The organism is Polynucleobacter sp. MWH-Loch1C5 (genome assembly GCF_018881775.1).
GTDB lineage: Bacteria > Pseudomonadota > Gammaproteobacteria > Burkholderiales > Burkholderiaceae > Polynucleobacter.
Genome location: NZ_JACVPR010000001.1, coordinates 230687 through 345075 on the forward strand (window position 1 = coordinate 230687; position 114389 = coordinate 345075).

Annotated in this window: 117 protein-coding genes, 3 tRNA genes, 1 pseudogene and 1 riboswitch (2 of these 122 running past the window's edge); of the genes and pseudogenes, 52 read left to right on the forward strand and 69 right to left on the reverse strand. The window is 45.3% G+C overall.

The genetic code is table 11. The annotated features are described in order from the left end of the window. The 4 genes in view from ICE94_RS01135 to ICE94_RS01150 are tightly spaced (each overlapping or abutting the next) and all read right to left on the reverse strand, a layout consistent with a single transcriptional unit that may run on beyond the window. On the reverse strand, positions 1–591 hold the 5' portion of the coding sequence (locus ICE94_RS01135) for an ATP-binding cassette domain-containing protein (protein ID WP_216147625.1). 1005 nt of this gene lie to the left of the window's left edge; only the first 591 of its 1596 coding nucleotides appear in the window; the start codon lies at positions 589–591; its stop codon lies off the left edge, out of view. Next, positions 588–1634, reverse strand: coding sequence for an ABC transporter permease (locus ICE94_RS01140; protein WP_216147628.1), 1047 nt, complete (start codon positions 1632–1634; stop codon positions 588–590). The genes ICE94_RS01135 and ICE94_RS01140 overlap by 4 nt, the downstream gene beginning before the upstream one ends. Next, on the reverse strand, positions 1634–2722 hold the full coding sequence (locus ICE94_RS01145) for a microcin C ABC transporter permease YejB (RefSeq protein WP_370623788.1): 1089 nt from the start codon (positions 2720–2722) through the stop codon (positions 1634–1636). The genes ICE94_RS01140 and ICE94_RS01145 overlap by 1 nt, the downstream gene beginning before the upstream one ends. Continuing rightward, positions 2719–4599, reverse strand: coding sequence for an extracellular solute-binding protein (locus tag ICE94_RS01150; RefSeq protein WP_216147631.1), 1881 nt, complete (start codon positions 4597–4599; stop codon positions 2719–2721). The genes ICE94_RS01145 and ICE94_RS01150 overlap by 4 nt, the downstream gene beginning before the upstream one ends. Before the next feature lie 87 nt (positions 4600–4686). On the opposite strand from ICE94_RS01150, the gene fabI reads away from it, so the two are divergent. The 7 genes from fabI (at position 4687) to ICE94_RS01185 (ending at position 10384) form a co-directional block, all read left to right on the forward strand. Next, complete coding sequence (gene fabI / locus ICE94_RS01155; protein WP_216147634.1) at positions 4687–5481, forward strand: enoyl-ACP reductase FabI; 795 nt, start codon at positions 4687–4689, stop codon at positions 5479–5481. A 49-nt stretch (positions 5482–5530) separates the two neighbouring features. Then, positions 5531–5621 (forward strand) — tRNA-Ser (locus ICE94_RS01160). Positions 5622–5769: 148 nt separating this feature from the next. Next, positions 5770–6540, forward strand: coding sequence for an ABC transporter ATP-binding protein (locus ICE94_RS01165; RefSeq protein ID WP_216147637.1), 771 nt, complete (start codon positions 5770–5772; stop codon positions 6538–6540). After that, complete coding sequence (locus tag ICE94_RS01170; protein WP_216147641.1) at positions 6537–7238, forward strand: ABC transporter ATP-binding protein; 702 nt, start codon at positions 6537–6539, stop codon at positions 7236–7238. The genes ICE94_RS01165 and ICE94_RS01170 overlap by 4 nt, the downstream gene beginning before the upstream one ends. Before the next feature lie 41 nt (positions 7239–7279). Then, the gene (locus ICE94_RS01175; RefSeq protein WP_216147644.1) at positions 7280–8497 is read left to right on the forward strand and encodes an ABC transporter substrate-binding protein; all 1218 of its coding nucleotides are present in this window, start codon (positions 7280–7282) and stop codon (positions 8495–8497) included. 22 nt (positions 8498–8519) lie between these two features. Further along, the gene (locus ICE94_RS01180) at positions 8520–9440 is read left to right on the forward strand and encodes a branched-chain amino acid ABC transporter permease (RefSeq protein WP_216147647.1); all 921 of its coding nucleotides are present in this window, start codon (positions 8520–8522) and stop codon (positions 9438–9440) included. Continuing rightward, positions 9437–10384, forward strand: coding sequence for a branched-chain amino acid ABC transporter permease (locus tag ICE94_RS01185; protein ID WP_216147650.1), 948 nt, complete (start codon positions 9437–9439; stop codon positions 10382–10384). The genes ICE94_RS01180 and ICE94_RS01185 overlap by 4 nt, the downstream gene beginning before the upstream one ends. A gap of 120 nt (positions 10385–10504) precedes the next feature. Here the strand turns inward: ICE94_RS01185 and ICE94_RS01190 are convergent, their stop codons facing one another. Beyond that, positions 10505–11692 (reverse strand): alanine--glyoxylate aminotransferase family protein, encoded by a 1188-nt coding sequence (locus tag ICE94_RS01190; RefSeq protein ID WP_216147653.1) that lies wholly within the window; start codon positions 11690–11692, stop codon positions 10505–10507. A gap of 198 nt (positions 11693–11890) precedes the next feature. Here ICE94_RS01190 and ICE94_RS01195 point away from each other — a divergent pair, with 198 nt between their 5' ends. From ICE94_RS01195 to ICE94_RS01215, 5 genes are read left to right on the forward strand one after another with little or no spacing between them, the layout of a single operon-like run. After that, a complete protein-coding gene (locus tag ICE94_RS01195) occupies positions 11891–12589 on the forward strand; it encodes a GntR family transcriptional regulator (RefSeq protein WP_216147656.1) in 699 nt (232 codons plus the stop codon). Further along, on the forward strand, positions 12586–15606 hold the full coding sequence (locus ICE94_RS01200) for an FAD-binding and (Fe-S)-binding domain-containing protein (protein ID WP_216147659.1): 3021 nt from the start codon (positions 12586–12588) through the stop codon (positions 15604–15606). Before ICE94_RS01195 ends, ICE94_RS01200 begins: the two co-directional genes overlap by 4 nt. A gap of 60 nt (positions 15607–15666) precedes the next feature. Continuing rightward, positions 15667–16656 (forward strand): tripartite tricarboxylate transporter substrate binding protein, encoded by a 990-nt coding sequence (locus tag ICE94_RS01205; protein WP_216147661.1) that lies wholly within the window; start codon positions 15667–15669, stop codon positions 16654–16656. 8 nt (positions 16657–16664) lie between these two features. Next, a complete protein-coding gene (locus ICE94_RS01210; RefSeq protein ID WP_216147666.1) occupies positions 16665–17897 on the forward strand; it encodes a CaiB/BaiF CoA-transferase family protein in 1233 nt (410 codons plus the stop codon). Continuing rightward, entirely contained in the window at positions 17897–18676 is a 780-nt protein-coding gene (locus ICE94_RS01215; RefSeq protein ID WP_216147669.1) for an enoyl-CoA hydratase, read from the forward strand. Before ICE94_RS01210 ends, ICE94_RS01215 begins: the two co-directional genes overlap by 1 nt. A gap of 7 nt (positions 18677–18683) precedes the next feature. Here the strand turns inward: ICE94_RS01215 and ICE94_RS01220 are convergent, their stop codons facing one another. After that, positions 18684–19265 carry an Rrf2 family transcriptional regulator gene (locus tag ICE94_RS01220; protein WP_216147672.1) on the reverse strand — a complete coding sequence of 194 codons (582 nt, stop codon included), beginning with the start codon at positions 19263–19265 and terminating at the stop codon, positions 18684–18686. A gap of 156 nt (positions 19266–19421) precedes the next feature. Between ICE94_RS01220 and ICE94_RS01225 the strand changes: the two genes are divergently transcribed. After that, positions 19422–19730: a c-type cytochrome gene (locus tag ICE94_RS01225; protein ID WP_216147675.1), complete on the forward strand. Its 309-nt coding sequence runs from the start codon at positions 19422–19424 to the stop codon at positions 19728–19730. A gap of 62 nt (positions 19731–19792) precedes the next feature. Here ICE94_RS01225 and ICE94_RS01230 read toward each other — a convergent pair whose 3' ends face one another. After that, on the reverse strand, positions 19793–21403 hold the full coding sequence (locus ICE94_RS01230) for an NAD(P)/FAD-dependent oxidoreductase (RefSeq protein WP_216147678.1): 1611 nt from the start codon (positions 21401–21403) through the stop codon (positions 19793–19795). Between the two features lie 46 nt (positions 21404–21449). On the opposite strand from ICE94_RS01230, the gene ICE94_RS01235 reads away from it, so the two are divergent. Then, complete coding sequence (locus ICE94_RS01235; protein WP_216147681.1) at positions 21450–22001, forward strand: DUF1415 domain-containing protein; 552 nt, start codon at positions 21450–21452, stop codon at positions 21999–22001. Here the strand turns inward: ICE94_RS01235 and ICE94_RS01240 are convergent, their stop codons facing one another. Continuing rightward, positions 22002–24056 carry a VC_2705 family sodium/solute symporter gene (locus tag ICE94_RS01240; protein ID WP_216147684.1) on the reverse strand — a complete coding sequence of 685 codons (2055 nt, stop codon included), beginning with the start codon at positions 24054–24056 and terminating at the stop codon, positions 22002–22004. It abuts the gene before it with no gap. Positions 24057–24131: 75 nt separating this feature from the next. Continuing rightward, positions 24132–26114, reverse strand: coding sequence for an acetate--CoA ligase (acs, locus tag ICE94_RS01245; RefSeq protein WP_216147687.1), 1983 nt, complete (start codon positions 26112–26114; stop codon positions 24132–24134). Positions 26115–26375: 261 nt separating this feature from the next. Here acs and ICE94_RS01250 point away from each other — a divergent pair, with 261 nt between their 5' ends. From ICE94_RS01250 to ICE94_RS01270, 5 genes are read left to right on the forward strand one after another with little or no spacing between them, the layout of a single operon-like run. Further along, positions 26376–27896 carry a fumarate hydratase gene (locus ICE94_RS01250; RefSeq protein WP_216147690.1) on the forward strand — a complete coding sequence of 507 codons (1521 nt, stop codon included), beginning with the start codon at positions 26376–26378 and terminating at the stop codon, positions 27894–27896. Further along, positions 27854–28732, forward strand: coding sequence for a glutamate racemase (murI, locus tag ICE94_RS01255; protein ID WP_255539046.1), 879 nt, complete (start codon positions 27854–27856; stop codon positions 28730–28732). The genes ICE94_RS01250 and murI overlap by 43 nt, the downstream gene beginning before the upstream one ends. A 47-nt stretch (positions 28733–28779) precedes the next feature. Next, complete coding sequence (locus tag ICE94_RS01260; RefSeq protein ID WP_216147693.1) at positions 28780–29346, forward strand: energy transducer TonB; 567 nt, start codon at positions 28780–28782, stop codon at positions 29344–29346. Between the two features lie 2 nt (positions 29347–29348). Then, on the forward strand, positions 29349–30053 hold the full coding sequence (locus ICE94_RS01265) for a MotA/TolQ/ExbB proton channel family protein (RefSeq protein ID WP_216147696.1): 705 nt from the start codon (positions 29349–29351) through the stop codon (positions 30051–30053). Between the two features lie 2 nt (positions 30054–30055). Further along, a complete protein-coding gene (locus tag ICE94_RS01270) occupies positions 30056–30472 on the forward strand; it encodes a biopolymer transporter ExbD (protein ID WP_216147699.1) in 417 nt (138 codons plus the stop codon). A gap of 4 nt (positions 30473–30476) precedes the next feature. Here the strand turns inward: ICE94_RS01270 and ICE94_RS01275 are convergent, their stop codons facing one another. The 5 genes from ICE94_RS01275 to ICE94_RS01295 form a co-directional block, all read right to left on the reverse strand. After that, positions 30477–30872: a DUF4149 domain-containing protein gene (locus ICE94_RS01275; RefSeq protein WP_216147702.1), complete on the reverse strand. Its 396-nt coding sequence runs from the start codon at positions 30870–30872 to the stop codon at positions 30477–30479. 27 nt (positions 30873–30899) lie between these two features. Beyond that, positions 30900–32348, reverse strand: a complete 1449-nt coding sequence (locus ICE94_RS01280) for a 3'-5' exonuclease family protein (RefSeq protein WP_216147705.1) — start codon at positions 32346–32348, stop codon at positions 30900–30902. Between the two features lie 4 nt (positions 32349–32352). Continuing rightward, on the reverse strand, positions 32353–32484 hold the full coding sequence (locus ICE94_RS01285; protein WP_216147709.1) for a DUF2256 domain-containing protein: 132 nt from the start codon (positions 32482–32484) through the stop codon (positions 32353–32355). Between the two features lie 70 nt (positions 32485–32554). Then, positions 32555–33079, reverse strand: a complete 525-nt coding sequence (locus tag ICE94_RS01290; RefSeq protein ID WP_216147712.1) for a phospholipase D family protein — start codon at positions 33077–33079, stop codon at positions 32555–32557. 113 nt (positions 33080–33192) lie between these two features. Then, entirely contained in the window at positions 33193–34110 is a 918-nt protein-coding gene (locus ICE94_RS01295; RefSeq protein WP_216147715.1) for a LysR family transcriptional regulator, read from the reverse strand. A gap of 107 nt (positions 34111–34217) precedes the next feature. Here ICE94_RS01295 and ICE94_RS01300 point away from each other — a divergent pair, with 107 nt between their 5' ends. From ICE94_RS01300 to ICE94_RS01310, 3 genes are read left to right on the forward strand one after another with little or no spacing between them, the layout of a single operon-like run. Continuing rightward, positions 34218–34820: an FMN-dependent NADH-azoreductase gene (locus tag ICE94_RS01300; protein ID WP_216147717.1), complete on the forward strand. Its 603-nt coding sequence runs from the start codon at positions 34218–34220 to the stop codon at positions 34818–34820. Between the two features lie 10 nt (positions 34821–34830). Then, on the forward strand, positions 34831–35688 hold the full coding sequence (locus ICE94_RS01305) for a pirin family protein (RefSeq protein ID WP_216147720.1): 858 nt from the start codon (positions 34831–34833) through the stop codon (positions 35686–35688). A gap of 54 nt (positions 35689–35742) precedes the next feature. Beyond that, entirely contained in the window at positions 35743–36042 is a 300-nt protein-coding gene (locus tag ICE94_RS01310; RefSeq protein WP_216147723.1) for a DUF1330 domain-containing protein, read from the forward strand. Between the two features lie 432 nt (positions 36043–36474). Here the strand turns inward: ICE94_RS01310 and ICE94_RS01315 are convergent, their stop codons facing one another. From ICE94_RS01315 to ICE94_RS01325, 3 genes are all read right to left on the reverse strand, one after another. Then, positions 36475–38376, reverse strand: coding sequence for a TRAP transporter large permease subunit (locus tag ICE94_RS01315; protein WP_216147726.1), 1902 nt, complete (start codon positions 38374–38376; stop codon positions 36475–36477). Positions 38377–38378: 2 nt separating this feature from the next. Next, entirely contained in the window at positions 38379–38966 is a 588-nt protein-coding gene (locus ICE94_RS01320) for a TRAP transporter small permease subunit (protein ID WP_216147729.1), read from the reverse strand. 87 nt (positions 38967–39053) lie between these two features. Continuing rightward, positions 39054–40187, reverse strand: a complete 1134-nt coding sequence (locus ICE94_RS01325) for a TRAP transporter substrate-binding protein (protein ID WP_216147732.1) — start codon at positions 40185–40187, stop codon at positions 39054–39056. A 129-nt stretch (positions 40188–40316) separates the two neighbouring features. On the opposite strand from ICE94_RS01325, the gene ICE94_RS01330 reads away from it, so the two are divergent. After that, positions 40317–42836, forward strand: coding sequence for a penicillin acylase family protein (locus ICE94_RS01330; protein WP_216147735.1), 2520 nt, complete (start codon positions 40317–40319; stop codon positions 42834–42836). 6 nt (positions 42837–42842) lie between these two features. On the opposite strand, the gene ICE94_RS01335 is transcribed toward ICE94_RS01330, so the two are convergent. Then, positions 42843–43607: a hydroxypyruvate isomerase family protein gene (locus ICE94_RS01335; protein WP_216147738.1), complete on the reverse strand. Its 765-nt coding sequence runs from the start codon at positions 43605–43607 to the stop codon at positions 42843–42845. A gap of 39 nt (positions 43608–43646) precedes the next feature. On the opposite strand from ICE94_RS01335, the gene ICE94_RS01340 reads away from it, so the two are divergent. Next, positions 43647–44261 carry an MOSC domain-containing protein gene (locus tag ICE94_RS01340; RefSeq protein WP_216147740.1) on the forward strand — a complete coding sequence of 205 codons (615 nt, stop codon included), beginning with the start codon at positions 43647–43649 and terminating at the stop codon, positions 44259–44261. Continuing rightward, positions 44258–44761 (forward strand): low molecular weight protein-tyrosine-phosphatase, encoded by a 504-nt coding sequence (locus ICE94_RS01345; protein WP_216147743.1) that lies wholly within the window; start codon positions 44258–44260, stop codon positions 44759–44761. The genes ICE94_RS01340 and ICE94_RS01345 overlap by 4 nt, the downstream gene beginning before the upstream one ends. Here the strand turns inward: ICE94_RS01345 and ICE94_RS01350 are convergent. The 3 genes from ICE94_RS01350 to ICE94_RS01360 form a co-directional block, all read right to left on the reverse strand. Further along, positions 44742–44981 carry a hypothetical protein gene (locus ICE94_RS01350; protein WP_216147746.1) on the reverse strand — a complete coding sequence of 80 codons (240 nt, stop codon included), beginning with the start codon at positions 44979–44981 and terminating at the stop codon, positions 44742–44744. The genes ICE94_RS01345 and ICE94_RS01350 overlap by 20 nt on opposite strands. Positions 44982–45206: 225 nt before the next feature. Beyond that, positions 45207–45530: a hypothetical protein gene (locus ICE94_RS01355; RefSeq protein WP_216147749.1), complete on the reverse strand. Its 324-nt coding sequence runs from the start codon at positions 45528–45530 to the stop codon at positions 45207–45209. Between the two features lie 55 nt (positions 45531–45585). After that, entirely contained in the window at positions 45586–46356 is a 771-nt protein-coding gene (locus ICE94_RS01360; protein WP_216147752.1) for a TOBE domain-containing protein, read from the reverse strand. A 95-nt stretch (positions 46357–46451) separates the two neighbouring features. Here ICE94_RS01360 and modA point away from each other — a divergent pair, with 95 nt between their 5' ends. The 4 genes from modA to ICE94_RS01380 all read left to right on the forward strand — a co-directional run bounded on the left by modA (position 46452) and on the right by ICE94_RS01380 (position 50271). Beyond that, a complete protein-coding gene (gene modA / locus ICE94_RS01365) occupies positions 46452–47210 on the forward strand; it encodes a molybdate ABC transporter substrate-binding protein (RefSeq protein ID WP_216147755.1) in 759 nt (252 codons plus the stop codon). 33 nt (positions 47211–47243) lie between these two features. After that, on the forward strand, positions 47244–47921 hold the full coding sequence (modB, locus tag ICE94_RS01370; RefSeq protein ID WP_216147758.1) for a molybdate ABC transporter permease subunit: 678 nt from the start codon (positions 47244–47246) through the stop codon (positions 47919–47921). Next, positions 47918–48997 (forward strand): molybdenum ABC transporter ATP-binding protein, encoded by a 1080-nt coding sequence (modC, locus tag ICE94_RS01375; RefSeq protein ID WP_216147761.1) that lies wholly within the window; start codon positions 47918–47920, stop codon positions 48995–48997. The genes modB and modC overlap by 4 nt, the downstream gene beginning before the upstream one ends. Positions 48998–49059: 62 nt before the next feature. Then, positions 49060–50271: an MFS transporter gene (locus ICE94_RS01380; RefSeq protein ID WP_216147764.1), complete on the forward strand. Its 1212-nt coding sequence runs from the start codon at positions 49060–49062 to the stop codon at positions 50269–50271. Here ICE94_RS01380 and ICE94_RS01385 read toward each other — a convergent pair. Next, the gene (locus tag ICE94_RS01385; protein ID WP_216147767.1) at positions 50258–50428 is read right to left on the reverse strand and encodes a hypothetical protein; all 171 of its coding nucleotides are present in this window, start codon (positions 50426–50428) and stop codon (positions 50258–50260) included. The genes ICE94_RS01380 and ICE94_RS01385 overlap by 14 nt on opposite strands. A 133-nt stretch (positions 50429–50561) precedes the next feature. On the opposite strand from ICE94_RS01385, the gene ICE94_RS01390 reads away from it, so the two are divergent. Both ICE94_RS01390 and ICE94_RS01395 read left to right on the forward strand, forming a co-directional pair. After that, positions 50562–50960 (forward strand): thiol-disulfide oxidoreductase DCC family protein, encoded by a 399-nt coding sequence (locus ICE94_RS01390; protein WP_216147770.1) that lies wholly within the window; start codon positions 50562–50564, stop codon positions 50958–50960. A gap of 43 nt (positions 50961–51003) precedes the next feature. Further along, positions 51004–51666, forward strand: coding sequence for a DsbA family oxidoreductase (locus ICE94_RS01395; RefSeq protein WP_216147773.1), 663 nt, complete (start codon positions 51004–51006; stop codon positions 51664–51666). A gap of 116 nt (positions 51667–51782) precedes the next feature. Here the strand turns inward: ICE94_RS01395 and ICE94_RS01400 are convergent. The 3 genes and pseudogenes from ICE94_RS01400 to ICE94_RS01410 form a co-directional block, all read right to left on the reverse strand. Continuing rightward, positions 51783–51956, reverse strand: a pseudogene (locus tag ICE94_RS01400) (BrnA antitoxin family protein); the annotation flags it as partial. A gap of 265 nt (positions 51957–52221) precedes the next feature. After that, positions 52222–52629 carry a DoxX family protein gene (locus ICE94_RS01405; RefSeq protein ID WP_216147779.1) on the reverse strand — a complete coding sequence of 136 codons (408 nt, stop codon included), beginning with the start codon at positions 52627–52629 and terminating at the stop codon, positions 52222–52224. Between the two features lie 25 nt (positions 52630–52654). Next, complete coding sequence (locus tag ICE94_RS01410; RefSeq protein ID WP_216147782.1) at positions 52655–53071, reverse strand: MarR family winged helix-turn-helix transcriptional regulator; 417 nt, start codon at positions 53069–53071, stop codon at positions 52655–52657. Between the two features lie 423 nt (positions 53072–53494). Here ICE94_RS01410 and ICE94_RS01415 point away from each other — a divergent pair, with 423 nt between their 5' ends. From ICE94_RS01415 to ICE94_RS01435, 5 genes are read left to right on the forward strand one after another with little or no spacing between them, the layout of a single operon-like run. Further along, positions 53495–54676 carry an ABC transporter substrate-binding protein gene (locus ICE94_RS01415; RefSeq protein WP_216147785.1) on the forward strand — a complete coding sequence of 394 codons (1182 nt, stop codon included), beginning with the start codon at positions 53495–53497 and terminating at the stop codon, positions 54674–54676. Positions 54677–54718: 42 nt separating this feature from the next. Beyond that, positions 54719–55585 carry a branched-chain amino acid ABC transporter permease gene (locus ICE94_RS01420; protein ID WP_216147788.1) on the forward strand — a complete coding sequence of 289 codons (867 nt, stop codon included), beginning with the start codon at positions 54719–54721 and terminating at the stop codon, positions 55583–55585. Position 55586: 1 nt separating this feature from the next. After that, complete coding sequence (locus ICE94_RS01425) at positions 55587–56558, forward strand: branched-chain amino acid ABC transporter permease (protein WP_216147791.1); 972 nt, start codon at positions 55587–55589, stop codon at positions 56556–56558. Beyond that, positions 56551–57312, forward strand: coding sequence for an ABC transporter ATP-binding protein (locus ICE94_RS01430; protein WP_216147793.1), 762 nt, complete (start codon positions 56551–56553; stop codon positions 57310–57312). The genes ICE94_RS01425 and ICE94_RS01430 overlap by 8 nt, the downstream gene beginning before the upstream one ends. Then, positions 57305–58018 carry an ABC transporter ATP-binding protein gene (locus ICE94_RS01435; protein ID WP_216147795.1) on the forward strand — a complete coding sequence of 238 codons (714 nt, stop codon included), beginning with the start codon at positions 57305–57307 and terminating at the stop codon, positions 58016–58018. Before ICE94_RS01430 ends, ICE94_RS01435 begins: the two co-directional genes overlap by 8 nt. 173 nt (positions 58019–58191) lie before the next feature. Here the strand turns inward: ICE94_RS01435 and pcaD are convergent, their stop codons facing one another. From pcaD to ICE94_RS01495, 12 genes are all read right to left on the reverse strand, one after another. Beyond that, on the reverse strand, positions 58192–58965 hold the full coding sequence (gene pcaD / locus ICE94_RS01440; RefSeq protein WP_216147798.1) for a 3-oxoadipate enol-lactonase: 774 nt from the start codon (positions 58963–58965) through the stop codon (positions 58192–58194). Next, positions 58965–60167, reverse strand: coding sequence for a 3-oxoadipyl-CoA thiolase (gene pcaF / locus ICE94_RS01445; protein ID WP_216147801.1), 1203 nt, complete (start codon positions 60165–60167; stop codon positions 58965–58967). Before pcaF ends, pcaD begins: the two co-directional genes overlap by 1 nt. Positions 60168–60176: 9 nt before the next feature. Continuing rightward, positions 60177–60827 carry a 3-oxoacid CoA-transferase subunit B gene (locus ICE94_RS01450; protein WP_216147804.1) on the reverse strand — a complete coding sequence of 217 codons (651 nt, stop codon included), beginning with the start codon at positions 60825–60827 and terminating at the stop codon, positions 60177–60179. A 9-nt stretch (positions 60828–60836) separates the two neighbouring features. Beyond that, entirely contained in the window at positions 60837–61496 is a 660-nt protein-coding gene (locus tag ICE94_RS01455) for a 3-oxoacid CoA-transferase subunit A (protein ID WP_216147807.1), read from the reverse strand. Between the two features lie 8 nt (positions 61497–61504). After that, positions 61505–62716, reverse strand: coding sequence for a benzoate/H(+) symporter BenE family transporter (locus tag ICE94_RS01460; RefSeq protein WP_216147810.1), 1212 nt, complete (start codon positions 62714–62716; stop codon positions 61505–61507). A gap of 2 nt (positions 62717–62718) precedes the next feature. After that, the gene (locus tag ICE94_RS01465) at positions 62719–63504 is read right to left on the reverse strand and encodes a 1,6-dihydroxycyclohexa-2,4-diene-1-carboxylate dehydrogenase (protein WP_216147813.1); all 786 of its coding nucleotides are present in this window, start codon (positions 63502–63504) and stop codon (positions 62719–62721) included. A gap of 3 nt (positions 63505–63507) precedes the next feature. Then, on the reverse strand, positions 63508–64530 hold the full coding sequence (benC, locus tag ICE94_RS01470) for a benzoate 1,2-dioxygenase electron transfer component BenC (protein WP_216147816.1): 1023 nt from the start codon (positions 64528–64530) through the stop codon (positions 63508–63510). 13 nt (positions 64531–64543) lie between these two features. After that, complete coding sequence (gene benB, locus ICE94_RS01475) at positions 64544–65035, reverse strand: benzoate 1,2-dioxygenase small subunit (RefSeq protein WP_216147819.1); 492 nt, start codon at positions 65033–65035, stop codon at positions 64544–64546. Then, the gene (benA, locus tag ICE94_RS01480; RefSeq protein WP_216147821.1) at positions 65032–66399 is read right to left on the reverse strand and encodes a benzoate 1,2-dioxygenase large subunit; all 1368 of its coding nucleotides are present in this window, start codon (positions 66397–66399) and stop codon (positions 65032–65034) included. Before benA ends, benB begins: the two co-directional genes overlap by 4 nt. A gap of 53 nt (positions 66400–66452) precedes the next feature. Next, positions 66453–67373, reverse strand: a complete 921-nt coding sequence (catA, locus tag ICE94_RS01485) for a catechol 1,2-dioxygenase (protein WP_216147824.1) — start codon at positions 67371–67373, stop codon at positions 66453–66455. Positions 67374–67441: 68 nt separating this feature from the next. Further along, positions 67442–67732, reverse strand: a complete 291-nt coding sequence (catC, locus tag ICE94_RS01490; protein ID WP_216147827.1) for a muconolactone Delta-isomerase — start codon at positions 67730–67732, stop codon at positions 67442–67444. Between the two features lie 9 nt (positions 67733–67741). After that, a complete protein-coding gene (locus tag ICE94_RS01495; RefSeq protein WP_216147832.1) occupies positions 67742–68887 on the reverse strand; it encodes a muconate/chloromuconate family cycloisomerase in 1146 nt (381 codons plus the stop codon). A 101-nt stretch (positions 68888–68988) separates the two neighbouring features. Here ICE94_RS01495 and ICE94_RS01500 point away from each other — a divergent pair, with 101 nt between their 5' ends. Next, positions 68989–69903, forward strand: a complete 915-nt coding sequence (locus ICE94_RS01500) for a LysR family transcriptional regulator (protein ID WP_216147835.1) — start codon at positions 68989–68991, stop codon at positions 69901–69903. A gap of 24 nt (positions 69904–69927) precedes the next feature. Here the strand turns inward: ICE94_RS01500 and ICE94_RS01505 are convergent, their stop codons facing one another. From ICE94_RS01505 to ICE94_RS01515, 3 genes are all read right to left on the reverse strand, one after another. Continuing rightward, on the reverse strand, positions 69928–70899 hold the full coding sequence (locus ICE94_RS01505; protein WP_216147839.1) for a tripartite tricarboxylate transporter substrate binding protein: 972 nt from the start codon (positions 70897–70899) through the stop codon (positions 69928–69930). Between the two features lie 122 nt (positions 70900–71021). Further along, a complete protein-coding gene (locus ICE94_RS01510; protein WP_216147842.1) occupies positions 71022–72185 on the reverse strand; it encodes a M20 aminoacylase family protein in 1164 nt (387 codons plus the stop codon). A gap of 12 nt (positions 72186–72197) precedes the next feature. Continuing rightward, positions 72198–73181 carry a tripartite tricarboxylate transporter substrate binding protein gene (locus ICE94_RS01515; protein WP_216147845.1) on the reverse strand — a complete coding sequence of 328 codons (984 nt, stop codon included), beginning with the start codon at positions 73179–73181 and terminating at the stop codon, positions 72198–72200. A 111-nt stretch (positions 73182–73292) separates the two neighbouring features. On the opposite strand from ICE94_RS01515, the gene ICE94_RS01520 reads away from it, so the two are divergent. The 3 genes from ICE94_RS01520 to ICE94_RS01530 all read left to right on the forward strand — a co-directional run bounded on the left by ICE94_RS01520 (position 73293) and on the right by ICE94_RS01530 (position 77156). Continuing rightward, positions 73293–74174, forward strand: a complete 882-nt coding sequence (locus ICE94_RS01520; protein WP_216147849.1) for a LysR family transcriptional regulator — start codon at positions 73293–73295, stop codon at positions 74172–74174. 192 nt (positions 74175–74366) lie between these two features. Beyond that, positions 74367–75530, forward strand: a complete 1164-nt coding sequence (locus tag ICE94_RS01525; RefSeq protein ID WP_216147852.1) for a porin — start codon at positions 74367–74369, stop codon at positions 75528–75530. 127 nt (positions 75531–75657) lie between these two features. Further along, positions 75658–75742: riboswitch (glycine riboswitch) on the forward strand. A 151-nt stretch (positions 75743–75893) separates the two neighbouring features. After that, positions 75894–77156, forward strand: a complete 1263-nt coding sequence (locus ICE94_RS01530) for a D-amino acid dehydrogenase (protein WP_216147855.1) — start codon at positions 75894–75896, stop codon at positions 77154–77156. A 109-nt stretch (positions 77157–77265) separates the two neighbouring features. On the opposite strand, the gene ICE94_RS01535 is transcribed toward ICE94_RS01530, so the two are convergent. The 4 genes from ICE94_RS01535 to uvrC all read right to left on the reverse strand — a co-directional run bounded on the left by ICE94_RS01535 (position 77266) and on the right by uvrC (position 80009). Continuing rightward, a tRNA-Cys gene (locus tag ICE94_RS01535) sits at positions 77266–77339 on the reverse strand. A 50-nt stretch (positions 77340–77389) separates the two neighbouring features. Then, a tRNA-Gly gene (locus ICE94_RS01540) sits at positions 77390–77465 on the reverse strand. Positions 77466–77514: 49 nt separating this feature from the next. Further along, on the reverse strand, positions 77515–78096 hold the full coding sequence (gene pgsA / locus ICE94_RS01545; RefSeq protein ID WP_216147858.1) for a CDP-diacylglycerol--glycerol-3-phosphate 3-phosphatidyltransferase: 582 nt from the start codon (positions 78094–78096) through the stop codon (positions 77515–77517). 41 nt (positions 78097–78137) lie between these two features. Then, positions 78138–80009, reverse strand: a complete 1872-nt coding sequence (gene uvrC, locus ICE94_RS01550; protein WP_216147861.1) for an excinuclease ABC subunit UvrC — start codon at positions 80007–80009, stop codon at positions 78138–78140. On the opposite strand from uvrC, the gene earP reads away from it, so the two are divergent. From earP to ICE94_RS01565, 3 genes are all read left to right on the forward strand, one after another. Next, a complete protein-coding gene (gene earP / locus ICE94_RS01555; RefSeq protein ID WP_216147864.1) occupies positions 80008–81084 on the forward strand; it encodes an elongation factor P maturation arginine rhamnosyltransferase EarP in 1077 nt (358 codons plus the stop codon). The genes uvrC and earP overlap by 2 nt on opposite strands. Beyond that, the gene (efp, locus tag ICE94_RS01560; RefSeq protein WP_216147868.1) at positions 81081–81638 is read left to right on the forward strand and encodes an elongation factor P; all 558 of its coding nucleotides are present in this window, start codon (positions 81081–81083) and stop codon (positions 81636–81638) included. Before earP ends, efp begins: the two co-directional genes overlap by 4 nt. A gap of 177 nt (positions 81639–81815) precedes the next feature. Further along, on the forward strand, positions 81816–82145 hold the full coding sequence (locus ICE94_RS01565) for a hypothetical protein (RefSeq protein WP_216147871.1): 330 nt from the start codon (positions 81816–81818) through the stop codon (positions 82143–82145). Position 82146: 1 nt separating this feature from the next. Here ICE94_RS01565 and ICE94_RS01570 read toward each other — a convergent pair whose 3' ends face one another. From ICE94_RS01570 to ICE94_RS01660, 19 genes are all read right to left on the reverse strand, one after another. Next, positions 82147–82524: a hypothetical protein gene (locus tag ICE94_RS01570; protein WP_216147874.1), complete on the reverse strand. Its 378-nt coding sequence runs from the start codon at positions 82522–82524 to the stop codon at positions 82147–82149. 81 nt (positions 82525–82605) lie between these two features. Then, on the reverse strand, positions 82606–83073 hold the full coding sequence (locus ICE94_RS01575; RefSeq protein ID WP_216147878.1) for a BLUF domain-containing protein: 468 nt from the start codon (positions 83071–83073) through the stop codon (positions 82606–82608). A gap of 587 nt (positions 83074–83660) precedes the next feature. Then, positions 83661–84743 (reverse strand): beta-N-acetylhexosaminidase, encoded by a 1083-nt coding sequence (gene nagZ / locus ICE94_RS01580; RefSeq protein ID WP_216147881.1) that lies wholly within the window; start codon positions 84741–84743, stop codon positions 83661–83663. A gap of 32 nt (positions 84744–84775) precedes the next feature. Continuing rightward, positions 84776–85213: a holo-ACP synthase gene (gene acpS / locus ICE94_RS01585; RefSeq protein ID WP_216147884.1), complete on the reverse strand. Its 438-nt coding sequence runs from the start codon at positions 85211–85213 to the stop codon at positions 84776–84778. Then, positions 85210–85977, reverse strand: a complete 768-nt coding sequence (pdxJ, locus tag ICE94_RS01590) for a pyridoxine 5'-phosphate synthase (protein WP_216147887.1) — start codon at positions 85975–85977, stop codon at positions 85210–85212. Before pdxJ ends, acpS begins: the two co-directional genes overlap by 4 nt. A gap of 18 nt (positions 85978–85995) precedes the next feature. Continuing rightward, entirely contained in the window at positions 85996–86718 is a 723-nt protein-coding gene (recO, locus tag ICE94_RS01595; RefSeq protein WP_216147889.1) for a DNA repair protein RecO, read from the reverse strand. 6 nt (positions 86719–86724) lie between these two features. After that, positions 86725–87630 (reverse strand): GTPase Era, encoded by a 906-nt coding sequence (gene era, locus ICE94_RS01600; RefSeq protein ID WP_216147892.1) that lies wholly within the window; start codon positions 87628–87630, stop codon positions 86725–86727. Further along, positions 87627–88415 carry a ribonuclease III gene (rnc, locus tag ICE94_RS01605; RefSeq protein WP_216150829.1) on the reverse strand — a complete coding sequence of 263 codons (789 nt, stop codon included), beginning with the start codon at positions 88413–88415 and terminating at the stop codon, positions 87627–87629. The genes era and rnc overlap by 4 nt, the downstream gene beginning before the upstream one ends. A 26-nt stretch (positions 88416–88441) precedes the next feature. After that, positions 88442–89248, reverse strand: coding sequence for a signal peptidase I (gene lepB, locus ICE94_RS01610; protein ID WP_216147895.1), 807 nt, complete (start codon positions 89246–89248; stop codon positions 88442–88444). After that, positions 89248–91056, reverse strand: a complete 1809-nt coding sequence (lepA, locus tag ICE94_RS01615) for a translation elongation factor 4 (protein WP_216147898.1) — start codon at positions 91054–91056, stop codon at positions 89248–89250. Before lepA ends, lepB begins: the two co-directional genes overlap by 1 nt. A gap of 191 nt (positions 91057–91247) precedes the next feature. Then, positions 91248–92714 (reverse strand): DegQ family serine endoprotease, encoded by a 1467-nt coding sequence (locus ICE94_RS01620; protein WP_216147902.1) that lies wholly within the window; start codon positions 92712–92714, stop codon positions 91248–91250. Positions 92715–92858: 144 nt separating this feature from the next. Further along, positions 92859–94094, reverse strand: coding sequence for a beta-ketoacyl-ACP synthase II (gene fabF, locus ICE94_RS01625; RefSeq protein WP_370623789.1), 1236 nt, complete (start codon positions 94092–94094; stop codon positions 92859–92861). A 15-nt stretch (positions 94095–94109) separates the two neighbouring features. Continuing rightward, positions 94110–94349: an acyl carrier protein gene (gene acpP / locus ICE94_RS01630; RefSeq protein WP_216147907.1), complete on the reverse strand. Its 240-nt coding sequence runs from the start codon at positions 94347–94349 to the stop codon at positions 94110–94112. Positions 94350–94409: 60 nt separating this feature from the next. Next, positions 94410–95150 carry a 3-oxoacyl-ACP reductase FabG gene (fabG, locus tag ICE94_RS01635; protein WP_216147910.1) on the reverse strand — a complete coding sequence of 247 codons (741 nt, stop codon included), beginning with the start codon at positions 95148–95150 and terminating at the stop codon, positions 94410–94412. A gap of 34 nt (positions 95151–95184) precedes the next feature. Then, positions 95185–96123: an ACP S-malonyltransferase gene (fabD, locus tag ICE94_RS01640; protein WP_216147913.1), complete on the reverse strand. Its 939-nt coding sequence runs from the start codon at positions 96121–96123 to the stop codon at positions 95185–95187. 66 nt (positions 96124–96189) lie between these two features. Continuing rightward, positions 96190–97179, reverse strand: a complete 990-nt coding sequence (locus ICE94_RS01645; RefSeq protein WP_216147917.1) for a beta-ketoacyl-ACP synthase III — start codon at positions 97177–97179, stop codon at positions 96190–96192. Next, positions 97176–98213 (reverse strand): phosphate acyltransferase PlsX, encoded by a 1038-nt coding sequence (gene plsX, locus ICE94_RS01650; protein WP_216147920.1) that lies wholly within the window; start codon positions 98211–98213, stop codon positions 97176–97178. The genes ICE94_RS01645 and plsX overlap by 4 nt, the downstream gene beginning before the upstream one ends. A 66-nt stretch (positions 98214–98279) precedes the next feature. Then, positions 98280–98459, reverse strand: coding sequence for a 50S ribosomal protein L32 (rpmF, locus tag ICE94_RS01655; RefSeq protein WP_216147925.1), 180 nt, complete (start codon positions 98457–98459; stop codon positions 98280–98282). 38 nt (positions 98460–98497) lie between these two features. Then, positions 98498–99085, reverse strand: a complete 588-nt coding sequence (locus ICE94_RS01660; protein ID WP_216147928.1) for a DUF177 domain-containing protein — start codon at positions 99083–99085, stop codon at positions 98498–98500. Positions 99086–99135: 50 nt separating this feature from the next. Between ICE94_RS01660 and ICE94_RS01665 the strand changes: the two genes are divergently transcribed. Further along, the gene (locus ICE94_RS01665) at positions 99136–99714 is read left to right on the forward strand and encodes a nucleoside triphosphate pyrophosphatase (protein WP_216147931.1); all 579 of its coding nucleotides are present in this window, start codon (positions 99136–99138) and stop codon (positions 99712–99714) included. Positions 99715–99716: 2 nt separating this feature from the next. Further along, positions 99717–100475, forward strand: a complete 759-nt coding sequence (locus ICE94_RS01670; protein ID WP_216150831.1) for an SAM-dependent methyltransferase — start codon at positions 99717–99719, stop codon at positions 100473–100475. Here the strand turns inward: ICE94_RS01670 and ICE94_RS01675 are convergent. The 4 genes from ICE94_RS01675 to ICE94_RS01690 all read right to left on the reverse strand — a co-directional run bounded on the left by ICE94_RS01675 (position 100467) and on the right by ICE94_RS01690 (position 104023). Continuing rightward, positions 100467–101411: a S49 family peptidase gene (locus ICE94_RS01675; protein WP_216147935.1), complete on the reverse strand. Its 945-nt coding sequence runs from the start codon at positions 101409–101411 to the stop codon at positions 100467–100469. The genes ICE94_RS01670 and ICE94_RS01675 overlap by 9 nt on opposite strands. Positions 101412–101464: 53 nt before the next feature. Then, the gene (locus tag ICE94_RS01680) at positions 101465–102112 is read right to left on the reverse strand and encodes an HAD family hydrolase (RefSeq protein WP_216147938.1); all 648 of its coding nucleotides are present in this window, start codon (positions 102110–102112) and stop codon (positions 101465–101467) included. Between the two features lie 2 nt (positions 102113–102114). Next, complete coding sequence (locus tag ICE94_RS01685; protein WP_216147941.1) at positions 102115–103002, reverse strand: fumarylacetoacetate hydrolase family protein; 888 nt, start codon at positions 103000–103002, stop codon at positions 102115–102117. 88 nt (positions 103003–103090) lie between these two features. Next, a complete protein-coding gene (locus tag ICE94_RS01690; RefSeq protein WP_216147944.1) occupies positions 103091–104023 on the reverse strand; it encodes an RluA family pseudouridine synthase in 933 nt (310 codons plus the stop codon). A gap of 327 nt (positions 104024–104350) precedes the next feature. Between ICE94_RS01690 and ICE94_RS01695 the strand changes: the two genes are divergently transcribed. The 4 genes from ICE94_RS01695 to ICE94_RS01710 all read left to right on the forward strand — a co-directional run bounded on the left by ICE94_RS01695 (position 104351) and on the right by ICE94_RS01710 (position 109681). Beyond that, positions 104351–106867 carry an Rne/Rng family ribonuclease gene (locus tag ICE94_RS01695; protein WP_216147947.1) on the forward strand — a complete coding sequence of 839 codons (2517 nt, stop codon included), beginning with the start codon at positions 104351–104353 and terminating at the stop codon, positions 106865–106867. A gap of 15 nt (positions 106868–106882) precedes the next feature. Continuing rightward, entirely contained in the window at positions 106883–107998 is a 1116-nt protein-coding gene (gene moaA, locus ICE94_RS01700) for a GTP 3',8-cyclase MoaA (protein WP_216147950.1), read from the forward strand. Positions 107999–108010: 12 nt separating this feature from the next. After that, complete coding sequence (glp, locus tag ICE94_RS01705; protein ID WP_216147954.1) at positions 108011–109267, forward strand: gephyrin-like molybdotransferase Glp; 1257 nt, start codon at positions 108011–108013, stop codon at positions 109265–109267. A gap of 96 nt (positions 109268–109363) precedes the next feature. Next, positions 109364–109681, forward strand: coding sequence for a hypothetical protein (locus tag ICE94_RS01710; RefSeq protein ID WP_216147957.1), 318 nt, complete (start codon positions 109364–109366; stop codon positions 109679–109681). A gap of 62 nt (positions 109682–109743) precedes the next feature. Here ICE94_RS01710 and ICE94_RS01715 read toward each other — a convergent pair whose 3' ends face one another. Next, the gene (locus ICE94_RS01715; RefSeq protein ID WP_216147960.1) at positions 109744–110715 is read right to left on the reverse strand and encodes a D-glycerate dehydrogenase; all 972 of its coding nucleotides are present in this window, start codon (positions 110713–110715) and stop codon (positions 109744–109746) included. 217 nt (positions 110716–110932) lie between these two features. Here ICE94_RS01715 and fdxA point away from each other — a divergent pair, with 217 nt between their 5' ends. Together fdxA and ICE94_RS01725 are read left to right on the forward strand one after the other, a co-directional pair. Beyond that, entirely contained in the window at positions 110933–111256 is a 324-nt protein-coding gene (gene fdxA, locus ICE94_RS01720) for a ferredoxin FdxA (RefSeq protein ID WP_216147963.1), read from the forward strand. Between the two features lie 11 nt (positions 111257–111267). Further along, entirely contained in the window at positions 111268–112317 is a 1050-nt protein-coding gene (locus ICE94_RS01725) for an NAD(P)/FAD-dependent oxidoreductase (RefSeq protein ID WP_216147966.1), read from the forward strand. Here the strand turns inward: ICE94_RS01725 and ICE94_RS01730 are convergent. Further along, complete coding sequence (locus ICE94_RS01730) at positions 112314–113885, reverse strand: iron ABC transporter permease (protein WP_255539049.1); 1572 nt, start codon at positions 113883–113885, stop codon at positions 112314–112316. The genes ICE94_RS01725 and ICE94_RS01730 overlap by 4 nt on opposite strands. 18 nt (positions 113886–113903) lie before the next feature. On the opposite strand from ICE94_RS01730, the gene ICE94_RS01735 reads away from it, so the two are divergent. Then, on the forward strand, positions 113904–114389 hold the 5' portion of the coding sequence (locus ICE94_RS01735) for an ABC transporter ATP-binding protein (protein ID WP_216147972.1). The gene runs 615 nt beyond the window's last position; only the first 486 of its 1101 coding nucleotides appear in the window; its start codon is at positions 113904–113906; its stop codon lies off the right edge, out of view.

Below are 114389 nucleotides of genomic sequence, written 5' to 3' on the forward strand. Positions count from 1 at the left end.
ATCTTTGAGCAAATCGAGAATCTGATTACGTAAACTCGGATCCAAGGCCGTCGTGGGTTCATCGGCAATCAGTAATCTTGGCTTACAGGCTAGCGCCATGGCTATCATGGCTCTCTGACGTTGCCCACCTGATAATTGATGCGGGTAACTGTAAAAACGTTGCTCTGGCTCAGGTATTCCGGTCTTTTGTAAAAGCTGTACCGCCTCTTGATGAGCCGCTGCCGTTGACATGGCTTGATGACACAAAATAGCCTCAACAATTTGATTACCCACGGTATACAAGGGATTGAGTGCAGTCATCGGCTCTTGAAAGATCATGGCAATTTCTTGTCCACGCAAAAGACGCTTCTCATCTTCAGTAAGCTGATTGATATCGACCCGACGATCACGACCTGACCATAAAATTTGGCCATGTACGGTAGCCGACTCAGGCAAAAGACCCATTAAAGATAAGCCACTGAGTGTCTTACCAGAACCAGACTCACCCACAATGGCGATACGCTCGCCTGGCTGAACATCTAAATGAAATTGATCCACAACTCTTTTTCTACCAAAGTCGATAGAGAGATCGCTAACTTGCAAGAGACTCATGCACGCACCTCCTTGACTTGTCGGCGCGTATCAAAAGCATCCCGTATGGCATCACCAATAAAAGTGAGCAGCAGCAAGGTGAATACCAAAACCAAGAAGGTCGATAAAGAAATCCACCAAGCATCTAAGTTCGCTTTACCCTGCGCCAAGAGCTCACCCAAACTGGCCTGATTAGCGGGGACGCCTAAGCCTAAGAAATCCAAACTGGTCAGCGCCAAAATAGCAGCACTCATACGAAACGGTAAAAAAGTAATCACAGGGGTCATGCTATTAGGCAATATATGACGCCAGATGATTTGACGATTGGATAAACCTAAAGCTTGAGCGGCGCGCACATATTCTAGTGCGCGGTTTTTAAAGAATTCTGCACGTACGTAGTCAGACAGCCCCATCCAACCAAATAAAGATAAAAGAATGATTAGTAAAGCAACACTAGGGGCAAAGATGGATGCAAAAATGATGAGCAGATAGAGCTCGGGCATCGAGCTCCAGATCTCGATAGCGCGCTGCGATATCAGGTCAACTCGCCCCCCGAAATAACCCATCAAGGCACCTGTCAAAACACCAATAACCACGCCAATAATGGTCAATGCCAAAGCAAAGAGAATCGATAAGCGAAAGCCGTAAATTAAGCGCGCTAAAACATCTCGACCACGATCATCAGTCCCCAGCCAATTATCAACAGAAGGCGAGGCTGGATTAGGCTCCTTCGCAAAATAATTGAGCGTGTCATAACGATAAGGAATGATGGGGTAGATCGCCCAATGCCCTGCTTCTTTAAATTTTTTGCGTATCGCAGGATCTAGATAATCAGTGGGTGTCGGAAAGTCACCCCCAAAAGTGGTCTCAGGATAGGTCTTGATCATCGGTAAGTAATACTCACCTTGATACTTCACGATCAATGGTTTGTCATTTGCAATCACTTCGGCGAATAGGCTCAGAACAAATGCAAAACTAAAAATGAGCAAACTCCAGTAGCCCAGACGATGCGTTTTAAAACGCTGCCAGATACCAGATTGTCGAATCTGCCTGAGACTAAGCATTAGCGCTGCCCTCCCTGACTACCAAACTGAATCCGAGGGTCTACCAAAACATAAGCCAAATCTGAAACCAAACGCGTGACTAAACCAATTAAAGTAAATAGATATAAAGTTCCCAAGACCACTGGATAGTCGCGTTTCATGACGGCCTCATAAGAGAGCAAACCCAAACCATCGAGAGAAAACAAGGTTTCTATCAACAAGGATCCAGTAAAGAATGCACCGATAAATGCTGCCGGGAATCCAGTGACTAAAGGAATCATGGCATTACGAAAAACATGCTTCCATAACACTCTATTTTCCGTGAGGCCCTTTGCGCGCGCAGTGAGAACGTATTGCTTACGAATCTCTTCCAAGAAAGAGTTTTTTGTCAACATGGTAATCACGGCAAAATTACCTAAAACTGATGCCGTAATAGGTAAAACCAAATGCCATAAATAATCCATCACCTTGGCCATCAAACTAAGCTCCGCCCAGTTATCAGATGTGAGCCCTCTGAGAGGGAAAAGCTGTAAAAAACTACCCCCACCAAATAAGACGAGGAGCAACACTCCGAGCACGAATCCAGGGATGGCATAACCGACCAGAACGATCACACTGGTCACCGTGTCAAAACGCGTTCCTGCACGAACCGCTTTCTTAATACCCAAGGGTATTGATATCAAGTATGTAATAAAAAAAGTCCAAAGACCGAGGCTAATCGATACTGGTAATTTAGAGACGACCAAATCCCACACGCTACGATGTTGATAGTAACTCTGGCCTAAATCAAACATCGCAAAACGTTTGAGCATCAACCAATAACGCTCCAGAACTGGTTTATCAAAACCATAGAGTGCTTGGATTTCTTTGAGTCGCTCAGCATCGATACCTTGGCGCCCTCTGTATTGTGACGGCGTGGCACCACCGCCACTAGACTCACCGGCACCCACACTGGCCTCACCGCGACCTTTGAGCTCAAGCATCATTTGCTCAACAGGGCCGCCGGGTACAAATTGAATCACCGCAAAAGTCAGCGTCAATACTCCCAAAAGCGTGGGGATCATTAATAGGCAGCGCTGAATAATGTATCGAATCAGTGCGGGGTTCATGGAGCCTTCCTCCACCAAGTCGACAGAATCCATGACTCAGCAGCGTAGTAACTAGGTGGCGCGACGTAAGTCAGGTCTTTCTTAAATGACACACGATGCGTTGCAGAATACCAATGAGGCACAACATAATGACTGTGCATGAGCACTCGGTCGAGCGCACGTGTGGCGGTAATCAGATCAGCGCGCGTCGGGGCTTTCACAATCTGACCAATTAAGGCATCGACCACGGGTGAATGAACACCAATAATATTGTCTGAGCCTTTGGTCTTAGCAGCTTCACTACCAAAACGATCCCATAATTCATTACCAGGACTTTGTGAATCAGGGAAACGAGTTGTAGTCATATCAAAATCAAATTCTTCAATACGCTTTTGATACAAAGCAAAATCGGTCGTGCGTACATCGACTTGAATTCCTAACTTTTCTAAATTACGTACATAGGCGGCAATCACACGCCCCATAGCACCGCCATCCTCCATGATCTCGAAACGAAATACTTGACCCTGAGCATTGCGTAAAGCACCGTCTCGATAAGTCCACCCTGCTTGCGCCAAGAGACGCTTAGCTTCACGTAAATTGCCACGCAAGCTCTGTGGCTCTGCCGTGGATACTGGCAAGAGCATCGGACCTAGAGCTTGACTTGGGAATTCTTTTGGAAATTGCTTTTGTAGGTTTTCTAAAAGCCGCTTTTCTGCACCCTGAGGCAAGCTGCCAGGCTCATAAGAAGCACCCAACTCACTATTTGAGAAGTAACTATCTAGACGATAGTACTGCCCATAAAAAAGTTGGCGGTTCATCCACTCAAAATCAAGTGCCATAGTGAGCGCTTGACGCACTCTGGCATCGGTAAAGATGGGTTTGCGCAAGTTCATCACAAAACCTTGTATCCCTGCACCATTGCGATGCTTGAACTCTTTCTTCACGAGTGTGCCATCTCTAAACTTGGGTCCCACATAACTCTTGGCCCAATTTTTGGCGCGGTATTCCACGAGGGCATCAAACTCACCTGCCTTAAATGCTTCTAGACGGGCAGTGTCATCTTTGTAAAGCCTGTAGGCAATTCTTTCAAAGTTAAAAAAACCGCGGCGCACATTGATATCTTTGGCCCAATAGTCAGGATTCTTCTTAAATGTGATGGTCTTGCCCGGGTCGAACTTTTCAATCAAATAGGGTCCAGTACCTATGGGGGTTTCAAAGGTTAATTGATTGAATGGCTTACTTTGACCCTTAGCATCTTGACCCCATCGTTTTGAAAAGATGGGCATAGCACCAACAATCAAGGGTAATTCTGAGTTCTTACGTACAAACTCAAAACGTATCACACGCTCAGAGACTACCACCGCGCGCTTCACATCCGCATAAATGGTTCTAAATTGTGGGCTAGCTAACTTACTAATCAGGGTTTCAAAGGAATACTGCACATCTTGAGCCAATACCGGCTGACCATCATGAAAACGTGCCTGAGGACGAATCCTAAAAGTGACTGATAACTGGTCCTTTGCTAATTCCACATCTTCTGCCAAAAGACCATAAGACACTGCAATTTCATCAGCGCTACTCGTTAATAAACTTTCAAACATCAAGGCAGCAATACCTGGCGCAGTGATACCCTTGAGTGTAAAAGGGTTGAACTTATCAAAACTTGTGCGTCGATCAGGATTGGGTAATTGAAGCGTGCCCCCCATGGGAGCATTGGGGTTCACGTATGAGAAGTGTGAGAAATTGGCTGGGTACTTCATCTGCCCATATTGAGCAAAGCCATGCGCAGCGTGCGCCTTGTGGCTCAGCAGCGCCAGTGCAAGCAGAATGACAATGCAGAGCCCAGCAAGAGTGAACTTTTGCTTTACATGAAAAAATGGTGAGGGGCTCACGTGCATATGTGACAATTGTAGTTAGTCGTCAAAAAAGTGGTGAATTGTTTAAAAACAATGGATTTCACCCGAAAAATAGAAGGAAATCTGTATATGGGTTTTTTAGCCGGAAAAAAAATTGTCCTAACAGGACTGTTATCAAATCGCTCTATTGCCTATGGAATTGCTAAGGCCTGCCACCGCGAAGGTGCCGAATTAGCCTTCACTTATGTTGGCGAGCGTTTTAAAGATCGTATTACTGAGTTTGCTGCTGAATTTAACAGCCAACTGGTCTTTGACTGTGATGTCGGTAGCGATGAGCAAATCGCTCAACTATTTAAAGATCTATCAGCTTCCTGGCCACAATTTGACGGCTTGATTCATTCGATTGGCTTTGCCCCGCGTGAAGCAATCGCAGGTGATTTTTTAGAGGGTCTCAATCGCGAAGCCTTCAAAATTGCCCACGATATTTCAGCTTATAGTTTTCCGGCACTGGCTAAAGCAGCACTGCCGATGCTAAGACCTAATTCTGCACTTCTAACCCTCACTTATTTAGGCTCACAGATGGTCGTGCCTAACTACAACACGATGGGCTTGGCTAAAGCCTCTTTAGAAGCTAGCGTGCGCTACCTGGCTAATTCGGTGGGCCCCAAAGGAATTCGTTGTAATGGTATTTCAGCTGGCCCCATTAAAACGCTGGCAGCATCAGGCATCAAAGGTTTCGGCAAGATCCTAGACTTTGTAGAAGCGAACGCACCACTACGTCGCAACGTAACGATTGAAGACGTAGGAAATGCAGCAGCATTCTTAATGTCTGATTTAGCCGGCGGCATTACCGGTGAGATCACCTATGTAGACGGTGGTTTTAGCCATGTAGTCGGCGGCATGGCCGAGGGCGAGTCTGCCTAGAGTGACTTGAAGGGCTATAATTCACGTTCTTTTTAGCGCCCTTCTTCTCGGAGAGATGGATGAGTGGTTTAAGTCGCACGCCTGGAAAGCGTGTGTAGGTTAATAGCCTACCGCGGGTTCGAATCCCGCTCTCTCCGCCAATACAGAGAATCGCGCTTAAATCATTGATTTACCTAAGTATTACAATCAAGTGACACATCACACGATCTAGTGACAATCCCTGATTGTTGATTGATGGGCTAGGTTCTAGTATCTAAATCTGAACAACAACAATAACGGGCCAACCGTATGTCAGATGTGATTCTAGAAACAAAAAACCTAAGTAAAGAGTTCTTAGGCTTTTTGGCGGTCAGCGATGTCAATCTCCAGGTTAAAAAAGGTACGATTCATGCGCTTATTGGTCCTAATGGTGCAGGTAAAACAACTTGCTTTAATCTGCTGACCAAGTTCATTACGCCGAGTTCCGGAACCATTTATTACAAAGGGCAAGACATTACAGCGATGAACTCTGCTGAAATCGCTCGCATCGGGCTAGTCCGATCTTTTCAGATTTCCGCGGTATTCCCCCACTTAAGTAATCTTGAGAACGTGCGTATTGCCATCCAGCAACGTACCGGGGTCTCGATGCATTTTTGGAAAAGTGAAAACACACTCAAACATTTAAATGATGAGGCAATGTCTTATTTAGATCAGGTGGGCCTCACTGAATACGCCGACATGTTGGCTGTGAATTTGCCCTATGGTCGAAAAAGAGCTTTAGAAATCGCGACTACGCTTGGCATGAATCCTGAAGTCATGCTACTTGATGAGCCGACCCAAGGCATGGGTCACGAGGACGTAGAAAAGGTCACACAACTAATTAAGAAAGTTTCCGCCGGACGGACCATCTTAATGGTGGAACACAATATGAAAGTAGTCGCCTCCATTGCCGATACGATTACTGTTTTACAACGAGGCAAAATCATCACCAGCGGTAACTATGCAGAAGTATCAAGCAACCCTCAAGTGATTGAAGCCTATATGGGTTCAACGACTCAATCACTAGGAGCTCATGCATGACTACTGTCTTAAAGATTTCAGATTTGCATGGCTGGTATGGTGAATCACACATCCTGCACGGCATCGACTTAGAAGTGAAAGATGGTGAGGTCATTACTCTTTTAGGACGTAATGGCGCAGGTCGAACCTCTACCCTACGTGCGATTTGCGGACTGATGGGCAAGCGCACGGGTCATATAGAAATTTTTGGAAAAGCCAGTCTGAGCTTGCAATCTCATGAGGTAGCTCGTCTAGGTGTGGGCTATTGCCCTGAAGAACGCGGTATTTTTGCTAGCCTGAGCTGCGAACAAAATCTAATGTTGCCGCCAACGCTGGCACCAGGCGGCATGTCTGTTGATGAAATCTACGATATGTTTCCTAATCTTAAGGAGCGTCGCAACAGCCCAGGCGGGCGCCTCTCCGGCGGCGAACAGCAGATGCTGGCGATTGCTCGAATTTTAAGAACCGGCGCCAAATTACTCTTACTCGATGAAATTACTGAGGGGCTCGCTCCTGTAATCGTGGAGAAATTAGGCGAAGTAGTTCTGAACCTAAAAAAACGTGGTTTTACGATTGTCTTGGTAGAGCAAAACTTCCGTTTTGCTGCACCCTTGGCCGATCGTCATCACGTTATTGAACATGGCAAGGTTGTCAAAGTAGTCAGCCAAAACGAATTAGCCACCAGTACCTCTGAACTCAATGAGCTACTTGGCGTCTGATGCAGTTCTTTTTGTTTAAACGCAGTAACAAAGGAGTGGAGATGAAATACAAATTAGTGACCAAGGCTATTGCAGCGGCCTGTTTGACTGCTATGGCAGCCGGCGTATCGGCGCAAAAAGTCAGCGATGATGTCATCAAAATTGGCGTTCTCACGGACCTATCCGGTATTTATTCTGATTTAGCAGGACAGGGTTCTGTGATTGCCGCTCGTATGGCAATTGAAGATTTTTCTAAGAATAAGACTGTTCTTGGCAAAAAAATCGAATTAGTTTCTGCAGACCATCAAAATAAAGCGGACATCACAGCCAATAAAGCACGTGAATGGTTTGATAAAGAAAAAGTGGATGTCATCGTTGACTTGGTGACCACTAGCGCAGCACTGGCTGCTATGGAAGTAGCTGAACAGAAAAATAAAATCACTTTGATTTCTGGTGCGGCTTCTTTAGATATCACTAACTCCAAATGTACCGCAACCAATGTGCATTGGACGTATGACACCTACGCTCTGTCTGTCGGTACAGGTGGTGCCATGGTTAAAGCTGGCAAGAAGAATTGGTTCTTCGTGACTGCTGACTATGCTTTTGGTCACAATTTAGAACGTGATACTGCAGCGGTGGTGAATTCCTCTGGCGGCAAGGTAGTTGGCTCAGTTCGCCACCCCTTCCCTGGCAGCGACTTCTCTAGCTTCTTGTTAAAGGCTCAAGCTTCAGGTGCTCAAGTAATTGGCCTCGCCAATGCAGGTCAAGATACGATTAACTCCATTAAGCAAGCCGCTGAGTTTGGCATCACACAAAAGCAAACGATTGTGCCCTTACTTATGTTTATTACAGACGTTCACTCATTGGGTCTCAAAGCCGCGCAAGGTTTGACAGTCACTGAAGGCTTCTACTGGGACTTTAATGACAAAACGCGTGCCTGGTCTAAGCGCTTCTTCGCTCAACACAAGCGCATGCCAAGCATGGTGCATGCTGGTGTTTATTCAGCAGTACTCAATTATTTGAAGGCTGTTGAGGCCACTAAGTCTGACGACACAGCAGCAGTGATGGCTAAGTTGAAATCAACCCCGATTGATGATGGCTTGTTCAAAGGCGTGATTCGTGCGGACGGTAAGTTTGAGCATGATATGTACCTCCTCGAAGTGAAAAAGCCAAACGAATCTACAACACCATGGGATTACTACCATGTACGTGCTGTGATTCCAGCCAAGGATGCAACTTTGCCCTTGTCTAAATCAGTCTGTAAGTTGGTCAAGAAGTAATCGGGCTTGACTGGAGCGCATCATGTTTGAATTACTCGGCATTACGCCGCAAGGTTTGGTGGCCCAACTTTTGGTTGGGTTAATCAATGGCTCTTTCTACGCCATCCTCAGCTTGGGGCTTGCCATCATTTTTGGTTTACTGAATGTGATTAATTTCACACATGGTGCGCAGTACATGTTAGGTGCATTTATTTCATGGATAGGGTTGACTCAGCTCGGTATGTGGCTAGGTCAACCCGACTTCGTGATGAATTACTGGGTGTCATTATTCTTAACCCCCATCATCGTTGCCATGATTGGTATCGCCATTGAAAAAACGATGCTCAAACGTTTGTATCACTTAGATCATTTATACGGTTTATTACTGACTTTTGGTCTAGCTCTTGTCATGGAAGGCATGTTCCGCCACTGGTATGGCATTTCCGGTGAGAGCTATCCGGTTCCTGAAATTCTGCAAGGTGGCATACAACTCGAAAGCCTAGGCTTATTCCTACCCAAATATCGTGTCTGGGTCATTGCCGCATCACTGACTGTATGTCTAGGTGCTTGGTACCTTATTGAAAAGACAAAACTGGGCAACTATTTAAGAGCCGGCACAGAAAACCCAAAACTCTTGCAAGCATTGGGGATTAATGTGCCTCTGATGATTACCCTCACCTATGGTTTTGGGGTCGGCTTAGCAGCCTTTGCCGGTGTATTAGCAGCACCGGTATTTCAGGTGAACCCACTGATGGGTTCCAATTTAATTATTGTGGTGTTTGCTGTGGTCGTGATCGGTGGTATGGGCTCGATTATGGGTTCGATTGTGACCGGTTTGGGCCTTGGTTTATTGGAAGGCTTAACAAAAGTTTTCTACCCTGAAGCATCAAGCGTGATCATTTTTGTGATCATGGCAATTGTGTTATTGCTACGACCTGCTGGTCTGTTTGGAAAAGAAAAATGAAAAATACAGGGCCTTATGTGCAGTGGATTTTGCTAGCGCTTTTATTGCTGGCACCGTTTCAAGATTTCATCTACATCATCTTTTTGATGAAGGTCTTGTGTTTTGCTTTGTTCGCTTGCGCGTTTAATTTATTGTTGGGGTACACCGGCTTACTCTCCTTTGGCCATGCTGCTTTCTTTGGTGGTGCCGCCTATATCTCTTCGCACGTATGTAAAGAGTGGGGTTGGACTCCTGAACTCGGTATTCTGGCTGGTATGGTCTATGCCGGGGTGACCGGTTATATCGTTGGCTCTCTTGCGATTCGTCGCCAAGGTATTTACTTTGCCATGATCACCCTAGCACTATCCCAGTTGATCTTCTTCTTAGCCTTGCAATTACCCTTCACCAAAGGTGAAGACGGTATCCAAGGGGTACCCCGCGGTCACTTTTTAGGTCTCATTAATTTATCTGATGACATCAGCATGTATTACTTTGTCCTGGCTATTTTTGTGGCAGGCTTTGTCTTAATTCAGAGAACGATTCACTCACCTTTTGGACAAGTACTTAAATCTATTCGCGAAAACGAACCACGAGCCATTTCATTAGGCTATGACGTGGCTAAGTTCAAATTACTCGCTTTTGTAATTTCCGCCACTATTGCTGGTATGGCAGGATCTACCAAATCTTTGGTCTTCCAACTAGCAAGTCTCACTGATGTGCACTGGCACATGTCTGGAGAAGTCGTTCTGATGACTATTCTGGGTGGTATCGGCACAGTTTTAGGTCCTATCGTAGGTGCGACGGTGGTGGTGGGTCTACAAAATTACTTGGCCGGTATTGGCTCATTTAGCACCATCGTTCTTGGTGCCATTTTTGTGATTTGCGTCTTAGCATTTCGTCGCGGTATTGTGGGTGAAATCCAAGAATTGTGGAATCGCAAAAATCAATCTAAAGCCTCTTCATAAACAGTCTCTAGTCCCCATGCTTGCATGGGGCTAGTAAAAAAAATGGCAGCCGAAGCTGCCTAACGCGTACGTCAAAATTAGATTGGCTCTGTTGTTTGTCTCCTCCGGCCCTTGACTGAATTACGCTTGTAAAACTTCCTGTGCGGCCAATACACCGCTGCCCTTGAGCTGAATACCAAAGGCCTTCATGCCCATCTCGCAGCCGCTCAATGCGCCTAATAAGGCTAGCTCATTACACTCGCCTAAGTGACCAATACGATACATGCGGCCCTTAACCTTGCCTAAGCCAGTACCCAAAGATAAGTTGTAACGCTCATGGATGAGCTTACGCAACTGATCAGCATCCACCCCCTCAGGCGTCACCACACCCGTTAAAACGGGTGAGTAAACCGCAGGGTCTTGACATTGAATCTCCAAACCCCAAGCTTGCACTGCTGCACGGCATGCCTTGGCTAAACGCTGGTGGCGCGCAAAAACTTGATCTAAACCCTCTGTGAGAATCATGTCCATGGCCTCATGCAAACCATAGAGCAAATTGGTGGCTGGGGTAGATGGCCAATAGCCCGTTTTATTAGATTCTAAAATTTCGTCCCAAGCCCAGAATGCTTTGGGTAACTTAGCAGTTTTGCTGGCCTCGATGGCACGTGGGGATAAAGCGTTAAAACCCAAACCAGGGGGCAACATCAACCCTTTTTGTGAACCACTGACTGTCACATCTACGCCCCACTCGTCGTGCCTGAAGTCTGCAGAGGCTAAACCAGAAATCGTATCCACCATCAAAAGAGCTGGATGCTTGGCTGCGTCAATCGCCTTTCTTACCGCTGCAATATTAGAAGTCACACCCGTGGAAGTTTCATTGTGAACGACGCACACTGCCTTAATTTGATGTTGTGTATCCGCTTTGAGTCGCTCTTCAATTTTGGCGGCATCCACACCATAGCGCCAACCTTCAGCACCTGGCATACCTAAAAATTCTGTTTTTAAACCCAGTCTATCTGCGAGTTTTTTCCACAAAGTAGCAAATTGACCGGTCTCATACATTAAGACCAAATCACCAGGCGATAAGGTATTGACCAAGGCACCTTCCCAGGCGCCTGTTCCTGATGATGGATAAATAATCACAGGGTGCTTGGTTTTGAAGATCTTCTGGATATCGCTCAATATTTTTAGACCCAACTCCCCAAACTCAGGACCACGATGGTCGATGGTTTGGAAACTAATGGCACGCAAAACACGAGCAGGTACAGGGCTTGGGCCTGGGATGTGTAAAAAATGGCGGCCGGATGCGTGATTGTCTAATTTGAGCATAGTGATAGTCTCTCTCGGTTGTTATTTGTAGAAATATTAAACCATTTTTCTTTTTTGTATGCAAAAAATATGATTAGGAATTAACCCTATAGTGGTAAATACCACTAAATATAGCGTGTTTTAGGGCTTTCTAAAAAGAATTGTATGCAGTATATTAAGAATGCATACAAAATTGTCGATAAGTGAGAATTTCCAGTCATGGCTGCCATTATTCCGATTTCTTCTGAGCTCAATGCCCAAAACTTGCATGAAATGACCTTTCAAAAGCTACGCAATATGCTTGTCGAGGGTCAAATTGCACCAGGAAGCAAACTCAATGAACGTGAATTAGCGGAACAATTGTGCGTTTCTCGTACCCCAATTCGTGAGGCAATACGTCGTTTAGCTGCGGATGGCTTAGTCGAACTGATTGCCAATCGCGGTGCAATTGCCGTCAAACTCGATCGTGAAGATATTCTGAACACCTTTGATGTGATTGCTAATTTAGAGGGTTTTTCAGGAGAATTAGCCGTACAAAATATTACGGTAGAACAGTTAACAGAGCTAGAAGCCACTCACTACGAAATGTTGGCTCAGCATGCGCGTAAAGATCTGTCGAACTATTACCGCCTTAATCTAAAGATTCACCACCTCATCAATCAGGCTGCCAACAATCCGGTTCTGACTCGCTTGTATCAACAAGTGAATGCGCGTATTGAGGCTTTGCGCTTCAAATCAAACCAAGATGAACACAAGTGGCAAAAAGCGATTGAAGAACATCAAGAAATGATCGACGCCCTTAAGGCACGCGACACACAACGTATGCGTGCCGTAATGCAGTCTCATGTGATGAACAAACGCGATGTAGTGTTGGCCCTATTAGATACAGAAAACTTCAGCATTGCTCAACAATCATGAACAAACTTTACGAACCGATTACCGATCAACAAGCACAAGTCCAAGCCTTAGCCCTTCGCCTCAAAAAAGAAACTCAAGGCGAGGTTTTACTCGATACGCCATCGCGTGGCCGTTATGCGACTGATGCCTCGATTTACCAGGCTCTTCCTTTAGCCGTCTTTATTCCTAAGAGTGCTGCAGATATCGAAACCGCCATTCATTTGGCGCGCGAGCACAGCATACCGATTCTGCCGCGCGGGGGTGGCACCAGTCAGTGCGGTCAAACGACCGGCGCAGCGCTCGTGATCGACAATACAAAACATATTCGGCAAATCGTTGATCTCAACCTCGAGCAAGGCTATGTCGATGTTGAACCCGGCATTGTTTTAGATCATCTCAATGCAGCACTCAAAAAACATCAAGTATGGTTCCCCGTCGATGTATCCACGGCAGCACAAGCCACTATCGGCGGTATGGCTGGCAATAACTCTTGCGGCAGTCGCTCAATTGCCTATGGCAATATGGTCCATAACGTTTTAGGTATCGAAGCCTGGCTTGCTAGCGGCCAATCCCATTGGTTTGGTCCGATGAGCAAGGCTCAAGGCCGCCCTCTTGAAATTGGTCAATTTGTTGCCGATTTAGCCACTCGACTCCAACCTGAAATTGAAGAAAAATGGCCTAAAGTAATGCGTCGCGTTGCAGGTTATAACCTCGACATCTTCAATAATCAAAGTGAGCGACCTTATACCAGCGATGGTCAAGTGAACCTAGCTCATCTACTGGTCGGTAGTGAAGGATCCTTATCAGTCTATAAAAAACTTCGCTTGAAACTCGCCGAGCTACCGCGTCATAAAACTTTAGGGGTAGTGAATTTTGCCAGCTTCTATGACGCGATGGATAGCGCCCAGCATATTGTGAAGTTAGGGCCTTGCGCTGTGGAACTCGTCGATCGCACGATGATTGATTTATCGCGCAATAATCCGGCCTTCCGCTCAGTGATTGAAACTGCCCTCGTGAACCCTCAAGGAAAAACACCTGAGGCGATTTTGCTGGTTGAATTTGCCGGCTCTGATTTAGCGAGCCTGGAAAGAAAAGTGAAAGATCTCGTTGCCTTGATGTCAGATCTTGGTCAAGCTGATAGCGTAGTAGAGATGCTCCATCCAGAGATGCAAAAGAATCTCTGGGAAGTTCGTAAAGCAGGTCTGAACATCATGATGAGCTTAAAAGGCGATGGCAAGCCTGTCAGCTTCATCGAAGACTGTGCAGTCCCCTTGCCCAATTTGGCTGAGTACACCTCAGCACTGACAGAAGTATTTGCAAAATACGGTTCGCGCGGCACTTGGTATGCCCATGCCTCCGTAGGCACCTTACACGTGCGCCCTATTTTGGATATGCGCCGTGACGGCGCACAGAAAATGCGTGCCATCGCTGAAGAAGCTGCTGAATTAGTCCGTCGTTATAAAGGCGCCTACAGCGGTGAACATGGTGACGGCCTCTGTCGTGGCGAATGGATTGAATGGCAATTTGGCGAGCACATCACCAAAGCATTTGCCCAAATCAAACACTATATGGATCCAAGTAACTTGCTGAACCCCGGCAAGATTATTAATCCACCGCGCATGGATGATGCACGCTACTTTAGATTTTCTCCACAATACCGCGTCATACCACTGCAGACCTCGTTAGATTGGTCACAGTGGAATGTGCAAAATGATCCAGTGACCGAAGAGACCACAGCACCAGGTACCGGCGGCGATCCTGCACTCGGTTTTGCTAAGGCCGTGGAGATGTGTAATAACAACGGTCACTGTCGTAAGTTTGATGCCGGCACGATGTGCCCTAGCTATCGCGTTACACGCGATGAAAAGCATCTCACTCGCGGCCGTGCCAATACCTTGCGACTCGCACTCTCCAATCAATTAGATCGTCCTGGCATGGATGGCTTCTTAGCTCCTGAAGTCAAAGAAGCTTTTGATTTATGTGTGAGTTGCAAAGGCTGTAAGCGCGAGTGCCCTACCGGCGTGGATATGGCTAAGATGAAGATTGAATATCTAAGCCACTACAAGAAAAAACATGGCTGGTCATTACGCGATCGAGCGATTGCTTATTTACCGAAGTACTCGCATTGGATTGCCGACATCCCTGGCTTGGCACATGCTCTCAATTGGTGCAACCAAAGTCCACTACTCAAGAAACTAGGTGAAAAATTACTCGGCTTCTCAGCCAAACGTAGCTTACCTAGCTGGCGTCGTGACACGATCTGGCGTGAAACGCTGGGTAGTAGCCTAGAAAACTTATTAAGTTCTGACAAACCTGTGGTTTTATGGGCAGATACTTTCAATGGCTCATTTGAAACGGAGAACCTACGCAGCGCTGTACGTGTTTTAGAGGCAGCGGGCTACTGTGTATATATCCCCAAGAAGAATAATGGCCACTACTGTTGTGGTCGAACTTATTTAGCGAGCGGCATGGTCGATCGGGCTAAAGCGTCTGCACAAGAGCTCGTGCAAGCCTTCAGTACTTTTAGCTCAAGAAATATCCCAGTGATTGGCCTAGAACCTTCTTGCATACTCAGTTTACGAGATGAGTTTTTGGTCATGGGCCTCGGTTCTCCTGCTGAAAAGTTAGCTGCAGTGAGCCAAACTTTTGAAGAGTTTTTAAGTAAAGAGTATGAGGCAGGTCGGTTTATGCCGCAATTAAAGCCAGCGAGTCAAAACTTTTTATTGCATGGTCACTGCCATCAAAAATCGTTTGATGCCGTCAAACCCATCATACGTCTGCTGCAATTAATCCCAGAAGCCAAGGTGCAAATGATTGAAAGCTCCTGTTGCGGTATGGCTGGTAGCTTTGGCTATGAAGCTGAACATTTTGACTTATCGATGCAAATGGCTGAACTGAATTTATTGCCCGCTATTCGTCAAGCGCCTGATGCTCTTTTAATTGCAGATGGCTCTAGCTGTCGTCATCAAATTCAAGATGGTGTTGAGCGTCAAGCGTGGCATGTAGCACAAGTATTAGAAAAGCATTTAGCGCATTAATGTTGTTGTTATGTAGTTTTGCAAGCAGTGAAAGGTTCATTTACCAATAAGGAGGAGAGCATGAACACACGTCGCAAATTACTCGTCGCAGGATCGATCCTGGCAGCAGGATCATTAATGAATGTCCCGGTGATGGCTCAAAGTGGTGCTTGGCCCAACAAGCCGATTAGAGCCTTAGTCGGTTTTGCACCCGGCGGTGGCACAGATATCGTGGCCCGCGCACTAGCCCCCAAAATGGGTGAGGTATTAGGACAATCCATCGTGGTCGAAAACCGCGCAGGTGCTGCCGGCACAATTGCCGCTGACACTATTGCCAAACTACCCCCTGATGGCTACAACCTGCTGATTGGCCACTCCAACTCAAATGCGATTTCACCATTCGTGTTGCCTAAGATTGGTTATAACCCAGGCACAGATTTCACACCCATTACCTATATTGGTTACGTACCGAACGTACTCGTTGTGCATCCTTCAGTACCCGCCAATAGCGTTGAAGAATTAATTAAGTTAGCCAAGAGCAAGCCTGGTCAGCTGACATACGGATCATCAGGTATCGGTAGTACACAACATTTGGCTGGCGCACTTTTCTCGAAGATTGCAGGTGTGCAAATGAACCACATTCCCTACAAAGGTAGTGGTCAGGCCATCGTTGACTTGCTCGCAGGTCAAATCAATATGAACTTTGACACCATGCCACCGGTCTTGGAACATATTCGTAGTGGCAAGCTCAAAGCCTTGGCGATTTCAACACCGAAACGCATCCCACAACTACCGAACGTGCCTACTTTTGAAGAAGTCGGCATCAAAGGGTTTGATGTGACTAACTGGTACTCCGTCATGGGTCCAAAGGGTATGCCAGCAGACATGGTGAATAAGATCGACAAAGCTGTCAAAGCAGCGATGGCCGATCCTAAAAATAAGGCGACCTTAGATGCTCAAGGTTTGCAAACCGGTGGCGCTGACAGTCCTGCAGCCTTCGATGCTTTCTTGAAAGCTGAATTGACTAAATATCAGCGCCTCGTGAAAGAACTCAACGTGAAAGCGGAGTAAGGCACTGCATGAGCTCAATACCTAGCTCGACTTCACGCCCTCTGCCCTTAGAGGGCGTGAAGGTCCTTGATATTAGCCAAGTCATGGCAGGTCCCTATTGCTGCATGCTACTCGCGGATATGGGTGCCGATGTCATCAAAATAGAACCTCCAGGCACAGGAGATCAGACGCGTGGCGCCATGGGTTTCAAGATGAAAGGCCCCGATAGCATGGGCTTTTTGAATATGAACCGAAATAAGCGCAGTATCTCGCTGAATCTCAAATCTGATGCTGGAAAAAAAATTCTTTTTGAACTCGTTCAAGATGCAGATATCTTGGTGGAGAATTATCGCCCCGGCGTCATGAAAAAATTAGGCGTAGGTTATGAAGTTCTCTCTGAAATCAACCCGCGTTTAGTGTATGCCAGCATCTCTGGTTTCGGTCAATCCGGACCTTGGGCTGATCGCCCAGGCTTTGATCTAATGGCCCAAGCCATGTCTGGAGTGATGGCCATGACGGGCCACGGCGATGGTAAGCCTGTCAAAGCAGGCGTGCCTGTGGCTGATATTGGCTGCGCCCTCTTTGCGCTCTACGGTGTTTTATCGGCTTACATTGGAGCCCAGAAAACAGGTGTGGGGCAATATATTGATGCCTCCCTATTTGACTCAGCGCTCGCATTTTCTATTTGGGATACCGCGCAATACTGGGGCACAGGAGAAGCACCTGTGGCTTTGGGTACCGCGAATCGAATGAGCGCACCCTATCAAGCGGTGAAAGCCCAAGATGGCTATTTTGTGATGGGCGCTACCAATAAAAAACTTTGGGAAAAACTCTGCAAGATTTTAGAGCGAGCAGATCTACTAGAAGATCCACGCTTTATAACTATTGCTGATCGCCTAGCCCATCGCGAAGTCCTCATAGAAGAATTAGAAAAAAGTTTTGCTAAAAAGAAATGTGATGTTTGGATTGATGAGTTATTGTCACAGGGCATTCCTGCAGGCCCCATCTTGGACTATCCGCAGGCTTTTGCCAGTGAACATGGTCAACATCGTCAGATGAAAATGACGATCCCACATCCTATCGAAGGCAGCGTTCCGAATATTGGCTTTGCAGTCAAAATGATGGGTACTCCACAACAGGTGCGTCGTCATCCCCCCTTACTCGGCGAACATACCCGGGAAATTCTTCTAGAAAAAGGGTTGACTGCAGAAGCGATAGAACAATATGAAGCCGCCGGTGCCTTTACACCAGAAAGAGAATAATGTCTGATCAGGGTCGTGTCGTATTAGAACTGCGTGATGATATTGCTTACATCACTTTTGATCATGTTAGCGCTCGCAATGCGATGACATGGTCGATGTACGATCAGCTAAGCAGTATTTGCGCCCAATTAAAAGAAACCCGGGGTATACGTGCTGCCGTTTTACGTGGCGCCGGTGGTAAGTCTTTTGTATCAGGCACAGCGATTGACCAATTTACTGAATTTAAGGACGGACAAGCGGGCGTTGATTATGAAAAACATGTAGACGCCCATATCCAAGCTTTGGAGCAACTGCCCTTTCCAACGATCGCTGTTTTAGAAGGTTTAGCTATGGGGGGCGGACTTTTATTTGCTACCGCCTGCGACTTCAGAATTGCTAGCACAGGCACGAAGCTAGGTTGTCCCATCGCGCGCACTGTCAGCAATTGTTTATCTTCAGATAATCTAGCCCGCTTAATCACCGAGTTCGGTACCCAGAAAGTCAAACGTATGCTTTTACTCGCCGAAACACCGACGGCTGAGGAACTGTCTGATACGGGCTTTTTTTATCAGATCTGCCCTGCTGATCAGCTAGATCAGGTTTGCGAGCAGTTAATTCACACCATTCGTGCTCTATCGCCAACCACCTTGAAGGTTACCAAATTAGCCATGCGAGGTGCACATCAATCTCTCTTACCCAATGCAGACGATCTGATTCGGGAATGCTATGGCAGCGCTAATTTTAGAGAAGGGGTGAGTGCATTTTTAGCTAAACGCCCGGCACAATGGCGCACCGAGTGATCAATGACTAGCGCGTTTTAACGAGAAACTTGCCCCAGTTAAATACTGAATTGACCACGGGCTTTTTGTCAGTCGTAGATTTTTTAACTGCCGCTTTTTTGGGCGTTTGCTCGGCCTGCGTCACTTTTTTAACACGTGCCTCTTTATGAGCGATGACTTGAGCCAAACGCTTGAGTTGGTTTTCTGAAAAAGCCTGATCGACTTTTTTGACGAGTTGTTCATCCATCAGCGAAGCTAAAGTCACGCTAGCTAGATAGCCTAACATCTGCTGATGTAAGGTAGTCCATAAGGCACTGCTCGTTTGATCGGCTTCTTGCGGCTCACTATCAATGCCATCGACCGCAATAATGATGTCGGCTACCGTAATGTTAACTGGGCTACGCGCCAAGAGATAACCACCCCCTGGGCCACGAGCACTTTCAACAAGTTGTGCTTGGCGCAACTTACAAAACAACTGCTCAAGATAGCTCAAAGAGATAGCCTGGCGCTCACTGATAGAGGCCAAAGCTTGTGGTTTATGGTGAATAGCCTGCTCAGCCAAATCTAGCATGGCTGTCACAGCGTATCGACCTTTAGTAGCAACTCTCATACTGATAATCTAACACAGTTTGCCTAGTTAGAATTTTTCTATAAGTATTCAAAGATTTAGCAGTGTTATGGGTATTAATACCCTATTAAATAGGGACTTTTTTAGGTATCATTGCAGCAGTTTTATTGATCAACGTTTCTGAGTAAGGGAGTCCTCATGAAAGTAGTTAGCGCCATGATTGCAGCAGCTGTATTAGTTTCTGCACCTGCTTTTGCATCGAAAGAAATCGCTGGTAAGAATGCTTGTATGGGTTGCCACGCGGTAGATAAAAAATTAGTTGGTCCATCCTACAAAGACATCGCCGCTCGTTATAAGGGTCAGGCTGATGCAGTAGATAAGTTAGCTAAGAAGGTGAAAGCCGGTGGTTCTGGCGTATGGGGTCCTGTGCCTATGCCTGCCAACGCAAGCATTAGCGATGCTGATGCTCGAGCTGTGGTTCAGTGGATCTTGAACGGCGCCAACTAATTCGCTAAGTTTGATTGATCAAAAGCCGACTCAGGTCGGCTTTTTTATTTCTAATAGATTGTTTAGTTTGTTAAATAATCTAGAGCCAAGGCTTCAGCCACCTTAATACCATCAACGCCTGCTGAGAGAATACCTCCCGCATAGCCAGCCCCCTCACCCGCAGGGTACAAGCCTTGAATATTCAAGCTTTGATATTTTTCATTACGTTTAATTCTGATAGGCGAAGAGGTACGTGTCTCGACCCCCGTCAGAACGCCATCCGACTTAGCAAAGCCGGGAATCTGTTGATCAAAAGCAGGGATAGCTTCACGAATCGCTTCAATTGCATAAGCAGGTAAGGCTGTTTCCAAATTAGTCAAATGCACACCGGGCTTATAGGAAGGAATTACCTGACCGAATTCGGTAGAGGCTTGGTTCTTTAAAAAGTCGCCGATTAATTGCCCAGGAGCCTCATAGCTACTGCCCCCTAGGACATATGCATGAGACTCGAGCTGTCTTTGAAAATCAATCCCTTTGAGCGGGTCAACCATACTCGCACCAAAATCCTCGGGGTTCACATTAACAACAATCCCAGCATTCGCATTGCGCTCATTACGCGAATACTGGCTCATCCCATTGGTCACGACACGTTGCTCTTCCGAGGTCGCCGCGACTACAGTTCCACCCGGGCACATGCAAAAACTGTAAACAGCTCTGCCATTGGAGGCGTGATGAACTAATTTATAGTCAGCTGCACCAATGAGTGGGTGACCTGCGTGCGGACCTAGACGAGCGCGGTCAATTAATGACTGAGGATGTTCGATACGAAAACCCACCGAAAATGGCTTAGGCTCGATGTAGACACCCTGCCCAAATAAGGTTTTAAAAGTGTCCCGGGCACTATGGCCCAAGGCCAAAACGACATGTTCAGTGGCAATGGTCTGCCCAGACTCTAGAGTCACTCCATAAATCTTTCCAGAACGAATATCAAATTGCGTGACCTTGCTTTGAAAACGTATCTCACCACCCAAATCAATAATCTCTTGGCGAATCTTCTCGACCATTCCGACTAAGCGGAATGTGCCAATATGCGGCTTGGCTACATAAAGAATTTCTTCAGGAGCGCCCGCCTTCACAAACTCATGGAGGACTTTACGACCATAAAACTTGGGATCTTTAATTTGGCTATAAAGCTTTCCATCCGAAAAGGTGCCTGCCCCACCCTCACCAAATTGCACATTGGATTCTGGATTAAGGATTTTTTTACGCCACAAACCCCAGGTATCTTGAGTTCTCTCTCGAACCGCTTTGCCTCGCTCTAATACGATGGGTTTAAAACCCATTTGCGCCAAAATCAATGCAGCAAAAATTCCACAAGGGCCAAAACCAATGACGACGGGGCGGTGCTTGAGTTGGGCTGGAGCTTGGGCTACAAAATGATAGGCTGTATCGGGGGTTGCCTTAATCTGAATATCCGCTTTGAGCTTTTGCAAAAGCCGATCTGGCTCTTGAACCTGTACATCAATGGTATAGATAAAAGACAGGTCGATGTTTTTACGCGCATCATAACTGCGTTTAAAAATCTCATAAGTGATGAATTCCTCATGAGAGATTCGTAAACGCTTTAAGATGGCATTTAACAGATCGTCCTGGCTATGGTCGATAGGCAAACGCAATTCATGAATTCGAATCATAGGGCTATACGATACACAAGGCAGAGCAAAGAGGCAAAATAAGGATATGGATGTGCAAAAAGAAGAGTCTTTCATTATTGAGAAAACCCAAACATGGCTGATACAAGCCGTGATTGGCCTCAATCTTTGCCCTTTTGCCAAAGCCCCTCATGTAAAAGGTCTGATTGCTTATCGGGTGAGTCAAGCACGCGATATTGAGACATTAGTCAGCGACCTACACCAGGCCCTAGAAGAACTAGCCGAGGCACGACCTGATCAAATAGAGACGACCCTACTGATACATCCTTGGATTCTGAATGACTTCATGGAATATAACGATTTTCTCGAGTTAGCTGATGAACTGGTTGAAGAGCTCGATTTGGCTGGCATCCTACAAGTGGCAAGCTTTCATCCCGACTATCAATTTGCAGGCACTCACAAAGACGACATCTCTAATTACACCAATCGCTCACCCTACCCCACCCTACATTTGATCCGCGAAGAGAGCATCGATAAAGCCGTAGAAGCCTTTCCGGAAGCTGAACAAATTTATGAAACTAATATCGCCACGATGGAAAAGCTTGGTGTAGCAGGTTGGGAAAAATTATTTAAAAAATAACTAACGGGCCGTGCGTAAATAATCGACCAATTTATCAATGACCGGTGGGTTCTTGGCCGTTAACTTTGAGACCACATAAGCTGCAATAAAACTGGCAGGGATACCGAACGCGCCAGATGCAATAGGATCGACACCAAACCAGCGGTCGCCGAATACACCGGTAATTCTGGAAACGAAGGGGTAATTAAGAGCAATATACGTACCGCTAATCATGACCCCAGTGACCATACCGGCAATAGCGCCCCATTTATTGATCGTTTTGGAATACACCGCCATGATGAGCACGGCAAAAAAACTAGATGCGGCCAGTGAAAAAGCTGCTCCCACTAAAAATAATATGTCCCCAGGTCGCAAGGAAGTGACATAAGCAGCAAAAAGAGCGACTGCTAGAAGAATAATCTTCGCTGAGGTGACTCGTTGTTGGTGCGTTGCTTTGCGCCCCATCAAATGATAGTAAACATCATTGGATATGGAGTTGGATATGGTTAGCAAGAGTCCATCAGCAGTCGATAAGGCTGCTGCTAAAGCGCCGGCCGCAACCAAGCCAGATATGACATAAGGCAATCCAGTGATTTCAGGAGCGGCCAAGATAACCATATCAGGCGAAATCGAAATCTCAGCCCATTGCACAAAACCATCGCCGTTCACATCATTAAGGACAATGGCAATAGGTTCTAATTTGCGCCAGTTCAAAACCCAGGTGGGCAAATCCGCATAACTGATGCCCACTAAGTTCTTAAAAAGATCTAACTTCACCATCACCGCCAAGGCAGGTACGCTGAGATAGAAGATGGCCACAAAAAATAAGGTCCAGAAAACTGAATAGCGGGCTGCAGCCACACTCGTTGTTGTAAAGAAACGGGTCAATATGTGCGGCAAGCTGGCTGTGCCAAACATTAAACAAAAAATCAACAAAACAAAATTAAGTTGATCAATACCACCTGCCTTGTCATCTGCCTGCCATGATGGAGGCGGGGTCATCGAGGGCGCTGCTTTTTGGCCACGCAATAAGGCCTCTTTTCTTTCTTGCTCCCAGGCATCATAAGCATCGGCAGGATCTTTAGGATAAGCATTTAATTTTTTCTCAATTTGCTTAATTTCCCTGAGTGAGAGCTGCTTCTCGCGTGCATCTTGTAACTCTTTTTCAAGTAACTGTTTTTGCTTAAAGTAAGAATCAGGCAACTGGTCGATACGCTTTTTTAATTCTTGCGCACGCTTGGTATAAAAATCTCTGACCTTCTGCTCTTCAGCGGTGACTGCATAATCAGTCTCGTGATAATTAATTTCCTCGAGCAACTTACCATAATGCAGCTGTGGCAATACATGATCGTGTTTTTTCAAAGAGATCATCGATAGAGGTAAGAGCAAAGCAATAATCAAAATGATGTACTGCGCAACCTGCGTCCACGTCACCGCCCGCATGCCCCCCAAAAAAGAGCAAACCAGAATACCGGCTAAGCCAAAGAAAACACCAATACCAAATTCAACACCAATAAAGCGCGTCACAATTAAACCCACGCCTTGAATTTGGGCCACCAAATACACAAAGGAGCAGAGAATCGTAATGGCGACTGCCACTAGGCGAACCATGGCACTACCGCCTTCAACACCTTGGCCATAACGGATCGCTAAGAAATCGGGAATCGTGAATGTGCCAAACCGTCGAATATAGGGCGCAATCAACATGGCAACTAAGCAAAATCCGCCTGTCCAACCGACGATAAAGGCGAGCGCTTTATAACCACTACTAAATAAGATCCCTACCAAACCAATAAACGTGGCAGCACTCATCCAATCTGCAGCGGTAGCCATCCCGTTAAAGACTGCCGGAATACGGCGCCCTGCAACGTAATACTCTGTCATATCAGAAGTGCGACAAATCAGACCAATACTGGCATAGACCGCAATAGTGACGAAGAGAAAAACATAGCCTAACCATAGGCCTGGGCCATTTTGTACTTCTAATAAACCCATCAAATAAACAAAGAAAAGAAATCCGCCAGCAAATAGCAGGTAATAGCTTGCCACTTGTTTGGAATCAGAACGGATCTTCATAGCTCTAGTTTAGCTGTATCTGCGATGGGTATAAAAAAAGGCCGGGATCACCGGCCTTCTCTCAGACTATTGAGCTTAGCTCGTTTGTTTGAGCTGCTCTAAGATCGCTGGATTTTCTAAAGTAGAAGTGTCCTGCGTGATCTCTTCACCCTTCGCAATCACGCGCAAGAGACGGCGCATAATCTTGCCTGAGCGAGTCTTCGGTAAGTTATCACCAAAACGAATTTCCTTAGGCTTGGCAATCGGACCAATCTCTTTGCCCACCCAATTACGCAAATCGTTAGCAATCTTCTTCGCGTCATCACCTGATGGGCGCTTACCCTTGAGAACAACGAAGGCCACAATCGCTTCACCGGTAACATCATCAGGACGACCCACTACGGCAGACTCAGCCACCAATGGATTAGCTACCAAGCAAGATTCGATTTCCATCGTACCCATACGGTGACCGGAGACGTTCAAGACATCATCGATACGGCCAGTAATGGTGAAGTAACCGGTGTCCTTGTTACGAATCGCACCGTCACCAGCCAGGTAGAGCTTGCCGCCCAACTCCTCTGGGAAGTAGCTCTTCTTAAAGCGCTCAGGGTCACCCCAAATCGTACGAATCATTGAAGGCCATGGGCGCTTAACGACCAAAATACCACCCTGGCCATTCGGCATATCGTGACCGGCTTCATCCACAATCGCAGCCATAATGCCTGGCAGTGGTAAGGTACATGAGCCAGGCACTAATGGTGTAGCACCCGGTAAAGGAGTGATCATATGACCCCCTGTCTCTGTCTGCCAGAAAGTATCAGCAATCGGACACTTTTCGCCACCAATATTTTTGTGATACCACATCCAAGCTTCTGGGTTAATCGGCTCACCCACAGAACCCAAAAGACGTAGACTCTTCAAGTTGTACTTCTTCGGATGAACCGCAGGATCAGCATCAGATGCCTTGATCAAAGAACGAATCGCTGTCGGGGCTGTGTAGAAAATAGAAACTTTATGACGCTGAATCATTTCCCAGAAGCGGCCGGCATTCGGATACGTTGGCACACCCTCAAAAACGATTTCAGTAGCGCCACAAGACAAAGGACCATAAGTGATATAGCTATGACCGGTGATCCAGCCGATATCAGCTGTACACCAGAATACGTCGCTATCACGCAAGTCGAATGTCCACTTCATGGTCAACATCGTCCACAAGAGATAACCGCCTGTAGAGTGCTGCACACCTTTAGGCTTACCCGTGGAACCGGAGGTATAGAGAACAAACAAAGGATGCTCAGCATCGACCCACTCAGGCTCACATGTGCTCGCTTGACCCTTGGTCACATCGTGCATCCACTTATCACGACCGGCTTGCATAGGCACATTGCCACCGGTACGCTTATACACAATCACGTGCTTGAGTTTTTCACAGCCACCCAAAGCCAAAGCCTCATCAGCAATGGTCTTCAATGGCAATTGCTTACCGCCACGTAACTGCTCATCGGCAGTAATCAAGGCAACGGCACCCACGTCCACAATACGCTCTTGCAATGACTTGGCAGAGAAACCGCCAAATACCACAGAATGGGTAGCACCAATACGTGCACAAGCCTGCATAGCGACCACACCCTCTACCGACATCGGCATGTAAATCACAACGCGGTCACCTTTTTTAATACCTAACTTCTTCATACCGTTGGCAAACTGAGCCACGCGGTCATGCAATTCTTGGTAAGTAACCTTAGTTACCTCACCGCCATCCGCTTCAAAAATGATGGCATTTTTCTTACCTAGGCCATTTTTGATATTGCGGTCTAAACAGTTATAGGAAGCATTTGTCAAACCATCTTCAAACCATTTGTAAAAAGGCGCATTTTTTTCATTCAAGACCTTGGTAAATGGCTTCTTCCAGTACAGATTTTCTTTAGCCAAACGAGCCCAGGTACCTTCGAAATCTTTATCAAAGGCTTTGCACATGGCATGGTATTGATCCATGCTAGTAATGGCAGCTTGCTTAGCAAAAGCTTTAGGTGGCTGAAAAATGCGATTTTCTACTAATAACTGTTCCATACCGGACATACTTTTTCTCCTGCTGTTTCAGCGTTTTTTGACAAAATTCGAGGTTAGAAAGACGGTCTGACAACTGGCTGACATAGACAGTAATCTAGGCTTTAAATCAGGGTTCTCCCTAGGTCTTAGTCCAAGGACTGCAATAGGCTAGAGCTTAAAACCGTTTTTTCTACTCCCAAGACGTAAATTAACAATCACTTGGAATCCTGTAAATGCTAACTTTCCCTAGGTAAAATAGGATTTTCCATTGATTTCTAAAAAATAACGGCTATGAGCAAAATTAAACAAGACGACTTCATCCAAAGCATTGCAGATGCATTCCAATACATATCCTATTACCACCCCTTGGATTACATCACTGCGCTAGGAAAAGCGTATGAGCGTGAGGAAAGCCCTGCTGCCAAAGACGCTATTGCTCAAATTTTGACGAATAGCCGTCTCTGTGCTGAAGGCAAGCGTCCGATTTGCCAGGATACCGGCATTGCAGTGGTGTTTTTGAAAATTGGTATGCACACCCAATGGGATGCCAAGATGACTGTGACCGACATGGTCAATGAAGGTGTACGTCGCGCCTACAACCACCCCGACAATAAATTACGCGCTTCCGTATTACTTGATCCAGCCGGTAAGCGTATCAACTCCAAAGACAATACGCCGGCAGTGATTCATTATGAGATGGTCGAAGGCGACGGCGTGGAAGTCATCTGCGCCGCCAAAGGGGGTGGCTCAGAAAACAAGAGCAAGATGGTGATGCTTAATCCTTCAGACTCGATTGTGGATTGGGTGATCAAGACGGTACCCACCATGGGTGCCGGCTGGTGTCCTCCCGGTATCTTGGGTATCGGTATTGGCGGCACCCCTGAAAAGGCGATGCTTTTAGCTAAAGAATCTTTGATGGCCCCCGTCGATATACATGACCTGATCGCCCGCGGACCACAAAATCGTATTGAAGAGTTACGCTTAGAGCTCTTTGAAAAAGTGAACGCACTCGGTATTGGTGCGCAAGGTTTAGGGGGTTTAACGACAGTACTCGATGTCAAAATCATGGACTACCCCACCCATGCAGCCTCTTTGCCTGTTGCGATGATTCCTAACTGTGCGGCCACCCGCCATGTCCATTTCCATCTTCATGGCGAAGGCCCAGCCAAACTCGAACCCCCTTCACTCTCTGACTGGCCAGCCGTTAGCTGGACACCGAATACCGAAAAATCACTGCGCGTGAATTTAGATACACTCACGCCTGAAGAAGTGGCTAGCTGGAAACCTGGTCAAACACTCTTACTCAACGGCAAGATGCTGACAGGTCGTGATGCAGCTCACAAACGCATCGCAGATATGCTGGCTAAAGGCGAAAAGTTACCTGTCGACTTCAAAAATAGAGTGATTTATTACGTCGGTCCAGTTGATCCCGTGCGCGACGAAGTGGTCGGTCCTGCAGGCCCAACCACGGCCACGCGTATGGATAAGTTTACTGAAATGATGCTGGCTCAAACAGGTCTGATTTCCATGATTGGAAAATCCGAGCGTGGTCCGGTGGCTATCGAAGCGATTAAAAAACATCGCTCGGCTTACCTGATGGCCGTAGGTGGTGCTGCTTATTTAGTTGCTAAAGCCATCAAAGAAGCAAAAGTAGTTGGCTTTGCTGATTTAGGTATGGAAGCCATCTACGAGTTCACGGTCAAGGATATGCCCGTCACTGTGGCAGTCGATTCTTCAGGCACCTCTGTACACAATACAGGCCCTAAAGAATGGCAAGCCAAGATTGGCAAGATTCCTGTGACAAGCAACTAACTGGCAGATCTTTTTTGGCAACGATTGGCGTATTTGACTCGGGTATCGGTGGACTAACGATTCTGCAAGAGGCAGTACGCCAAGCTAATGCTCACCACTATATTTACCTGGCCGACTCCGCACATGCGCCCTATGGTGAAAAATCACCCGAATGGGTGGCCAAGCGCAGCCTCAATCTTTGTCACTGGTTAGTTCGCCATGGCGCTCAAGCCTTGGTCGTAGCCTGCAATACCGCAACCGCTTCGGCGATTGCGGCCATCCGCAATGATATGCCTGCGATACCGATTATTGGCATCGAACCAGGAATTAAGCCTGCGCTGGAATACACCAGCAAAAACAAGATTGGTGTACTAGCCACGCACAATACTCTGGCCAGCGATAAGTTCAAGAGTCTATTGGAGAGCTTGAGAGAGCACCACCAGGAGATTGAGTGGATTACTCAAGCAGGCAAAGGGCTGGTACCCTTGATTGAATCAGGCGAACTTCATAGCGCAGAACTGGAGTCTTGTTTACGCGAGCATCTTGAGCCCCTGCAGAGAGCCGGTGTAGATAGCTTGGTCTTAGGCTGCACACACTACCCATTCTTGATCCCATTGATACGCAAAATCATGGGCGATGAAATACAGATTATTGATACCAGTGTTGCCGTGGTTCGACAACTATTACGTCAACTCGACGAGTTTCAACTTTTACAGTCAGCACCGCCAAGACATATCCAGTTGTACTCCACTCAAGACGCCGACCAACTACTTCATTTAGCCAAACAACTCATCCCCGCCACACTACAAGATCATGCAGTCGAAAAAGCTACTGTCATCATTACTGAAGAGGCATGATGCAAGAGCTGATACAAAGATTCCTGAAGCTTAAACTGGAATATCGCATGGCGATCATTGTGATCAGCGCGCATGCCCTGATCTTTGTCGGTTTTTCGTTTTCCAAAAAAATATCTACGGGTGAAACATTGGGCTCCGTAGTCAGCGCCTCCCTCATAGAAGGCTCTAGTCAGAAAGAAATATACCGCCCCCCTGTTCAGCAACCTCCTAGTGCTAAGCCTGTAGAAAAACAATCCAGCAACAATCACTCTTCGATGATCACCAGTGCTCCTCAAACAAGTTCGAGCGAGACGAGCCCGACTAATACGTCCTTAGGTGGCTCCCGCAGTGAAGGTAAAACAGTGCAACTTTCTCAAGCACAGTGCACTGTTCCGGAACCGATTTATCCTTCCATAGCGCGCAGAATGGGAGAGCAAGGTAAGACCTTGGTTCGTTTAGTGATTAATGAACAAGGTCAAATCAGCCAAACGAGTCTGGCTCAAAGTAGTGGCCTGCCACGCTTAGACCAAGCAGCACTTGATGCTGCGCAAAAAGTGCGTTGCAAACCTTTTGTAGAATCAGGGGTGGCCGTCAAAGTCACTGCCATACAACCTTATATCTTTCGACTGGAATAAGCATGAATCAAGCGTTTGGTCTTACTAATTTATGGCTTCAAGGAGATGGTGTCACCCGCACCGTTGCAGTTCTACTATTGATCATGTCAGTGGTGTCCTGGGTCATCATTTTGAGTAAATCATGGACGCTCTATCAGACTCGTAAAAATGCAAATCAGGTTGAGTGCTTTTGGCATGCCCCATCTTTGGCCACTGGGATTTCACAGATGAGCATCGAGAACAATCCTTATCGTGAGCTTGCACAAAATGCGCAGGATGCCATCACACACCATCACGATCGCACCGACGATCTCAAAGCGAACATCAGTGTCTCCGACTGGCTGACACGTTGCCTCAAAGTGAGTATTGACCGCTCAGTGGCTCATCTGCAACAAGGTCTCACCTTCTTAGCTTCTACAGGTGCGACTGCGCCCTTCATTGGCTTATTTGGCACCGTGTGGGGCATCTATCACGCATTAATCGGTATCGGCACCACGGGTACTGCCACTATTGATCAAGTAGCAGGCCCGATTGGGGAAGCTCTCATCATGACCGCGCTAGGTCTTGCCGTAGCCATTCCTGCGGTCCTGGGCTACAACGCGATTACAAGAGCCAATAAAGTAGTCATTGGTGAACTCAATCGTTTTGGAAACGACTTATATGCCTACTTCATGACAGGCGCTCCCATTAGCAATGCTCCCTTAAAGAGCAAAACTGCTCAGGATTAGTCATGTCATTTAGTCAAGAGCCCTTAGAGACTGAAGACAGTCCACCGATGGCGGAAATCAACATGACGCCCTTAGTGGATGTCATGTTGGTGCTACTGATCATCTTTATGATCACATTACCCGTTATCAACCATGCCGTTAAAGTAGAACTGCCAACGGCAAGTAGTCAAAAAAATGATGTCAAACCAGAATCGATCAACCTATCGATCAATGCCAAGGGGCAAATCTACTGGAATAACAGCGTTGTCGACTTAAACACTCTTGAAACATATGCCTTAGCGGCTGCAAAAAAGAAACCTGAACCCGAAGTGCAATTAAAAGCCGATAAAAACGTACGTTATGAAGCGGTGGCACAAGTCTTATCGACAGTCAAACGAGCGGGTCTTCAGCGCATCGGCTTTGTCACAGAACCACAATAAAGCTCTAGGCTAAACGCCAAACGACAATAATTAGAGCGATCATATTTAGAAAATTGATCGCTACACTCAGTAGATGTAAATAATGAAATGCCTTGTGACGTCCAGTATCTTTAGCACGATTGACCTGCGGCGTTAATATCAGCCAACTATAGAAAAATAAGCCGCTACAAGCGATGACCAAGGTCAGCAAGAGGCTGTCCACCAAGAACAAACTGGCCAAGACTGTCGTGAACGCTAAAAAAGCATAGTACTTGGGAAAGAATTGTCTAACGTACACGGCCGCCCATTCGATGGGCAAATGCTTAAAAATACCAGGAGCCACCAGGACTGAGAAAAACAACATAATGCCTAGGGCTGCTGCACATAGAATGAGTGCAATATTTGGATAGTCCGCATACATTTTTATCTCCTTATTAATCGTTTTGCTTTAGCTGGATGTAGTCATTCGCCAGGTGGATAAATCGATAATATTTTGTTTGTTCGCCTTGCCTAGATGTTTCTTTAAGATTTTATAAATATCAAGGTCAAACTCAGGTTCACCCGCCAACAAAAGCTCTTCGATTTCAGATTCGTTTGCAGCGCTACCCAAATACCGCCAGCGATCGACCACATGAACATCCTGCTCTTCACGTATTCCGATAGGGCCCGGGTAAGGCCAAGTTTTTAAATGCCAACTGGCCATCGCTTCTCGAAGACGCCAGTTAAAAACCAGTGCCTTCTCGGCTCCGACACAGGCACCACGACAACGTTTAAGTTGATATGCAAAGCAAGGAGAAGCGCTTGTAAAGGAGCTGCCTGATAAATCTTTCTTGCTTTTTTTAGGGGGTTTTTCAAGGCCGAGACGCAGTTCACAGAAATCATGTTCTTTAGCGATATAGCTCAACATCGACAAAGCCTCTTTACGGCTAGCAAATACGCCATATAAATCTTCTTGTACACCCCAATCAATTTGCTCAGCATTGACTAAGACAGGTTGCAAATATCCATCCTCAGACTCCACTAATTGCCATGAGCATAATTCACGACTGCGCCTTAACTGAATATTCAAACTGGGTAAGCGCTCTTTGATCAGACGGGCCTCGAGCAATAAAGCGCCTAACTCTCCCGCTGTCTGAATCCAATCCAAGTCTCGCACTTGCATACTCAATTTGAGAGCTTTACGGTCTTGAGTATTTTGAAAATGACTTAAAACTCTGGTGCGCAAAGATCGACTCTTACCAATGTATAAAGGGAAGCGATCCTCTGCATAAAATATGTAAACCCCTGGCTGCTCCGGAATCTCATCCAATAAATCTGCATCCAGATGCGATGGCACTGCAGGTCTTTGCAATAGAGCATCGACGTGGCTTAGTAATTCTTCATCAGACCAACGCTCTTGTATTTTTTGCCAGAACTGCAACAACAAGTCAGCGTCTGTCATCGCACGATGCCGATCTTCCACATGTAAATCATGTACCCTAATTAAGGTATCTAAATTATGTCTATCTTGCTGTGGAAATAAGCGTCTTGATAATTTGACAGTACATAGCACCTTCGCTGTAAAGTCATAACCCGCTCGCTTCATCGACGCCTTAATAAAGCCATAGTCAAAACGCGCATTGTGGGCGACAAAAATCTTACCTTGCAATTGCTCGAGAATATCCTTGGCATGATGTGCAAATAAACCTTGCCCAGCGACCATGTCGGGCGTAATACCTGTGAGCTGTTGAATATGTTCAGGAATATTTTGGCCTGGATCGATCAAGCGTGACCAACGCTGTAGGCCTTGTGGGCCATAGGAAATAATGGCTAGTTCTGTAATTCGATCACGCTCAAAATGAGATCCCGTGGTTTCAATATCCACGAAAGCAAGCGTGGGCATAGATTGTTTGGGCATACCACTAGCGTTGTGAACGACAACGATCAGAGCAGTACTTCACTTCCGCCCAGACCTTTTCCCATTTTTTACGCCAAGTAAAAGGTCGCTGGCAAACCACACACACTTTTTGAGGTAGATCTGATTTTTTTCGCATAGCACTGAGTCAACATTTTTTATCAGTGTAGGCCGAAATAAGGCATCTTGCTGATGCGAGCGTAATAGCCCTACTTCTTTTTAGGCGGCGGCAAGATAGTCATTTTTTCAGCATGTTGCCAATGCGTTGCCCAGTTTTCTGCGTAACGCCTAGCCGCATAGGCGGAGCGGAATATAACAATATTTTCCGCATTACGTTTTTCTGCTGATTTGGTGAAGTTATAGCTACCCGTAATCACAATATCATCATCAATTAACATCACTTTGTTGTGAAAGATCGCATGCTCACCATCACTGCGTATCTCTATGCCAGCTAAAAATAGGGGTTCTAATGCCTCGCGATTATTGTTTGCACTCTTGTCATCCTGAATTAACTCCACCTGTACGCCTCTTTTTTTGGCCTTCACTAGAGCCTGGGCTAATTCAGGCTGTGTAAAACCGTAAGCCATCACACGAATACTTTTTTTGGCTTGATCAATTTGCTTAATCAGACCCTGCTGTGCACCGACCGGTGGCGTAAAGTAAATCGCCAAAATTTCGGCTGGTTGGGGTTGAGCCTCGACGGGCTTTTGCTGCCATAAGACTAAAACTAGCATCAAGCCTATTAGCCAAAGTGATGAAGACTTCCAAGAAGTGATTTTGAATGTACGCATATTAAGAAAATAACATAAATACTATTTTTTACAGGTCAACGATGACCACGCTCTCATCAACGGTTTTTACATACATCGCGCAGCGCCTGACTTAAAGCCTGAGCACCTAAACCCATATCCTCTTGAGGTGCTACCAAGTAGAGCGTAATCAGCTGACTCACATCATCTTCGAAAGCCAACTCTTTTAGTGTGCCATCAGACAGATAATCAGCAATTTTTTCTTGCGGGTACCAAGCAAAGCCATGCCCTGCACGCGCCGCCTGAATACTGGTATCAAACTGACTGAAGATCCAACGACGTTGACTATTGACTTTATTCCCAGAGGAAGTGCGCGCCTCTCCAGAGTCACGGACTAACAAATGGCAGTGCTGACGTAAGTCGCGAATTTTTAAGGGTCGGCCCAAGCGATGTAAAGCATGCTCAGGATTTGCCACTGGAATCAAATGAAGCTCGATCAGAGGAATGCCTAACATGCCAGCAGGCACCTGAGGACTGATGGCTAGATCCACCTTTTTCTTGAGAATGAGCTCAACAGTGCCACTTAAAACCGCCTCATGAATTTCTATCGAGGTTCCTGGGCTGATTTGACTAAACTTTGCCAGCGCCTCTTGCAAAAGCGTTTGCGGAAATAAAATTTCTACAGCCAAATGAATTTCGCTTTCCCAACCACTGACAGCCCGTTGTGCCGCCGCCTCTAAATCCCGCGCATCCTCGATTAAGACCTTACCCCTGGAGTAAAGCAAACGCCCTACATCGGTCAGCTGGGCTTTGCGGCCCTGAATCTGAAACAACTCGACCGCAAGCAGGTCTTCCATCTTTTTAACCGCATAGGTAATGGCTGATTGACTCTTATGCAGTTTTTCAGAGGCTTGCGCATAACCTTCAAAATCTACGACCGCAATGAAAGCAGCCCACTGATCTAAGCTAATCAGTGGCAAGCGGCTGACAGGAAAACTCGGTATTTTCGGCTTCATGACTTAATTTATCTAAATTTTTGATAAATATACCTTAAAAATTGTTGTTTTTTATCTATTTAAATGATGTTTAAATGCATACATCCAACAGTACATAGGAGACAAAGATGAGTTCAACTAAGAATGTATTAGCGATTACTAGCAGTATTTTTGGCGAACACGGCGAGTCGAGCAAACTCGTGGAGCGTTTAGTAAAACGCTTTGAGGCGCAAGGCGCGAAGATAGCTCGCCGCAATGTCACACAGAACATTCCCCACGTAGACGCCGCACGCTTTAAAGCTTTGACGAGCCCCGCCGACCAACTCGACGATGCGCAGCGTAGTGTTGTGGCCTTCTCTAATGCCCTGATTGCTGAACTACAAGCCGCTGATACGATTATTTTGGCAGCACCTATGTACAACTTCAGCATTCCCTCACAACTCAAATCTTATTTTGATCACGTTGCTCGCGCTGGCATCACCTTTAAGTACACAGAACAAGGTCCTGTTGGCTTACTACAGAACAAAAAGGTCTACGTGATGACGACCCGTGGGGGTTTCTACAAGGATACGCCAAACGATCTAGAGACCCCTTACCTGAAAAATCTTCTGGGCTTTTTAGGCCTGACTAATCTAGAGATTATTTATGTAGAAGGTATTGGTATCTCTGCAGAACAAAAAGCCCAAGCCGTCAAAGCGGCTGAAGCAGAAGTAGATGCCTTAAAAATTTAAAGGAGACCGTATGTCGATCAGACCCATCACTCAGGTGATACGCGGCCTACCCACCTCCGATGGGGCCGGCGTGAAACTCTATCGCAGCCTGGGCCAAACACAGGGCATTCGCCTCGACCCTTTTCTGATGCTCGATGAATTTGGCACAGAAAATCCAGATGACTACATTGCTGGCTTTCCTCCGCACCCTCACCGCGGCTTTGAAACAGTGACTTACATGCTTGAAGGTCATATGCTGCATGAAGATCATATGGGCAACCGTGGCGACTTGCATCCTGGAGATGTGCAGTGGATGACCGCAGGTCGCGGGATCATCCACTCTGAAATGCCCCAACAAAAGGAAGGCGCAATGCGCGGCTTTCAATTGTGGCTGAACTTGCCCGCTAAAGAAAAAATGAAGCCTGCTTCCTACCGAGATATTCCGAGTCAATCCATTCCGCAGGCGACTGACGCGCGTGGCATTTGGATGAAAGTCATCGCCGGTGAAGTCGAACACGGCCAGCAATTACTCAAGGGACCGATGCAGGGGCTGAGTACCGATCCCATTTATCTCGATCTACATATTCCAAAAGGCGAAAGCCTTGAATTGCCGATTGACTCTGCACGTACAGCTTTTAGCTATGTGTATGAAGGTCTTGCAGAATATCGCACCCATCATCACTCACAAATCATCAGCCCACAGCATGCCGTTATTTTTGGTGAAGGTGAAACAATTGCAGTCAAGGCTTTAGAAGATCTGCGCTGCTTGATTCTTGCAGCGATTCCAATCCAAGAACCGATTGTGCAGTATGGTCCTTTTGTCATGAATACGCGTGAAGAGATTGAACAAGCGATTGATGACTACCAAAATCAGCGCCTTACAGCATAGTAGGTCTAGGCAAGTGTGACAGACTGTATTACAGTCTGTCACAGGAGGACGCTTATGACTTGCAAAGTAATTGGCTTAATTCAACTCAAAGATAGTCGGGCTTTTGACGAATATCGATCTCAAGTCGGCAAGACTGTTGAACTCTACGGTGGCCGTGTATGTACACGTGGCCAGTTTCAGAAAAGCTTCTGGAATGAATTGAACTGCGACCTATTTAATGCTTATGTAGAGCTCGAGTTTAAGGATTCTGCCGCAGCAGAAAGCTGGGCACAAAGCCCAGAATATCAATCCTTAGTGGGAATACGCTCAAAGGCGATGAATTTGACGCTCTTTAGTGTTGCAATCAACCACTAAAGTGGTGCCCGGAGCCGGAATCGAACCGGCACGGCTCTTTTAAGCCGGCAGATTTTCTTACCACTTCGGCTTTCGCCGCCACACAATGTGTTCGTGGTCTGGACTATACCTTCACCATAACAAATTTGCTTTAGGTGCTCGCCGTCTAGTCTCTACACGTTCCTGATATCAGGCTTCGCTCGGTATTGGCAGTGAAGCTTTCACCGAATTTGACGAGTTCTACATTTGCCCTTTCGAACAAAGCACTCAAATTGTTTAAGTCTGCTACGTCTACCTATTTCGTCATCCGGGCAGCACAGGCGACATTGTAACGAATTTTTCACGTCTCTTAGTTTTTTTCTTTAAGCTCAGAGTCAATCATCTACCGGCCATAAAAAAGCCCCGCATCGCGGGGCTTTGAAGTCGACTCACTATGAAGTGAGTGAGACCTGTTTACTTATACAAGAAATTAGGCAACCACATTCCAATTTCAGGGAAGACATAGAGTAAGACCAGAGCCAATACCTGAATCGCCATAAATGGCATCATGCCGGCAAAGATCTGATTCAATGTCACATGCGGTGGCGCAACACCCTTCAAGTAGAAAGCGGCCATCGCCACTGGCGGCGATAAGAAAGCAGTCTGTAAATTCAGAGCCACTAACAAACCAAAGAACAAGGGGTCAACTTGGAAGTGAGCTAAAAGAGGAATAAAGATTGGCATGAAAATCACGATAATCTCAGTCCACTCTAATGGCCAACCTAACAAGAAGATGATGATTTGTGAAAGGATCAAGAATTCAATCTTAGACAGACCCAAAGATAGAACCCACTTCTCAATCAACTCTTGACCACCCAAGAGAGCAAAAGCTGCGGAGAAGATTGAAGATCCCACAAACAACCAGCAGACCATAGCACTCGTCTTAGCAGTTAAATAAACTGATTCGCGAATAACGGTCATATTCAGCTGTTTATAGGCCCATGCCAAGAGGAAGCCGCCCATAGAGCCGACCGCCGCCGCCTCTGTAGGGGTTGCTAAACCAAAGACGATGGTTCCCAAAACAGCAAGGATCAATGCCGCTAATGGGAAGAATGATCCCAGTAGCATTTTGAAGACTTCTAAACGGACCATGGAGAGTGCGTAATAGAAAACCGCACCAATCGCCAGCCCAATACCTAAAAGAATCCAATACCATGTTGGCGTTGGTTGACGCTCTGCAGGCTCAGCATCAGCCAGAGGAGCTGCCTCAGCAGGTGCTGCAGCCACTGGTTTCTCTTTAGCATCTTCCTCAGCGCCAGGTGGCAGAGCAATTGAGTCAGCCTGAGGTGCATTAGATTCTTCAGCCGCTTCTAAGCTAATCATACCGCCATCAGTAGCAAAACCAGTTGCAACCTGTTCAATCGGCGCTGTGGCTACGCGGTGAATCAGCGTCATGATGATCGCAAAGAAAATCAATGGGCCAACAATGATCATGAACTGCTTAAAGAGCTCGCCCATTGTCATATTCGTTGCGCGGCGCCCTTTTAAAGCTTTTAATAGAGCTGGCAAAGCTGATTGACCATATTCAGACAACTTCTTAGTCGCTGGAGCAAGCTCAACTTTACGGTCTTCAGCAGACAATGGTGGAGCCATTTCTGGCTTCAACTTACCAACGATGATCACATAAGCAACGTATAAACCTGCCAACATGATTCCGGGGAAGAATGCGCCTGCGTATAACTTCACCACAGACACACCAGCAGTAGCACCATAGACAATCAACATGACTGAAGGCGGAATCAAAATACCCAAACAGCCGCCAGCAGTAATCGCACCTGCAGCTAATTTAACGTTGTAGCCAGCTTTGAGCATCGAAGGCAAAGCAAGCAACCCCATCAGAGTCACCACCGCACCCACAATACCTGTCGCTGTCGCAAAAATCGCGCAAGTCACTAAGGTAGCAACAGCTAGAGCGGCAGGGACGCGCGCTAGAGATAGATGCAAGCTCTTAAAAAGCTTCTCAATCAAGTTAGCGCGCTCGACCAAATATCCCATAAATACGAACAACGGGATAGAGATCAGCACGTCATTGGTCATCACCGCAAAGGTTCTTTGCACCATCAAATCCAAAGTTCTCTGGATCGCTTGTGCACTGCCCTCACCCTGAGACTGATAAGCAAAGAAGGCAAAGATCATACCCATACCCATCAGCGTAAACGCAGTAGGGAAGCCCATCATGATGGCAACCACGACCAAACTCAGCATTAACAGACCGAGATGACCATTAGTCATATCGCTAAACGATGGCATAAACGTGAGAGTACCAATCACAATAGCCGCCATGATAGAAAAACCGAAATAAAGTTCCTTACGCATGATTAGGCACCTTTCTTTTCATCTTCGTGACTAACCATGGCTTTGAGCTTATCAACATCCACTTCTTCCACATCTTGTTCTCTACTAGGCCATTCGCCTTCTTTAATACAAATCACACAACGAATGATTTCCACAAAACCTTGCAAGAGGAGCAGTCCACCAGCGACAGGAATGAAAATCTTGAATGGCCAAATGGGCGGGCCATTGGCTGTCTGAGTGGTGTGCTCATTGATCGCGATTGACTCTGCAGCAAAAAAGATGCCGGCATAGACCAACGCTACAACACCAGGAATAAAGAAAATAATGTACAAAATCAAGTCGAGTGTGGCTTGAGTTCTTGGCGTAAAAAAGCCATAGAGAACGTCGCCACGCACATGACCATTTTTAGCCAATGTGTAAGCACCTGCCATCATAAACAGTACGCCATACAACATATAGGTGACGTCAAAAACCCAGTCATGAGGGTTATTAAATAAATAACGCGAACCTACTTCCCAACAAATGACTACTGTAAGGATAGCAATCGCGTAAGCAAAAAATTGGCCGACATACGTAGATAGTCTGTCAACACTGAGTAGCAATTTCTGCATAGATTAGTCCAAGTTTTTAGTTTTCTAATAAAGCAACACCCATCTAGCTTTTGGCTAGATGGGCTGCATTGTTACACGAATATTGGATTATGACTTCTTAGCTGGCGCCTTACGACCAAAGAAGTGGTTGTAAGCCATCTTGTAATCGACCAATGTATCGTTCTGCCAGCGGCAAGCACGCTGAGCAAAAGTACGCATAGACTCGAGAACACGCTTGAAGTCAGCGTTTTCTTGTGACTTAGCGTCAATGATCTTGTCCCAAGCGGCCAACTGAGCGCGCAAGATAGAGTCAGGAGTCTTATAGAACTTAACGCCCTGCTTTTCTTGCATCTCAATATAGTCTTTTGAGTAACGGTCAATCGCCTTCCAGCTCATATCAGCAGAAGAAGCTTCAACAGCATTGTCAATCATCGCTCTGAGTTCAGCTGGTAATGCATCGACTTTCTTCTTGTTAAAGAGAATTTCAAACTGCTCAGATGCTTGGTGGAATGATTGCAACATACATACCTTAGATACGTCAGGGAAGCCCAAGATACGATCCGAAGATGCATTATTAAACTCAGCGGCGTCCAAGAGACCACGGTCCATCGCAGGAACAATTTCCGCACCTGGCAACGCATTCACTGACACACCGAAATCTTTGAAGATGTCAATTGACAAACCAACTGTACGGTACTTCAAGCCCTTCATCTCATCCACTTTGGTCACTGGCTTTTTGAACCAACCCAAAGGCTGTGTTGGCATTGGGCCGTAGAGGTATGAAACAACGTCTAAGTTCAATGACTTATAGATACCATCCAACATGGCCTTACCGCCGCCGTATTTGTGCCATGCCAAGACCATGTTGGCATCCATACCGAATGCTGGGCCTGAACCCCACAAAGCCAACGCTGGGCTCTTACCATACCAGTAAGCCACAACACCGTGACCACCGTCCAAAGTGCCCTTACTAACAGCATCTAAAAGGTCAAAAGCCTTAACTACAGAACCTGCTGGCAAAAGATCGATCTTCAAGCGACCAGAAGACATTTTGTTGACTTTGTCACAGAAGTCTTGTGCGTACTCGTGGAAGATGTCCTTAGCAGGCCATGTAGATTGGAAACGCAGATTGACTGTCTGCGCTTTTGAAATCATTGGGAAGCTTAAAGCACCTGCACCTGCAGCAGCTGCAGATGTAGTCGTTAGAAATTTACGACGCGATTGAACTTTTTTGTCTGACATTGAAGTCTCCTCTTAGGTTTTTCTATCAAAAGCTTGCAAAAGTTATTCACAAGTTAGGATTAATTTAGCACTCTGTGAAAAAATACGCATCAATATGTACACAATTTTTTGCTAGGGGTTTTACCTAATATGTCGCCAAAGCGAGGTTTTATCAAGTGGTCCGGGTTTTTTTTGCTCGCATTAGCGATCATTTCCCTAATAGTTTTCAGCATTTATTTTCTTTTCACGAAAGATCGTCTGGATGGGGAAATTCGTCTCGCTGGCCTTGCCGGCCCAGTCAGTATTAAGTTTGACACGCTAGACATCCCTCATGTGAGCGCCAACACTGATCAAGACGCCCTACTGGCATTGGGCTTTTTACATGCGACTCAACGCCCATGGCAAATGGAATTCAATCGCCGCCTCGCCAGTGGTAAGTTGGCAGAAGTTTTAGGACCCGATGCTCTCCCCGTAGACCGCTTCATTAGAACCTTGGGTATTCGCCGTGCGGCTGAGAAACAGCTAGAGAACTACCCCGTCGAGGCGAAAAAGCTCCTGCAAGCCTATGCAGATGGGGTCAATCAGGGCTATAAGCATTTAGGCTGGGCTCTGCCCCCTGAATTTTTATTAACAGGCGCCAAACCCGGACTTTGGGCACCCGCTGACAGTCTCGCTTGGTCGATCATGATGGCTCTGGATCTAGGCGGTAACTGGGATAAAGAATTTCTGCGCCTAGAGTTATCCAAGCACCTTGAAACCAATCAGATATGGGATGTCATCCCGCCTTATTTGGGGGATACCCCACCGACTGGGCAAAACTTTGCCAAAATTTACCGTGATCTGGGCCTCTATAAAAAATCCGAAGAGCCTGCAAAAACAAGTCAGCGACTCAAAGAACATCAACAATTGAGCCACTTCTTACCTATCGGTCAGGAAGGCAAAGGCTCGAATAACTGGGTGGTCGCTCCAGAAAAGAGTGCCACCGGAAAACCTTGGCTAGCAAATGATCCTCATCTCACATTGACAGCCCCTGCCATTTGGTACTTCGCACGTATCCAAAGTCCACAACTGAATATTATGGGTGGCACGATCCCGGGTATGCCCACTGTGGTCCTAGGCCGCACCGCGGACTTTGCATGGGGTTTTACCAACACGGATCCTGATGTGCAGGATCTATTTATCGAAGCCGTCGATCCCTCTAACCCAGGCCGTTATCAAACACCCAATGGTTTTGCTCATTTCCAATTGCGTGAGGAAACGATCAATATTAAGGGGCAAGCCGCCGAGAAATTTATAGTGCGCGAAACGCGTCATGGGCCTGTGATTTCAGATGCATACCCACGCGCTCAAGCACTGCTCAACACTAAACAGTTTGTATTAGCTTTGCGTTGGAGCGCCTTAGATACGGCAAATCAAACTCTACTCGCAGGGCTGAAGATGAATCGCGCCCAAAACCTAGAAGAATTCAAAGCCAGCCTTAAACACTATTACGCCCCCATGCAAAACGTCGTGATGGCAGATCAGTCTGGCGAAATTGCTCTTCGTGTCGCTGGAGTGGGCACGAAAAGAACCCGTCATCAAGGCTTTGCTGGGGCCACCCCCGGACTAGGCTGGGATCGCCAGTATGAATGGCCCAGCTACTTAAGCTCAGATGTCTTACCCAAAGAGAGCAAGCCATCACGAGCTTGGATTGCAACGGCCAATCAAAGAGTGCAGGCCGCCAACGACCCTAATCCTTTGACATTTGATTGGCATATGCCTTTTCGTCAAGAACGTATTGAATCACTTTTGCAAAGTAAAGAATCTCATGATTTAGCGTCAATGAAAGCGATTCAATCAGACGTACATTCTTTATTGGCTCGAGATCTCTTACCGATATTCCAAAACATCAGTTCTCAGCACTCTTTGGCATCTGCCGTTCAGTCACACGTGCAGAGCTTTAACGGCACGATGAGCACCGACAGTATTGGCGCTAGCGTTTTCAATGCGTGGGCCCATCAATTAACTGTTCGACTCTTAGCTCACCGCCTACAAGAAACTTTTAAACACGAATATGGCAAACGAGATTTTCGACCTGCCTTGCACCGCATTTTGCAATACCACCTACAAGGCAAAGCTGAAGCTCAATTTTGGTGCGACCTAGTAACGACCTCACAAGAAGAAACTTGCGATGACGCCATTCGCCAAGCCTATGACCTAGCATTAGATCAATTGAGTCAACAACTGGGCAAAAACACCAATGAATGGCGTTGGGGCAAGGTTCACATTGCTCATTCTGAGCACCGACCCTTTAGCAAAATTAGTTTTTTGAAAAAACGTTTTGAGGTGGCGAGTAGCATGCCTGGCGATGGCTTTACCATCAACGTAGGCTTTATGGATCACTCTGCACAAAACCCCTTCCAGGTCACCAAAGCGCCGAGCTTACGCGTCATTTATAACTTGGCCGATTTAGATCAATCACAATTTATCTATCAAACAGGTCAATCAGGCTGGGTACACCGTAATCAGTACCGCGATTTTTCTGACGCTTGGTCCAAACAGGAATATCGACCACTCTCAATGAATCCCGAGCGTTGGGCAAGACAAGCAGAACTCAAACCTATGGAAAACATCAAACCCGCAGAAGATGGTCCGAAGAAAATTACTGAGCAGCAGATTTTAAGAAAGTGACGATCTCTAGCTAAAAAAGTTGGCACGCTCTAGGATGGTGTACTCACAACCGACCCATCCTCGATAGTCCAAGTCGTCTAACAAATCAAAAAATGCCGCATACGGAATCTCACCTGTACCTGGCTCATGACGTCCGGGATGATCAGCAATCTGAATATGCCCAATCAAGGGCATAATGGCCTCTATCTCAAGAATATCCTCTCCCATGCGATGCATGTGATACGCATCGTATTGAAAGGAAATATTGTTAGAAGCGACTTGCATGAGTATTTCAATGGCTTGTTGGCTGTGGTGCAGATAAAAGCCGGGCATATCGTGCGTATTAATCGCCTCAATCATCAAACTTAAGCCAGCTGCTTGAAGCTCTTTTGCTGCCCAAGTCAGGTTATCAATTAAAACCTCATCTTGGACAGCACTCGGTCGACCGTCTTGCATCAGACCTGCTAAGCAGTTTAAGCGTGGCACACCCAAAGCTTGTGCATACTCGATCGTACGCCCTAAATGATCTTTAAATTCTGCTTGACGCCCTGGCATCGCTGCCAAGCCACGATCACCTTCACTCCAACGCCCGGGCCATAAATTGTGCAAGACCATTTCCAATGCCTGATGATCGAGCTCACGACGAATATCTTGCAGGCTAGCCCCTGTGAATTCAGGATAGGGAAACTGACACTCAACCGCCTGAAAACCATCTTGCTTTGCTTTTGCAAAGCGCTCGATGAATGGCTTGTCCTGATACATCAAAGATATGTTGGCGGCAAAGCGGGGCATGAAAGTCACTCTTTATAAAAACAGTGTTTTAATTATGTCATGCAAACTCATCCACACATCTTTGCAATTTGCCGCGGCATCGTCACCCCGCTCTTTGGCGTCGATCATCCCGACTACAAAATGGTGCCTTCAGGTATTAAAAAGTCCGTCATTGAGAATGCTGCGGGTTCAATCCTAGTCAAAAATTTAGGTATTGAAGGGGATGAACAAGCTGACTTTAGTGTGCATGGTGGTCAAGAAAAAGCCATCTATGCCTACCCACGAGAACACTACACCTTCTGGGAAGATTATTTACGTCGCGCAGGTCGACAAATGCCGACTTTAGAAGCAGGCTTGATGGGTGAAAACTTATCTGTCCTGGGCTTGACAGAAGATCAAGTATGGGTGGGAGATCGATGGCAGATTGGTGAAGTGGAATTACAAGTGACCAAACTGCGTGAACCCTGCTTCAAGTTCAATGCGCGCATGGGCTATAACGGTTGCGCCAAGGCGATGGTGCAATCGGGGCACTGCGGTTGGTACTTAAGGGTTAATCAAGGAGGGCACATACAGGCGGGTGACACGATTGTCGTGATTCCTGGAAAGCGACAAATATCCATCAGTATGCAAAACCAGCTACTCGCTAAAAAAACCCAACAACAAGACCTCCTATGAAGCAGACGAGTCAGCGCTTGGGGGTGCTCTTTGTATGCATGGGTAATATTTGTCGAAGCCCTACGGCCCACGGCGTATTTGAAAATTATGTCCGTGATGCAGGTCTTGAAAAACACATCTATGTCGACTCAGCAGGCACCCATGCATATCACATCAATGAAGCACCAGACCCTCGTTCACAACAACATGCACTTTCGCGGGGTTACGATTTGAGTCATTTGCGTGCACGTCAGCTATCTACAGATGATTTCCATGGGTTTCATTTGATTTTGGTCATGGATTGGGAAAACTATGCCCTCGCCGAGAAACTTGCTCCCGCGGGCAAGCAACATAAACTCAGACGCTTGACTGAATTTTGTAAAGTTCATCAGGCTAGCGTCGTCCCCGACCCCTATTACAAAGGGGCCGAGGGCTTTGAGGAAGTGTTAGATTTGGTAGAAGACGCCTGCGATGGTTTGCTAGAGCATATGCAAGCACGCCTTAGACAGTTTTCAATTTAAGTCGCCAACGCTCACTCCAGCGCCACCAGCGCTGGCGCACCCAACTCGCTAAGACACCGCCCATGAGCATACCCGCTAAGATGGGATGGTTCATGAGTAGCGTCCATAAATCTTGTCCAGAATTGATCATGAATGAGAGAGTGTCATGCCACGATCCATCAGGGTTCAATGTTGCATAGTGATGCAGCAAACGTTCACAAACATTAGGCACCTCATTCATAGGCGCCCCACCAATACAAGTGTGGCGAGATAGACGATCTTTTTCAAATAATAGTTCGAAGACTTGCGACGATTTCTAACTTGAGCCGTACCGGCATTAAATGGCATATCGGGCATGGTGATCTCCTTTTAGAAAAAGAAAAGGATGCCCTAAGTCGAGTGAATTTACGAGTTCTCTATGACTGAAAATGGTGTAGGAAAACGCCGTGATTTCAGTGTCATTCAATTACCAAAAACGCCAGTAGCCTGGGCGTGGACTTAAACGTAATTGATCATTTCGTCTTTGCTCTTGCTGTAAGGCAGACGTTAAAAAGCGAATGATTTCTTCTTGATGCTTAGCGCAGTCAATTTTTTGACTTTGCAGACGTTCTTGCGCCGCACGTCTCACGGGTGGCTCTAATTCGTAGGTACTTTGGCCAAGACCTGTTTGATCAGCCAGACAAAGCTGAAATGAATTCATCGCTTCCACACGAGCATTCACCTTTTCAGGACTGAGCGTCGTGCAAGCACTAAGAGTCAAGGCAAAACCGATGAGTACAAAATGACGCATTTTGATTCCTCATGAAAGATGTCAATTTAAGTGTAACGAGATTTATCAAATGACGCTAAACCCCTAATGCGATTACCACAGCTGACTCATCAATCGCTGCCATCACTTCTTGCTTATTTTTAACGCTGACAGTCGGATCAAGAAAACCCGCCAGCTGTATGGATGGTCCCAAGGCCATGCTCACTTGACGATCTGTCTTAGAGCGTGAAACCCGACTGACATAGCCCTTCAATAAATTGACCTGACCTAGCGCAACAATCGTCGGTGCAATAGTCACGGCTGTGGCCTTACATAGCGCCAAAATAGGCATCTTTTTTTTCAAGCCCAACAACTCAAGACTCTCATGAGTAATCCGCGCACACAATAACTGACCATCGGCTAAAGCCATGACAATTCGGACTCCAATCGGGGTTTGAATAATGTCTGCAACCGTGGCTGGTAATTGATTCCGCATACTCGTACGAATGCCAATCCCCATCATGCTGGAGACTTGATTGGCGCCCCCTTGAGATACGCCCTGAAGCTGAGCAAGGGTTTGGGCTTTTGCTTGCGCTAGCAGGTCAGCAGCCTGCAGAACTTGCAAGCCCGCCGGCGTTAGGAATGCACCTCCCCCTCCTGAACCACCAACCGACTTATCCAATAATGGCATTCCAGCTAGATTTGAGAGAGTCTCAATCGCCTGCCATGCTGCTTTATAGCTCACCCCATTGACTCTCGCAGCCTCTGAAATTGAGCCTGACTGATGAATCGCACGCAACACTTCCACCCTTTTGTCGGTAGAGGCGTTGCCCAAGACTTGATCAAATTGAATTGTTTTTGTTTTCAAAACAGACTCCCTGATAGGGATATTATCCTATCGTTATTCATTTTTAGAATAGCGTGTTAATATGGCTATTCATTTTATCTAATTTTGAGCTAGATATGACCTTCAAGAACATTTCAAAAGCTTTGCTTTGCGGCCTAGTTGTCATAGCTACACCGGTCAAAGCAGCAGAAGTGAAGGTAGCTGTTGCTGCTAATTTCACTGCCCCCATGAAAGTTATCGCAGAAGCATTTGAACGCGACACAGGCCACAAAGCCCTTCTATCGTTTGGTGCTACAGGCCAGTTTTATGCACAAATTAAAAACGGTGCACCTTTTGAGATCTTACTTTCGGCTGATGATGAAACCCCACTCAAACTTGAAAAGGAGGCTCTTGGTGTCACTGGGAGCAGATTCACTTATGCGATTGGCAAGCTGGTTCTATGGAGTAAAAATCCACAATTAGTGGATAACAAGGGGGATGTCTTAAAAACAAACTCCTTTGAAAAAATTGCCTTGGCTAATCCTAAGTTAGCTCCCTATGGTGTGGCTGCCATGCAAACTTTAGAAAAACTCGGGCTTGCTTCAACCCTAGCATCGAAGATCGTGGAAGGTTCCAATATCAGTCAAACGTATCAATTCGTGGCCTCAGGCAATGCCACTTTAGGTTTTGTGGCCTTATCTCAAGTCTATGAAAATGGTCGCCTCAAAGAAGGTTCTGCATGGCTTGTACCCGCTCACATGCATGACCCCATCAAACAGGATGCTATTTTGTTAAAACGGGCAAAAGGTAATCCTGCAGCAGAGGCACTGCTGAAATACCTACGCAGTGACAAAGTGAAGAATATGATTGTTTCTTATGGCTATACACCTCAATAGCGAGATCAGAATAATCAATACCTCAAGTTAACTATGTCACCACAAGCCATACAAGCTATTTCTCTGACCCTACAGCTCGCCTGTATAAGCACGCTGATTCTTTTGATCATTGCGACCCCATTGGCTTGGTGGCTATCGCAGACCGAATCAAGATTGCGACCAGCCATTGGTGCACTGGTCACCCTACCCTTGGTACTGCCACCGACAGTATTGGGTTTTTACATATTAGTACTATTAGGGCCCCAAGGTTGGATTGGGCAAGTCACCCAGTCACTCGGCTTAGGTCTACTGTCTTTTTCCATGAGTGGTTTAGTGATTGGCTCAGTGATTTTTTCATTACCCTTTGCCGTCCAGCCTATTCAGTATGCCTTTGAGGCGATAGGCCGGCGTCCGATGGAAGTTGCATACACCCTCGGTGCCAAACCACTTGATGCTTTTTTTACTGTGGCACTCCCCTTAGCAAAACCAGGTTTACTCACAGCCACGGTCTTAAGTTTTGCCCACACAGTGGGTGAGTTTGGCGTGGTGCTAATGATTGGCGGGAATATCCCCGGCGAAACTCGTGTTGTATCTACACAAATTTTTGGTCATGTGGAAGCCATGGAATATCGAGAAGCTCACATCTTATCTGCAGGTATGGTGATTTTTTCTTTTATGGTTCTAATCGCTTTGGCGCGCCTCAAAAAGCACTCGTCTAGGGTGATGTCATGAGCACCTCCTCGACGTTACAGATTCAGTTACAACTACAACGAGATCATTTTTCATTGAATCTCGATCTAGAACTTCCCAACCAGGGGGTCACTGTTTTCTTTGGGCCTTCCGGCTGCGGCAAAACGACCACACTCAGATGTGTTGCTGGCTTAGAAAAAGCTCAAGGTCGCATTCAACTCTGTGACAAGATTTGGCAAGATACCGATCGTGATAGTCACTTACCCACATGGTCTAGAAAGTTAGGTTATGTTTTTCAGGAAGCCAGTCTTTTTGAACATTTAACCGTGCAAGCCAATCTTGAATATGGGCTCAAGAGACAAATTTCACCCAATCCTAGTGCTCTTAAAGAAGCTGTTGATCTATTGGGTATTGCGTCACTCTTGCAACGCCAAGTGCAAGATTTATCAGGTGGTGAGCGGCAAAGAATTGCAATTGCTAGAGCATTAGCAACACAACCTGAAATCCTTCTGTTAGATGAACCGCTTGCTTCACTCGACATCTCTAGACGCGAAGAGATTTTGCCTTGGCTAGAAAAAATGCATCAGGGCTTAAAAATTCCCGTCTTGTATGTCACGCACAGCTTAACTGAACTCACCCGCCTAGCAGACTTTGTGGTGTTTATGAATACTGGTCAGTCCATTCTCCAGGGCCCCATCATGAAAGTTCTCACCGACCCGATATGTTCAGATGTGCTTGGCAAGGAAGCGGGGACGCTCCTAGCTGGCGTAGTGACCGAGATGGATAACCAGTTCAAACTAAGCGGTATCGATTTACCGATTGGGCGAATTTGGGTTAGCGAGTCATACCCACTGGGTAGCTCGGTCAGAGTCTTCGTGAGAGCTAACGACGTACTTATTTCCCCAGAGCCCATCTTGACGAGCTCGGCCCAAAACCAGTTCGTAGGCCGCATTCAAAAAATTGACCAAGACTCAAAATCTGCACAAGCTCTACTCACTATAGATTGTCAGGGTGAAGCCCTACTCGCTCGCGTGACACAAAAAGCATTACACGATCTAGGATTACTCACAGGTTCAACAGTGTTCTGCCTACTCAAATCCGTGGCTACCCGACGCTGAATGATTTCTCATTCAGGTTGCTCGCTGGTAAAACCATGCGGCAATAAAAGCTATCATTGCGTATGCGCAAGACTAGCCCCAACCATCACTCACTCCATGCATCTTCAGCATCCCTAGTGATTATTTTTGCCGAACTACTGGGCACCTCTTTGTGGTTTTCCATGAATAGTGTTGCCGATAATTTAATGACTGCTTGGCAGGTTAATCTGGCTGGCATTGGGTTTCTGACCAATGCGGTGCAACTAGGCTTTGTAGTGGGCACACTAGTCTTTGCCATTTTCGGAATCGCTGATCGCTTTCGACCTAGCCAGCTTTTCGCACTCTGCTGTCTCTTAGGGGCCACATCCAACACCCTATTCGCCCTCTATGCAAACAATCTACTGATGGGCTCTGTTTTTCGCTTCATTGTCGGCATCTGTCTAGCCGGAATTTACCCTATCGGCATGAAATTGATTATGACTTGGGACCCTGAACACGCCTCACAACGGCTTGCTCAATTGGTAGGGATGCTGACTCTTGGCACCGCACTTCCGCACGCCACGCGTTACCTCAGCATGGATTGGTCATGGCAAGCAGTGATATTAGTTTCTTCTATCTGTGGCTTGATCGCCATGAGCCTGATCCTGTGGCTCGGCGATGGCCCTCACCTTAAACTGAATCCAATGGCCAGAGTACAACTGAAAGGTATTCGTCATCTATTTAGTGTTCAGCAATATAGAAGCGCTGCGTTAGGTTACTTCGGGCATATGTGGGAACTCTATGCTTTTTGGGCGTTAGTGCCCTTCTTAATTGCCCAAACACATGGGATCTCTAATCCCATTGAGCTGTCTGCCTGGAGTTTTGCCGTGATTGCGGTAGGCTCTTTAGGCTGTTTTATTGGCGGGCAACTGAGTACTCAATGGGGAAATGTCAAAGTCGCCTCATGGGCTCTCGGATTATCTGCTAGCTGCTGCTTCATCTACCCTTGGATGAAGGAAGTCAGTCCAGCACTTCAAATCATCTTCTGGTTGGTCTGGGGCATGAGCGTGGTGGCAGATTCACCACAGTTCTCGGCACTCTCAGCCAAAGCATGCCCTCCAGAAAATGTCGGCACCGCTCTGACCATTCAAAATGCGCTGGGCTTTACGATCACGATGATTTCTATACAAGTTAGCACCGTCTTACTACCCTATCTGAGCAGTTACATTAGCTGGTTACTATTCCCGGGACCTGTGATTGGCTTAATTCTTCTCAATCGCGGGCAAACAAGTATTGGGTCAGCTAATCTTCGCTAGACTGAGCCTGATCCTTGACTGGAGCTTGAGGAGCATTCATCTCCAACTTGGGTACCACCATTTTTTCACCGTCCCAAACTTGGCCACACCAGCACTCACCCTGCTCGTTGATGATGCAAGTACCTGACCCACAACATCTCGTGTCACGTTGACTCATTTTGCCTCCATCATGATTTGCTTTGATTCTAGCCTTTCCTCAAAGACGGTGCATAGGCACTCTCGAAAACCTTATTTTGGGTTTCAGCAAGAAAACACGAGATGAGGTATCTTGATGATTCAGACCTACGCCTATGCTTAATTCTCAGACCAAACTGCCTTTAAAAGTCTTATACGATGGCTCCTGCCCTCTTTGCCAAATTGAAATCAATCATCTAAAGCACTTGGCAAGTAAGGATATGAATAACCCACTTCGGTTCATCGATATCAGCCAAGATCACATTGAAAATACCTGTTATCTCAATGATCGCATAGCCTTACTTAAACGTTTCCATGTAGAGTTCGATGATGGCACTCGACTATCCGGTGCAGCAGCCTTTGCACAGATGTGGCTTTATTTACCTGGTTGGCGTTATTTAGGTCTCATAGCTCAACTACCTGGCATGCTTTTTGTGCTGGAATGTTTCTATCGATTATTTTTAGTGATTAGACCTAGCATGCAAAGAATAATGCGTACATTGAAACCCAATTGATCTCTTCAATACCTCCTAGACTCTTTTTAGAACCCAAACCTTCATGAAACCGACCATTAAGATTGACTTCGTCTCAGATATTGCCTGCCCTTGGTGCGCCGTTGGATATGGAAACCTAGCGCTATCGATGGCAAGCATGAGAGATCAAGCTGATTTTTTGGTACATTACCGGGCCTTTCAATTGAATCCCCAGATGCCATTAGGGGGCCAGGATGCGATGGAGCATCTCACACAAAAATATGGTTTAAGTCTCACGCAGGTACAAAGCAATCAGGCTCAAATCCGAGCACGCGCCAAAGAAGTTGGCTTTGATTTTCATCCCGAGGGACGCAAGCGCGTCTACAACACCTTTCAATGTCACCGCTTACTCTATTGGGTAGCTCATGAAATCGGATTAGCGCAGCAGGCATCTTTGAAAAAAGAGCTACTCAATACATATTTCTGCTTAGCTCTGAGTATCGATGATATTAAAAATATCTTAGATGCTGTATACCGAGCGGGTCTAGATATAAAACGCGCTCAAGAGATAATCAGTAGTTATGAATTTACTGAAGAGGTTAAGGCTGAAGAAAATTTCTACAAAAATTTAGGTATACATTCAGTACCATCTATGATCGTGAATGATCAATACCTCCTGCAAGGAGCTCAAGACCATCATTCACTCACACGATCATTTCAAAAAATACTTGAAGAAGCTTCAAACTAATACAGCGCTACTAGAAATTAACTAGGAGAAGCTAGCTCCCCTAGTTAAATGATATTTATTCATGCCTAGAATCAGTCACACCCAAACTAATTTGAGGCGCATTTCTCAAAAAATTACTACTTCCAGCTAAGATTTAATTTCTTATGCGATGCCGCACAATCTCTTAAATAAAGATTGATGAGACTTTGATAAGGAATACCAACCTCTTCAGATATGGACTTGAAGTAACTCACAGAATCTTCCTCCAAACGAATGGTAGTCGGCTTCTTTAGCATAGAAGCATAGGGATTTTTACGAGCAAATGAGAACTGGAGGCGGGACCCGGAATCGAACCGAGGTCAACGGCTTTGCAGATAACGTGATGATTTCAAACAGTTTTTTCTTCAAAGTCTAACCCGGCCGTAGATTCGATGTCCTATTTGCAGACTCGAACTTGGCGTCAAGTGGCAGTTATCGTAGGTCAAGCGGCATCGACACTGAGTGCCATGAACAATGTCGGGAAAACCGACAAATTAAAAAGCCACCCAAAGGTGGCTAAGATAGCTTCATTAGATATTAAGCAGATTTACGTCCATCAAAACTAAATCGGCCAGATTCTGAAGTAGCCAAAATTAGTAAACCACCGATTACTGCAATATTCTTAAAGAATAGTAATTGCGCAACGAAAGCCTGCTCCGCAGGTGCCGCCCAATATGCATGCCCCACTATCGATGCAGCTAATGTAAATATAGCAAGAATTATTGCCACGATTTTTGTTTTATAACCCACTAGTAAGGCCAAGCTGCCAACTACTTCAATCAATATGGTAATCGCTACCGCAAGCGATGCTGCCGGAATACCTAACGAATTAAAGTATCCCACCGTTCCCTCAAAGCTACCAATCTTTGATATGCCTGCAGGTAAAAATAACGCGACAATCAACAATCGACCTAAGATATTTATAAGACTTTGTGATGCATTCATGATGACTCCTAATTGATAGTTAAAGTTAATTCAATACAGACTTAATAAGAGTTAATGACTTCCGAACCTTCTCAAGTTCTTCTTTACTCAATTGATTAAACGCTTTGCTTAGATATTCAATATGCTCAGGAAAAACTCTTTTGAATAGACGATCACCTGCCTTGGTCAATTGAACTCTGTAGCTTCTTGCATCCTCTTCATTAACCAAGCGCTCGATGAGCCCTTTTGTTTCCATCCTTTCGAGAACACCAGTCATAGTCCCTTTAAGAATTAGTGTTTTTTCTCCTAATTCTTTACAAGTCATGGGTGGCTGATTTCCCAGTGTGGCCAAAATATCAAATTGGGTTTCAGTTAAACCCATGGATTTGATATGACGAGCTGAATATCGTTCAAACGCCTGATAAGTCGTCGCCAAGTCTTTAATTAAAGGTAAAAAAGTCATAACTTACTCATTTAGTTTGTACACGTACTATTATAGTACGTGTTTGTACTATTTGCTTGGCACCCATAAACACTTTAATTTAAAGAACTACTACGTTGTAACGATGAGCACTTTAAGCTCGCAGAAATTTAAAACTCTATGCTGATGCATTACTAATGAAATTGCTCAAGTGTTATGACCACTCTCATTTGTCTAAAAAAACCTCTTTCAATATCAATAGCTTAAGAAGAAATTATTTAGTTAATTAAGATACCTTATAGGTATTAAAAACATACTAAAACAGTGTTGGACTGCTATTTTTTAGCCCTGTATTGTCCCAACAAAGCTCTGATTTATACCGTATTGATATAGATAAAAGTGCATCTATGTGAGCTTGAATATCTAGCGAAGTACGTGATAACGCATTAACAAAAGGACAGAAATATGAACACTAGCCGTAAAGTTTTTTTAAAACAGATTGCTATTGCCAGCATGATGCTAGCGCTTGGATCTCACGCAGCTCAAGCGCAGAACACCGAAAAAATAAAGGTAGGTTTGATGCTACCCTCAACGGGTACATTTGCAGCACTTGGAAATGCCATCACAAATGGCTTTAAACAGTACGTCAATGAAAATGGCGGCAAATTGGGTGGCAAAGAAGTTCAATATTTTGTTGTTGATGATGAATCAGACCCTGCCAAAGCAACAGAAAATGCCAATAAGCTAATTAAGAGGGATAAAGTTGATGTCCTCATTGGAACTGTACACTCAGGCGTTGCACTTGCGATGGCTAAAGTTGCGCGCGAGAATAAAACCATATTGATCGTACCTAACGCTGGCGCAGACGAGTTAACTGGTCCGCTTTGCTCTCCAACACTATTCAGAACCTCTTTTAGCATGTGGCAACCATCCTTCGCAATGGGCAAAGTGATGGCCGATAAAGGGCATAAAAGAGTTGTGACATTAACTTGGAAATATGCTGCAGGTAATCAGGCAGTCGATGGATTTAAAGAAGGTTTTGAAAAATCAGGTGGCAAGATTCTCAAAGATATGACATTGCCCTTCCCGAATGTTGAATTTCAGCCATTTTTAACAGAAATTGCCTCACTTAAGCCTGATGCAGTCTATGTATTTTTTGCTGGCGCTGGTGCTGCTAAGTTTGTTAAAGACTATGCGGCTGCTGGCCTCAATAAATCAATACCACTTTATGGTACAGGTTTCCTAACAGATGGAACTCTGGATGCCATTGGAAATTCTGGCCAAGGTCTTCTAACTACCCTTCACTATGCTGATGGCTTAGATAACAAGGTAAATAATAACTTCCGGCTTAACTATGCAAAAACGTACAAGATGCAGCCAGATGTATATGCGGTTCAAGGCTATGACGCAGCACAACTTTACCAGGCTGGAATCGCAGCAGCTAATGGTGACCCTAAAAAACAGGACGTAATCATCAAGGCAATGGAGCAGGCAAAAATTGACAGCCCTCGTGGTACTTTTACTTTGTCCAAAGCCCATAACCCTGTCCAAGATATCTACCTAAGAAGAGTTGAAGGTAATCAAAATAAAGTGGTGGGTGTTGCAATAAAAGGACTATCTGATCCAGCCAGAGGTTGCAAACTCTAAACATAGATATTTGGGCTCGCTGAGCCCAAACTGGAGAACTTTATGGATCTTGCATCAATACTCATTCAAACGCTTAACTCCGTGCAATATGGATTGCTCTTGTTTCTTGTTGCCAGCGGCTTGACTCTGGTGTTTGGGATCATGGGAATCATCAATTTGGCCCATGGGAGCTTTTATATGATCGGTGCATATATGGCTTTTGTATTAACAAGTTTCACCGGAAATCTTTTATTTGCAATTCTTCTAGGAATTCCATTGGCATTAGCTCTTGGAGCATTTTTAGAATGGGCACTCTTTTCACATTTATATAAGCGCGATCATCTTGAACAAGTTCTTTTGACATACGGATTGATTCTTATCTTTGAAGAAATCAGAAGTATTCTAGTAGGTGATGATGTTCATGGTGTAGCAATACCAACATTACTCAATTTTTCAATACAACTAAACGAAATTTTGAGCTATCCATTTTATCGAGTCGCCATCTCAATAGCGTGCATCATCTTGGCAATTGGTATGTTTTACCTAATCCAAAGAACCAAATTGGGAATGATGATACGGGCTGGTAGCCACGATAGAACGATGGTGCAAGCACTGGGAATTAATATCAACATGATCTACAGAGTAGTCTTCGCACTTGGCCTGAGTCTGGCTGCCCTCGCTGGAATGCTTGCTTCACCTATTTCATCTGTATACCCCAATATGGGTAGTCAAGTATTAATTATTTCATTTGTTGTTGTGGTTATTGGTGGAATAGGGTCTGTGTGGGGGGCGCTAATAGCAGCAATGATTATTGGCTTTGCAGATACTTTTGGGAAAGTAATTTTTCCAGAGCTATCTGGAATGGTTGTTTATTTAATCATGGCAGCTGTTCTTTTGTGGCGCCCAGAAGGTATTTTTAAGCGAGCCTAATATGCAAATCAAATCAACAACAATATTAAAAATAATTGCACTAATTACATTGGCGTGTGTGCCAATTAGCGGTGTTGACTTCTATACAGAGCTTATTGGTAAAGCCCTAGTGTTTGGAATTTTTGCAATGAGCCTAGATTTATTAGTAGGTTATACAGGTTTAGTAAGTTTTGGCCATGCAGCTTATTTTGGAATAGCTGCATATTCAGTAGCTCTGATGTCGCCTAAATACTCAGCTGCAAGCTTATGGTTAACTCTACCTGCATCAATAATAATTTCAGGGTTTGCAGCTCTTGTTGTAGGACTCTTTGTTCTTCGCACAAAAGGCATCTACTTTATTATGGTGACACTAGCTTTTGCGCAACTAGCCTACTATATCTTTCATGACACGCCATTAGGTGGCGGCTCGGATGGAATATACGTCAATGTAAAACCAAGCGCTGAAATCTTTGGATTCACTCCATTTGATCTAAGTAATCATACACATATGTATTACTTTATCTTAGCGGCACTTTTATTAGTTTACTTATTTTTGAATCGATTACTTCAGTCTCCATTTGGAAAAGTTTTAGTGGGCATAAAGAGTAATGAACATAGAATGCAGTCACTAGGTTATCAAACCTTTAATTACAAACTAGCTGCATTTTCGATTTCGGGTGCATTAGGTGGAATTGCAGGTTACTTATACGCAGCTATGTTTGGTTTCGTTACACCTGAACTTTTATCTTGGCACCAATCAGGCAACGTTCTCTTAATGGTAATACTTGGGGGTATGGGCAATCTACTAGCAGCAATTATTGGTTCATTTACCTTCATCTTTTTACAAGAAATTTTTTCAAGCCTGACTAAACATTGGCAGCTAGTTATGGGCCTCGTCATTGTTTTAGCTGTTTTATTTGTTCCAGGCGGGCTTGCAGCATTGCCGCAAAGGATCAAATCAGCGCTACAAAAAGAGGAGTATAAAAATGAGTAAAAGTCTCTTACTGGAAGCAAAAAAAATTACTAAACGATATGGCGGTTTAATTGCAAACCAAGATGTAAATCTTGAACTGCACCGAGGAAGCTTACATGCACTACTCGGCCCTAACGGTGCTGGTAAATCAACATGTATAAATATGCTTTCAGGCGATGCATTACCTACGTCGGGAAAAATTGAATTTTTAAATAAAGATATTACAAAGTTAAACGCCTGGCAACGCTCTCAAGCCGGCATAGGTAGAAGTTATCAAAGAACGAATATCTTTCCGCAATTTAGCGTGCTTGAAAATGTCCGTTTGGCTGCTCAATCTAGGAATCAAAATGCTTCAAAAATATTTCTTAGGGCATCTGATATGGAATGGGCAATAGAAAAAGCAAAGACCTGTATTAACGAGGCAGGATTGACTGGCCGAGAGGAAATAATTTCTGGATACATGAGTCACGGAGAACAAAGACAATTAGAAATTGCAATGGTACTAGCTACAGATGCTCAAGTTCTCTTATTAGATGAACCACTTGCCGGTATGGGCTCAGAAGAATCAGAAAAAATGGTTCAAGTATTGAAGAAATTAAGAGAAACCAAAGCCATATTGCTTGTAGAACATGATATGGATGCTGTATTTGCAGTGGCTGATGTCATAACTGTCATGGTTAATGGTCAAGTATTGGAATCTGGATCACCCAGCCAAATTAGAAATAGTACAGCTGTACAAGAAGCATACCTAGGTGAAGGAACCCATCATGTCTGACATGCTAATCGAAGGTAAAGAAATACATACATACTACGGTAATAGCCACGTACTTCATGGTATTGACTTTAATATTAAAAAAGGTGAAGGTGTAGCTCTCATGGGTCGTAATGGCATGGGAAAAACAACCTTAATAAAAAGCCTATTAAATATCGTTAAACCGAGACATGGTCGCATACTAGTCAAAGGTGATGACTTCTCGTCAATGCCAACCTATCGTCTCGCACAGCGAGGCATTGCCTACGTACCTGAGGGTCGAGGCATTTTCCCAAACCTATCAGTTAGAGAAAATTTGATAATGGCCGCTCGTGAAGGTGTTGATGGTCAATTAGACTGGGATTTCGAGCGTATCATGGACACATTCCCTCGCCTAGGAGAAAGAATAAACAATGGCGGTTGGCAACTATCTGGTGGTGAACAGCAAATGCTGACTATTGGCCGCGCACTAATGACTAATCCAGAGCTATTGATTCTTGATGAAGCAACCGAAGGATTAGCGCCACTAATTGCACAAGAAATATGGAAAATTATTAAAACTGTAAGGCAGTCTGGTATTGCTTGTATTGTTATTGATAAAAATCATCAGGCTGTTACATCAATATGTGATCGCGCAGTAATTCTTGTAAAAGGTCACATAGTTTTTAATGGAAGTAGTCAGGAAATTAATAAGAACCCTGAGTTAATTCAAAAATATCTGGGCGTATAAATTCGTCAGTCTCCTCTCTCCTGACTTAGCCACTCCAACAGGAGTGGCTTTTTTTATTGTAGGGCATTACACCCTACATCAACTCAATCATTAAACACTATGTAATTCAGACGAAAACTTACGTCATATTAGTTAGAGTTCCTGAAATTTTTGCGTGCAGGCGCGACAAGAAATCAACCTAGAAAGTGTGTCAAAGCATCTGAAAATTGTTCCGGTTTTTCTACATTTGAAATATGTGAAGCATTAATTTGTACAAGGGATGAATTTGGAATCATCTTTACCATAAATAAAGCATCAGAAATAGTAGTTACTGGATCTTCTGTTCCTGCAATGATTAAAGTCTCCGCTTGAATTTTATGTATATTCTGCAAAAAATCCGCGCCTGCCAGAGCTTCACAACAGGCGGCATAGCCTTCAGCATTAGTTGCTCTAAGCCTTTCTACTAGATAACTGCACTGGCCTTTTTGTGATTCAAAAAATTGATGGGTAAACCAACGAGCAGATGCCGAATCAGCAACTGGGTCCATACCAACCGATCTAACAAGTTTTGCCCTGTCTAGCCATGCTACTGAAGCACCTATCTTAGGAGCGGTATTTGCCAAGATTAGCTTATCAATTCGGTTTGAGTGATTAATTGCAAGCCACTGCCCAATTACTCCCCCCATTGATAATCCACAAAAATTCACTCGATCAATCTCGAGATGATCAAGTAAATCGATGACTTGATTACCTAATTGCTCAATCGTATAAGGACCCTCAGGCACATCTGAAAGTCCATGACCTAATGTGTCATATCTAATTAGACGGAATTGATTAAGCTTAGGTACTTGCAAATCCCACATGGTGTGATCAGTACCCAAAGAGTTAGATAAAACCAAAGGACTACTACTTAATCCACCCAGTACCTCATAATTTGTTTGGATACCGTTTTTCTCAAATCTTGCCATCAAACTCTCTCTATGATGAGCGCAATACCTTGACCAACACCAATACACATAGTACATAGGGCATAACGACCCTTTATTCGATGTAATTGGTACGTTGCAGTAGTTACTAAGCGAGCCCCGGATGCACCTAAAGGATGTCCTAAAGCAATAGCACCGCCATTTGGATTCACATGAGCGGCATCATCAGGAAGCCCTAAATCACGCAAAACCGCAAGTGCTTGAGATGCAAATGCTTCATTAAGCTCGATAACATCCATCTGCTCAAGTTTTAAATTAGCTTTTGCAAGCACTTTCTTTACCGCAGGAGAAGGTCCAAAACCCATAATTCTTGGGGCCACTCCAGCAGAAGCGACTGCTACTATCCTAGCTTTTGGCGTCAATGCATGTTGTTGAAGACCTTTTTCTGAGGCCAAAAGTAATGCACATGCACCATCATTCACCCCTGAGGCATTACCAGCAGTCACAGTACCATCGGGCTTCACTACACCTTTTAACTTGCTCAAGCTCTCCAATGAAGTGTCTACTCTTAGGTGCTCATCATGAGTAAACAAAATTGGATCTCCCTTCTTTTGAGGAATAGTCACTTGTACTATCTCATCTTGGAATAATCCGTTTGCTTGCGCCTTAGCCGCCTTAGATTGGCTTCTTAGCGCGAACATATCCTGATCATGACGACTAATCTTAAAGTCAGTTGCAACGTTTTCTGCAGTTTCAGGCATTGAATCAACTCCATACTGAGCTTTCATCAATGGATTAATGAATCGCCAGCCAATGGTCGTATCTTCAATTTTTGCAACTCTTGAAAAAGGCGTATCAGCCTTAGCCATAACAAATGGCGCACGACTCATGCTCTCGACGCCTCCAGCAATCAATAAATCAGCTGATCTGGCTTTGATTGCATTACTGGCAATGCCGATTGCATCTAGACTAGAACCGCATAAGCGATTGATGGTCGTACCCGGCACTTCTATTGGCAATCTAGCCAGTAAGCTAGACATACGTGCCACATTACGGTTATCTTCACCTGCCTGATTAGCACAACCATAAATAACATCATCGACAGCTGACCAGTCTACAGTCACATTTCTAAGCATTAATGATTTAATAGGTAGCGAACCAAGATCATCAGCTCTCATGCCAGATAAACTACCACCATATTTTCCAAATGGGGTCCTAATTGCGTCACAAATATATGCATCCATAAAAATCACCTATTTACGTCCATCAAATAGCTTTGCAGCTGTGAATTTTTGTAATTCATCAAATGTCATTCCTGGCACTATCTCTTTAACCACAAGCCCTTGTTCTGCAACATCTATAACTGCAAAGTCTGTATATATACGATCGACGCAACCTATGCCAGTTAGCGGATAAGAACATCTCTCAACTATTTTTGATTCACCGCTTTTTGTTAAATGTTCCATGGTCACGTATACATTTTTTGCACCTATGGCCAAATCCATAGCGCCGCCTACTGCAGGAATTGCATCAGCTGCGCCTGTATGCCAGTTTGCTAAATCTCCGTTTGCAGCAACTTGAAATGCACCTAATACACATATATCAATATGGCCGCCACGCATCATGGTGAAAGAATCACCGTGATGAAAATATGATCCGCCCTTCAATAAAGTGATGTACTCCTTACCAGCATTGATTAACTCCGGATCACGATCTTCTTCAGATGGCGCAGGGCCCATGCCCAACACACCGTTCTCACTATGCAAGAAGATTTCCTTGTCTTTATCTAAATAGTTGGCGATTTTTGTGGGCAATCCAATACCTAAATTGACGTAGGCCCCTTCAGGTATATCTTGCGCAACGCGTTGAACAATCTGCTCACGTGTAAGTTTCTGATATGTCATTTTTCTCTCTCAAATACGCACAACGTGTTGTACAAAAATACCTGGCGTAATAATGTTTTCTGGATCCAATTCCCCCAGAGAAACAACCTCTTTAACTTGTGCGATTGTGCATTTAGCAGCAGCAGCCATAATCGGACCAAAATTTCGTGCGGTCTTTCTATATATTAGATTTCCCCAACGATCACCCTTATAAGCTTTGATCAGTGCAAAATCTGCATAAATTGGGTATTCCAATACGTAGTTACGTCCTGCAATCTCTCTAGTTTCCTTACCTTCTGCCAACATGGTTCCATAACCAGTTGGAGTAAAAATTGCACCCAAACCAGACCCAGCTGCCTGAATACGGCATGCTAAATTGCCCTGTGGAACTAACTCTAGTTCTATTTTTTTTGCATGGTACAACTTATCAAATTCATATGAATCTGCCTGTCTAGGAAATGAACAGATGATCTTTTTAACTCGACCTGCCTTCAATAACGCAGCCAAGCCCAAATCACCATTACCTGCATTGTTGTTGACTATTGTTAAATCCTTCGCCCCATGCTCAATCAAGGCGTCTATTAGCTCAGCAGGTTGTCCAGCAGTACCAAAGCCACCAATCATGACAGTATTTCCATCAGCTATTTTTGAAATAGCAGACTGTATCGAATAGCTTGTTTTATCAATCATATAACCCTTTATTTCTCTTTCATTTCAGATAATTTTTTATCCAGTTGATTTCTGTAGCTAAAAATGTAATGAGCGGCGAGACCAAAAACAATTCCCCAAAATGCCGAACCAATACCCAGTAAGGTCATACCAGAAACCGTGACTAAAAATGTAATCACAGCACTATCTCTTTGGGTCTGGTCTTCGATTGCAATTGATAAATTTGTCGTGATTCCCGACAAAAGTGCTAGACCTGCCAATACCGCTATGAATGTTGGAGGCACCTTAGCAAAGACAGCAACAATTGTTGAGGCAAATATGCCTCCAAGCAAATAAAAGACACCATTAGCAATACCTGCTATGTATCGCTTCTCCGGGTTAATGTGTGCATCTTTGCCCGTGCATATTGCTGCAGTAATAGCTGCGATTACAGTTGTAATTCCACCGAAAAGTGCAGTAAAAATTGATGTCACACTAGTTGCCGCCATTATTGGCTTGGCATCTGTATGATAACCTGCCATCTTTAAGATCGACATGCCAGGCAAAAATTGACCAGTCAAACTTACTAAGATTAATGGCAAGGTAAAACTAAAAAAGCTAGCAACTGTCAAAGATGGCTGAGTATATATAGGCGATGTTATTGTGGGATAGATATCTGTCAAATCATTTAACGAGCCACTCAATCCTAAGACAACTATTCCAGTACTGAAAACGATAACTATTAAATACTTTGGATATAGGCGTTTAGCAAAAAGATAGGCCGTCATCATCGCTAGAGATAGCATTGGCATGATTGCAATTACCTTAAATGCATTTAATGCAAACTGGAACAAGATGCCCGCCAACATTCCAGCTGCAATCCCTTTAGGAATTTTCTTGATTAGCCAGTCGAAACTACCAGTAATTCCAATAATGAAAATGGCTACAGCTGCACAAATATATGATCCGACTACATCGCTGATACTGATCCCCGGAAATAATGTAACTAGTAAAGCTGTACCTGGCGCCGACCAAGCAGTAATAATTGGCACTTTATAACGCCAACTAAGATAAATCCCTGTCAAACCTGCCCCGATCGAAATAGCCCAAATCCATGAGGCCAGAAGCTCGGATGAAATATTGGCAGACTGAGCAGCATAAAAAACTATGACTAATGGCCCAGAATAGGAAATTAAAACAGCTAAAAAACCTGCCAACCATGCGGTCAATGAGCTATCTTTAATTACAGCAGAAATAGTCATTCTTAACCTTGATCTCCACCGCCAACCGGCAGTACCGTCCCGGTTATATAACTTGATTCATCTGAGGCCAAGAAAAGAATGGCATGGACTTGTTCATCAATTGATCCATACCTATGCATCAAACTAGATTCTATTGTTTGATCAACAATGCCTTGATACCAAATTTCCTCTTGTTTCGTCATAGGATTTTTATTCCTTGGTATACGACGAGGTGGCGCTTGTGTACCCCCTGTGGCAACAGCGTTCACACGGATTCCATTTTTAGCCTGCTCAAAAGCCAAACTTGCAGTCATAGCATTTACCCCGCCTTTAGAAGCTGAGTATGGGATACGATAAATTCCTCGGGTTGCAATCGATGAGATATTCACAATATTGCCTGATGCCTGGCTTATCATTTGAGGCAAAACAGCACGACAACACCATAGAGTTGGTAATAAAGAGCGTGTAACTTCCGCCATGATTTGCTCTTCAGAATACTCTTCAAAAGGCTTAGCCCAAATAGTCCCGCCCACATTATTAATAAGCACGTCAATTCGACCAAACTTTTTGATTGCAAATGCAATTAGCTTTTTTGCGCCAGCGAACGTTTCTAGATCACAAATACAATATTCACCACTACCCTTGTTAAGTTTTATTTTTTTTACAACATCCTTAACTAAATCTGAGCGATCAGCTAGTACTACTTTGCCACCTTCGCTAGCGATCGCAATAGCTACACCTTCCCCAATACCCTGGGCAGCCCCCGTGACTATGACAACCTTATCTTTAAATCGCAACTTTTTACGCATTTCTTAAACTCCAGATGCAGTTGCAGAAAATTTTTCAAATAAGAAATTTGCAGGTTTAATACCTTCACGATCTAGCCAAGTTTTCACAGCATCAACCATAGCAACGGGGCCACATAGATAAATATCTACATCTCCAGCGTTCAGCCAGTCTGCCTCAACATGCTGGGTTACATAACCTTTTAGACGGTGCTGACTATCTTCGGCGGCAACACATGTTTTGTAATCGAAATTGGAAACCTGAGACTTAATTCTCTCTAAAAAATCTAATCCAACCAAATCGATATCGTTTGTAACACCAAAAACCATTTTTACCGGGTACTTAGAACCAGTCTTTGCTATCACATCTAGCATTGATAAAAATGGTGCAATTCCGGTACCTCCCGCTAACATCAATATAGGTCTAGTGATGGGTCTTAGATAAAAACTACCATATGGGCCACTAAAACTAATTGATTGACCAAGATTAGATTCGTCTGACAAATATGAACTCATCTTCCCATTAGGCACATTTCTAATAACGAATGAAGCGACTGAGCTTCCTGGTGGGGAACTAAATGAATATGAGCGAGTTTCTTGTGTACCTGGAATCTGAACATTCACATACTGTCCAGGCAGGAAATTTAATTTTTCTGGCTGTTCAAGCTTTATAGAAAAACTAATGGTTGATTCTGAGACTTTATTTAATTCGGAAATAACACCTGGAAATTGACCTACCGATGTTTTGCAGACTTCCGATGAAGCTGGAATCTTAATGACACAATCAGATTTTGGCTTCATCTGACAAGCCAAAATATATCTATTTGCAGCATCCTCAGGTGTCAGAGCATCTTCGATATAGCTTGACTCAGGCAAATCATAGTCACCCGACTCACATAGACCACGACATGTGCCACAAGCTCCATCACGGCAATCTAAGGGGATATTAACTTTTTGACGATATGCAGCGTCAGAAAGCTTTTCATTTTCATTACAGTTAATAAAACATGTAACGCCATCTTCAAATTGGAGTGCAATGTTGTAACTCATGGCTTTGCCTTAATTAAATGTGATAGATATCAATTACTTGATGGATATAGTCATTCTTAAGAACTACATATTTGTTCTTAATTAAAGGCTTATCTGAAGAAAAATCAATGACATAACGAGACATACCAAAGTATGTATAGTTTGTCTTGTATCGATGACTAAATGTGACCCAATTGAAGCGCACTGTTAAAACATCACCATCACGCTTTTCAATTTCGACATTATTAATATTATGGCTAGTTCTAGTGTCAGGCATAGTTGCACTAGAACGCTCAGTTTTTATTCTGAAGATACGATCTTCAAGCCCTGCACGACTAGGGTAATAAATTAAAGAAATTTCCTCCTGAGGATTAGTCACCAGACGATCATCATCATCCCAACTGGGCATCCAAAACTCGACATTTTCATCATAAAGAGTTAACCACTCATCCCATTGCTCATCATCAAGCAAACGACTCTCGTAATATAAGAACGCATTAACATCAGCTATGTTGATATTTTTCATGATCTCACCTGCTCATCCTTTATTGCCTTTTTCATCACCTCAAGCCAATATCGATGCTGTACGGTATAGAGGCCCTCATCTTCGGTCTTCACACCACTCATTACTGGTTGTAAGCCAATTTCTTTAGCTGCATCATCTGGTCCATCAATCCAGTGCTCCGCACCTCGACACATATCATTCCATTCAAGGGCTTTGCCCATAAAACCTTGTTGGCATGCTCTAAATTCTTCAAGATCATCTGGTGTTGCCATACCACTAACGTTGAAGAAATCTTCATATTGACGAATACGTCTAGCACGAGCCTCTGCAGACTCCCCTTTAGGGGCTATACAGTAGATAGTGACTTCTGTTTTGTCGACTGCAATGGGTCGCAAAAGACGGATCTGCGAACCAAATTGATCCATCAAATAAACATTTGGATATAGGCAAAGATTTCTAGATCTTTCAATCATCCAATCTGCAACCGGTTTTCCGAATTTTTCTGCAAACTCTTGATGACGAGGATAATTTGGCCGATCTTCTGGATTAGCCCATTTAGTCCATAGCAGTAAGTGACCGTGATCAAAGGCATAAAAACCACCCCCTTGTTTACCCCACTTGCCCGCATCCATTGCCTTGATATTGTCTTGTCTAGCTTCTTGCTCTTTACGGCGGTTAGTAGTAGCAGCATAGTTCCAATGAACTGCGGAGACGTGATAACCATCAGCGCCATTTTCAGCCTGTAATTTCCAGTTACCCTCAAAGGTGTAAGTAGATGCGCCCTTGAGAACTTCTAAACCATCTTTTGATTGATCAACAATCATATCGATAATTTTTGCAGCCTCACCTAAGAAAATCTGTAAAGGCGGTACATCAGGATTCAAACTACCAAACAAAAAGCCACGATAACTCTCGAAACGCGCAACTTTCTTTAGATCATGAGAGCCTTCTTTATTAAAGCATTCCGGGTAACCAGCTTCTTCAGGATCTTTTACTTTTAGCAATTTGCCGTTATTGTTAAAGGTCCATCCATGAAATGGGCATGTATAAGTTGCCTTATTACCTCGCTTATAGCGACATAATTGAGCCCCTCTATGACTACATGCATTAATGAATGCATTCAATTTACCTTCGCGATTTCTCGCGATAAAAATTGGTTGGCGACCGATATGAGTCGTATAGTAATCATTGACATTAGGAATTTGACTTTCGTGAGCAAGATAAATCCAATTGCCCTCGAAAATATGTTTCATCTCTAACTCAAATAATGCTTCATCAGTAAAAGCGCTACGATGTAAACGATAGTCGCCTTTCGCCTTGTCTTCCACTAAAAATTGATCAATAGTTTTTAGTGTAGGTGTTGTATCTGGGTGAATTGGAATCATTACATTCTCCTTTTTGATATAGGTAGGAGTTACACTCCCACCTATACAGCTAGTTATGCTGCTGCACGAATACGATCTACTAAACCTGATGCAGCCTTAGGCTTCTCTTCAACAAGATTGATATCAAAATCAATAGATGCAAACGGCTTTTTGAGATTACGTTTAGCCAACTCTGCAGCATCATTGATACGCTTAACCGGTGGAACCAAACCTTCACGACTAGCAAAGGCAAAATCATCCCAAAGATACTTATCACCATCTATGTTGATTTGTGTTGTCAGCTTTCTATGACCAGGTGCAGTTACAAAAAAGTGTACGTGTGCAGGTCGATTACCATGACGGCCCAATAGATCTAATAAGGCCTGTGTAGAGCCATCTGGTGGGCACCCATAGCCATTGGGCATAATGCTCTGGAAGCTGTAACGACCCTGTGAATCAGTAACAATCGTACGACGCAAATTAAATGCTGACTGTGTCTGATCAAAATACGAATAGCTACCTTTGGTATTAGCATGCCAGACCTCAACTTTTGCATTAGGTAGCGAATTACCTTTTGAGTCATATACTGTACCTTGCATAAACAAGGTTTCTGCAATATCAACTTCTGTACCGTCATCTAATCTTGCAAAGCCCACTGATTCAGGTGCGCCAGCAACATACAATGGGCCTTCAATGGCGCGCGGGGTACCACCAGTTAAGCCAGCTTTAACATCTGCTTCATCAGCACGCATATCAAGAAAACGCTCAAGACCAATGCCTGGCGCTATCAGGCCAAGCTCATGACGCTTACCTGCTTCTTGAAGATATTCAAGACCTTTCCAGAATTCGGTTGCAGAAATGTCAAGATCCTCAATCGCCTTACAAAGATCAGCAACAAGACGTAGTACTATCGCTTGGACTCTTGGGTTAGCAGGTTTATCGGCTGCGTCCACAATCCAACTTTTAACTAATGCATCAATTTCAGTGTGTTTCATTTTTTCTCCTAGAGAATTGTTTGTTAAGTTCAAATAGCTACTAATTCAGAGTTATTACGTAAATAAATTTATTTGTCTCCCTCCCTCACAGAAGAAGGATGACGACAAATAGGCATCACCTCAATTTGCATATAAGGAAATAATGGCAAGTTAGAGAGAATTTGATGAAGTTCATCGACGTCAGTCACATCAAAAATGCTGATGTTTGCGTATTGACCTGCGATACGCCATAAATGGCGCCACTTTCCCTGCTCTTGAAGACGTTGAGCATATTCTTTTTCAGTCTGCTTAATTTTCAGAGCTTCCTCATCGGACATTCCTTGAGGAAGATTCACATCCATACGTACATGAAATAACATAGTGAGCTCCTATACAGAGATAGCCTGGATCGTGTCGCTGTAGCCCTGAGCACGACGGAAAAAATTGATCTTTTCGATATCTAAATCGATACCTAAACCCGGCTTATTCGAAACACTTAGGCCAAAATCACTGTATGCCAATGGTTCTGTCAGAATTTCTTCAGTGAGTAGCAAAGGTCCAAATAGCTCTGTGCCATATGACAAATCAGTAAATGTTGAAAATAGTTGTGCAGATGCGGCAGTACCAACACCACCCTCTAGCATTGTTCCGCCGTACAAGGCAATGCCTGACATGTGCGCAATAGTTGCAACTTGCATAGCGGGAATCAAACCACCTGACTGTGTAATCTTCACCGCAAAGACGTCAGCTGCAGAATGAGTAGCAATCTGATAAGCATCTAACGGACCATGCAACGCCTCATCAGCCATTATTGCAACTGCAAAACGCTGGGCTAAACGTCCAAGACTGGCACGATGCTCTGCTTTCACAGGCTGCTCAATCAGATCAATACCACCCGCTTCTAGAGCAGCTATTCCTTTGACTGATTGCAGTTCAGTCCATGCTTGATTAACGTCTACACGAACACTGACTTTTTCACCTAGTGCTTTTTTGATATCAAGGACATGCTTAATATCAACCTCAAGAGGCTTAGCTCCAATCTTGAGCTTGAAAATATTGTGTCGCTTTTTATCGATCATTAACTCAGCTTCAGCGATATCTTTACTAGTATCACCACTTGCTAGCGTCCAAGCCACTGGAAAACTGTCACGCACACGACCACCTAGAAGCTCACTGACGGGGATACCTAACCTCTTACCTTGAGCATCTAATAAAGCAGTTTCAATTGCACATTTAGCAAATCGATTGCCCTGAACAATTTTTCTAATCTTGTTCATGACTTTGCCAACTTCACTAGCGCGCATACCAATTAATAAAGGCGCAATATGAGTATCAATATTAGTTTTTATACTTTGTGGGCTTTCTTCACCATAGTTCAAACCTCCTATGGTTGTAGCCTCGCCCCAGCCCACGATTCCATCACCACAAACCACCCTCACCAAAACTAGCGTCTGAGTATTCATGGTCGCCACAGATAGCTTATGTGGACGAATAGTCGGTATATCGACTAGAATGGTTTCTACATTTTTAATCATATCTATTTTGTATAGTGGATGCGTTATAGTTACGATACGCCCGCTAAAATAGGGTGTCCAAGACTGATTTAGTATCTTTTTGATACTTGAAAGGTATAAAAATGGAATTACGCCATTTAAAATATTTCATTGCGGTTGCTGAAGAAAAAAACTTCACACGCGCCTCAGAGCGCTTATTTATTGCGCAACCGCCCCTAAGCCGCTCCATACAGCAATTAGAGGATGAGCTGGGTGTCGCCCTATTTGAGAGAGGTTCTAGACCGCTGAAACTCACCCAGGCAGGTGAATTCTTTTTTGCACATGCGCAAGAATTACTGAATAAATCTAAGGAATTGAAATCGATGACTCAGAGAGTTGGGCAAATCAGCAAAACACTCTCTATTGGCTTTGTAGCCTCAACCATGTACGGCAAGTTTCCTAAAATCATTCGACTTTATCGCGCAAAATACAGCACCGTTGATCTTAATCTCATTGAAATGAGTACGATGGACCAACTCAGAGCTTTAAAAGAAGGCAATATTGATGTTGGATTTGGACGTGTACGCCACGAAGACTCTAATATCCGAAGAATTATTTTGAGAGAAGAAAAACTGATGTGTGCTGTGCCGATCGGGCATAAATTACTGGAATTACAAAGAGCTGTTAGTGCTCAAGATATGTCCGAAGATAATCTTATTGTTTATCCCAAAAATCCCAGACCTAGCTTTGCCGACCAAGTTCTTAACGCATTTAGAGACAGAGCTGTAGAACCCAAAAAAATTACCGAAGTCAGAGACTTACAAATCGCCATTGGATTAGTAGCTGCCGGAGAAGGTATAGCTGTTGTTCCTCGAAGTCTACAAGGCATGAAACGTGATGATGTCGTATACCTTGAACTCAATGAAAAACATGCCGTATCCCCAATCATTATGAGTGTCAGAGCCATGGATAAATCACATGAAATTCAAGATATGTTGAATCTAATCTATGATATTTACGATGAGGAAGGGATTCCACATACCAAAGAATCCCTCTAATGCTGTTATGAATAATGAATAAAATCAATCCGCCTTAATCTGAGCTTTTCTAATTATTTCTGACCAAAACTTATCTTCTTTAGAAATAAACTTCTGTGTTTGTTCAACAGTAAGCCCCATACCCTCAGCACCAATAGTATCAAAACGTGTTTGTATATCAGAGTCTTTCAGTGCAGCAATAAATGCGGCATTCATCTTTTCAATGATTTGCTTAGATGTTCCCGATGGCACAAATACTGCAAACCAAGGAGATACTTCGTAGGCTGGAAGACCAGATTCTGCAACCGTTGGGACATTCGGCAAAGATTTTGAGCGTTTTGCTGTTGTGACAGCGATAGGTTTTAACTTACCAGATTGAATATGCGGTCTCGCAGATGTAATACTGTCAAACATGTAATTGACTTGCCCACCAATGACATCAACCACTGCTGGAGAACTCCCTTTATAAGGAATATGTTGAATATCAATTTTTGCCATGGATTTAAAGACCTCACCAGCCAAATGAATAGATGTTCCATTTCCTGCTGATGCATAGGTCAACTTACCAGGATTAGTCTTTGCAAGGGCAATCACTTCACTGACCGATCCAGAGTGTAGTTGGCCAACTTGAGTTACCAAAACATTAGGTACCACTGCAAGCACACTGACTGGACTAAAGTCTTTTTTCGGGTCATATGACAGTTTGCTATATAGGTACTGATTGGTTACCATGCCAATAGAAGTAATTAAGATAGTATGTCCATCATTGCTAGCCCTAGCAACGAACTCAGATCCAATATTTCCACCAGCTCCTGGCTTATTTTCGATAATGAATGGTTGCCCATAGCGCGCCGACAACTTCTCTCCTAGAGATCTAGCAATTACATCCATAGCCCCACCAGCAGGAAACGGCACAATCCATCTCACAGGTTTATTAGGCCAATCGGATTGTTGGGCATGAACCGTTGTTATGGATAAAAAAGCTGTTATAGCAAGAATTAATCGAATGAATTTCATATATAGCTCCAGTAAATAAAGGCATTTCAACAGCTTCAGCTCTGTATGGCTAATACTGTTTATGTCTCAGATTCATACTTGAAGGGTATTGATATTTAGATATCAGAACCTATAAAAAATACCTAGGCCAGATATTCGCTTACAAGCTCATGCCAAACGTGAGCTGCAACATCAATGTTCTTATCATTAAAGTCATACCCCGGGTTATGCACCATGCAGGCTCCCATAGGCTCACTAGCAGAACCATTACCAATCAAAAAGTAACAACCAGGAATTTTTTCCAACATGAATGCGAAGTCTTCACTACCAGTTAGTTGCTGGCCCTGGGCATCCACATGACTTTGACCAACTACTTTCTCTGCAACGGCTAATAAAAAGCGGGTCTCTGATTCTGAGTTAACTAATACCGTGTAACCATCACGCCAATCTAACTCTGCAAGAACATTAAAACTATCAGCTTGAGCTTTAATAATTTTAAAAATTCTATCTTTTAGGATAGTTCTAGACTCACTATCTAATGCACGAATACTTATTTCAAGTAACGCTTCGGAAGGAATTACGTTATTAGCATAACCAGAATTGAAAGCTCCCACCGTTATTACAGACGTATTTAATGGGTCAATATTGCGAGAAACAATAGTTTGCAGAGCCATAACAATTGAAGAGCCTGCAACTACAACATCAGTCGCTTTATGCGGAAAACCACCATGTCCACCAATACCGGTTAATCTAACAGTGAGATAGTCGCTAGATGCCATCATTGGTCCTGGACGAGTAACGATCTTACCTTGTGATATACCGGGCATATTATGGAAAGCAAAGATTGCATCACATGGAAATTTCTCGAATAAGCCGTCAGCAATCATTGCTTTTGCTCCACCCGCGCCCTCTTCAGCAGGCTGAAAAATTAAATTTACAGTTCCATTAAATTTTTTTCTCTCTGCAATGATTTTTGCAGCAGCAAGCAAAGAGGCAGTATGGCCGTCATGACCGCAAGCATGCATCTTACCGATATTCTTGCTTGCCCATGGCAAGGAGGTGGCCTCTGTTATTGGTAAAGCATCCATATCAGCACGTATGCCAATTGCCTTAGATCCATTACCAATCTTTAATTGACCAACTACGCCAGTTCCACCAATACCAGTAGTGACTGTATATCCCCATTCATTCAGTTTTTCTGCCACGAACTTAGCCGTTGTAGTTTCTTCAAAAGCCAGCTCAGGATTGGCATGTAACTGGCGCCGAATTTCTACAAACTCAGTTAGGTCAATATCTAGTAGCGTCATCTGAAAAACCAATTACTGTGGTTGTAAGCCGATATTTTTTGCAATACCTCTAAATTGATTAATGCCATCGCTATAGTTCTTTGTAACTGCAGATAGAGGTAAGGGCTGGGAAACAATCAAACTATTCGCTTCAAGTCCTGTTTTTACAGTTGGGTCTGACAGGGTAGCGGTCAAAGCCTTATGTAGTCTCTCGACAACAGCTTCGGGAGTATCTTTCTTAACAAAATACCCTGTCCAAATTGAATGCGTGAAATTTTTTAGAGACTTGCTTTCGGTTATTGCTGGATATGCTTTTGTACTGGGTAGACGCTCTTTATTTAAAATTGCCAAAATTTTCAAACGGCCTTGAACATGAAACTCTTCGTATGTTTTAGTAAAGGGGCCCAAAAACATATCTACCTGCCCTCCAATCAAATCTTGATTTGCGGGAGCTGCACCTTTATAAGGTACATGAGTCATTGGAATTCCAGTCATTTTGGATAACTGCTCACCGATCACGTGATAATAGGAACCCGTGCCAACACTGGCGTATGTTACTGGTTTACCCGCTAATGCTTGTTTTTTTGCATATTCCAAAAACTCATCGACATTCTTTACTGGAATATCTTTTCTGATTAAGAAAGCAATTTGTGCATGGCCAATTGTCTGAACCAAACGAAAATCTTCACTTACAAATTTAATTGCAGAATTAGCTAATGGACCCAATATCAACTCATTGGGGGAGCCTTGAAATAAATAATATCCGTCTGCAGGAGAAGCTAAAACTTTTTGAGCGGCTATTCCACCACTTGCACCACCCAAGTTTTCAATAATGACAGGCTGTCCAAGCTGCTTGCTTAGCGGATTATTAACCAATCGCGCAATCACATCAGACAAACCGCCAGCAGGATATGGAACCATCAGATTCACTGGTTTATTTGGGAAATTTTGTGCTGCAGCAAATGTACTTATAGACATCAGCAGAATTACCAAAACTCCTCTTAATTCTTTAAACATTTTCACCCCCTATAAATTCGATGAGTAATATTGGCACTTGTTTTTCTTGATGTCTAATGCATAATAAGTCAATGAATAATAATTTTTACTTATAGCTAATCAGGGGTTACCATGACTCTCACACAACTCAAACACTTGGTGACCCTTGTAAAAACAGGCTCTTTCGTCAAAGCATCCGCAAGCCTGCATATCACTCAGCCCGCTCTGACACGCAGTATTCAAGCACTAGAAGACTATCTGGGTGAGAGTATTTTTGATCGTTCTGGCAAAAAAATAGAGCTGACGAACTTCGGCATGGAAATTTACATGAAAGCGATTCAGCTTATCGAAGATGCTGAAAATATCAAACAAAGTGCCTCAAACCTAGTTGAAGGTAAGCAAGGAAGAATTCACATTGGTTTAGGGTCTGGTCCAGGCGTTATCTTAATGCGGCCATTACTGAAATATATGGCAACGAATCATCCGAGTATGCATTTAGAACTCATCCGTGGAAATACCGAAATGCTGACCAACTCGTTACGTATGCGAAGTTTAGATGTAATGATTGTAGATGCCAGATCAATAGAACCTGCCGAGGACCTAAGCATTGAAATACTGGCCGAAACCAAGGGGGCTTTTATGTGTAGGCCCAACCACCCTTTAGCCAAATCCAAAGCGGTCACAATTAATGATATTCGTCAATATCCAATCGCATCAAGTCCCTTGAGCGCAGAAATTGATCGGATCCTTAGTGAAAAATATGGCAGTCAAGCATCTCTGAGAAATCTCATTAACCTTAAGTGCAATGAAATATCTAGCTTGATTGACATTTGTCGTGAAACCGACACGATTGCCCTTGCTATTCGTAAAGCTGCTCCTGATCTCGTAGAACTCGACATGCTTCCGCCACTGAATACAAACGCGAAATTTGCTTTTGTAACGATACAAAATCGTAGTCATCCTCCTTTTTTAGAAAAGATACATAATTTTTGTAAAGCGCAATTCAAGGATTAACCCTAGCTAACTATGCATAAAAAGCATATTGATAGTTATACAAACTCATGATTAATTAGGTTCATTACTTATCTAATATACCTACTAGGTATTAATTACAGACTAACTTAGTCTTGGACTTAAGCAATACAACTAACTAACCTTCTCTCAACGCAAAGTCACAGTGACTGGCGATTGAAAAAAGGATTAATTATGAAAAAGTTAGTGTTAGTTGCAGCTACAGCTCTGACCTGCTCAGGCGTAGTCTGCGCACAAAGCAGTACTGTATCTGTTTATGCAAGGGTTGATAACGGTGTTAGAACATTTAGTGGTCATGCTGGCGGACAAAGTGCCGATCTTTATCACAGCGCCTTGGGTGGTAGCCGTTGGGGTTTGAATGGTCATCATGACTTAGGTAACGGTATGAAAGCCGGTGCGGTCCTAGAAGGAACAATCGCGAGTGATACTGGTGGTACAGCATCAATTAACGGCTACGAGAGAGTTTTTGATCGTCAATCTTTTGTTTACTTATCAGAAGAAAAGTGGGGCACTGTGAAACTCGGTCGAGACAATACCTTTGGTCTTGACGCTCTTTTTTCTGGCGCATTAGATGTGGCGGGACTTTTAGATGCCGCCAAAACAAATGCCGTAATTGGCAGTGCTTATGGGCCAAATCCTTTAACTTCAATGTACTCAACAACACGTGGCACACGTCGTTTGGATAATGTTGTTAAATATACAAATACAAAAGGTGACTTTAACTATGGCTTAGCTTATGCATTCGGCGACACAAACGGTGATGTCAAAGCAGGTAGTACCCAAAATGCCATCTTAGGTTATAAAAAAGATAAATTAACAACTGTCACCACATACCAAATCACCAATGATCCTTCAAATAAAAAAATGGATATTTGGAACATTGGCGGTCGTTACAACTTTGGTAAAGTTTCAGGCGTAGCTGCATATCATGTTCTCAATGCAGATGCTGGTTATAACCCAAAAATTGTAAACACCCCGGGTACAGCTGGCGGCACACCAGAAAACGAACCATACTTTCTAAACGTTTTAACTGGCACAGCCAATCAGGGTAAAGTTAACGTGGCTAACGTTGGCTTCGCATACAACTTCAAACCTCAGTGGACTTACACATTGTCTTACTACAATGTTGACCAAAAAGAGGGTGTAAAAGTTGGTAAAGTTGATTCGTACATTACTCACTTGCAATATGACATGAATAAATTTGTCAGCTTGTACGGTATTGTTGATTATCAAAAAGCAAAAGAAGGTTTAAAAACAACAGCTGCTGGAGCTTCAGGCGACCAGCTAGCATTCACTGCTGGTGTTCGTGTGATGTTTGATGCATCAAAGTCGTTCTAAGGTGTAGTTTCATCAATGAGAGTCTTAGGATTCTCATTGATGATTTTTCGTTAGGGCTTTTATGGAGCTTTAACGAAAGATTAAAAATAAATTAGATTGACAGTAGTATTTGTTGTAACTAGAATGAAATTTGATATCGGGAGAGACCACTTGTTGGCGCCGAAGGAGCAACCGCCCCGGAAACTCTCAGGCAAAAGAACCGATATCTGATTAAAAACTCTGAAGAGTCTCTGGCAATAAACGTCGGCTAGAGTACCGCAGGAGCAAGCAAGTTTACTTGCGAATCTCTCAGGTCCAAAACAGAGGGGGCGCACATTAGAAATTTCTAGTGCGCTCAACCCCTTTGGCGTTATGGAGCTATTCATGAAAAACTTTGTAGTTATTGGTGGTGGCATTACAGGTGTCACAACTGCTTATGCTTTGGCAAAACGTGGTTATCAAGTCACATTACTTGAAAAACACAGATACAGCGGTATGGAAACATCTTTTGCAAATGGCGGACAGTTATCTGCCTCCAATGCCGAGGTATGGAATCATTGGAGCACGATTTTGAAGGGCATAAAGTGGATCTTCAAAAAAGATGCCCCGCTTCTTATCAATATGAAACCATCTTGGCATAAGATTTCTTGGTTTGCCGAATTCATGGCGGCTATACCGCAATACGAAAAGAATACCGCAGCTACCGCCAAGCTAGCTATCGATGCCAGGAAATATCTTTTCCAGTGGGCACAGGACGAGGGCATTGATTTTGATTTAAAACGTGAAGGTATATTACATATCTATCGCGATAAAGCTGGTTTCGATCATGCAGCGAAAGTATCTACTCTTCTAGCCAAGGGTGGATTAGAGAGACGCTCACTATCTCCGCAAGAAATTATCGAAATAGAACCCACTCTTTCCGGAAAGTATTATGGTGGCTACTATACCGAAAGCGATTCTACTGGTGACATTCATAAGTTTACGTATGGCTTATCACTGGCTGCCGAGCAAAAAGGTGTAAAGATCATTTATGACTGTGAAGTCCTGAAGGTGAATTCTGATGGAAACACTGTAAAAGTCACTATCTCTAAAGAAGGTGTGACGGAAGAGCTCAATTTCGAGAATGTTGTGATTTGTGCTGGCATCGCTAGTCGATCTCTAGCCGGTCAATTAGGTGATTATGTGAATATTTATCCAGTCAAAGGCTACTCAATTACAGTCAATCTACAAGACGAACAAAGTCAACTCGGAGCTCCAACAGTCAGCTTACTTGATGACGAAACAAAACTAGTCACCAGTCGTCTTGGATTGCATAGATTCCGTGTTGCAGGCACTGCAGAATTTAATGGTGTCAATCGTGACATTAGAGCTGATCGAATTAAGCCACTTATTGATTGGGTAAATCAATGTTTCCCTAAGGTAAGTACACGTTCAGTAGTGCCATGGGCCGGCTTAAGACCGATGATGCCTAACATGATGCCCAAGGTCGGTCCAGGATCAAAACCTAATGTTTTCTATAACACGGGGCATGGGCATTTAGGCTGGACTTTATCAGCGGCTACTGCAGAAATGATCGGGGAGATTATTGAATTAAGTCATCGAGAAAAAAATATGCTCTCAAACACTCCCATCATTCAAGTAGTTTAGATGCATATTGGGTATAGGCTTGAGCCTATACCCTGCCTAATCTCACTGAAATCGAGTCAAGATTAACTAGCCTTGAGAGCCTTTAAACTAGAGCAGATCTGAAGTTAACTGGAGGCGGGACCCGGAATCGAACCGAGGTCAACGGCTTTGCAGGCCGCTGCATAACCACTCTGCCATCCCGCCAGGGATTTGAAATAAAAAGGGAAGCTGGGCTTCCCTTTTTGTTGTTTTTTTGGAGCGGGAAACGAGTCTCGAACTCGCGACCTCAACCTTGGCAAGGTTGCGCTCTACCAACTGAGCTATTCCCGCATCGACAAGACCGCTACTATAGCATAAATTTGCTTTTTAGCCAAATTGCCTAGAGCTTATCTGTCTTAGCTTTGATCAAAGGCCAGGCTTTCTGTAGGTAGTAGAACATCGACCAAACAGTCAATAAAGCCGCTAACCAGATGAGGGGCTTACCGACTGTTTTCGTATGAAACCAATCGAAGAGCACATCATTAAAGAGTAAGAATGGGATAGCTACCATTTGGGCAGCGGTCTTGAGCTTGCCGACAAAATGGACAGCAACACTACTGGAGGCGCCAATCTGTGCCATCCATTCCCTGAGTGCGCTGATGGTGATTTCTCGGCCAATAATGATGGTTGCCACCCAAGTCTCTACACGATCAAAGTTCAGCAAAGCAAGCAGTGCAGCCGCCACCATTAATTTATCAGCAACGGGATCCAAAAAAGCACCAAAGGCACTGACCTGCCCCCATTTTCTGGCTAAATAACCATCCAACCAATCCGTCACAGATGCCGCCACGAAAAGCACCGTAGCCCAAAAGTTCTTATCCTGCATAGAGAGAACGTCTTCAGGCAGATAATAAATACCCACCAACAGCGGAATAGCTGCAACACGCGTCCAGGTCAGGAAGATAGGTAGATTAAATGGCAAAGGAGTCTCTTTCGCTCTAATGCCGCAAGGATAACGCATCCTTAGTGAAGTTGTTTATATATTTGCTCAGCCAAAGCTTTTGAAATACCTTCTACTTGCATGAGTTCTTCGACCGTTGCATTGCTCACACCCCGCAAGCCGCCAAAACGGGCCAAAAGCTTTTGACGTCGCTTAGCACCGATACCTTCAATCTCTTCTAACCTAGATACATTTCGTGTTTTTTGTCTTTTGGCTCGCATGCCGGTAATGGCAAAACGATGCGCTTCATCACGGATCTGGGCGATCAATAATAAAGCTGGGCTTTCTATACCCAAGCTCAGGGATGCTCGCTCATCAGCAAAAATCAGGGTTTCCAATCCAACTTTTCGCCCTTCGCCTTTAGCAACTCCCACGATCATCTGAATATCCAGACCCAATTGCGTAAAGACTTCCTTAGCCACGCTCACTTGCCCCTTACCGCCATCGACCAAAACCAAATGAGGTTGCTTATCAATGGGTAGTTCCTGGAAATTAGCATAGCGCCGAGTCAGCACCTGACGCATTGCCGCATAGTCATCACCGGCTTCAATATCGTTAATATTGAAACGTCGATACTCCGAACTTTGCATAGCGTTTTTCTGATAGACCACACAGGAAGCTTGAGTGGCTTCGCCCGAAGTATGGCTCACATCAAAACACTCCACACGTAAATCGTCAATATTCTCAATATCTAATTGCAGAACATCAATCAATGCCCTGGTTCTGGCTTCCTGTCCTGTAGTTTCTGCTAAGCGCTTCGTTAATGCCAACTCGGCATTTTGTTGAGCTAAGGTGAGCCAATGCTTTTTTTGACCTTGGGCTTGCTTGAGCCACTGCACCTTCTTTTGCGCTAACTGTTCAAATTGCTCATGAATCTCCTGCCAATGAGGGTCATCATGCTCAGCATCAATTAGCATGACCTTTGGAATCAAAATACGCGCATGTTCTTCATCACTTAAATAATGCTGGGTAATAAATGCCTGTAGCACTTCTGTAGGTCTTGGCAAAAACTCACCAGTAATTCGACCCATTTTTGGAAAGTACGCCTTATCCCCCAAATGACGCCCACCACGGACCATGGCCAGATTGACACAAGCCATCGCTCCTTGCATAGCGACAGCGAGAATATCAACATCCCCCTCACCTTGAGCAGTGGCATCCATCGATTGCTGCTGAAGAACAGTGGCTAAATCAGCAATACGATCACGAATCTGGGCAGCTTGTTCAAATTCCATGGCTTGACTATGTGCATACATGGCGGCTTGCATATCTGCCATAACGCTCTGATGATTTCCTTCCAGAAAATCCATAGCTTTAGCTACATCAGCGCTGTAGTCTTGCTCATCAATTAAGCCAACACAAGGCGCGCTACAACGCTGAATTTGATGCAGCAAACAAGGTCGACTACGATTTTTGAAAATCGTATCTTCGCAAGTTCTGATACGAAATACCTTTTGCAAAATTTGAATACTCTGGCGTACTGCCCATGAGTTAGGAAAAGGTCCAAAATAGCGGTGACGTTTATCCACTTTGCCACGATAGTATGCTAGACGTGGGTATTGATGGCCGGTGAGCATGACATAAGGATAGGATTTGTCATCTCTAAAAAGAATATTAAACGGTGGGCTCAACTCCTTAATCAGATTATTTTCTAGAATCAAAGCCTCGGTTTCAGAACGCGTGACCGTGACTTGCAAAGTCACAATCTTTTGGACCATGCGCTCAATACGAGGAGAGGCGTGATTTTTTTGAAAATAACTACTGACACGCTTTTTTAAATCCTTAGCCTTGCCTACGTAAAGAATCTGTCCATCTTCTGCAAAAAAGCGATATACGCCGGGCAAGCCAGGTAACTTTTTTACTTCAGCAAGCAAATTGTCGGAAAATGAAGTCATGCGTTGGGATATATTTTGCAAGATTATCGACAATTATGGGGACGCAGGTGTTTGTTGGCGCCTGTGCAAAAGTCTCCTTGCCTCACCGCATTCTGAAGCAAGTCGTAGGATCGAGCAAATACGCCTTTTTTGCGATGATTTAGAGGTATTACAAGAACTTCAAGACAAAGTTATAGAAAACGATCCTGCGAGCACTCTTGAAGTGCTGGCCTGGGACCAAGCTAGCGCCCATCATGCACAAAAGGTCGACGTTGTCATCGAGGCTTTTGCCTGTGAATTACCCGCAGCCTATGTTCGTCATCTACGGCAAGATGTCGTATGGTTGAATCTTGAATATCTAAGCGCGGAGGAATTCGCTCTGTCGTCTCACGGCATGGGCTCACCTCAAAACAGTGGCCAGACTAAATTCTTCTACTTTCCAGGCTTCCTGCCTGCATCAGGTGGCCTCCTTCATGGTACCCCCTATATTCACAGGCAAGGCCAGCATCCTTTAGCGAAGGGCTCGAATTACCTAGCGCAGTTTCTAGAAAAACTCTCGCCGGACAGCAAAAAAGTATCCGTATTTCAATATCCAAGTAGAGACTTATCTGCCTGGCTAATGAATCTAGATCAACTCTGTCAATCTCGCGGGGAAAGAGTGGATCTAATACTCTGCGCTGGGCAAAAATTAGATATGGCCCTGCAACATATCGATACCCATCAACTGCCCATGCTCTCACAGTACGACTATGACATCTTGCTGCAAAACTGTGATCTTAATTTGGTGCGCGGGGAAGACTCATTCGTTAGAGCGCAGTTAGCCGGACGGCCCTTCATTTGGGATATCTATCAGCAAACTGATGGTGTACATCTACAAAAACATGCGGCTTTCTTTGCTTTATTCAGCCAATACTGCCCCAAGCCCCTATTACCAGCGCTACACGCCTTGCATCACTATGAACTGCCTAAGCATTGGTGGCAGCTGCTGCCAGAGCTCAATCAGCAGGCCCAATCATGGGCACGCTATTTATTGGAGCAAACGCCGTTAGAGGTTAAAATACAAGACTTTGTGAAAACTCAGGAAAACATGCGATGAAAATTGCTCAAGAACTACGTGCTGGCAATGTGATTTTGGTTGGCGGCCAACCTTTGGTCATCCAGAAGACAGAATATAGCCGCTCAGGCCGCAACGCTGCCGTTGTGAAAATGAAATATAAGAACTTAATCAGCGAAGCCCCTGGTGAAGCGATTTATAAAGCAGACGATAAATTCGAAGTGGTCATCCTTGATCGCAAAGAATGTACTTACTCCTATTTTGCTGATCCTATGTATGTTTTCATGGATGCTGATTACAACCAGTATGAAGTCGAACAAGACAATATGGGTGATGCCCTCCACTATCTCGAAGATGGTATGGCTGTTGAGGTTGTTTTCTATGACGGTAAAGCGATTTCTGTTGAGCTACCGACTATCGTTGTACGTGAAATCACTTACACAGAACCTGCCGTTAAGGGCGACACCAGCTCAGGTCGTGTGTTGAAATCTGCCAAGATTGCCACAGGTTATGAACTCCAAGTTCCTCTGTTCTGCAATACTGGTGACAAGATTGAAATTGATACACGTACTGGTGAATACCGTAGCCGTGTTTAAATCAGTTTTCTTACTCTTCAATAAAACTGATTGAATACAAGAAGATAGCGCCAGATTTAGCCATCAGGCGCCAATCCAAGCACTAAGCCACCTGATGAGGTGGCTTTTTTTTCAGCTAAACCCGCCTACAGACATCAAATAGTGCTATTGTGAGTCATTACTCTTAGGTAGCCATGGATGCAATATAAAAACGTACGGGAATTTCTGATTGAGCTCACTAGCTCGACCATGGACCACGATCAGATTAGTCAGGTCCTGGCTAATTTACAGTCAGAAAATCCAGAAGACTATCGCTCGATCATTACTGATGCATTTAACTATGGTGTGAAAAGTATTATTGTGGGTAACTTGAATCTTTTACGCAAAGTGAGTGGCTATCCAGCACTGACTGCCTATCAAGAAAATCTACTGATGAGCTTTTTAAAAGCCTATCACCAAAATGATGGGCATAGCGATCAATCACGCAGCCATCACTACTACGCAGATATGCAAATTTACTTTTCTTAGCTTAGTTTTTTAAGTATTGCTTAATTTGTGCACTACTTAATTCATGTGCGCTGTATTTTTTAAGTAACTCACAAATTAAGTCCAGGTTCTGGCTATGTTGATAGACACGCCAGACGTCGTACACGACCCCGGGACTCATCTCTACAAATGCATCTTTATTAAGGCGTTGCTTACAGTCACGCATCAAGACATTGAGCGCCTGACAGGCTCTAAGGTAATGAATCAAGCGTACACGTGTTAACTGATAAGTCAGGGCTCGTTCATCAAGCCATTGGACTTTGGAGCGGTGCGAAAAACGCCACAATCTCAAGCTCTCTGTACGAGAATCAGCCTGATATGTCTTGTACCACTGCGGTAAATCGAACCAATAGTAGGGCATATCAGGAATGTATCTAATTGCCCAGCAATAGGTATCGCTCTAGTCAAATACCCCTACTACTTCTAATAATATCTAGAAGAATTACTTGCGAGCGAGGATAGTTTCCTCAGAGATAGACTTAAGAATATTGAGCAGTTCATTCGGCAAGGTATGAATGGTGCCCTTGAAGATCGTTTTTAGTTCTGGCACATACTTGCCAATTTCTTCACTGCCATAAAAGGCCATCGACCAATTACCAAAGCGACGCTCACTGATCTTCCGAGCATCTAGTACCTGAATGTTGCGGTGGCGCGGGTCCCTCATGATGGACTCCCAAATCGGCAAGAGAAAGCATGCTCGACCCTCAATAATTTGGCCAAAAATGCCATTATCAAAAAATAGCACGCCAGTGACTTGATGATCTTGATTACGGTTAGAGGCTGTATCCAAAAGATTCATGAGGGCTAAAACACCCATCTGTTGCGTCGCCTCACTCACATAGCTGATTTCGACTAAATCATCTTTTTGTGTTTTAAGTGTGGCGTAAACAGAATCAGGCGTGTAGGACATGGTCTTTTTGATTTAAATGGTATAGACAAATACTAATGCCCTAACCATGACTTATGTCTTACAAATGGAAATAAAAAATCATATAAAACAATGATATGGGTCAAACCAATCACAGTTTTTACAGTGAAAACGACATAGATTACTGTTCTAATTGACCTTTTTCTGACTTAGACAAGATGTGCAGTGAGGAAAAAAAACCTGCAGAACATCTGCAGGTGAATCACAAGCCTTGGGCCTGTGAGGAGACATCTGCGAAATACCACGGATCCCATGCACATCGTCTACTCATACTGCACGATCTGACGATGGCTTGCGGATTTTCTCTCCCTGTTATCTCTCACGCACAGATTAGTCTTGTTTAGATCAAATTTCAAGGTAAAGACAAGATCAACTTTTTTGTTCAAGACCTACTTAGACAAAGTAAGTTCGAAAAATGAATCGCTGCGCTAAAAAAAGATTTTTATCAATCTTATCGTCTGTATTTAATCAGTATTTTTTGTAGAGCTGCGATGCGAAGCTAAGACATGGCTGATGCATGCCTCAGACAAAAAAGAGTACCCCAGCGCTTTACTCAGTTATTTGTTCAATCAAGCAATCAATTGCAGTTCTCGCAGAAGATCTTTAGCGGATCGGTATTCTGCTTCCTTTTGCAACTGAGCCCAATCTAGTTTGCGGCTTGGGAATAAGCGCGCTACACGTGTGCGACTCTCTTGATAAGCCTTGGCATCATAAGGAAGATCGGCTAAGAGTTGATCGGCTAAGTCAGGTCGATTGCAAATCAAAACTTGATCACATCCAGCTTTTAGAGCAGTCTTTGCGGCCTGCACCACACTACCTGCGACGGAAGCTCCCTCCATCGATAGATCGTCACTAAAAATGACGCCTTTAAATTGCAATTGCTTCCTGAGAATATTTTGCAACCAAATCTTAGAAAAGCCCGCGGGCTGACTATCCACCTTGGGATAAATGACATGCGCAGGCATCACCGATGCCAGACTCAAGCCTAGATATTCGTAAGGCTTTGCATCGGCTGCCATGATTGTTTTTAAGGCTCGCTCATCCACTGGTATGGCCACATGAGAATCTGCTTCTGCCCACCCATGGCCAGGAAAATGCTTGCCACAATTAGACATGCCCGCTAACTGCAGACCATGATTCAGACTTTTTGCCAGAGCAAAAACAATCGCAGGATCACTTCCAAAGGAGCGATCACCAATTACTGCACTTCGCCCATAATCCAAATCTAAAACAGGCGTAAAGCTAAAGTCGACACCACACGCTAGTAATTCGCTAGCTAACACATAGCCACAAGCAGTTGCGGCACGCATCGCTAGAGCAGCATTATCTACAGGACTTTTTTTATTAGCACGAGACCAAATATCTCCTAAGCGACGCATCGCTGGCAAATGGGTAAAGCCATCTGTGCGGCAACGTTGGACCCGACCTCCCTCATGATCAATGCTAATTAAGACATCCTGTCGTATCGCTTTGATGGCCTGCGTGAGTTGGGTGAGTTGTTGACGGCTCTCGAAATTTCGCCCAAATAAAATCACGCCGCCCGTTTTGGGATCCAATATTCTGCGACGATCCGCATTTACCAAGTCTTTTCCAAGAACATCAAGAACCACAGGACCAGGGGCAAAATCTAAAGCCTGAGTACGTTTTGGCATTCAGCTTCCTTATTCATCATTTATCTCTATCTTTACCCCAACATATCTTCAGGGCGCGTCACACCACTCACAATGGGGGTTCCATAGCTCACCACCACAAAGGCAATCGCCATATCCTTCTCATCACTAATGGATACTTGAGCGTGATAGTGGCGCTCTTCCATAAAGGTTTGTAAACGATCTCTGTAATGAGCAACGGGTTTGCCGCTGGCGTCGTTTAAAGTTTGCATATAACGCCAAGACATTGGCATACGCATACCCAAACCAATGGCTTTAGAAAAGGCTTCTTTGGCAGCAAAACGTGTCGCAAAGTAAGCCATGCCACGTGATTCATTACGAGCCATACGCTCATGAAAAACACTGAGCTCCTCTGGACCCAAGATCCGTTCTGCTAAACGCCCCTGAGTGCGTTGATAGCTCGCCACCAAACGGGGAATTTGTAAAATGTCAGTACCTATACCAACAATCATTGATCACCCAATTTGAGTACAGCTTCTTGACGTGCAGCCAACATAATCGCCTTCATATCCGCAATGGCAGCCTGCCACCCCTTAAAAATAGACTGCGCCACAATCGCATGCCCAATATTTAATTCTGCGATTTCTAAGATTTTGGCGATCGGGCGCACATTGTCCTCAGTCAAACCATGCCCCGCATTCACTTTCATGCCCAAAGACTGCCCTAAACGAGCCGCCTCATGGATGCGCGATAACTCTTGCTCCTGCTCTGCGCCTTGAGTATCGGCATATCGACCTGTATGTAACTCAATCACTCGAGCGCCAGCTTGATGGGCTGCTTGGATTTGCGCTGCATCAGGGTCAATAAAAATAGAAACCGTAATACCTGCATTTTGAAGTTGTTGTGTGGCACTGCGCACTTGCTCATAGTGACCCAGAACATCTAAACCACCTTCTGTAGTGACCTCTTCACGCTTTTCAGGAACTAGGCAGACATCATGAGGCTTCACCTCACAAGCAATCTTTAACATTTCTTCAGTAATGGCACACTCAAGATTCATACGAGTTTGAATATGAGGACGTATTGCCCATAAATCAGCATCTTTAATATGGCGACGGTCTTCACGCAAATGCAAAGTGATTAGATCAGCCCCATAACGCTCGGCCAGAATAGCTGCTTGCAATGGATCAGGATAGGCAGTGCCACGAGCGTTACGCACCGTAGCCACATGATCAATATTGATACCTAAATCCAATTGTGAATATTTCGTATTCATGAAGCAATTATCCAACTTTTATATCTTTTTTAAATCAATCAAAATTTGGCGAGTCATCATGTCATGATCAGGCAAATGACAGGCTAGTAAAAAACGAATCAAGCTTTTACTTTGGCTCAAAGTCTTCGGGTCTGCATAATCATTCTGGGCCATGGCTAACAAATGCTCACCATCCATAATGGGCCAATGAGCGGGATCATCGGGATGCCAAACACGAATACCCCGCTCTGGCTGGTAAACATATTGCTGGCCCTGCTCAGGTGCACCCTGGGTATCAGCACAATAATCGAGCGCCGCAGCAAAACCCGTCTCTTTAAATAGAGTGAGCTCAAAGGGGCGCAAAATCGGTTCTAAATCGGTCGGATCCTGTCCCAGTAATGCAATGGTCTGGGCATAGGCATCATAAAGATTCTCATGGGGATCTTCCCGGGCAATAAACTTGACTAAAAGTTCGTTGAGATAAAAGCCACACAAGAGCGCATCCCCGATCAGAGGTGGTACGCCACCTAACCATTCTGCCTTGGTCATGGTTTTGAGCTCACTCTTACCCGACCAAGAAATGGCCAAAGGCTGAAAACGCTGCAATACAGGTCTTAATACAGAATGTGGGCGCTTCGCACCCTTGGCAATCAGAGCCATACGGCCATAGCTGCGCGTGAATACATCCAAAATGAGGCTGGTTTCCTTATAAGGAATACTATGCAAGACAAAAGCAGGTTCATCGAGCACACGCACTGCCATAACAATCTACTCTAAACCTTGCTCACGCAAAATTGTTCGGTCATCCGCCCAACCACTTTTTACCTTGACCCAAGTCTCTAAAAAGACTTTACCGTCAAATAACTTTTCCATATCTTGACGGGCCTCTGTAGAAATACGCTTGAGTTTCGCGCCCTTCTCACCAATGACCATCGCCTTATGACTCTCACGATCAACCAGGATCGTCGCGGCAATTCTTCTTAAACGCCCATCTAACTTAAATTGATCAATCACGACCGCACTGGCATAAGGTAACTCATCGCCAGTGTGACGAAAGACTTTTTCGCGCAATATTTCAGCCGCCAGAAATTTCTCACTACGATCTGTCAGCATATCGGGATCATAGATAGCCTCTTGCTCAGGTAGATACGTCTCCAAGCAGGTCAGTAGGCGTTGAATATCATCAGCGTTTTTTGCAGACAGCGGGATAATTTCCTGAAAAGAAAACTTTTCATCCATCTCTCGCATAAAGGTAAAGAGTTTTAAATCGCGATCGTCTGGGCTTTGCGCACTGGCAGCAAACACATCTAACTTATTAGCCAGTAACACAACAGGAATATCTTTAGGCAATAACTCAAGCACCTGTTGATCAGCAGGACTCCAATAACCAGACTCCACGACAAAACAAATCACATCGACATCGGCCATGGTGCTACGCACTGTGCGATTCATGGCCTTGTTCATCGCATTGCCATATTTGGTCTGAAATCCTGGGGTATCCACCAAAATAAACTGGGCCGTCTCGGTCGTCTGAACCCCCAAGATACGATGACGCGTGGTTTGCGCTTTACGCGAAGTAATACTGACCTTTTGTCCTACGAGAGCGTTCAAAAGCGTCGATTTACCTACATTAGGACGCCCGACTAAGGCGACTGTGCCACAACGAAATGTCATGATTCCTTTGTCTTGAGTGTGAGATTGAGTTGATCATCCTGTGGGTTGGCGGGAGTGACGACGGAAGTCTTTTTGCTAGCTTTAGTTTTTCTGGGCTTGCGTCCAGTCTGGGGGATTGCCTTTTGCGCCGCATCCAAAGCCAACTTGGCCGCCGCTTGCTCCGCAGCACGTCGTGATGCGCCCTGTCCAGAGACCGTGATTTTCAGAGAGACAATCGCGCATTCAACTTCAAATTGTTGGTTATGAGCAACCCCCGTGGTAGCAATCACGTTATAAACAGGCAAAGGCAACTGATGGCCCTGCAAAAACTCTTGCAACAGGGTCTTGTCATCTTTACCCAAAGTTCTGGGATCGACATGCTCCAAGATTTGGCTATACCACTTACGTAAAACTTGGCGCGCTGCATCAAAGCCCGCCTCTAAGAAAATAGCCCCAACAATGGCTTCGAAAGTATCCGCCAAGATGGAGGGTCGCTTAAAGCCACCGCTTTTTAGCTCACCCTCACCCAAACGCAGGGCATCTGAAAGTTGTAAGGCTTGGGCAATCTCATAGAGAGCTTGTTGTTTTACCAAGTTAGCCCGCAGGCGAGATAAATCGCCCTCATCTAAATCACCATAGCGCTCATAGAGAATTTCAGCGACAGCGCAATTAAGCACCGAGTCCCCTAAAAACTCTAAGCGCTCATTATTCTTTTTACTGTGACTACGATGCGTGAGTGCCTGCGTAAGTAATTCAGGTTTTTGAAATTGATAACCTAAACGCTCTTGCAAGAGCTTTAAGTCAATCATGGTGCGCGAGCTCATGAGTGCCTCTACTCAAAACGCCCAATGCGTTTTAAGTCTCCAAGATTCATCCATACAAAAAATGCACGGCCCACTAAATTCTTTTCCGGGACAAAACCCCAAAAGCGTGAATCGGCACTATTGTCACGGTTATCGCCCATCACAAAATAATGTCCGGCCGGGACTGTACAAGTGACGCCCGCAGAACTGTATTGGCAGTTTTCACTATAAGGGAAACGATCTGGGTTAAAAATCAAACTAGAGCGCTCAGGATGGTTCAAGATACGATACTGATATCCGCCGAAGTCTTTAGGAAAAGCCTCGCGATAATGCTTGGCATACCCCATATGTTCGGGGTCCAGAAAGTCAGGCTGCTCTTCATAGCTCATCGCCTGACCATTGATGCTCAAGCGTTTGTTCTGATAAGAAATCACATCACCCGGTAAGCCAATGACACGCTTGATGTAATCGACTGACTCATCCTTGGGATAGCGAAACACAACGACATCACCGCGTTGCGGCTCATTGATGTCCAATACCTTGGTATTCAAGACAGGTAGTCGAATGCCGTAGGTGTATTTATTGACCAAAATAAAATCACCAATCATCAATGAAGGAATCATCGAACCCGATGGGATCTTAAACGGCTCAAATAAAAAGGAGCGCAACAAGAAAACGATACAAATAACCGGGAATAAACCTGCGGTGTACTCGAGCCATAATGGCATCTGCTCTACACGAGCAGCACGGCGCCGTGGTGCAAAAATTAATTTGTCGAGTAACCAAGCAGTCCCTGTTAAGACCGTCGCTAAAAAGAGAATCAAGGCGAAATTCATTATTTATCCTCCACCTGCAAGATGGCCAAAAAGGCCTCTTGAGGTATCTCTACGCTACCGACCTGCTTCATACGACGTTTACCCTCTTTCTGCTTCTCCAAAAGCTTCTTCTTACGGGTAATGTCACCACCATAACACTTGGCTAACACGTTCTTACGCAAGGCTTTGACGTTTTCACGAGCAATGATGTTACTGCCAATCGCAGCTTGTATGGCCACATCAAACATTTGTCGAGGAATGATCTCGCGCATCTTAGCCACGACCTCACGGCCACGATATTGGCTATTAGTACGATGCACGATGATAGATAGTGCATCCACCTTATCGCCATTGATCAAGATATCAACCTTCACTACATCTGAAGGACGATACTCTTTGAACTCGTAGTCCATCGAAGCATATCCTCGAGATATAGACTTAAGACGATCAAAGAAATCTAAAACGATTTCAGCCATCGGGATTTCATAAGTCAACTGCACTTGTCGACCCACATACTGCATATTGGTCTGCATACCCCGCTTACCAGTACACAAAGTAATGACGGAACCCACATACTCTTGCGGCATGAATAGATTGACTGTCACAATCGGTTCTAAGATGACTTCAATACGACTAGGGTCTGGCATCTTCGATGGGTTATCAACGATGATCTTGCTACCATCCTTGAGTAAGACTTCATAGACCACCGTTGGAGCGGTCGTAATGAGATCCATTTTGAACTCACGTTCTAAGCGCTCTTGCACAATTTCCATGTGCAACAAGCCTAAGAAACCACAACGGAAACCAAAACCTAGAGCTTGCGATACTTCTGGCTCATACATGAGCGAAGCGTCATTGAGCTTTAACTTTTCTAATGATTCACGCAAAGCATCATACTGATTCGACTCCACCGGATATAAACCCGCGAATACCTGTGGCTTTACTTCTTTAAAGCCCGGTAAAGGCTCAAGAGCTGGTACGCGGCCTTGTTGACCGGCAGCGTGCGTGACCGTATCCCCCACTTTTGCGGCTTTCAGTTCTTTAATACCCGCAATAATGAAGCCCACCTGTCCAGCAGTGAGCTCAGGACGATCGACAGACTTGGGCGTGAATACTCCAACATGCTCTACCAAATGGTTAGATTGGGTCGACATCAATAAGATTTTGTCTTTAGGTCTCAAAGTGCCGTTCACAACACGCACCAACATCACGACCCCGACGTAGTTATCAAACCATGAATCAATGATCAAGGCTTGCAGGGGAGCATTAGCATCTCCTTGGGGTGGAGGTACTTTTTTAATCAAATCTTCTAAAACGTCTGCAATGCCTAAACCCGTTTTAGCTGAGCAAGCTACAGCATCAGTGGCATCAATACCAATCACATCTTCAATTTCTTGTTTGGCGCGATCCGGATCTGCTTGGGGCAAATCAATCTTGTTCAGTACCGGCACAACCTCAACACCTAACTCAATCGCGGTATAACAGTTCGCCACCGTTTGCGCTTCTACACCTTGACTCGCATCCACTACTAAAAGAGCACCTTCACAAGCCGAGAGTGAGCGACTCACTTCATAAGAGAAGTCAACGTGTCCCGGTGTATCAATTAAGTTGAGGTTGTAAACCTTGCCATCGGCTGCCTTGTAACTCAGTGCAGCAGTTTGCGCTTTGATAGTGATGCCGCGCTCTTTTTCGATATCCATGGAATCCAATACTTGGGCTTCCATTTCGCGATCCGAGAGGCCACCACACAACTGAATAATGCGATCAGCAAGCGTGGATTTACCGTGATCAATGTGGGCAATAATCGAAAAATTACGTATGTGGTCCATGCTGTCCTTAAAACGCCTTGCTGTAGCGCACCTAATAATGTTGCGCTGCAATAAAACGCCTCATTCCTGTAAATGTGTATTGTAACCGTGGCACAAGCCCCTCATTGAAAAGAGGGGCTAGTTAGGCTAGCTTGGGAAAAAAGCTAGCTTCCCAATGGAATCTATACCAGCTATCTATTTGATTATTTTGCTTAATTGCCCAAGCGAACCGGTAAGACTAGGGTACTGTTAGCGCGTCTAACAAAGACTGCAACGGCTCGGTTTTTGGGGAAATTACGTGCCAACTCTTCAAACTGGCGAACACTCGTAATGTCGGCATCCCCCACGCGCACGATCACATCTCCATTACGTGCGCCAGCTCTTGCCAAGGCACCATCGCCAGAGACAGTAATTTCAACACCTTGTTTAATGCCCAGTTCTTTGCGACGCTCTGCAGATACTTCTGCGACAGTGACACCTAAAGCATTCACGGCCTTACCCTCGTCAGGGTCCGATTTTTTGCTAGCCACTTTTTCAGCAGGCTCAACATCCGCCACAGTAACACTCAGATCACGTTGAGCGCCCTTGCGCCATACGGTCACCGTAGAACGTGTACCCGGTTTGGTTTCCCCCACAATGCGCGGTAAATCAGATGACTTTTCAATCGGGCGATCATTAAAGGCGAGAATCACATCACCAGGCTCAACCCCAGCCTTTTCAGCAGGCGCACCCGCTTCGACGTTACGAACATAAGCTCCGCGGGGTTTACCAAGACCTAAACTTTCAGCCAAGTCTTTATTTACTTCGGCAATCGCCACACCAATACGACCACGGGTCACACGGCCATTGGAGCGCAATTGACTACTGATACGCATCGCCTCATCAATCGGAATGGCAAAAGAAATGCCCATGTAACCACCCGATCTTGAAAAGATCTGTGAATTAATACCTATCACCTCACCGCGTGTATTCAAGAGCGGGCCGCCTGAGTTACCAGGGTTCACGGCCACATCCGTTTGAATAAATGGTAAATAATCACCCGTATCACGACTCTTGGCCGAGACAATACCGGCCGTGACAGAGTTTTCAAGGCCGAATGGAGAACCAATCGCCAAGACCCACTCCCCCACTCTTAATTTGCCTGAATCTCCAATCGTCAGCTTGGGTAAACCCACTGCATCAATCTTCACTAGGGCAACGTCAGTACGCTTATCAGCGCCAATCAATTTGGCTTTGAATTCGCGTTTATCTGTCAAAGTGACGTAAATCGTATCCGCACCTTCAACCACGTGGGCATTGGTCAAAATAAAACCATTGCTCTCAATAATGAAACCTGAGCCAACCCCACGATTTTGTTCTTCTTGAGGGGCATTACGTCGCGGTTGATTAGGTTGTTGTCTAGGGCTTGGAATGGGAATACCAAAAAAGCGTCTGAAAAATTCTGCCTGCTCTTCATCCATCCCTGGAAAACCAGGATTAGCTTGGCGCGCAGATACTTTTTCCGTGGTGCGGATATTGACCACAGCCGGGCTAGCACGATCAACCAGATCAGCAAAATCTGGCCAAGCGCGCGGCGCTGCGACTGCATTAGGCGCCGTTGTATTTTGCGCGGCTATGGGCGCAACCAAGCAAACGCTCGCAGCCAGGATGAAACAAGAATTTTTCAATATATTTTTCATGATTTGCTTACTTTAGAGTATTTGCGAGTTTTTCGCTGAAAGCCCCATCTCTGGCATGCCCAAGCTCAAAGTATGGGCATTTTTTAGCATTCGCCCAATAAATAAAGCCTCCGAGGAGGCTTTATAGAATCAGATTGGTCAACATCAGATCTTCTTAAAGACCAATGTACCGTTCGTACCACCAAAGCCGAAGTTGTTTTTGACAGCAATATCAATTTTTAGATCACGTGCTGTGTTGGCACAGTAATCCAAATCACACTCAGGATCTTGATTAAAGATATTGATCGTGGGTGGCGATTTTTGATGATGTAAAGCTAAAACCGTGAAGACTGACTCCAAACCACCCGCACCACCTAAAAGGTGGCCGGTCATGGACTTCGTCGAGTTCACAACCACTTTCTTGGCTGCCTCCCCCAAAGCCGCCTTAATGGCTTCCGTTTCATTCTTATCACCCAAAGGCGTCGAGGTACCATGTGCGTTCACATAGTTCACCTGATCAGGATTAACACCCGCATCTTTGAGCGCATTAACCATGCAACGGCGCGGACCATCCATATTCGGCGCTGTCATGTGATAAGCATCACCACTCATACCAAAGCCAGCGAGTTCGGCGTAGATCTTCGCACCACGTGCTTTGGCATGTTCATATTCTTCCAAAACCATCACCCCAGCGCCTTCACCGAGAACAAAACCATCACGGTCTTTGTCCCAAGGACGAGAGGCAGTGGCGGGGTCATCATTGCGAGTTGATAAAGCTCTTGCCGCAGCAAAACCACCAATACCTAAAGGTGAAACGGTTGACTCTGCACCCCCTGCAATCATGACATCCGCATCACCATACTGAATCAAGCGTGCGGCTAAGCCAATACTATGCAAGCCCGTCGTACATGCAGTCACAGCAGCGACGTTCGGGCCCTTGAAATTAAAGAGAATGCTCAAATGTCCTGAGATCATATTGATGATCGAACCAGGCACAAAGAATGGAGAAATCCTCCGCGCACCACGATTGGTGTATTCGGTATGGGTTTCTTCAATCATCGGTAAACCACCGATGCCAGAACCCACTAAAACACCAATGCGTTCAGCATTGGCATCTGTCACGGTTATACCAGAATCACGAAAGGCTTGAGTACCTGCAGCAATCCCATAATGGATAAAAGTATCCATATGGCGTGCCTCTTTGGCTGGCACATAGTCTTCAACATTGAAGTTCTTGACCTCACCGGCAAAATGCACAGGCAAATTACTGTGGTCAAACTTAGTGACGGTCGCAATACCACTGCGGCCCGCCAACAAGTTTTGCCAAGCATCACCCACCGAATTACCAACAGGTGACACCAATCCCAAACCGGTCACAACGACACGGCGTTGACCTTTGATCTGGCTCACCGGGGTTTAACCTTGTGCTTTGGACTTTGCGAAATCAATCGCTAATTGCACTGTTGTGATCTTTTCAGCTTCCTCATCAGGAATTTCAATGCCGAACTCATCTTCCAATGCCATCACCAACTCAACTGTGTCAAGAGAGTCTGCGCCGAGATCGTTTACAAATGAAGACTCATTTTTGATTTCGTCTTCTGACTTGCCCAATTGCTCAGCAACAATTTTCTTAACGCGTTGTTCGATGTTATCCATGTATCCCTCCAGGGGTTGTTGTAAAAAAGTAAATCAGATTTTATCAGTTTCTAAGACCAATTAATTCAAATACAAACCACCATTGACATGTAAGGTGGTGCCCGTGATATACCCTGCTCCCGGGGAAGCCAAGAAAGTTACGGCATGAGCGATATCTTCAGGGGTTCCAAGACGTTGTAAGGGAATGTTCACTTTTAGTGCATTTTGCTGCTCTTCAGACAGCGCTTTTGTCATGTCGGTGTCGATAAAACCAGGGGCTACGCAATTGACGGTGATATTGCGGCTACCGATTTCTCGCGCCAAAGCACGCGTCATACCAGCTACGCCTGCTTTAGCAGCGGCATAGTTAGCCTGTCCCGGATTACCACTACTACCGACGACCGAAGTGATGTTAATAATACGACCACCCTTAGCCTTCATCATCGGGCGCAAGACTGCGCGCGATAAGCGAAAAACAGCACTCAAATTGGTATCAATGACGGCTGACCACTCTTCATCTTTCATACGCATCGCTAGATTATCTTGAGTAATACCCGCGTTATTCACCAAAATATTGAGTGCGCCGCGCTCCTTAACAATAGTCTCAATCAGTGCCTCACAGGCATCCGCTTGATTCACATTTAACACGCAACCCGCACCTCCGAGTGGTTTGAGTGCCGCATCAATCGCTTGCGCACCAGACTCTGATGTAGCAGTACCAATTACACAGGCGCCCTGCTCAGCTAAAGCCATGGCAATCGCGCGCCCAATACCACGTGAGGCACCCGTCACTAATGCAATCTGCCCCTTCAATGTACTCATGAATTCTCTCCGCTGTCCGTATACTCAATCAATATTAATTTTTTGTGACCTGTAAGACTTCGGCCAAAGTGGCTGGATCATAAATTGCAAAGCCATTCAGGTTCGCATCAATACGTTTAGTCATGCCATTGAGAACCTTACCCGGACCACACTCAATCACATGAGTCACCCCGGCTTGAGCCATCGCTTGAACACACTCGACCCAACGCACAGGAGCCGCCGCCTGACGTACTAGAGCGTCTTTAATCGCTTGTGGATCACGCACGACTTGCACATCAACGTTATTGATCACATCAATTTGTGGTGTAGCAAAAGGTTTATCTGCCAAATAGGTTCTCAATTGATCAGACGCAGGCTTGAGTAGCGATGAATGAAAAGGAGCCGACACAGGCAGAGGTAAAGCACGTTTAGCCCCTGCCACTTTGGCTAATTCACAGGCTTTTTCCACAGCGGCTTTGCTCCCGGCAATCACGACTTGAGCTGGCGCATTAAAGTTCACCGCCTCAACAATCTCACCACTATCATGGCTGGCTTGAGCACACACCTGACGCACAGCATCATCGTCCATACCCAAAATAGCCGCCATACCACCTGTACCTACCGGCACCGCATTCTGCATCGCTTGTGCCCGAAAACGCACCATGGGAACCGCATCTTTAAAGTCGATCACGCCAGCGGCAACGAGAGCGCTATATTCACCTAAACTATGACCCGCCATCATGACAGGCTGGGTACCGCCCTCCGCTAACCAAGCGCGATAACAAGCCACCCCCGCAGTCAACATCACAGGCTGTGTATTGGTTGTTAGCGCCAAAGCTTCGGCCGGTCCTTCAGCAATTAATTGGGCAATATCTTCACCCAAAGCACTAGATGCCTCGGCCAAAGTTTCACGTACCGCAGGATGATCACCCCAAGCATTGAGCATCCCCACCGCTTGTGAACCTTGTCCTGGAAATACGAATGCAAACTTCATAATGACCTCTATATTTATTCTTGATATGTGATGACTAGATTGTTCTATGAATAACTTACGACTTGATTAATAACGTACTAAAGCAGCTGCCCAAGTAAATCCACCACCCACACCTTCCATCAATAAATGTTGACCACGCTGAATTTGACCAGCGCGCACCGCAGTATCCAATGCCAAAGGAATCGATGCCGCTGACGTATTGCCATGCTCATGAACTGTGACCACCACATTTTCGCGGGCAATCCCTAACTTTTTAGCGGTACCTTCCATGATGCGAATATTGGCTTGATGAGGAATCAACCAATCAATATCACTGGCTGAAAGCTGTGCTTTTTCCAACACTTCTTGCGCGACCTGTTCAAGCACTTTCACGGCTAATTTAAACACCGCTTGTCCATCCATCACTAAATAAGGTGAGCCTTGCAAAGCACCGTTCTCAGAGCGACCCGGCACACATAAGATATCTTTATAACTACCATCTGCATGCATCGCAGTGGCCAAGATACCGGGCTCATCACTCGCCTCCAAAACAACTGCACCTGCACCGTCGCCAAACAAAACACAAGTCGTGCGATCTTGGAAATTCAGAATTCTGGAAAAAGTCTCAGCCCCAATCACGAGAATACGGCGATGTGCACCACTACGAATGAAAGCATCAGCAACGCTCAGAGAGTAGGCAAAACCTGAACATACCGCTTGCACATCAAAAGCCGCCGCGCCATGGGCCATGCCTAATTTTTGCTGGACCACACAAGCAGTACTCGGAAAACCTCCGAGATTATCGGGTGTCGAGGTGGCCAAAATTAAGAGGTCAATTTGATCCGGTGAGAGGTGGGCTGCCTCGAGTGCTTTTTGCGCGGCTGCCACTGCCAAATCACTGGTTAACTCTTGCTCACTCGCAAAATGTCTGGCAGAAATACCGCTGCGTGAAAAAATCCATTCGTCGCTGGTTTCAATACCATCTTTGGCCAAGCGCTCTGCCAAATCATGATTAGTGACTCGCTGGGCTGGCAAGTAACTACCGGTACCTGTAATTTTTGCGAAACGAGAACTCATGATGTTGCAGTAGGAGGTTCTTGATTGATTTGTTGCTGAGCAAAAGCATCAGCAATTTTTTGCACCATCTGTCCACGCGCGCCCTCATAGGCACGCAACAGCGCCATCCGAAACGCTAAACGATCGGCAGAGCCGTGACTTTTGAGAATCAAGCCTTTTAAGCCTAACAATACAGCGCCGTTATAGCGACGATGATCAACACGCTTTTTGAAACGTTTGAGGACCGGCAAAGCCAAGAGCGCCATCAGCTTAGTGAGTGGGCTGCGTGAGAATTCTTCTTTGATCATATTAGAAATCATACTCGCCAGACCTTCTGAAGTCTTCAAAGCCACATTCCCAACAAAACCATCACAAACAACAATGTCACTGGTACCTTTGAAGATGTCATTACCTTCGACGTTGCCATAGAAGTTCAGCTGACTTGCGCGCAGCAACTCAGAGGCTTGTTTGACAACCTCATTGCCCTTAATCACCTCTTCGCCGATATTCAATAAACCAATCACCGGGTTAGGATTACCATCAACGGCTCGCGCCATGACATCAGCCATCTGCGCAAACTGTAAGAGGTGGACTGCTTCACAATCAGAGTTAGCACCCAAATCCAAGACTGTTGTGGCACCGCCTTTTTGATTCGGCATCCGTGCCGCAATCGCAGGACGATCAATACCCTCTAGGGTTTTTAAAATATAACGAGATATCGCCATCAAGGCGCCCGTGTTACCGGCTGAAACGCCACCTTGCGCCAAACCTTCTTTGACCTGCTCTGCCATGACGCGCATCGATGAATCTTTTTTCTTGCGCAAAGCCACCTCAATCGGATCATCCATCGTGACCACTTCAGAGGCATGCACAATCGTGATGCGCTTCATCAGTGCTGGATCTGCTTTATTGAGGGCGTGGGAAATCTTGTCGGCATCACCAACAAGACGAATCTGTAAATCGGGAATCATTCCTAGCAAGTCAAGACTTGCTGGCACCGTCACCACGAGACCGTGGTCACCCCCCATTGCATCAACAGCTAGCGTGACGCTCATGCGATATTGATAGGTTCTTTATGAAAAAAGCGGCAAAAGCCGCTTTCTCGAATCTCCGAAAGAGACTTAGTCGTTCTTCGTTTTAACGACTTTGCGGCCACGGTAATAGCCGTTAGGGCTGATGTGGTGACGCAAATGAGCTTCACCCGTGGTCGACTCAACGGCCAACGCTGGGGCTGTCAAAAAGTCGTGGGCACGGTGCATGCCGCGCTTGGACGGTGATTTTTTATTCTGTTGTACTGCCATGATTAACTCCTTAGAGAATTCGAGATTCTAGCACAATCTCATTGTTTTTTCAGATTTTTTAGGATCGCAAATGGATTAGGCTTCTCGATCACAATATCCTCAACCTGTCCCTTTAAGCGCGCACTGGCGGTCTTGAGGTCCTCTGCCAGACAGCCATGGGCTGGGTGACGCGGGGCTAAAGGTAAAGCTAAAAGCACCTCATCTTCGATCAACTCAAGCAAATTAAAAGCCTCTGTCGCTACCAAAGCATCCTCCGACTCATGGTCTGCCTCAAAATCCCATGTCTCAGCCTCTTCTTCGGTCTGGAAAAATAAATAATCTCTATCAGATTCAATGACTTGCGCATAAGGCTTGAGACATGCTTGGCAGGTCAAAGGGATTTCTAGAGTTAATCTCAAGTGCAAAAAGTGCTTGGGGGTACCCCCCAACACCTCTTCATACCAGGTATGGCACTCCCAAACCAAGGTACTAGGCAATAAGCTGGAGCTTGTATCAATTTCAGCTTGAATCCTAGGGAAATGCTCAAGGCCCAACTCACCCTGGCCCACATAGCTAGCGCCAGACAGCAAATCGATCGATTCAAGATCCCGTGCATTTTGCAATAACAAGCTTTTTGGTTTCATCATGAGGGTATTGTATTGATAGTCTCCCCCCAAGGCATAATGTGGGTCATCTTATGAGTACTTTGATTCTGGCTTCTACTTCGGTATATCGACGCGCACTACTAGAGCGCTTAAGAATTCCTTTTCAGTGCCTTGCACCTCACACCGATGAAAGCCCTCTCGCTCATGAAACGCCTAGTGCACTGGCCATACGTCTAGCTCAAGCGAAAGCCCAAGCCATTGCCAACATGCATCCACAGGCCTGGGTGATTGGTTCTGACCAAGTGGTTGATTGCCAAGGTCAACTCTTAGGCAAACCCGGCAACCACGAACGTGCAGTCGCGCAACTTCAATCAATGCGTGGTCAAGTAGTGAAGTTTCATACAGCCGTATGCGTGATAGCACCTCACTTTTGTGAAGTTCGTAACGTGATCACTGAGGTCCTCTTCAAAAACTTAAGTGACGCCACGATTGAGAGTTATCTTCGCGCTGAAGAGCCTTATGACTGTGCAGGTAGCGCTAAGTCCGAAGGACTCGGGATTAGCTTATTAGAGTACATTCGTAGCGATGATCCCACCGCCCTTGTTGGACTCCCCCTGATCACAACACTGCAGTTACTCAAACAATCCGGCTTTCCGCTACCCCTGCAATGAAACTGGCTCCAGGACTTTATCTCATACCCAATACCTTAGGCTCTGAAGCACGTGAGGAACAAATCTTAGGGGTCATACCTGCTGAAGTGATACACATTGCGGCACAGATCCAATATTGGATTGTTGAAAATGCAAAAACCAGTCGCGCCCTCTTAAAAGCGATTGATCAACACAGCCCTTTGCAAAATCCATTACAGCAACTCCACATGCAAGAGTGGCGTGGCTCCCATAAAAATCGCGACAGCCTGCAAGCACGGGATTTACTAAAACCCTGTTTAGATGGTCATGCCCTTGGCTTAATGTCCGAAGCAGGTTTGCCTGCCATTGCTGATCCTGGCGCTGAGATTGTTGCAGCTGCCCATGAACTCAAGATTACAGTTCATCCGCTAGTAGGCCCTAGCTCCATTCTGTTGGCTTTGATGGCGAGCGGCTTCAATGGTCAATCATTTAGCTTTCATGGCTATTTACCGACTGCGGCAGATGAGCGCACGCAGGCGATTAAAGCACTAGAGAGTCACTCACGCAAAAGTAAACAGACGCAAATTTGGATTGAAACACCCTATCGCAATAGCGCCATGCTAGATAGTTTGATAGCAGCTACGAGTGATTCGACTCGCCTGTGCTTAGCCTGTGATTTAACACTACCCAGCCAAAAGATCATCACTCAAACGCGCGCTCAGTGGCAAAAGTTCATGAAGCACGATGTCTCTGCTTTACAAAACCTCAACCAACGTCCAGCCATCTTTTTATTATTAGCGTAATTGGCTGTGTAGTAGCACGCGCGCGACACCATCACCCAAGGCAGCACCGAAACGTTTTGCAAAGCGCTCCGCTAGATTTTCTTTGAGGGTGTAATCGACGACCTCAGGAGCCTTGATGACATCGCGCGCCACTGAATCTACATTACCAATCGCATCGACTAGACCTAGCTCAATACTGCGCGCGCCATTCCAAACCAGACCTGAGAATATTTCTGGGCGATCTTTAAGACGCTCACCGCGACCTTTTTTCACCACATCAATAAATTGCTGGTGAACCTCATTGAGCATTTCTTGAACGAATTGTTTTTGTTGAGCGTCTTCTTTACTGAATGGGTCCAGAAGCGCCTTATTTTTGCCTGCGGTGATGAGGCGTCTTTCGACTCCTAATTTATCCATCAAACCTTTCACACCAAAGCCACTCATCACCACACCAATTGATCCCACCAAGCTAGCTTTATCCACATAAATCTGCTCACCGGCTACTGCCACATAATATCCACCTGATGCGCAAATCTCTTCGACGACAACATGCATCGGTTTATTAGGATATTTTTCGCGCAAGCGTTTGATTTCGTCATGAATAATGCCCGCCTGTACCGGTGACCCACCGGGACTATTGACGCGCAAAACCACGCCCACGGAGTGAGGGTTTTCAAAAGCAGACTTCAATGAAGCCACAATATTATCTGCACTCGCTTTGGAATCTGGCGCAATCTCTCCTTGTAAATCTACTAAGGCAGTATGGCGCCCGACTTTACTCTGTCCACCCCAATCGATATCAAACAATTGAGTGGCCAAACCGACAAAAACGACCAACGTCATCGCTCTGACAGCAGTGCGCCAGCGACGCGCACGCCGCTGCTCCTTCAGGTTTTCGAGTAATAGATGTTCGAGCGCTTGGCGCTCCCACACTTTTTGCTGTTCTTGATCTGACATAGTGACGCGTTTCCTTGAGATAGCCAAATTGTGCTTGATTTTTTAGAGCTCTGCTATTGCGCCAATAACCACGACTGCAACTCAGCCACATCGTGAGCAATAAAGATGGGGTCTTCTTTTAATAAAGTATGTTTGGGGTGCGCCCCATAGGTCACAGCGACTGCATCGACTCCCGCATTCTTGGCCATCAATAAATCATGTGTGGTATCCCCAATCATCAACATCTTTTCCATCGGCACCATCAAAGCCTCCGATAGTTCAATCAACATAGCTGGATGAGGTTTGGGGAAAGTTTCATCAGCGGTTCGAGTACTCGCAAATAGGGTTTCTAGTTGATGAAAGCCCAAAGAACGATTCAGGCCTTTACGACTCTTGCCCGTTGCCACTGCTTGCATGTGACCCCGATCTTTGAGGGTATGAAGTAATTCTCGTGCACCATGAAACAAACTTAACTCGTGATCTTTACTCAAATAATGGAAACGAAAACGATCTACCAAACGGGGATGTTGCTCAAAAGTAATGGTGGGTACAGCTACACGCATGGCGTCTTGTACGCCCAGACCAATGACATGACTCGCGAGCGAGTCATCCGGCACAGGTAAAGCGAGATCGCGGCATGCATCTTGAATACAACGCACGATCGTGGGGGTGGAATCCATCAGAGTTCCATCCCAATCCCAAACTATCAGTTCGTATTTCATGATCAGACGACTGGGTTTTCTAAAACACCCACCCCATCAATTTCAATCTTGATACGGTCGCCTTTTTTCAGAAAACGAGGTGGCTTAAAGCCTACACCGACTCCGCTCGGAGTTCCGGTAGCAATCACATCACCGGGATAGAGCGTCATGCCCGCTGACAAATTGGCAATGATGGTGGGGATATCAAAGATCATCAATTCAGTACTCGCATCCTGACGCAACTCATCATTGACCCAACATTTGACTTGAGTTTTTTGAGCATTGAGCTCATCTTTAGAGACTAAATAGGGTCCCATAGGACATGCTGTATCTAAGCTTTTCCCAATATGAAACTGCACATGCTTAGCCTGTAGATCTCGCGCACTAATATCATTAATAATGGTGTAGCCCCACACGTAGTCGAGCGCATCACTGGCTTGAATAGCGCGCCCTTGACGTCCAATCACAATCGCTAACTCAGCTTCATAATCTAACTCTTGTGTGACACCCCCATGATTCTGTATGCCGGCTTGTGGCCCGATCACACTCTCAGGTACCTTACTGAAAACAACTGGATGCTTGGGTAAATTCGCCATGGCACCTTGCGCCTCCCCCAACTTACTGGCTTGTACTTCTTTGACGTGATCTAAGTAATTTTTACCCACACAAAAGACGTTACGGCGCGGTCTAGGAATCGGCGCTAGCAAACAAATATCTTTCATCGCGATAGGCTTGGCTTGTGCCGGCAATGGCAAACCTTGAGATTGAAGCTCCACAATCAATTGCACCCCTTGCGTAGCAACGAGTGCTTGTTGATCAGCAGACAGAATAAAGGGGGTCATCTCTTGTCCATTGGCGCTCACTTGGCCAATGGAAATTTGATCTTGGTATTGAAAGCAAGCAATCTTCATAGCATCTCCTCAGCTGTATTGTTATTTCTTTGTATTGATTTTCTTATGGCAGGCATTTTTATTAAGACATCATAGCTAAATTCATGGATTACTCGACGCTATAGCCGGAAAACTCTGCTGGGGCTTTGGCGATAAACATCATTTTTTCCTCACGCGCCGGGTGCAGAAAAACAATACGATGCGCGTGCAACATCAGTCGCTTAGGCCTTAAGATCTTATCTAATGCAACATCCCCGTATTTATCATCGCCCAAAATCGGATGACCACTATGCTGCAAGTGCACACGTATTTGATGAGTTCTACCGGTCTTTAACTGAGCTTCAACTAGGGTCCAAGATTTCTGCTCATCTGTTCGTAAAGATTTAACGATCGTGTGACTGGCTTGCCCCTCAGCAGACACCCTCACCCGACGTTCGCCATTGGGTAAATTGAACTTCAAGAGCGGAAATTTGATGGATTTTGCGCGACTATCTGGCGAAAACTCACCATGCACCACCGCCCAATAACGCTTATCGACCGCCCCCAAGCGAATTTGCTCATGTAAATGCACTAAGGCACTGCGCTTTTTTGCCAAGAGCAGTAAACCTGAGGTGTCACGGTCTAAACGGTGAACCAACTCCAGAAATTTAGCCTGAGGTCGTTGGGCACGCATGGCCTCAATCACCCCCAAGGAAACCCCTGAGCCTCCGTGAACAGCCACCCCAGATGGCTTATTGACGACGATCAGGTGCTCATCCTCATGCAATATTTGAATATCTTCACTGATTTTTCGGGATAAATAGCTACTTTGCGCCTGGGTTGACTCAGCCACCCGCATGGGCGGAATCCGCAAAACATCGCCTTCGACCAGTTTTTGGGAGGCATCCGCCCTTTTTTTGTTCACCCGGACCTCGCCAGAGCGAATTACCCTATATATATGGGTTTTGGGCACCCCTTTGGCAATGCGAAAGAGGAAATTGTCCAGCCTTTGACCGGCTTCTTCAAATAAAACAATGTGTTGGGATACCGAATTCGAGTCCATATGGCATATAATGCTCTATCTTGCTGCACAACATCAAATTTTGACATCGCGACTTCGATGATGCCATTTGAGAACCTAAAGTGCCAAGCTCGGTCCGAAATAGCCGAAAGATATTTCCAGGGTAAGCCTCTCCCCTGAAGCAACGAGACGCAGATTGAAAAAAATTGAGGTCGGCATAGTGCCGCAACCGCGAAACATAAGAATTTAAGCAAGCGCTGATTGGAGTCAGCGAGTGCATATAAGTAGTCACTAGGGAGAGTTCTAACTCTTACCGTCTATTTCCGTTTCGCCTTTGCGATGGCTGCCGCCACACAACGGAGAGTATTTATGAAACGCATGTTATTTAACGCAACGCAACAAGAGGAATTGCGCGTAGCGATTGTCGATGGCCAAAAACTCATCGATATTGATATTGAAACTGCCGGTCGCGAACAGCGTAAGGGCAATATCTACAAGGGTGTTATCACCCGCATCGAACCTTCATTAGAAGCCTGCTTTGTCAATTATGGCGAAGAACGTCATGGCTTTTTGCCATTCAAAGAAGTATCCCGCGCCTACTTTAAAGAAGGTGTGGATGTCCGCAATGCCGGCATCAAAGATGCTTTGCAAGAAGGTCAAGAGATCATCGTTCAAGTGGAGAAAGAAGAACGTGGCAATAAGGGTGCTGCGCTCACGAGTTTTATCTCTCTAGCAGGTCGTTATTTGGTTCTCATGCCCAACAATCCACGTGGCGGTGGTGTATCACGCCGCATTGAGGGCGAAGACCGCAATGAATTACGCGAAGCGATGGCTCAACTGACTGTACCCGATGGCATGAGTATTATTGCCCGCACCGCAGGTATCGGTCGTAGCGCTGAAGAATTACAGTGGGACTTGAACTACCTCATGCAACTCTGGAAAGCCATTGATGAGGCTGCCAAAGGTAATAACGCCCCACTCCTGATTTATCTGGAGTCCAGCTTAGTCATTCGTGCCATTCGTGACTACTTCCAGCCTGATATTGGTGAAATCCTCATCGATACCGATGAGATTTACGAGCAGGCCCACTCCTTCATGTCAGTGGTGATGCCTGATAACGTGACACGCGTAAAACGTTATTCTGATGACGTTCCTCTGTTTTCTCGTTTCCAAATCGAGCATCAAATTGAGACTGCCTACTCTCGTACCGTCTCATTACCATCGGGTGGCGCTATCGTCATCGACCATACCGAAGCTTTAGTATCAGTTGATGTCAACTCAGCGCGCGCTATTCGTGGCTCAGATATTGAAGAAACTGCCACACGCACCAATTTAGAAGCTGCTGATGAAGTCGCTCGCCAGATGCGTTTGCGCGATCTCGGTGGCTTGATTGTGATCGACTTCATCGATATGGAGTCAGCTAAGAATCAAAAAGAAGTCGAGCAACGCTTAAAAGATGCCCTACGCCATGATCGCGCCCGTGTTCAGATGGGTAAGATTTCTCGCTTTGGTCTTTTAGAACTGTCTCGTCAACGTTTACGCCCTGCACTCTCAGAGAGCAGCAATGTGACCTGTCCACGCTGTAATGGCACTGGTCACATCCGTGATACTGAATCTTCAGCCTTGCAAGTCTTGCGCATCATTCAGGAAGAGGCGATGAAAGACAACACCGCTGCGATCCATTGCCAGGTCCCTGTGGATGTGGCTGCCTTCTTGCTCAATGAAAAACGCAATGAAGTGATCAAGATTGAAAATCGCTTTAAGGTCAATATTCTCTTATTGCCTAATAAGCACTTAGAAACACCCCATTACAAGCTCGAGCGTTTAAGACACGATGACCCTCGTCTCGATGATCCGAAAGCTAGCTATGTCATGGCAGAAGATGCGAGCAAAGAGCTCGAGTCCGATACGATCCTCAATCGTCGTGAAGCAGAAAATCGCCCCCGCCAAGAAGCTGCGGTGAAAGGGGTGACACCGAGCCAACCAGCGCCGATGTCTTCACCACGCCCTGAGCGCAAAACCAGCTCTGCTAGCTCTTCTAGTGGTGGCTTCTTAGGTTTCATTAAGAAATTATTTTCTTCTAGCCCAGCGCCTAAAGAAGAACCCAAAAATGAGCGCCAGGGTCGAGGCCGTCATCGTGAGCGCAACAAGCGTGGTGGTCGCGATCATCAAAAAGACGGTCAACGTGAAGGTCAGCAGCCACGTGCTGATAGACCAGTTCGTACCGAAGAACAAAAACAAGAGCAACGTGAACGTAATGCAGAACGTAATGCCGCTCGTAAAGAACGTCAACGCCAAAACGCAGCTCAAGCTCAAGCCAATGCGAAGACTGAGAATGCAGATACTGGCCTTGCAGAAGCTCAGGACGCTTTAACACATGCCGCACCTCAAGCAGAGGGGGGAGAAGAGCGTCGTCGCGGTCGTAACCGCCGTGGTCGCAACCGCCGTGAGCGCACCGATAACTCTGTAGAGAATCCAGTAGAGACTTCTAATGAAGCCGCAGCGATTGTTGCCAACACGACTGCCGCTACGAGTAGCTTCACCCTAGAAGCTGTAGTCCCTGCAGAAGCAGTTGCTGCACCCCTGACTAGCTCAGCACCTGCTGAGCCAGCGCCAGCGGCTATTGCCCCTGCCCCCGCTGAATTACCTAAAGTCGAGTTCCAGGCTCTCAAGGAATCTGACCTACAAGGCGTAATTGCGTCAGCAGGCATGGTTTGGGTCAATACCGATCAAGCCAAATTAGCTGAAGTTCGTTCACAGATTGAATCTGAACCCGTGGTTCAGCACCCGCCACGCGAACCTAAACCTGCCCCAGAGCTGCCGAATGGCCCTATGGTTTTGGTGGAAACCGGCGGTAAAGAGCAAACCATCCAAAAACAGAGTTAGCTCTACAATGGGGGCATGTCTGAAAAAGTCATTCCCCTCATTGACGAACGCCAACGCAAAATCGGCAGTCATACCCCAGTCATTCCTGATCAACTTCAGGAAGCGACTGGTCTATTGACAGATACACGCGCTCGCCGCCTTCATGACCTCAGAATTTCTGTCACAGACCGTTGCAACTTTCGTTGCACCTATTGCATGCCCAAGGAAATCTTTGACAAAAACTATCCTTATTTAGCGCATCAAGAATTATTATCTTTTGAAGAAATTGTTCGCTTGGCCAAGATTTACATCGCTCATGGTGTCGAGAAAATTCGTTTAACCGGAGGCGAACCCCTACTACGTAAAAATCTTGAGCGCTTGATCGAAATGTTAGCTCCGCTCAAAACTGTCTCAGGGGCACCGATCGATTTAACACTGACGACGAATGGTAGTCTCTTACGCAAAAAAGCACAGAGCTTATTCAATGCAGGTTTATCACGTTTAACGGTCAGCCTAGACTCAATGGACGATGCCACTTTTAAGGCCATGAATGATGTCGACTATCCAGTTGAAGATGTACTCGATGGTATTCGGGCTGCACAAGAGGCGGGCTTTAAAAATATTAAAGTGAATATGGTCGTTAAGAAAGGGACGAACGACCAAGAAATTATTCCGATGGCACGTTACTTTAAAAATAGCGGCATCATCCTGCGCTTTATTGAGTTCATGGATGTAGGGGCATCGAATGGCTGGAATATGGCCGAGGTCATGCCTTCAGCTGCAGTTATTGAACGTATCCATGCTGAATTTCCACTCACGAATATTGATCCTAATTACCCCGGTGAGGTCGCCGAACGCTGGCGCTACTTAGATGGCAGCGGTGAAGTCGGCGTGATTTCCAGTGTGACACAAGCTTTCTGTAAAGACTGTTCGCGCGCGCGCCTATCCACCGAAGGTAAGATGTATTTGTGTTTGTTTGCGACAGAAGGTTATGACCTGCGCGCATTATTGCGCTCGGGTAAAACAGATCTGGAAATTAGTAATGCGATTGCGCAAATTTGGTCTACCCGTTCAGATCGCTACTCTGAATTGCGCGGCTCACCAGAGTTAGCTAATAAGCCCAAAGTAGAAATGTCCTATATTGGTGGTTGAAGAATTATCCTCATGGCTCATCCTTCTTCTGAAGATCTACCCGTTGACAAAGTGCGCGATTTAATTCGTGCAGTATGTGAGCCACTCGGTCGTCAACGCACTCGTGAAATGATTGCTTTAGAAACTAGCCTCGGGCGAATTCTTGCAGAGGATATCCTCTCACCGATTGACATCCCCTCGGCCAATAATTCTGCGATGGATGGTTACGCCTTTAATGGTAGCGTCCTATCCGGTCATGAGACCATCAGTCTAGAAGTTGCACATACGATTTTTGCAGGTCATACTGAAAAATGCGTCATAGCCAGCGGCACCTGTGCACGAATCATGACAGGCGCCCCCCTACCAGATGGTTGCGACACTGTCATTCCCCAGGAACTGGTTAAAGTCGATAATCAGTTCATTCGCTTTCAATGCGATCTTGTGCGACCCGGTGATAACGTGCGCTTGCGTGGTGAAGAACTATCTACCGGACAATTGGCGCTCGCCCAAGGTCAAATGCTGAGCCCAGCACATCTTGGTTTATTAGCAGGTTTGGGAATTGCTCAAGTATCGGTCTATCAAAAAGTATCTGTAGGCTTTTTTTCTACAGGCTCTGAACTACGCTCTTTGGGTGAAACTCTCGATAGTGGCTCAGCCTATGACAGCAATCGTTATACCCTCATGGGTATGCTCACCCGCCTGGGTGTTCAAACCCATGACTTTGGTATTGTGCGTGACGATCCCAAGGAATTACGCGAGGTCTTTCATAAAGCACTCAAAACCTGCGATGTCATCATCACTTCAGGGGGCGTATCGGTCGGGCAAGCAGACTATACCAAACAAATCATGCAAGAATTCGGGTCCATTGATTTTTGGAAAGTCGCTATGCGACCGGGTCGACCGATGGCGTTTGGTCATTTAAAAGCTGCCGAAGACGAGGCTTTACTGTTTGGTTTACCAGGAAACCCTGTGGCAGTGATGGTGACTTTTTATCAGTTCGTACAAGAAGCTTTACATCTCTTAGGGGGTGGCCAAAGCTTGGAACCTCTACTGGTCAATGCTGTTCTGGCAGAACCTATTCGTAAACGTGCGGGTCGTACAGAATATCAAAGAGGAATCTGTCAGCGTTTAGCCAATGGTCAACTGGAAGTTCGCACGACGGGCTCACAAGGCTCAGGTATGTTAAGTTCTATGGTCGCTGCCAATTGCCTGATTGTCCTTGATCATGAACAAGAGTCTCTGAATGTGGGCGACACGGTCCCCGTGCAACTTTTTAACGGGCTGATCTAATTCAATATAAGAAATATATATTGCATTGCAACATTGCTTCACAAATTCAGATAAAATGCGACAATCACGCCTAGCCGGTATTTAGCTAACGAATTTATGCCCCATACGACCCGCCCTAAAAAAGAGATCATTTACGTCGATCCTTTACATACTGCCAAAACCTTAGTTTTGGTCTATCTGAGCTTTTCAGTGCCGATTGTGCTTTTAGCTTTATTTGTGGCTTTTGTGCGCGACGGGGAGTTACCGGGTTTCACAGTCATCTCTGCACTCGTTCTTAACGCCTTAATTGGTTTTGGTTTGCTTTGGATCGCCTGCAAAGTTTATAACTGGGTAGCCGATAAATTTGGTGGCATTGAAGTGGCCATCCGAGAAACTGAAGTCCCCCTTAGTAAGTCAGAGCACCAACAAGATTAATAACTCCGATTAGGAATTATTAATCTCTTGGGACTTTAAGCTCAACTGCGCTCTGATGGATCTTATGAACTCAGCAAATTAGGGGGCGTTTGTCCCTGTAAGCCAGCCATACAGTTTTTAATGGCTAACTCAATCATGGCACGTCTGGTTTTCTCTGTAGCACTGCCTACATGAGGTGCTAAGACTATGTTCTTTTGCGCTAGCAACTCAGGTCTGACGCTCGGCTCACCCTCAAACACATCTAAGCCCGCTGAGAAAATCTTACCCTGCTCTAAAGCTTTAGCAAGAGCCAACTCATCCACAATGCCACCGCGCGCAATATTGACCAAAGTGGCAGTCGGCTTCATGAGTGCCAACTCTTTTTCACCGAATAAATGATGATTTTCTGGCGTATAGGGCATTACCAAGATGATGTGGTCTGATTCTTTGAGCAAAGTCTCGCGGTCCACATACTCTGCACCACACGCCTGCTCTTGATCTACAGGCAGGCGGGAACGATTGTAGTAACGGACTTTCATGTCAAAACCACGGGCACGTCGAGCAATCGCTTGACCAATACGTCCCATACCCATAATGCCGAGCGTGCTGTGATGAATATCAACACCGAGGGGGGCATCATAAATCGAGAATTTCTTCCAATCTCCACCGCGCAACCAATGCTCTAACTCCGTCACGCGACGTGCAGCAGCCATCATCAAAGCAAATCCCAAATCGGCTGTGGTATCTGTCAATACATCAGGGGTGTTTGTAGCCATGATATTGGCAGCCTTGAGAGCGGCCATATCGAAGTTGTTGTAGCCGACTGCAATATTAGAAACAATTTTGAGTTGCTTGGCATTGCCTAAAGTATGAGCATCTATCTTTTCACCACCTGTGACAATCGCACCATCTTTATCAGCCAAGGCTGCCTTCAAATCATCAGTAGTCCAAATACGGTCAGATTGATTGGACTCGACTTCCGCATGCTCTTTTAAACGCTCTAAGATGTCTGGAAAAATGGCACGTGCTACCAAAATTTTTGGCTTAGAACTCATCAGCAGTCTCCTGTTATTTTTTTGTTCATGAGTGATCTTATTCAATAGCCCTAAAAAATATGTTTTTTACGGCTACTGCGGTCTATTGACGAACTATTGTATTTCATTGGGGTCAATGAGGTATGCAGGCTACTTCGCCAGTTCAGGCTTGGTCGTGAGAGGCTTGGATAGACTTCATCAGGTAAAATAAGGTTTTTACCGATACGACTGTATTTATATGACCTACGTAGTGACTGAATCATGCATCCGCTGCAAATACACTGACTGTGTTGATGTATGCCCTGTTGATTGTTTTCGTGAAGGCCCTAATTTTTTGGTCATTGATCCAGATGAGTGCATTGATTGCGCGGTTTGTGTACCCGAATGCCCAGTCAATGCGATCTATGCTGAAGATGATGTTCCTGGCGATCAACAAGCTTATATTCAGATGAATGCCGAACTCGCTGGTAAGTGGCCATCGATTACTAAATCTAAAGAACCCCTCCCTGATGCCGATCAGTGGAAAGACGTCAAGAATAAGACGCAAGAACTGATACGCTAAATGCTATGCAGATGGCTGAGAATCGTTATTCCGATGCCACCCATTGCCAAGCCCTGATTATCGGTGCCGGCCCTGCCGGTTTATTTGCAGCTTTTCAATTAGGCCTCCTAGAAGTTAAAGCACAAATCATCGATTGCCTGCCTAAGGCAGGTGGTCAATGTGCACAACTCTACCCCGATAAGCTCATCTATGATTTACCCGGTATACCCGCGTGTTCCGGGCTCGAGCTGCGCGATCGCTTACTCCAACAGCTAGAACCTTTTCATATATCCATCCATTACAAGACTCAAGTGACTGCACTTGAACAAATCGATGCAGCGCATTTTTATGTGAAAACATCTCAAGCTCATGAATTTATTTGTCAGAAAATCATCATCGCAGCAGGTACTGGCGCTTTTTTACCCAAGAAGTTAAAGCTACCTGGTCTAGAGCAGTACGAAGGCAAACAAGTCTTTTATTTCGAAGCTCCGAGCTCAATCCCAGAGAGTGCAAGGGTCGTCGTCTATGGCGCTGATGATCACTGCTTTGAAATGGTCCGCGAACTATCTACCAAGCACTCAGTGACTTGGATCTATCGCCGAGATGAATTAGAACTCGTACGCTACAACCCATCTGATTTAGATAGCCTCGTGCATCATGGCCAAGTCCAGAGAATCACGGCTCAAATCAGAGGCTTTACCTGCAATGAGGGTCGACTCTCTGGTTTTGAACTCCTCGATAGCCAAGGCGAAGAATACGTGCTGCCTGGCGACTATCTGATCGCAAGCACAGGCCTATCTCCACAACTAGGCCCAATAGCTCACTGGGGTTTGGCCATGCAACAAAAATTAATCCCTGTTCATCCAGGAACTTTTGTCACTGATATTCCTGGGATCTATGCCGTGGGCGATATCAATACTTATGTTGGCAAAAAGAAACTGATTGTCTGCGGTTTTCATGAAGCCAGTTTGGCTGCCTACGATATCGGCTCTCACTTGAATCCAAGCCGTCAAGAATTACTCTATACGACCTCATCATCCAAACTTCAAGAATTATTGGGTGTTAAAAATCGGTCGCACTAGCGATCGCGCGACATGGCTCGCGACAGAATAATCACCGGTATTAAACCCGCTAAAACAATCGTCAAGGCAGGCCAAGCGGCTTCAGCTAAACGTTCATCAGCGGCCAATTGATAAGTAATCACAGCCAGCGTGTCAAAATTAAACGGCCTTAAGACCAAGGTCGCCGGCAGCTCTTTCATGACATCAACAAAAATTAAGAGCCCCGCCGTCAAAAGACTACGCCTTAAGAGTGGCAAATGAACTCGCTGTAAAAGCTCGATACGACCTGCCCCCAAACTTTTAGCACTCGCATCCATATTGGGCGTGATTTTGCTCAAGCCTGCCTCAACAGTCTGCAAGCCTGATGATAAGAAACGAGTAAGGTAGGCATATATCAAAATGACAACGCTACCAGAGAGCAGCCAACTCAAATCAAAAAGTCCGACTAGTATCAACACACCCACTGCTAAGACAGTACCCGGCACGGCATAACCTAAACTGACCATACGATTCATCCACTCTTGCAAACGGCCCCGCGCAATACGTGCACTGTAAGCTAGCCAGATAGCAATCAAAACTCCTGCGCTGGCTGTAATACTGGCTAAGATCAAGGTATTACTTAACCAAATGCCATAACGCTCACTCAAGGCCTGCCCACTGGTGATCGCCAGGTAGGCCATGATGATGACGGGCAATACAAAACCAAATAGCAAGGGTAAGGCACATGATAGGCTGGCCCAAAAAGCTAAACGGCCTCGCAAACGCCAAGGTTGAATCTGACGAAAGCGTTGTGAGCCGGATGCAAAGCGCATTTGTTTGCGACTCGCATGCTCCATAATTAAAAGCAGAAGAATGACGCCAAGGAGCATGGCCGATAATTGCACGGCTGCAGTTCGATCTCCCATATTTAACCAAGCACGATATATACCCGTGGTCATAGTCTGCACCCCAAAGTAAACCATCGCACCATAATCAGCAACAGCCTCCATCAAGGCTAAAGCCACACCGGCCATCGTTGCAGGTCTAGCCATGGGCAATGCAATTTGCCAAAACGCCTGCCAAGGTCCAGCGCCTAAAGTACGTGCCGCATCGAGCATGCGCGGACTACGTTCTAAAAAAGCCGTTCTACATAAGAGATACACGTAAGGGTAAAGCGCTAAGCTCAACACACAAATGGCGCCCCATAATGAACGAGGCTCAGGAAACCATGGCAATTGTTGAACACCCAAAAGGTCTCTCAACAGGCTTTGCACCGGACCTGAGTACTGAAAGAAGTCCGTGTAGGCATAAGCCATGACATAGGTAGGCATAGCTAGAGGCAAAATCAAAGCCCACTCATAGATTTTTTTACCGGGAAAATCACAGGTGGAGACCAACCAAGCCGTGATGATGCCCATACTGGCAACCCCTAAGGCTACACCGATGGCTAGCACTAGAGTCGTTCCTGCATAAGCAGGCATGACCGTACTGGCTAAATGCGCCAAAACCCCACCACTTTGCTCAGAGGGCATCAGTAAGGCGGCAAAAATCCCCAAAATTGGCAAGGCCAATAAAATGGAGAGCAAAATAGGTGTTATTCGAACTTGCAAGATGCGACAATTATAAGAATGATTATCGATAACAATCCAATACATTTAAATATTGATGGGATTCATGTGGGTTATCCTGGGGCTAAATACGGCTCTTGGAACCCGGTGGTGAACGGCTTAAGCCTGCAACTGCGTCATGGCCGGATTGGTTGCTTACTCGGCCCATCAGGCTGTGGCAAATCGACGGTCCTGCGGGCGATTTGTGGTTTTGAACCTGTGAGCGCTGGCAAGATTACGCTTGATCAACAAGTAGTGAGCTCACCCGAATTAACGATTGCCCCCGAAAAACGTCGTGTGGGCGTGGTCTTTCAGGACTATGCCCTCTTTCCTCATTTAAGTAATGCTGAAAACGTGGCTTTTGGTTTACGACATCTATCTAAGCCCGAAGCCCTCAAAAAAGCAGATGAGTGGCTCGCACGCGTGGGCTTACCCGGCATTGGTTCACGCTACCCTCATGAACTTTCTGGAGGACAACAGCAACGCGTTGCTCTAGCCCGTGCTATG

What these genes read in the sequence shown, in the direction of transcription:
- ICE94_RS01140 (WP_216147628.1), bottom strand. Translation starts at nt 1,634, where the DNA reads ATGCTTAGTCTCAGGCAGATTCGACAATCTGGTATCTGGCAGCGTTTT.
- ICE94_RS01145 (WP_370623788.1), bottom strand. Translation starts at nt 2,722, where the DNA reads ATGAACCCCGCACTGATTCGATACATTATTCAGCGCTGCCTATTAATG.
- ICE94_RS01150 (WP_216147631.1), bottom strand. Translation starts at nt 4,599, where the DNA reads ATGCACGTGAGCCCCTCACCATTTTTTCATGTAAAGCAAAAGTTCACT.
- fabI (WP_216147634.1), top strand. Translation starts at nt 4,687, where the DNA reads ATGGGTTTTTTAGCCGGAAAAAAAATTGTCCTAACAGGACTGTTATCA.
- ICE94_RS01165 (WP_216147637.1), top strand. Translation starts at nt 5,770, where the DNA reads ATGTCAGATGTGATTCTAGAAACAAAAAACCTAAGTAAAGAGTTCTTA.
- ICE94_RS01170 (WP_216147641.1), top strand. Translation starts at nt 6,537, where the DNA reads ATGACTACTGTCTTAAAGATTTCAGATTTGCATGGCTGGTATGGTGAA.
- ICE94_RS01175 (WP_216147644.1), top strand. Translation starts at nt 7,280, where the DNA reads ATGAAATACAAATTAGTGACCAAGGCTATTGCAGCGGCCTGTTTGACT.
- ICE94_RS01180 (WP_216147647.1), top strand. Translation starts at nt 8,520, where the DNA reads ATGTTTGAATTACTCGGCATTACGCCGCAAGGTTTGGTGGCCCAACTT.
- ICE94_RS01185 (WP_216147650.1), top strand. Translation starts at nt 9,437, where the DNA reads ATGAAAAATACAGGGCCTTATGTGCAGTGGATTTTGCTAGCGCTTTTA.
- ICE94_RS01190 (WP_216147653.1), bottom strand. Translation starts at nt 11,692, where the DNA reads ATGCTCAAATTAGACAATCACGCATCCGGCCGCCATTTTTTACACATC.
- ICE94_RS01195 (WP_216147656.1), top strand. Translation starts at nt 11,891, where the DNA reads ATGGCTGCCATTATTCCGATTTCTTCTGAGCTCAATGCCCAAAACTTG.
- ICE94_RS01200 (WP_216147659.1), top strand. Translation starts at nt 12,586, where the DNA reads ATGAACAAACTTTACGAACCGATTACCGATCAACAAGCACAAGTCCAA.
- ICE94_RS01205 (WP_216147661.1), top strand. Translation starts at nt 15,667, where the DNA reads ATGAACACACGTCGCAAATTACTCGTCGCAGGATCGATCCTGGCAGCA.
- ICE94_RS01210 (WP_216147666.1), top strand. Translation starts at nt 16,665, where the DNA reads ATGAGCTCAATACCTAGCTCGACTTCACGCCCTCTGCCCTTAGAGGGC.
- ICE94_RS01215 (WP_216147669.1), top strand. Translation starts at nt 17,897, where the DNA reads ATGTCTGATCAGGGTCGTGTCGTATTAGAACTGCGTGATGATATTGCT.
- ICE94_RS01220 (WP_216147672.1), bottom strand. Translation starts at nt 19,265, where the DNA reads ATGAGAGTTGCTACTAAAGGTCGATACGCTGTGACAGCCATGCTAGAT.
- ICE94_RS01225 (WP_216147675.1), top strand. Translation starts at nt 19,422, where the DNA reads ATGAAAGTAGTTAGCGCCATGATTGCAGCAGCTGTATTAGTTTCTGCA.
- ICE94_RS01230 (WP_216147678.1), bottom strand. Translation starts at nt 21,403, where the DNA reads ATGATTCGAATTCATGAATTGCGTTTGCCTATCGACCATAGCCAGGAC.
- ICE94_RS01235 (WP_216147681.1), top strand. Translation starts at nt 21,450, where the DNA reads ATGGATGTGCAAAAAGAAGAGTCTTTCATTATTGAGAAAACCCAAACA.
- ICE94_RS01240 (WP_216147684.1), bottom strand. Translation starts at nt 24,056, where the DNA reads ATGAAGATCCGTTCTGATTCCAAACAAGTGGCAAGCTATTACCTGCTA.
- acs (WP_216147687.1), bottom strand. Translation starts at nt 26,114, where the DNA reads ATGTCCGGTATGGAACAGTTATTAGTAGAAAATCGCATTTTTCAGCCA.
- ICE94_RS01250 (WP_216147690.1), top strand. Translation starts at nt 26,376, where the DNA reads ATGAGCAAAATTAAACAAGACGACTTCATCCAAAGCATTGCAGATGCA.
- murI (WP_255539046.1), top strand. Translation starts at nt 27,854, where the DNA reads ATGGCAAGCCAAGATTGGCAAGATTCCTGTGACAAGCAACTAACTGGC.
- ICE94_RS01260 (WP_216147693.1), top strand. Translation starts at nt 28,780, where the DNA reads ATGGCGATCATTGTGATCAGCGCGCATGCCCTGATCTTTGTCGGTTTT.
- ICE94_RS01265 (WP_216147696.1), top strand. Translation starts at nt 29,349, where the DNA reads ATGAATCAAGCGTTTGGTCTTACTAATTTATGGCTTCAAGGAGATGGT.
- ICE94_RS01270 (WP_216147699.1), top strand. Translation starts at nt 30,056, where the DNA reads ATGTCATTTAGTCAAGAGCCCTTAGAGACTGAAGACAGTCCACCGATG.
- ICE94_RS01275 (WP_216147702.1), bottom strand. Translation starts at nt 30,872, where the DNA reads ATGTATGCGGACTATCCAAATATTGCACTCATTCTATGTGCAGCAGCC.
- ICE94_RS01280 (WP_216147705.1), bottom strand. Translation starts at nt 32,348, where the DNA reads ATGCCCAAACAATCTATGCCCACGCTTGCTTTCGTGGATATTGAAACC.
- ICE94_RS01285 (WP_216147709.1), bottom strand. Translation starts at nt 32,484, where the DNA reads ATGCGAAAAAAATCAGATCTACCTCAAAAAGTGTGTGTGGTTTGCCAG.
- ICE94_RS01290 (WP_216147712.1), bottom strand. Translation starts at nt 33,079, where the DNA reads ATGCTAGTTTTAGTCTTATGGCAGCAAAAGCCCGTCGAGGCTCAACCC.
- ICE94_RS01295 (WP_216147715.1), bottom strand. Translation starts at nt 34,110, where the DNA reads ATGAAGCCGAAAATACCGAGTTTTCCTGTCAGCCGCTTGCCACTGATT.
- ICE94_RS01300 (WP_216147717.1), top strand. Translation starts at nt 34,218, where the DNA reads ATGAGTTCAACTAAGAATGTATTAGCGATTACTAGCAGTATTTTTGGC.
- ICE94_RS01305 (WP_216147720.1), top strand. Translation starts at nt 34,831, where the DNA reads ATGTCGATCAGACCCATCACTCAGGTGATACGCGGCCTACCCACCTCC.
- ICE94_RS01310 (WP_216147723.1), top strand. Translation starts at nt 35,743, where the DNA reads ATGACTTGCAAAGTAATTGGCTTAATTCAACTCAAAGATAGTCGGGCT.
- ICE94_RS01315 (WP_216147726.1), bottom strand. Translation starts at nt 38,376, where the DNA reads ATGCGTAAGGAACTTTATTTCGGTTTTTCTATCATGGCGGCTATTGTG.
- ICE94_RS01320 (WP_216147729.1), bottom strand. Translation starts at nt 38,966, where the DNA reads ATGCAGAAATTGCTACTCAGTGTTGACAGACTATCTACGTATGTCGGC.
- ICE94_RS01325 (WP_216147732.1), bottom strand. Translation starts at nt 40,187, where the DNA reads ATGTCAGACAAAAAAGTTCAATCGCGTCGTAAATTTCTAACGACTACA.
- ICE94_RS01330 (WP_216147735.1), top strand. Translation starts at nt 40,317, where the DNA reads ATGTCGCCAAAGCGAGGTTTTATCAAGTGGTCCGGGTTTTTTTTGCTC.
- ICE94_RS01335 (WP_216147738.1), bottom strand. Translation starts at nt 43,607, where the DNA reads ATGCCCCGCTTTGCCGCCAACATATCTTTGATGTATCAGGACAAGCCA.
- ICE94_RS01340 (WP_216147740.1), top strand. Translation starts at nt 43,647, where the DNA reads ATGCAAACTCATCCACACATCTTTGCAATTTGCCGCGGCATCGTCACC.
- ICE94_RS01345 (WP_216147743.1), top strand. Translation starts at nt 44,258, where the DNA reads ATGAAGCAGACGAGTCAGCGCTTGGGGGTGCTCTTTGTATGCATGGGT.
- ICE94_RS01350 (WP_216147746.1), bottom strand. Translation starts at nt 44,981, where the DNA reads ATGAATGAGGTGCCTAATGTTTGTGAACGTTTGCTGCATCACTATGCA.
- ICE94_RS01355 (WP_216147749.1), bottom strand. Translation starts at nt 45,530, where the DNA reads ATGCGTCATTTTGTACTCATCGGTTTTGCCTTGACTCTTAGTGCTTGC.
- modA (WP_216147755.1), top strand. Translation starts at nt 46,452, where the DNA reads ATGACCTTCAAGAACATTTCAAAAGCTTTGCTTTGCGGCCTAGTTGTC.
- modB (WP_216147758.1), top strand. Translation starts at nt 47,244, where the DNA reads ATGTCACCACAAGCCATACAAGCTATTTCTCTGACCCTACAGCTCGCC.
- modC (WP_216147761.1), top strand. Translation starts at nt 47,918, where the DNA reads ATGAGCACCTCCTCGACGTTACAGATTCAGTTACAACTACAACGAGAT.
- ICE94_RS01380 (WP_216147764.1), top strand. Translation starts at nt 49,060, where the DNA reads ATGCGCAAGACTAGCCCCAACCATCACTCACTCCATGCATCTTCAGCA.
- ICE94_RS01385 (WP_216147767.1), bottom strand. Translation starts at nt 50,428, where the DNA reads ATGAGTCAACGTGACACGAGATGTTGTGGGTCAGGTACTTGCATCATC.
- ICE94_RS01390 (WP_216147770.1), top strand. Translation starts at nt 50,562, where the DNA reads ATGCTTAATTCTCAGACCAAACTGCCTTTAAAAGTCTTATACGATGGC.
- ICE94_RS01395 (WP_216147773.1), top strand. Translation starts at nt 51,004, where the DNA reads ATGAAACCGACCATTAAGATTGACTTCGTCTCAGATATTGCCTGCCCT.
- ICE94_RS01405 (WP_216147779.1), bottom strand. Translation starts at nt 52,629, where the DNA reads ATGAATGCATCACAAAGTCTTATAAATATCTTAGGTCGATTGTTGATT.
- ICE94_RS01410 (WP_216147782.1), bottom strand. Translation starts at nt 53,071, where the DNA reads ATGACTTTTTTACCTTTAATTAAAGACTTGGCGACGACTTATCAGGCG.
- ICE94_RS01415 (WP_216147785.1), top strand. Translation starts at nt 53,495, where the DNA reads ATGAACACTAGCCGTAAAGTTTTTTTAAAACAGATTGCTATTGCCAGC.
- ICE94_RS01420 (WP_216147788.1), top strand. Translation starts at nt 54,719, where the DNA reads ATGGATCTTGCATCAATACTCATTCAAACGCTTAACTCCGTGCAATAT.
- ICE94_RS01425 (WP_216147791.1), top strand. Translation starts at nt 55,587, where the DNA reads ATGCAAATCAAATCAACAACAATATTAAAAATAATTGCACTAATTACA.
- ICE94_RS01430 (WP_216147793.1), top strand. Translation starts at nt 56,551, where the DNA reads ATGAGTAAAAGTCTCTTACTGGAAGCAAAAAAAATTACTAAACGATAT.
- ICE94_RS01435 (WP_216147795.1), top strand. Translation starts at nt 57,305, where the DNA reads ATGTCTGACATGCTAATCGAAGGTAAAGAAATACATACATACTACGGT.
- pcaD (WP_216147798.1), bottom strand. Translation starts at nt 58,965, where the DNA reads ATGGCAAGATTTGAGAAAAACGGTATCCAAACAAATTATGAGGTACTG.
- pcaF (WP_216147801.1), bottom strand. Translation starts at nt 60,167, where the DNA reads ATGGATGCATATATTTGTGACGCAATTAGGACCCCATTTGGAAAATAT.
- ICE94_RS01450 (WP_216147804.1), bottom strand. Translation starts at nt 60,827, where the DNA reads ATGACATATCAGAAACTTACACGTGAGCAGATTGTTCAACGCGTTGCG.
- ICE94_RS01455 (WP_216147807.1), bottom strand. Translation starts at nt 61,496, where the DNA reads ATGATTGATAAAACAAGCTATTCGATACAGTCTGCTATTTCAAAAATA.
- ICE94_RS01460 (WP_216147810.1), bottom strand. Translation starts at nt 62,716, where the DNA reads ATGACTATTTCTGCTGTAATTAAAGATAGCTCATTGACCGCATGGTTG.
- ICE94_RS01465 (WP_216147813.1), bottom strand. Translation starts at nt 63,504, where the DNA reads ATGCGTAAAAAGTTGCGATTTAAAGATAAGGTTGTCATAGTCACGGGG.
- benC (WP_216147816.1), bottom strand. Translation starts at nt 64,530, where the DNA reads ATGAGTTACAACATTGCACTCCAATTTGAAGATGGCGTTACATGTTTT.
- benB (WP_216147819.1), bottom strand. Translation starts at nt 65,035, where the DNA reads ATGAAAAATATCAACATAGCTGATGTTAATGCGTTCTTATATTACGAG.
- benA (WP_216147821.1), bottom strand. Translation starts at nt 66,399, where the DNA reads ATGATTCCAATTCACCCAGATACAACACCTACACTAAAAACTATTGAT.
- catA (WP_216147824.1), bottom strand. Translation starts at nt 67,373, where the DNA reads ATGAAACACACTGAAATTGATGCATTAGTTAAAAGTTGGATTGTGGAC.
- catC (WP_216147827.1), bottom strand. Translation starts at nt 67,732, where the DNA reads ATGTTATTTCATGTACGTATGGATGTGAATCTTCCTCAAGGAATGTCC.
- ICE94_RS01495 (WP_216147832.1), bottom strand. Translation starts at nt 68,887, where the DNA reads ATGATTAAAAATGTAGAAACCATTCTAGTCGATATACCGACTATTCGT.
- ICE94_RS01500 (WP_216147835.1), top strand. Translation starts at nt 68,989, where the DNA reads ATGGAATTACGCCATTTAAAATATTTCATTGCGGTTGCTGAAGAAAAA.
- ICE94_RS01505 (WP_216147839.1), bottom strand. Translation starts at nt 70,899, where the DNA reads ATGAAATTCATTCGATTAATTCTTGCTATAACAGCTTTTTTATCCATA.
- ICE94_RS01510 (WP_216147842.1), bottom strand. Translation starts at nt 72,185, where the DNA reads ATGACGCTACTAGATATTGACCTAACTGAGTTTGTAGAAATTCGGCGC.
- ICE94_RS01515 (WP_216147845.1), bottom strand. Translation starts at nt 73,181, where the DNA reads ATGTTTAAAGAATTAAGAGGAGTTTTGGTAATTCTGCTGATGTCTATA.
- ICE94_RS01520 (WP_216147849.1), top strand. Translation starts at nt 73,293, where the DNA reads ATGACTCTCACACAACTCAAACACTTGGTGACCCTTGTAAAAACAGGC.
- ICE94_RS01525 (WP_216147852.1), top strand. Translation starts at nt 74,367, where the DNA reads ATGAAAAAGTTAGTGTTAGTTGCAGCTACAGCTCTGACCTGCTCAGGC.
- ICE94_RS01530 (WP_216147855.1), top strand. Translation starts at nt 75,894, where the DNA reads ATGAAAAACTTTGTAGTTATTGGTGGTGGCATTACAGGTGTCACAACT.
- earP (WP_216147864.1), top strand. Translation starts at nt 80,008, where the DNA reads ATGCGTTGGGATATATTTTGCAAGATTATCGACAATTATGGGGACGCA.
- uvrC (WP_216147861.1), bottom strand. Translation starts at nt 80,009, where the DNA reads ATGACTTCATTTTCCGACAATTTGCTTGCTGAAGTAAAAAAGTTACCT.
- efp (WP_216147868.1), top strand. Translation starts at nt 81,081, where the DNA reads ATGAAAATTGCTCAAGAACTACGTGCTGGCAATGTGATTTTGGTTGGC.
- ICE94_RS01565 (WP_216147871.1), top strand. Translation starts at nt 81,816, where the DNA reads ATGCAATATAAAAACGTACGGGAATTTCTGATTGAGCTCACTAGCTCG.
- ICE94_RS01570 (WP_216147874.1), bottom strand. Translation starts at nt 82,524, where the DNA reads ATGCCCTACTATTGGTTCGATTTACCGCAGTGGTACAAGACATATCAG.
- ICE94_RS01575 (WP_216147878.1), bottom strand. Translation starts at nt 83,073, where the DNA reads ATGTCCTACACGCCTGATTCTGTTTACGCCACACTTAAAACACAAAAA.
- nagZ (WP_216147881.1), bottom strand. Translation starts at nt 84,743, where the DNA reads ATGCCAAAACGTACTCAGGCTTTAGATTTTGCCCCTGGTCCTGTGGTT.
- acpS (WP_216147884.1), bottom strand. Translation starts at nt 85,213, where the DNA reads ATGATTGTTGGTATAGGTACTGACATTTTACAAATTCCCCGTTTGGTG.
- pdxJ (WP_216147887.1), bottom strand. Translation starts at nt 85,977, where the DNA reads ATGAATACGAAATATTCACAATTGGATTTAGGTATCAATATTGATCAT.
- recO (WP_216147889.1), bottom strand. Translation starts at nt 86,718, where the DNA reads ATGGCAGTGCGTGTGCTCGATGAACCTGCTTTTGTCTTGCATAGTATT.
- era (WP_216147892.1), bottom strand. Translation starts at nt 87,630, where the DNA reads ATGACATTTCGTTGTGGCACAGTCGCCTTAGTCGGGCGTCCTAATGTA.
- lepB (WP_216147895.1), bottom strand. Translation starts at nt 89,248, where the DNA reads ATGAATTTCGCCTTGATTCTCTTTTTAGCGACGGTCTTAACAGGGACT.
- lepA (WP_216147898.1), bottom strand. Translation starts at nt 91,056, where the DNA reads ATGGACCACATACGTAATTTTTCGATTATTGCCCACATTGATCACGGT.
- ICE94_RS01620 (WP_216147902.1), bottom strand. Translation starts at nt 92,714, where the DNA reads ATGAAAAATATATTGAAAAATTCTTGTTTCATCCTGGCTGCGAGCGTT.
- acpP (WP_216147907.1), bottom strand. Translation starts at nt 94,349, where the DNA reads ATGGATAACATCGAACAACGCGTTAAGAAAATTGTTGCTGAGCAATTG.
- fabG (WP_216147910.1), bottom strand. Translation starts at nt 95,150, where the DNA reads ATGAGTACATTGAAGGGGCAGATTGCATTAGTGACGGGTGCCTCACGT.
- fabD (WP_216147913.1), bottom strand. Translation starts at nt 96,123, where the DNA reads ATGAAGTTTGCATTCGTATTTCCAGGACAAGGTTCACAAGCGGTGGGG.
- ICE94_RS01645 (WP_216147917.1), bottom strand. Translation starts at nt 97,179, where the DNA reads ATGAGTTCTCGTTTCGCAAAAATTACAGGTACCGGTAGTTACTTGCCA.
- plsX (WP_216147920.1), bottom strand. Translation starts at nt 98,213, where the DNA reads ATGAGCGTCACGCTAGCTGTTGATGCAATGGGGGGTGACCACGGTCTC.
- rpmF (WP_216147925.1), bottom strand. Translation starts at nt 98,459, where the DNA reads ATGGCAGTACAACAGAATAAAAAATCACCGTCCAAGCGCGGCATGCAC.
- ICE94_RS01660 (WP_216147928.1), bottom strand. Translation starts at nt 99,085, where the DNA reads ATGATGAAACCAAAAAGCTTGTTATTGCAAAATGCACGGGATCTTGAA.
- ICE94_RS01665 (WP_216147931.1), top strand. Translation starts at nt 99,136, where the DNA reads ATGAGTACTTTGATTCTGGCTTCTACTTCGGTATATCGACGCGCACTA.
- ICE94_RS01675 (WP_216147935.1), bottom strand. Translation starts at nt 101,411, where the DNA reads ATGTCAGATCAAGAACAGCAAAAAGTGTGGGAGCGCCAAGCGCTCGAA.
- ICE94_RS01680 (WP_216147938.1), bottom strand. Translation starts at nt 102,112, where the DNA reads ATGAAATACGAACTGATAGTTTGGGATTGGGATGGAACTCTGATGGAT.
- ICE94_RS01685 (WP_216147941.1), bottom strand. Translation starts at nt 103,002, where the DNA reads ATGAAGATTGCTTGCTTTCAATACCAAGATCAAATTTCCATTGGCCAA.
- ICE94_RS01690 (WP_216147944.1), bottom strand. Translation starts at nt 104,023, where the DNA reads ATGGACTCGAATTCGGTATCCCAACACATTGTTTTATTTGAAGAAGCC.
- ICE94_RS01695 (WP_216147947.1), top strand. Translation starts at nt 104,351, where the DNA reads ATGAAACGCATGTTATTTAACGCAACGCAACAAGAGGAATTGCGCGTA.
- moaA (WP_216147950.1), top strand. Translation starts at nt 106,883, where the DNA reads ATGTCTGAAAAAGTCATTCCCCTCATTGACGAACGCCAACGCAAAATC.
- glp (WP_216147954.1), top strand. Translation starts at nt 108,011, where the DNA reads ATGGCTCATCCTTCTTCTGAAGATCTACCCGTTGACAAAGTGCGCGAT.
- ICE94_RS01710 (WP_216147957.1), top strand. Translation starts at nt 109,364, where the DNA reads ATGCCCCATACGACCCGCCCTAAAAAAGAGATCATTTACGTCGATCCT.
- ICE94_RS01715 (WP_216147960.1), bottom strand. Translation starts at nt 110,715, where the DNA reads ATGAGTTCTAAGCCAAAAATTTTGGTAGCACGTGCCATTTTTCCAGAC.
- fdxA (WP_216147963.1), top strand. Translation starts at nt 110,933, where the DNA reads ATGACCTACGTAGTGACTGAATCATGCATCCGCTGCAAATACACTGAC.
- ICE94_RS01725 (WP_216147966.1), top strand. Translation starts at nt 111,268, where the DNA reads ATGGCTGAGAATCGTTATTCCGATGCCACCCATTGCCAAGCCCTGATT.